General features: G+C 65.5%; 104 protein-coding genes, 2 tRNA genes, 1 other RNA gene, 3 pseudogenes and 1 other annotated feature (2 of these 111 running past the window's edge). Of the genes and pseudogenes, 64 read left to right on the top strand and 46 right to left on the bottom strand.

The genetic code is table 11. From position 1 onward, the window contains the following. From HLH25_RS05570 to HLH25_RS05590, 5 genes are all read left to right on the top strand, one after another. Positions 1–1,331, top strand: partial view of an HlyD family type I secretion periplasmic adaptor subunit gene (locus HLH25_RS05570; RefSeq protein ID WP_182973142.1) — the 3' portion only. The gene continues 103 nt to the left of window position 1, outside the view; 1,331 of the gene's 1,434 nt are visible here — the last part of the coding sequence; its start codon lies beyond the left edge, outside the window; the stop codon is at positions 1,329–1,331. A gap of 129 nt (positions 1,332–1,460) precedes the next feature. Then, the gene (locus HLH25_RS05575; RefSeq protein ID WP_182973143.1) at positions 1,461–3,224 is read left to right on the top strand and encodes a tetratricopeptide repeat protein; all 1,764 of its coding nucleotides are present in this window, start codon (positions 1,461–1,463) and stop codon (positions 3,222–3,224) included. A gap of 15 nt (positions 3,225–3,239) precedes the next feature. Next, positions 3,240–6,239 (top strand): glycosyltransferase, encoded by a 3,000-nt coding sequence (locus tag HLH25_RS05580; protein ID WP_182973144.1) that lies wholly within the window; start codon positions 3,240–3,242, stop codon positions 6,237–6,239. After that, complete coding sequence (locus HLH25_RS05585) at positions 6,239–7,480, top strand: hypothetical protein (RefSeq protein ID WP_182973145.1); 1,242 nt, start codon at positions 6,239–6,241, stop codon at positions 7,478–7,480. Before HLH25_RS05580 ends, HLH25_RS05585 begins: the two co-directional genes overlap by 1 nt. Positions 7,481–7,525: 45 nt before the next feature. Further along, positions 7,526–8,752, top strand: a complete 1,227-nt coding sequence (locus HLH25_RS05590; RefSeq protein WP_182973146.1) for a glycosyltransferase family 4 protein — start codon at positions 7,526–7,528, stop codon at positions 8,750–8,752. Positions 8,753–8,795: 43 nt separating this feature from the next. On the opposite strand, the gene ppa is transcribed toward HLH25_RS05590, so the two are convergent. Beyond that, the gene (gene ppa / locus HLH25_RS05595) at positions 8,796–9,323 is read right to left on the bottom strand and encodes an inorganic diphosphatase (RefSeq protein ID WP_182973147.1); all 528 of its coding nucleotides are present in this window, start codon (positions 9,321–9,323) and stop codon (positions 8,796–8,798) included. Positions 9,324–9,482: 159 nt separating this feature from the next. Between ppa and HLH25_RS05600 the strand changes: the two genes are divergently transcribed. The 5 genes from HLH25_RS05600 (at position 9,483) to HLH25_RS05620 (ending at position 14,062) form a co-directional block, all read left to right on the top strand. After that, positions 9,483–9,556 (top strand) — tRNA-Ile (locus tag HLH25_RS05600). A gap of 85 nt (positions 9,557–9,641) precedes the next feature. After that, positions 9,642–11,321: an energy-dependent translational throttle protein EttA gene (ettA, locus tag HLH25_RS05605; protein WP_114725495.1), complete on the top strand. Its 1,680-nt coding sequence runs from the start codon at positions 9,642–9,644 to the stop codon at positions 11,319–11,321. Positions 11,322–11,478: 157 nt separating this feature from the next. After that, entirely contained in the window at positions 11,479–12,033 is a 555-nt protein-coding gene (locus HLH25_RS05610) for a GNAT family N-acetyltransferase (protein WP_114726007.1), read from the top strand. A gap of 27 nt (positions 12,034–12,060) precedes the next feature. Then, positions 12,061–13,164: a LysR family transcriptional regulator gene (locus HLH25_RS05615; protein WP_246401452.1), complete on the top strand. Its 1,104-nt coding sequence runs from the start codon at positions 12,061–12,063 to the stop codon at positions 13,162–13,164. 124 nt (positions 13,165–13,288) lie between these two features. Next, the gene (locus HLH25_RS05620) at positions 13,289–14,062 is read left to right on the top strand and encodes an SDR family oxidoreductase (RefSeq protein ID WP_182973148.1); all 774 of its coding nucleotides are present in this window, start codon (positions 13,289–13,291) and stop codon (positions 14,060–14,062) included. Between the two features lie 84 nt (positions 14,063–14,146). On the opposite strand, the gene HLH25_RS05625 is transcribed toward HLH25_RS05620, so the two are convergent. The 3 genes from HLH25_RS05625 to HLH25_RS05635 form a co-directional block, all read right to left on the bottom strand. After that, entirely contained in the window at positions 14,147–15,091 is a 945-nt protein-coding gene (locus HLH25_RS05625) for a hydroxyacid dehydrogenase (RefSeq protein ID WP_182973149.1), read from the bottom strand. 13 nt (positions 15,092–15,104) lie between these two features. Beyond that, positions 15,105–16,397: a Zn-dependent hydrolase gene (locus HLH25_RS05630; protein WP_182973150.1), complete on the bottom strand. Its 1,293-nt coding sequence runs from the start codon at positions 16,395–16,397 to the stop codon at positions 15,105–15,107. Positions 16,398–16,633: 236 nt separating this feature from the next. Then, positions 16,634–17,053 carry a VOC family protein gene (locus HLH25_RS05635; protein ID WP_456305500.1) on the bottom strand — a complete coding sequence of 140 codons (420 nt, stop codon included), beginning with the start codon at positions 17,051–17,053 and terminating at the stop codon, positions 16,634–16,636. 454 nt (positions 17,054–17,507) lie between these two features. Here HLH25_RS05635 and HLH25_RS05640 point away from each other — a divergent pair, with 454 nt between their 5' ends. From HLH25_RS05640 to HLH25_RS05690, 11 genes are all read left to right on the top strand, one after another. Then, the gene (locus HLH25_RS05640) at positions 17,508–20,432 is read left to right on the top strand and encodes a TonB-dependent receptor domain-containing protein (protein WP_182973152.1); all 2,925 of its coding nucleotides are present in this window, start codon (positions 17,508–17,510) and stop codon (positions 20,430–20,432) included. Between the two features lie 143 nt (positions 20,433–20,575). Next, entirely contained in the window at positions 20,576–21,433 is an 858-nt protein-coding gene (locus HLH25_RS05645) for a substrate-binding periplasmic protein (RefSeq protein ID WP_182973153.1), read from the top strand. Positions 21,434–21,494: 61 nt separating this feature from the next. Further along, a complete protein-coding gene (locus HLH25_RS05650; RefSeq protein ID WP_182973154.1) occupies positions 21,495–22,160 on the top strand; it encodes an amino acid ABC transporter permease in 666 nt (221 codons plus the stop codon). A 13-nt stretch (positions 22,161–22,173) separates the two neighbouring features. After that, the gene (locus HLH25_RS05655) at positions 22,174–22,854 is read left to right on the top strand and encodes an amino acid ABC transporter permease (protein WP_182973155.1); all 681 of its coding nucleotides are present in this window, start codon (positions 22,174–22,176) and stop codon (positions 22,852–22,854) included. After that, entirely contained in the window at positions 22,788–23,828 is a 1,041-nt protein-coding gene (locus tag HLH25_RS05660) for an NAD-dependent epimerase/dehydratase family protein (protein ID WP_259657204.1), read from the top strand. The genes HLH25_RS05655 and HLH25_RS05660 overlap by 67 nt, the downstream gene beginning before the upstream one ends. Before the next feature lie 13 nt (positions 23,829–23,841). Next, entirely contained in the window at positions 23,842–24,597 is a 756-nt protein-coding gene (locus tag HLH25_RS05665; RefSeq protein ID WP_220791699.1) for an amino acid ABC transporter ATP-binding protein, read from the top strand. After that, positions 24,554–25,378, top strand: coding sequence for an SDR family NAD(P)-dependent oxidoreductase (locus HLH25_RS05670; RefSeq protein WP_246401469.1), 825 nt, complete (start codon positions 24,554–24,556; stop codon positions 25,376–25,378). The genes HLH25_RS05665 and HLH25_RS05670 overlap by 44 nt, the downstream gene beginning before the upstream one ends. Positions 25,379–25,555: 177 nt before the next feature. Next, positions 25,556–26,881 carry an MFS transporter gene (locus tag HLH25_RS05675; RefSeq protein ID WP_246401472.1) on the top strand — a complete coding sequence of 442 codons (1,326 nt, stop codon included), beginning with the start codon at positions 25,556–25,558 and terminating at the stop codon, positions 26,879–26,881. A gap of 130 nt (positions 26,882–27,011) precedes the next feature. Then, entirely contained in the window at positions 27,012–28,379 is a 1,368-nt protein-coding gene (locus HLH25_RS05680) for a dihydroorotase (protein WP_182973158.1), read from the top strand. Positions 28,380–28,478: 99 nt separating this feature from the next. Further along, positions 28,479–29,378 carry a polysaccharide deacetylase family protein gene (locus HLH25_RS05685; RefSeq protein WP_182973159.1) on the top strand — a complete coding sequence of 300 codons (900 nt, stop codon included), beginning with the start codon at positions 28,479–28,481 and terminating at the stop codon, positions 29,376–29,378. Between the two features lie 40 nt (positions 29,379–29,418). Continuing rightward, complete coding sequence (locus HLH25_RS05690) at positions 29,419–30,732, top strand: CapA family protein (RefSeq protein ID WP_182973160.1); 1,314 nt, start codon at positions 29,419–29,421, stop codon at positions 30,730–30,732. A gap of 384 nt (positions 30,733–31,116) precedes the next feature. Here HLH25_RS05690 and HLH25_RS05695 read toward each other — a convergent pair whose 3' ends face one another. Continuing rightward, entirely contained in the window at positions 31,117–31,737 is a 621-nt protein-coding gene (locus tag HLH25_RS05695) for an MlaC/ttg2D family ABC transporter substrate-binding protein (protein ID WP_182973161.1), read from the bottom strand. A gap of 14 nt (positions 31,738–31,751) precedes the next feature. Continuing rightward, positions 31,752–32,567: an MlaA family lipoprotein gene (locus HLH25_RS05700; RefSeq protein ID WP_182973162.1), complete on the bottom strand. Its 816-nt coding sequence runs from the start codon at positions 32,565–32,567 to the stop codon at positions 31,752–31,754. Positions 32,568–32,908: 341 nt separating this feature from the next. On the opposite strand from HLH25_RS05700, the gene HLH25_RS05705 reads away from it, so the two are divergent. Continuing rightward, positions 32,909–33,775 carry an MOSC domain-containing protein gene (locus HLH25_RS05705; protein WP_246401492.1) on the top strand — a complete coding sequence of 289 codons (867 nt, stop codon included), beginning with the start codon at positions 32,909–32,911 and terminating at the stop codon, positions 33,773–33,775. Positions 33,776–33,809: 34 nt separating this feature from the next. Here the strand turns inward: HLH25_RS05705 and thyX are convergent, their stop codons facing one another. Continuing rightward, positions 33,810–34,760, bottom strand: a complete 951-nt coding sequence (gene thyX, locus HLH25_RS05710; protein ID WP_182973163.1) for an FAD-dependent thymidylate synthase — start codon at positions 34,758–34,760, stop codon at positions 33,810–33,812. A gap of 65 nt (positions 34,761–34,825) precedes the next feature. Here thyX and ssrA point away from each other — a divergent pair. The 6 genes and pseudogenes from ssrA to HLH25_RS05740 form a co-directional block, all read left to right on the top strand. Then, positions 34,826–35,165, top strand: a transfer-messenger RNA (tmRNA) gene (gene ssrA / locus HLH25_RS05715). A gap of 184 nt (positions 35,166–35,349) precedes the next feature. After that, positions 35,350–35,904 (top strand): SspB family protein, encoded by a 555-nt coding sequence (locus HLH25_RS05720; protein WP_182973164.1) that lies wholly within the window; start codon positions 35,350–35,352, stop codon positions 35,902–35,904. 103 nt (positions 35,905–36,007) lie between these two features. Beyond that, the gene (locus tag HLH25_RS05725) at positions 36,008–37,669 is read left to right on the top strand and encodes a fumarate hydratase (RefSeq protein WP_182973165.1); all 1,662 of its coding nucleotides are present in this window, start codon (positions 36,008–36,010) and stop codon (positions 37,667–37,669) included. A 49-nt stretch (positions 37,670–37,718) separates the two neighbouring features. Continuing rightward, complete coding sequence (locus HLH25_RS05730; protein WP_114725502.1) at positions 37,719–38,111, top strand: VOC family protein; 393 nt, start codon at positions 37,719–37,721, stop codon at positions 38,109–38,111. A gap of 2 nt (positions 38,112–38,113) precedes the next feature. Continuing rightward, positions 38,114–39,016 (top strand): MIP/aquaporin family protein, encoded by a 903-nt coding sequence (locus HLH25_RS05735; protein ID WP_182973292.1) that lies wholly within the window; start codon positions 38,114–38,116, stop codon positions 39,014–39,016. A 249-nt stretch (positions 39,017–39,265) separates the two neighbouring features. Then, a pseudogene (locus HLH25_RS05740) lies at positions 39,266–39,544 on the top strand (transposase); the annotation flags it as partial. Between the two features lie 441 nt (positions 39,545–39,985). On the opposite strand, the gene HLH25_RS05745 reads toward HLH25_RS05740, so the two are convergent. Genes HLH25_RS05745 through HLH25_RS05760 form a run of 4 tightly spaced genes read right to left on the bottom strand, consistent with a single transcriptional unit; the run spans position 39,986 to position 42,966 of the window. Next, positions 39,986–41,116 carry an L-dopachrome tautomerase-related protein gene (locus tag HLH25_RS05745; RefSeq protein ID WP_182973166.1) on the bottom strand — a complete coding sequence of 377 codons (1,131 nt, stop codon included), beginning with the start codon at positions 41,114–41,116 and terminating at the stop codon, positions 39,986–39,988. A gap of 4 nt (positions 41,117–41,120) precedes the next feature. Continuing rightward, positions 41,121–41,552, bottom strand: coding sequence for a cupin domain-containing protein (locus HLH25_RS05750; protein ID WP_182973167.1), 432 nt, complete (start codon positions 41,550–41,552; stop codon positions 41,121–41,123). Then, positions 41,549–41,935, bottom strand: coding sequence for a nuclear transport factor 2 family protein (locus tag HLH25_RS05755; RefSeq protein ID WP_182973168.1), 387 nt, complete (start codon positions 41,933–41,935; stop codon positions 41,549–41,551). The genes HLH25_RS05750 and HLH25_RS05755 overlap by 4 nt, the downstream gene beginning before the upstream one ends. An 11-nt stretch (positions 41,936–41,946) precedes the next feature. After that, positions 41,947–42,966, bottom strand: coding sequence for a zinc-binding alcohol dehydrogenase family protein (locus HLH25_RS05760; RefSeq protein WP_182973169.1), 1,020 nt, complete (start codon positions 42,964–42,966; stop codon positions 41,947–41,949). A gap of 100 nt (positions 42,967–43,066) precedes the next feature. Here HLH25_RS05760 and HLH25_RS05765 point away from each other — a divergent pair, with 100 nt between their 5' ends. Together HLH25_RS05765 and HLH25_RS20200 are read left to right on the top strand one after the other, a co-directional pair. Further along, positions 43,067–43,453 (top strand): winged helix-turn-helix transcriptional regulator, encoded by a 387-nt coding sequence (locus HLH25_RS05765; protein ID WP_182973170.1) that lies wholly within the window; start codon positions 43,067–43,069, stop codon positions 43,451–43,453. 41 nt (positions 43,454–43,494) lie between these two features. Then, a pseudogene (locus tag HLH25_RS20200) lies at positions 43,495–43,682 on the top strand (IS3 family transposase); the annotation flags it as partial. After that, positions 43,539–43,653: a sequence feature (AL1L pseudoknot), on the top strand. Its footprint overlaps the pseudogene before it by 115 nt. Positions 43,683–43,871: 189 nt before the next feature. On the opposite strand, the gene HLH25_RS20740 reads toward HLH25_RS20200, so the two are convergent. Continuing rightward, positions 43,872–44,174 (bottom strand): MobA/MobL family protein, encoded by a 303-nt coding sequence (locus HLH25_RS20740; RefSeq protein ID WP_375271702.1) that lies wholly within the window; start codon positions 44,172–44,174, stop codon positions 43,872–43,874. A 435-nt stretch (positions 44,175–44,609) separates the two neighbouring features. Between HLH25_RS20740 and HLH25_RS05785 the strand changes: the two genes are divergently transcribed. The 5 genes from HLH25_RS05785 (at position 44,610) to HLH25_RS05805 (ending at position 50,025) form a co-directional block, all read left to right on the top strand. Beyond that, positions 44,610–44,858 carry a hypothetical protein gene (locus HLH25_RS05785; protein ID WP_182973171.1) on the top strand — a complete coding sequence of 83 codons (249 nt, stop codon included), beginning with the start codon at positions 44,610–44,612 and terminating at the stop codon, positions 44,856–44,858. After that, positions 44,851–46,506 carry a polysaccharide pyruvyl transferase family protein gene (locus tag HLH25_RS05790; RefSeq protein ID WP_182973172.1) on the top strand — a complete coding sequence of 552 codons (1,656 nt, stop codon included), beginning with the start codon at positions 44,851–44,853 and terminating at the stop codon, positions 46,504–46,506. Before HLH25_RS05785 ends, HLH25_RS05790 begins: the two co-directional genes overlap by 8 nt. Positions 46,507–46,717: 211 nt before the next feature. Further along, positions 46,718–48,268, top strand: coding sequence for a glycosyltransferase family 4 protein (locus HLH25_RS05795; RefSeq protein WP_182973173.1), 1,551 nt, complete (start codon positions 46,718–46,720; stop codon positions 48,266–48,268). Continuing rightward, positions 48,261–48,962: a hypothetical protein gene (locus HLH25_RS05800; protein WP_182973174.1), complete on the top strand. Its 702-nt coding sequence runs from the start codon at positions 48,261–48,263 to the stop codon at positions 48,960–48,962. Before HLH25_RS05795 ends, HLH25_RS05800 begins: the two co-directional genes overlap by 8 nt. Then, positions 48,955–50,025 (top strand): glycosyltransferase family 2 protein, encoded by a 1,071-nt coding sequence (locus HLH25_RS05805; protein ID WP_182973175.1) that lies wholly within the window; start codon positions 48,955–48,957, stop codon positions 50,023–50,025. The genes HLH25_RS05800 and HLH25_RS05805 overlap by 8 nt, the downstream gene beginning before the upstream one ends. 185 nt (positions 50,026–50,210) lie before the next feature. Here the strand turns inward: HLH25_RS05805 and HLH25_RS05810 are convergent, their stop codons facing one another. Beyond that, positions 50,211–50,846, bottom strand: coding sequence for a MetQ/NlpA family ABC transporter substrate-binding protein (locus HLH25_RS05810; RefSeq protein WP_246401500.1), 636 nt, complete (start codon positions 50,844–50,846; stop codon positions 50,211–50,213). Positions 50,847–50,919: 73 nt separating this feature from the next. On the opposite strand from HLH25_RS05810, the gene HLH25_RS05815 reads away from it, so the two are divergent. Beyond that, positions 50,920–51,102: a hypothetical protein gene (locus tag HLH25_RS05815; RefSeq protein ID WP_182973177.1), complete on the top strand. Its 183-nt coding sequence runs from the start codon at positions 50,920–50,922 to the stop codon at positions 51,100–51,102. 114 nt (positions 51,103–51,216) lie between these two features. On the opposite strand, the gene HLH25_RS05820 is transcribed toward HLH25_RS05815, so the two are convergent. Then, on the bottom strand, positions 51,217–51,468 hold the full coding sequence (locus HLH25_RS05820) for a DUF2171 domain-containing protein (protein WP_182973178.1): 252 nt from the start codon (positions 51,466–51,468) through the stop codon (positions 51,217–51,219). Positions 51,469–51,773: 305 nt separating this feature from the next. On the opposite strand from HLH25_RS05820, the gene HLH25_RS19970 reads away from it, so the two are divergent. The 12 genes and pseudogenes from HLH25_RS19970 to HLH25_RS20745 all read left to right on the top strand — a co-directional run. Beyond that, on the top strand, positions 51,774–53,795 hold the full coding sequence (locus tag HLH25_RS19970) for a VapE domain-containing protein (protein ID WP_220791700.1): 2,022 nt from the start codon (positions 51,774–51,776) through the stop codon (positions 53,793–53,795). 122 nt (positions 53,796–53,917) lie between these two features. Then, complete coding sequence (locus tag HLH25_RS05830; RefSeq protein WP_182973179.1) at positions 53,918–54,070, top strand: hypothetical protein; 153 nt, start codon at positions 53,918–53,920, stop codon at positions 54,068–54,070. Next, positions 54,067–54,339 carry an HNH endonuclease gene (locus HLH25_RS05835; protein ID WP_182973180.1) on the top strand — a complete coding sequence of 91 codons (273 nt, stop codon included), beginning with the start codon at positions 54,067–54,069 and terminating at the stop codon, positions 54,337–54,339. Before HLH25_RS05830 ends, HLH25_RS05835 begins: the two co-directional genes overlap by 4 nt. A gap of 1 nt (position 54,340) precedes the next feature. Then, complete coding sequence (locus HLH25_RS05840) at positions 54,341–54,673, top strand: hypothetical protein (protein WP_182973181.1); 333 nt, start codon at positions 54,341–54,343, stop codon at positions 54,671–54,673. Positions 54,674–54,890: 217 nt separating this feature from the next. Next, positions 54,891–56,393, top strand: a complete 1,503-nt coding sequence (locus HLH25_RS05845) for a terminase large subunit (protein WP_220791701.1) — start codon at positions 54,891–54,893, stop codon at positions 56,391–56,393. 244 nt (positions 56,394–56,637) lie between these two features. Then, positions 56,638–57,123, top strand: coding sequence for a hypothetical protein (locus HLH25_RS05850; RefSeq protein ID WP_182973183.1), 486 nt, complete (start codon positions 56,638–56,640; stop codon positions 57,121–57,123). Positions 57,124–57,210: 87 nt separating this feature from the next. Beyond that, positions 57,211–57,828, top strand: coding sequence for a hypothetical protein (locus HLH25_RS05855; RefSeq protein ID WP_182973184.1), 618 nt, complete (start codon positions 57,211–57,213; stop codon positions 57,826–57,828). 2 nt (positions 57,829–57,830) lie between these two features. After that, on the top strand, positions 57,831–59,123 hold the full coding sequence (locus HLH25_RS05860; protein WP_182973185.1) for a phage major capsid protein: 1,293 nt from the start codon (positions 57,831–57,833) through the stop codon (positions 59,121–59,123). A 38-nt stretch (positions 59,124–59,161) separates the two neighbouring features. Beyond that, the gene (locus HLH25_RS05865; RefSeq protein ID WP_310889051.1) at positions 59,162–59,719 is read left to right on the top strand and encodes an HK97 family phage prohead protease; all 558 of its coding nucleotides are present in this window, start codon (positions 59,162–59,164) and stop codon (positions 59,717–59,719) included. After that, a complete protein-coding gene (locus HLH25_RS05870; protein WP_182973187.1) occupies positions 59,706–60,866 on the top strand; it encodes a phage portal protein in 1,161 nt (386 codons plus the stop codon). Before HLH25_RS05865 ends, HLH25_RS05870 begins: the two co-directional genes overlap by 14 nt. Further along, positions 60,853–61,122 (top strand): helix-turn-helix transcriptional regulator, encoded by a 270-nt coding sequence (locus tag HLH25_RS05875; RefSeq protein WP_182973188.1) that lies wholly within the window; start codon positions 60,853–60,855, stop codon positions 61,120–61,122. The genes HLH25_RS05870 and HLH25_RS05875 overlap by 14 nt, the downstream gene beginning before the upstream one ends. 335 nt (positions 61,123–61,457) lie before the next feature. Further along, positions 61,458–62,051 (top strand): annotated as a pseudogene (locus HLH25_RS20745) (tyrosine-type recombinase/integrase); the annotation flags it as partial. Between the two features lie 211 nt (positions 62,052–62,262). Here HLH25_RS20745 and HLH25_RS05885 read toward each other — a convergent pair. The 7 genes from HLH25_RS05885 to hisG form a co-directional block, all read right to left on the bottom strand. Beyond that, a tRNA-Phe gene (locus tag HLH25_RS05885) sits at positions 62,263–62,338 on the bottom strand. Between the two features lie 59 nt (positions 62,339–62,397). Beyond that, entirely contained in the window at positions 62,398–62,628 is a 231-nt protein-coding gene (locus tag HLH25_RS05890) for a DNA gyrase inhibitor YacG (protein ID WP_220791702.1), read from the bottom strand. Further along, positions 62,621–63,736, bottom strand: coding sequence for a ribonuclease E/G (locus HLH25_RS05895; RefSeq protein WP_182973189.1), 1,116 nt, complete (start codon positions 63,734–63,736; stop codon positions 62,621–62,623). Before HLH25_RS05895 ends, HLH25_RS05890 begins: the two co-directional genes overlap by 8 nt. After that, the gene (locus HLH25_RS05900; protein WP_182973190.1) at positions 63,733–64,344 is read right to left on the bottom strand and encodes a Maf family protein; all 612 of its coding nucleotides are present in this window, start codon (positions 64,342–64,344) and stop codon (positions 63,733–63,735) included. Before HLH25_RS05900 ends, HLH25_RS05895 begins: the two co-directional genes overlap by 4 nt. Before the next feature lie 11 nt (positions 64,345–64,355). Further along, positions 64,356–64,574, bottom strand: coding sequence for a translation initiation factor IF-1 (gene infA / locus HLH25_RS05905; protein WP_003622234.1), 219 nt, complete (start codon positions 64,572–64,574; stop codon positions 64,356–64,358). A 142-nt stretch (positions 64,575–64,716) separates the two neighbouring features. Beyond that, positions 64,717–66,030, bottom strand: a complete 1,314-nt coding sequence (gene hisD, locus HLH25_RS05910) for a histidinol dehydrogenase (protein ID WP_182973191.1) — start codon at positions 66,028–66,030, stop codon at positions 64,717–64,719. After that, positions 66,027–66,737 (bottom strand): ATP phosphoribosyltransferase, encoded by a 711-nt coding sequence (gene hisG / locus HLH25_RS05915; protein ID WP_182973192.1) that lies wholly within the window; start codon positions 66,735–66,737, stop codon positions 66,027–66,029. The genes hisD and hisG overlap by 4 nt, the downstream gene beginning before the upstream one ends. A gap of 232 nt (positions 66,738–66,969) precedes the next feature. On the opposite strand from hisG, the gene HLH25_RS05920 reads away from it, so the two are divergent. From HLH25_RS05920 to eat, 3 genes are read left to right on the top strand one after another with little or no spacing between them, the layout of a single operon-like run. After that, positions 66,970–68,355: an ethanolamine ammonia-lyase subunit EutB gene (locus tag HLH25_RS05920; protein ID WP_182973193.1), complete on the top strand. Its 1,386-nt coding sequence runs from the start codon at positions 66,970–66,972 to the stop codon at positions 68,353–68,355. Positions 68,356–68,402: 47 nt separating this feature from the next. Beyond that, entirely contained in the window at positions 68,403–69,155 is a 753-nt protein-coding gene (eutC, locus tag HLH25_RS05925; RefSeq protein WP_182973194.1) for an ethanolamine ammonia-lyase subunit EutC, read from the top strand. Next, positions 69,152–70,531 (top strand): ethanolamine permease, encoded by a 1,380-nt coding sequence (gene eat, locus HLH25_RS05930; protein ID WP_182973195.1) that lies wholly within the window; start codon positions 69,152–69,154, stop codon positions 70,529–70,531. The genes eutC and eat overlap by 4 nt, the downstream gene beginning before the upstream one ends. A 58-nt stretch (positions 70,532–70,589) precedes the next feature. On the opposite strand, the gene HLH25_RS05935 is transcribed toward eat, so the two are convergent. The 7 genes from HLH25_RS05935 to HLH25_RS05965 all read right to left on the bottom strand — a co-directional run bounded on the left by HLH25_RS05935 (position 70,590) and on the right by HLH25_RS05965 (position 77,863). Further along, entirely contained in the window at positions 70,590–72,299 is a 1,710-nt protein-coding gene (locus tag HLH25_RS05935; protein ID WP_182973196.1) for a porin, read from the bottom strand. 108 nt (positions 72,300–72,407) lie between these two features. Continuing rightward, entirely contained in the window at positions 72,408–73,658 is a 1,251-nt protein-coding gene (gene tcuC, locus HLH25_RS05940; protein WP_182973197.1) for an MFS transporter, read from the bottom strand. Between the two features lie 550 nt (positions 73,659–74,208). Then, on the bottom strand, positions 74,209–75,471 hold the full coding sequence (gene murA, locus HLH25_RS05945) for a UDP-N-acetylglucosamine 1-carboxyvinyltransferase (RefSeq protein WP_182973198.1): 1,263 nt from the start codon (positions 75,469–75,471) through the stop codon (positions 74,209–74,211). A gap of 10 nt (positions 75,472–75,481) precedes the next feature. Next, entirely contained in the window at positions 75,482–76,036 is a 555-nt protein-coding gene (dcd, locus tag HLH25_RS05950; RefSeq protein ID WP_114725515.1) for a dCTP deaminase, read from the bottom strand. An 80-nt stretch (positions 76,037–76,116) separates the two neighbouring features. Continuing rightward, entirely contained in the window at positions 76,117–76,311 is a 195-nt protein-coding gene (locus HLH25_RS05955) for a hypothetical protein (RefSeq protein WP_182973199.1), read from the bottom strand. Between the two features lie 42 nt (positions 76,312–76,353). Beyond that, positions 76,354–76,593 (bottom strand): hypothetical protein, encoded by a 240-nt coding sequence (locus tag HLH25_RS05960; protein ID WP_182973200.1) that lies wholly within the window; start codon positions 76,591–76,593, stop codon positions 76,354–76,356. Continuing rightward, a complete protein-coding gene (locus HLH25_RS05965) occupies positions 76,583–77,863 on the bottom strand; it encodes a glycosyltransferase family 4 protein (protein ID WP_182973201.1) in 1,281 nt (426 codons plus the stop codon). Before HLH25_RS05965 ends, HLH25_RS05960 begins: the two co-directional genes overlap by 11 nt. 393 nt (positions 77,864–78,256) lie before the next feature. Here HLH25_RS05965 and HLH25_RS05970 point away from each other — a divergent pair, with 393 nt between their 5' ends. From HLH25_RS05970 to infC, 3 genes are all read left to right on the top strand, one after another. Continuing rightward, positions 78,257–79,159, top strand: a complete 903-nt coding sequence (locus HLH25_RS05970) for a glycosyltransferase family 9 protein (RefSeq protein WP_182973202.1) — start codon at positions 78,257–78,259, stop codon at positions 79,157–79,159. Between the two features lie 41 nt (positions 79,160–79,200). Further along, positions 79,201–81,132 carry a threonine--tRNA ligase gene (gene thrS / locus HLH25_RS05975; protein ID WP_182973203.1) on the top strand — a complete coding sequence of 644 codons (1,932 nt, stop codon included), beginning with the start codon at positions 79,201–79,203 and terminating at the stop codon, positions 81,130–81,132. A gap of 716 nt (positions 81,133–81,848) precedes the next feature. Then, a complete protein-coding gene (gene infC, locus HLH25_RS05980; protein WP_114725527.1) occupies positions 81,849–82,370 on the top strand; it encodes a translation initiation factor IF-3 in 522 nt (173 codons plus the stop codon). Between the two features lie 53 nt (positions 82,371–82,423). Here the strand turns inward: infC and HLH25_RS05985 are convergent, their stop codons facing one another. The 7 genes from HLH25_RS05985 to hrpB all read right to left on the bottom strand — a co-directional run bounded on the left by HLH25_RS05985 (position 82,424) and on the right by hrpB (position 90,243). After that, positions 82,424–82,927, bottom strand: a complete 504-nt coding sequence (locus HLH25_RS05985) for a YaiI/YqxD family protein (protein ID WP_182973279.1) — start codon at positions 82,925–82,927, stop codon at positions 82,424–82,426. 10 nt (positions 82,928–82,937) lie between these two features. Beyond that, positions 82,938–83,681 carry an SIMPL domain-containing protein gene (locus tag HLH25_RS05990; protein WP_182973204.1) on the bottom strand — a complete coding sequence of 248 codons (744 nt, stop codon included), beginning with the start codon at positions 83,679–83,681 and terminating at the stop codon, positions 82,938–82,940. Continuing rightward, the gene (locus HLH25_RS05995; protein WP_114726011.1) at positions 83,678–84,007 is read right to left on the bottom strand and encodes a hypothetical protein; all 330 of its coding nucleotides are present in this window, start codon (positions 84,005–84,007) and stop codon (positions 83,678–83,680) included. The genes HLH25_RS05990 and HLH25_RS05995 overlap by 4 nt, the downstream gene beginning before the upstream one ends. A 20-nt stretch (positions 84,008–84,027) precedes the next feature. Beyond that, complete coding sequence (locus HLH25_RS06000) at positions 84,028–85,572, bottom strand: sensor histidine kinase (protein ID WP_182973205.1); 1,545 nt, start codon at positions 85,570–85,572, stop codon at positions 84,028–84,030. 124 nt (positions 85,573–85,696) lie between these two features. Continuing rightward, positions 85,697–86,377, bottom strand: coding sequence for a winged helix-turn-helix domain-containing protein (locus HLH25_RS06005; protein ID WP_114725534.1), 681 nt, complete (start codon positions 86,375–86,377; stop codon positions 85,697–85,699). A gap of 111 nt (positions 86,378–86,488) precedes the next feature. Next, positions 86,489–87,610, bottom strand: a complete 1,122-nt coding sequence (locus tag HLH25_RS06010; protein WP_182973206.1) for a S1C family serine protease — start codon at positions 87,608–87,610, stop codon at positions 86,489–86,491. A gap of 74 nt (positions 87,611–87,684) precedes the next feature. Then, the gene (gene hrpB / locus HLH25_RS06015) at positions 87,685–90,243 is read right to left on the bottom strand and encodes an ATP-dependent helicase HrpB (RefSeq protein ID WP_182973207.1); all 2,559 of its coding nucleotides are present in this window, start codon (positions 90,241–90,243) and stop codon (positions 87,685–87,687) included. A 186-nt stretch (positions 90,244–90,429) separates the two neighbouring features. Here hrpB and HLH25_RS06020 point away from each other — a divergent pair, with 186 nt between their 5' ends. Beyond that, a complete protein-coding gene (locus tag HLH25_RS06020) occupies positions 90,430–92,550 on the top strand; it encodes a protein-disulfide reductase DsbD family protein (RefSeq protein ID WP_246401536.1) in 2,121 nt (706 codons plus the stop codon). Positions 92,551–92,696: 146 nt separating this feature from the next. Here the strand turns inward: HLH25_RS06020 and HLH25_RS06025 are convergent, their stop codons facing one another. The 7 genes from HLH25_RS06025 to HLH25_RS06055 form a co-directional block, all read right to left on the bottom strand. Beyond that, complete coding sequence (locus HLH25_RS06025; protein WP_182973208.1) at positions 92,697–93,569, bottom strand: hypothetical protein; 873 nt, start codon at positions 93,567–93,569, stop codon at positions 92,697–92,699. A 69-nt stretch (positions 93,570–93,638) separates the two neighbouring features. Continuing rightward, positions 93,639–94,598, bottom strand: a complete 960-nt coding sequence (hslO, locus tag HLH25_RS06030; protein ID WP_182973209.1) for an Hsp33 family molecular chaperone HslO — start codon at positions 94,596–94,598, stop codon at positions 93,639–93,641. 39 nt (positions 94,599–94,637) lie between these two features. Further along, positions 94,638–94,958 (bottom strand): hypothetical protein, encoded by a 321-nt coding sequence (locus HLH25_RS06035; RefSeq protein WP_182973210.1) that lies wholly within the window; start codon positions 94,956–94,958, stop codon positions 94,638–94,640. Beyond that, entirely contained in the window at positions 94,955–95,950 is a 996-nt protein-coding gene (gene argF / locus HLH25_RS06040; RefSeq protein WP_182973211.1) for an ornithine carbamoyltransferase, read from the bottom strand. Before argF ends, HLH25_RS06035 begins: the two co-directional genes overlap by 4 nt. Continuing rightward, entirely contained in the window at positions 95,947–97,158 is a 1,212-nt protein-coding gene (locus tag HLH25_RS06045; RefSeq protein ID WP_182973212.1) for an aspartate aminotransferase family protein, read from the bottom strand. The genes argF and HLH25_RS06045 overlap by 4 nt, the downstream gene beginning before the upstream one ends. Before the next feature lie 219 nt (positions 97,159–97,377). After that, positions 97,378–98,946, bottom strand: a complete 1,569-nt coding sequence (locus HLH25_RS06050) for a carbohydrate porin (RefSeq protein WP_408869945.1) — start codon at positions 98,944–98,946, stop codon at positions 97,378–97,380. 267 nt (positions 98,947–99,213) lie between these two features. Beyond that, a complete protein-coding gene (locus tag HLH25_RS06055) occupies positions 99,214–99,381 on the bottom strand; it encodes a hypothetical protein (protein WP_182973213.1) in 168 nt (55 codons plus the stop codon). Between the two features lie 606 nt (positions 99,382–99,987). Between HLH25_RS06055 and HLH25_RS06060 the strand changes: the two genes are divergently transcribed. Next, positions 99,988–102,417 carry a membrane-bound PQQ-dependent dehydrogenase, glucose/quinate/shikimate family gene (locus HLH25_RS06060; RefSeq protein WP_182973214.1) on the top strand — a complete coding sequence of 810 codons (2,430 nt, stop codon included), beginning with the start codon at positions 99,988–99,990 and terminating at the stop codon, positions 102,415–102,417. A gap of 69 nt (positions 102,418–102,486) precedes the next feature. Here HLH25_RS06060 and HLH25_RS06065 read toward each other — a convergent pair whose 3' ends face one another. Further along, complete coding sequence (locus tag HLH25_RS06065) at positions 102,487–103,440, bottom strand: LysR family transcriptional regulator (protein WP_182973215.1); 954 nt, start codon at positions 103,438–103,440, stop codon at positions 102,487–102,489. Positions 103,441–103,544: 104 nt separating this feature from the next. Between HLH25_RS06065 and HLH25_RS06070 the strand changes: the two genes are divergently transcribed. From HLH25_RS06070 to HLH25_RS06085, 4 genes are all read left to right on the top strand, one after another. Then, a complete protein-coding gene (locus HLH25_RS06070; RefSeq protein ID WP_182973216.1) occupies positions 103,545–104,324 on the top strand; it encodes an NAD(P)H-dependent oxidoreductase in 780 nt (259 codons plus the stop codon). A 160-nt stretch (positions 104,325–104,484) separates the two neighbouring features. Next, the gene (locus HLH25_RS06075; RefSeq protein WP_182973217.1) at positions 104,485–104,871 is read left to right on the top strand and encodes a c-type cytochrome; all 387 of its coding nucleotides are present in this window, start codon (positions 104,485–104,487) and stop codon (positions 104,869–104,871) included. Between the two features lie 51 nt (positions 104,872–104,922). Next, on the top strand, positions 104,923–105,771 hold the full coding sequence (locus tag HLH25_RS06080; RefSeq protein WP_246401507.1) for an alpha/beta hydrolase: 849 nt from the start codon (positions 104,923–104,925) through the stop codon (positions 105,769–105,771). Positions 105,772–105,863: 92 nt separating this feature from the next. Continuing rightward, the gene (locus HLH25_RS06085) at positions 105,864–106,550 is read left to right on the top strand and encodes an extensin-like domain-containing protein (protein WP_182973218.1); all 687 of its coding nucleotides are present in this window, start codon (positions 105,864–105,866) and stop codon (positions 106,548–106,550) included. A gap of 40 nt (positions 106,551–106,590) precedes the next feature. Here HLH25_RS06085 and HLH25_RS06090 read toward each other — a convergent pair whose 3' ends face one another. The 3 genes from HLH25_RS06090 to HLH25_RS06100 all read right to left on the bottom strand — a co-directional run bounded on the left by HLH25_RS06090 (position 106,591) and on the right by HLH25_RS06100 (position 109,793). After that, positions 106,591–107,547 carry an aldo/keto reductase gene (locus tag HLH25_RS06090; protein ID WP_182973219.1) on the bottom strand — a complete coding sequence of 319 codons (957 nt, stop codon included), beginning with the start codon at positions 107,545–107,547 and terminating at the stop codon, positions 106,591–106,593. Positions 107,548–107,642: 95 nt separating this feature from the next. Then, positions 107,643–109,232 carry a carbohydrate porin gene (locus HLH25_RS06095; protein WP_310889052.1) on the bottom strand — a complete coding sequence of 530 codons (1,590 nt, stop codon included), beginning with the start codon at positions 109,230–109,232 and terminating at the stop codon, positions 107,643–107,645. A 345-nt stretch (positions 109,233–109,577) separates the two neighbouring features. Next, positions 109,578–109,793: a hypothetical protein gene (locus tag HLH25_RS06100; protein ID WP_182973220.1), complete on the bottom strand. Its 216-nt coding sequence runs from the start codon at positions 109,791–109,793 to the stop codon at positions 109,578–109,580. A gap of 225 nt (positions 109,794–110,018) precedes the next feature. Here HLH25_RS06100 and HLH25_RS06105 point away from each other — a divergent pair, with 225 nt between their 5' ends. The 4 genes from HLH25_RS06105 to HLH25_RS06120 form a co-directional block, all read left to right on the top strand. Continuing rightward, complete coding sequence (locus HLH25_RS06105; protein ID WP_182973221.1) at positions 110,019–110,642, top strand: hypothetical protein; 624 nt, start codon at positions 110,019–110,021, stop codon at positions 110,640–110,642. A 6-nt stretch (positions 110,643–110,648) separates the two neighbouring features. Further along, complete coding sequence (locus HLH25_RS06110) at positions 110,649–110,960, top strand: winged helix-turn-helix domain-containing protein (protein ID WP_182973222.1); 312 nt, start codon at positions 110,649–110,651, stop codon at positions 110,958–110,960. Between the two features lie 68 nt (positions 110,961–111,028). Next, entirely contained in the window at positions 111,029–112,459 is a 1,431-nt protein-coding gene (locus HLH25_RS06115) for a DUF2252 domain-containing protein (protein ID WP_182973223.1), read from the top strand. Positions 112,460–112,462: 3 nt separating this feature from the next. After that, on the top strand, positions 112,463–113,715 hold the 5' portion of the coding sequence (locus tag HLH25_RS06120) for a SulP family inorganic anion transporter (RefSeq protein ID WP_182973224.1). It continues 451 nt past the right edge of the window; only the first 1,253 of its 1,704 coding nucleotides appear in the window; it begins with the start codon at positions 112,463–112,465; its stop codon lies beyond the right edge, outside the window.

The raw sequence follows: 113,715 nt of genomic DNA on the forward strand, positions 1-113,715 counted from the left end.
ATTCGCCCAGCCTGGCGCTGATCGACCTGCCGCCCACCGCCTCGGCGCTCTATCTGGCATGGATCGTCTCGGCGCTGGCGATCATGGGGGTGATCGTGATGTCGGTCTTCCCGCTCGATCAGGTGGTGGCGGCGCAGGGGCGAATGGTTTCCACCGAGGCGACGCTGGTGATCCAGCCGCTGGAAACCGCGATCATCCGCACCATCGACGTGCATGAGGGCGATTTCGTCCACAAGGGGCAGATCCTTGCCCGGCTGGACCCGACCCTGACCGGCGCGGATGTCGAGGATATGGGCCAGCAGGCCGGCGCCTATGCCGCCCAGGTCGCGCGCCTGACGGCCGAGGCCGAGGGCCGCGATTATGCACCCGATCCCAATGACCCGGCCGCGATGCAGGAGGCCGCCGCTTTCGCGCGGCGCCGGGCCGAACTGACCGCCCGCATCCAGAACTACGACAAGCAGATCGCCGGCGCGCGCAGCGACATGCAGGGCAACCTGGCCGATGCCGCGATGTATGGTGCCCGCGCCCGCGTGGCGGACAGCGTGCTTGCCATGCGCCTGCGCCTGCAACGGGACCAGGTGGGCAGCCGCCTTTCCACGCTTTCGGCGCAGAACGACCTGATGGAGGTCGAGCGCGCCCAGATCGCCGCCCATCAGGCCGCCGACGGCGCCCGCGCGAAGCTGGAGGCCGTGACGGCCGAACGCGATGGCTTCGTGCAGAACTGGAAAGCCACGATCTACGAGGATCTCGCGACCGCCCAGCACCATCTGGCCGATGCGCGCGACGAAGCCCGCAAGGCGGGGCTGCGGCACAGCATGATGGTGATGCGCGCCGACCGCGACGCGGTGGTGCTGAGCATCGCCGCCCTGTCCGTGGGCTCGGTCATGCAGTCGGGCACGCAGTTGATGACGCTGGTGCCGGTCGATAGCGGGCTGGAGGTCGAAGCGGCGATCCGGGGGTCCGATGTCGGCTTCATCCGGCCGGGGGATCATGTGCTGCTGAAATTCGCGACCTTTCCCTACACCCAGTATGGCGGGGCCGAAGGCACGGTGCGCGTGATCAGCGCGGATTCCTTCTCCGCCGGAGAAAGCGGGCGGGGCGCCCCAGGTTCGCCGGCCCCCGCGCAGTCGGCCGATGTCGGCGGGATGGATGCCTTCTACCGTGCGCGGGTGCGGGTCGATCGTTACACGCTGCATGGCGTGCCGCCATTCTTCCACCCCCAGCCCGGCATGCCGGTCGAAGCCGATATCCATGTCGGCCGTCGCACCATCATGCAGTATCTGATGAATCACCTGGTGCCGGCGCTAACCGATGGCATGCGCGAACCATAATTTCGGCCCGCAAACGCGGATGGCCGGCAATCCCACCCGCCCCCTGACCGGGTTTCCAAAGGGCGACTGCCCTTTGGTGGGTCAAGGGCAAAGCCCTTGTCAGGCCATGCGCCCGATCCGGTGCGCCAAATGAGGCGGGTTCTTTCCGCTTTGGGCGCGCGGTTTTCGCCGCGGGCGCGCCTGGCGCATGCCTTGCGGCTGATCGAGGACGGGGATGTGGTGGCCGGGGTGGCGCTGTTGGGCAGCGTGGCCGAGGCCGGGGTGCCGGAGGCGCAGTTTCGGGTAGGCCGGGCTTATCTGGATGGCACCGGCGTGCCGCCCAGCCTGGTGGAGGGCGCGCGCTGGATGCGGCGCGCGGCCGAGGCCGGATGGGTCGAGGCCCGGATGGTGCTGGGCACGCTGTATCTGTTCGGCCTGCCGCGCGAAGGCGCGGCGGACGAGGGCGTGCGTCTGGTGGCCGAGACGCCGGCCGATCGGGTGCCCGATCCGGCCTCCGCCGCCCGCTGGGCCTTGCTGGCGGCGGAGGCCGGATCGCCCGATGCGCAGGCGTTGTACGGCTATATTCTCGCCGACGGGCCGGCCGACATGCGCGATGTGGTGGCGGCGGAGGGCTGGTTTTCCCGCGCGGCCGCCGCCGGTTGCCCGCAGGGTTATCTGGGGCTCGGGCTGGTGTGGATGCGCGCGGCGCGCGACGAGGCCGGGCATGCGCGGGCGGCGGAAGCCCTGCGCGTGGCGGCCGAGGCCGGGCTGGGGTCGGCGCAGTTCATGCTGGGGGCGCTCACCGAACGGGGGCAGGGCGTGGCGCGGGATATCGCGGCGGCCACCGCGCTGTATGGCCGCGCGGCCGAGGCCGGGGTGCGCGCGGCCCAGGCGCGGTTCGGTCTGGCCCTGCTGGAGGGGCGGGGCTGCACGCGCGATGCGGCGCGGGCGGAAAGCTGGCTGCGTCGCGCCGCCCTGGCCGGCGATCGCGAGGCGGCATCGCTGCTGGGTGATCTGTACGCCTGCGGCGGCGACCTGCCGCCGAATTATATCGAGGCCGCGCTGTGGTATCGGCGCGCCGCCTCGGAGGGCCACGGGGCGGCCTGGCGGGCGCTGGGCATGCTGGCCCTGACGGGGGCCGGCCAGTCCCGTGACGTGACCGAGGCCGCGCGCTGCTTTCGTCAGGCGGCGGCCCTGGGTGACGGGCGGGCGGGCGCCGATCTGGGCAATCTGCTGCTGGACCAGGATGTGTCGGAGGAGGACCGGCGCGACCTCGGGCGGTATTTCGCCCATGCGGCCGAGGCCGGAGACCCGGTCGCGGCCTTCAATTTCAGCATCTGCCTAACCCACGGGTTGGGGATGGCGCGAGATGAACAGGCGGCGGCGGCCTGGATGCTGCGTGCCGCCGACGGGGTGGTGAATGCACAATACTGGTATGGCCGCATGCTGCTGGAAGGGCGCGGCTGCGCGCCCGATCTCGCGGCGGGGCGGGGCTGGATCGCGCGCGCGGCCGAAGCCGGCATGGCCGATGCCCAGGTGGCGCTGGCGCAATTGATGCTGACCGGCCGTGGTGGGCCGCGCGACCATGCGGCGGCGGCGGCGCTCTATCGGACGGCGGCCGAACAGGGGCAGGTCGATGCCATGTTCTCGCTGGGGGCGCTGCTGGGTGGCGGCCACGATGTGCCGGCGGACCGGGCGCAGGCCCAGCACTGGTTCCGCATGGCCGCAGAACGCGGCAACGCGCTGGGTCAGTTGATGCTGGGCCGCTATCTGCTGCGCGGACTGGCCGGCATGAGCGACCCGGCGGAAGCCCGGTTGTGGCTGGAACGCGCCGCCGCGCAGGGCGTGCCCGATGCGGCGACCGAACTGGTCCGGCTGGGGGCAGGGCCGGCGGCCGGCGCCGGGGCGGGCTGAGGGGTGGCGGAGCACATGGTGCCGCCCGCGCGTGGGCGGACATCGCCGGAGGGTCGCGCGGCATGGCAGGTCTGGGCCGATGCGCAGGCCCAGTCGGCCTTTCGCCAGGCACGGGCCTGCGAGGAAACGGGCGACGCCGGGAGCGCGCGAGCCTGGTACGAGCGCGCCCATCGTCTGGCGCCGGAGAGCGTCGTGGTGGCCTTTCCGCTGGCGATGGCGCGGCTGCGCGACGGCGATGCCGGGGGGGCCGCGCATATACTGCGCGCGCTGACCGCGCGTTTCGATTTCCGCGAGGCCTGGGTCGCCCTGGCCGCCGCCCTGCTGATGGCGGGCGAGGATACGGCCGCGATCGCCGCCGGGCAGCACGCCCTGTCCCGCCACGCGCCGCCCGGCGACATGGGGGCGTTGTTCGCACGGCTGGCGGCATTGGCCGGGCGGCCGGGCTGGTGCGGGCTTTCGGTGTCGGGACGGTTGTTTCTGGGCGCGTCGGCGGTGACGGTACTGATCGACGGGCGGCCGGTCTCCGGCGTGGCGGACGGCATGAAGCTGCCTGTGCGGTGGCGTCGGGCGCGGCAGGTGGTGGTTCTGGGCGGCGGCGTGCCGCTTCTTGGCAGTCCGCTGGAGCCGGCGGCGCTGCAACGGATCGACGGGCTGGTGGAGGCCGGACCGGACGGCCTGTCGGGCTGGGCCTGGCATCCGTCGGACCCGGATCAGGCGCCGGCCCTGCATATCCGCGACGCGCGGGGGCGCATGATCCGGCGCCTCGTGGCCGCCGAGCCCGCGCCGGAGGCGGACAGCCTTCTGCCCCTTGCCCGGCCGCGCCGCTTTGCCGTGGCGGCGGCGGATCTGCCGCCCGGCCCGCTGCATGTGGAAGGGCCGGATGGCAGCGATCTGGCGGGCAGCCCGCTGGCGGCGCATCCCGTGGTGTCGCCCGGCGATGAGGGGGCTGTCTGCCCCCCGCCCGCGGTGCCGCCATGCCGGGCCGGACTCGCCATCGTCATTCCGGTGCATGGCGACCGTGCCGGCACGCTGGCATGTCTGGACTCGGTGCGGGCCAGTGTGGGGGACGCGGTGCCGGTGTTCGTGGTGGACGACGCGACGCCGGACCCGGCTCTGGCGGCGGAACTGGATAGGCGGGCGCAGGCGGGTGCCATCCGCCTGATCCGTCACGCACGTCGCCTGGGCTTTCCGCAATCGGCCAATGACGGCATGCGCGCGGCGGCGGGACAGGATGTGGTGCTGCTGAACAGCGACACGCTGGTTGCCGGGGGCTGGCTGGCGGAACTGGCCGACATTGCCTATGGCGCGGCGCATATCGGCACCGTCACGCCGCTGTCGAACCATGCCAGCCTTTTTTCCTGGCCCGGCCCCGATGCGCTGCCCGACGACGCGCCGGCGCCGATGCCCGATCTGGAAACGGTGCGGCGCCTGATGGCGGCGGCACGGGCGGCCAATGGCGGGCAGGCGGTCGAAGTGCCGACCGGCCATGGATTCTGCCTGTTCATCCGCCACGATTGCCTGGCCGCCGCTGGCCCGTTCCGCGCCGACCTCTTCGCGCAGGGCTATGGCGAGGAGAATGCGTTCTGCCGCCGCGTCGCCGAGGCGGGCTGGCGGCATGTCGCGGCCACGGGGGTCTTTGTCGGCCATGCGGGGAGTGCCTCCTTCGGCGCCGCCGGCCCGGCGTTGCTGCGGCGCAATCTGGCGATCCTGGACCAGCTGTATCCCGGCTATGGCGCACTGGTTGAAGCCCATGCCGTCGTCGATCCGCTGTTCGCTTCCCGGCGGCGGCTGGCCCTGGTGTGCTGGCAGCGTGGAGGGGCCGGCTGGCGCCACGCGGTGTTGCTGGTCACGCACGATCAGGGTGGCGGTGTGGAACAGGTGGTGCGGGACCGCGCCCGGATGTGGCGTGCCCAGGGCACGCGGCCGGTGCTGCTGCGGCCCACGCCCGACGGATGCCGGTTGGAGGATGGGGCGGGCGACGCATGGTCCGCCATGCCACGCTTTCGCCTGCCGGAGGACTGGGACCTGCTGCTGGCGGTACTGCGCGCGTCGGGTGTGGAGCGTGTGGAATGGCACCACGGGCTGGGGCACGAGATCGACGCGCCGACGCTGGCGGCCGGGCTGGGTGTACCCTACGCGGTGTATGTTCATGATTATGTCTGGCTCTGCCCCCGCGTCGCGCTGGTGGATGCGTCCGGCCGCTATTGTGGGGGGCCGGAGCCGGAGGGATGCGCTGCCTGCCTGCGCGCAGGGGGCAGCCTGCTGAAGGGCGCCGGCCCGGTGCCCGTACGCCTGTCGGCCTATCGCGCCCGGTCGGAAGCCGTGCTGCGCGGGGCAGGGGAGGTTCTCGTGCCCTCCGATGACACGGCCGGGCGCATGCAGCGGGCCTTTCCCGGTCTTGCCATCGGCGTGGCCGCGCTGGCGGATGACCGGGTGCTGGCGCCGCCGGCGGCGCGGGCGCGGGTTCCGGGGCAGCGGATACGGGTGGCGGTTCCCGGCGCGATCGGCGTCGAAAAAGGGTACCGCGTGCTTCTGGCGGCGGCGCAGGACGCCGCGACGCGGGCGCTGGACCTGGAATTTATCGTGGTGGGGCATACGCCGGACGATGACGCGCTGATGGCCACCGGCCGGGTGTTCGTCACCGGCCCCTATGAGGAAAGCGACGGCACCGCGCTGCTGGCGGCGCAGCGGGCGGACCTGGCCTTCCTGCCGTCGATCTGGCCCGAAACCTGGTGTTTCGCGCTGGGGCTGGCGTGGCGGGCGGGGCTGCGGGCGGTGGTTTTCGACCTGGGGGCCATGGCCGAGCGCGTGCGGCGCGCCGGCTGGGGGGCGGTGTTGCCGCCCGACCTGCCCATTCACGAATTGAATACGTTTTTCCTGTCTTATGGGCAGATCGGGGCGGCTACCGCGCGCCGCCAGGAGAAAAGGGAGATCGCGACCGTGCACCCAGTCGACCGCCTGCCGGCGCACCATGCCGCGCCTTGTTCCACCGCCCCTAGACGGAAGGCTCGCTGATGCCCGACAGCATGACGATGGACAATCCGGGCCGGCTGACGGACCTGAAGGTCGCCGGCCGCCTGATGACGCTGGATGCGGGCCTCTATTGCATCTTCCACGCCGCCGGAAGCGAGGCGCCGACCGGTGCGGACCTGCCGGGCGTGCGGATCTCGCGCGCACCGGGGCCGGGGGGGGCCGGGGTCGGAATCGCGACGTTCGATGACGAGGGCTGGCTTGGCGCGGCGCGCAACGCCGCACTGGTCCGCGTGCCGGGGGCGGCGGGGCAGATCCTGATCACCATCTATCACGACCCGGCCCGGATGGCCGAGACGCCGCGCCTTCAGGTGGTGCGTCTGGCCGATGCGGCGGCGGCCGGCCCGGCGCCTGCCATGGCCCCGCCGCAGCCCGGCGCCGTGCCGCCCTTTCCCGTGGCCCCGTCATCCACGCAGCCGAAGCTGGAACCCCAGGGCACAAAGGGCCCCGCCGGCGAACTGACGGCGCATATCCAGCGTCGCGGCGATGTGGCGGCTTCGCTGATGGACTGGATGGGCACGCCCGGCAGCCGGAACTGGATCGAGGGTTTCGCCATCGCGCCGGCCCAACTGATCACGACCGAGGATATCGAATATCAGGCGGTGCTGGGGCGGGGCTGGCTGTCGCCCTGGGCCTCGGGCGGCCAGTTCTGCGGCAGTCGCGGCATGGCGCTGCCGATCCTGGGCCTGCGCGTTCGGCTGAAGCCGCAGGCCGCCGGCCGGTATCATTGCCGTGTCTGGGCCAGTTTTACCGATGGCAGCCGGGTGGGGCCGGTGACGGATGGCGGGGTGGCCGAGGCCGAAAGCGCGGCGCCGCTGGAAGCCTTCCGCGTCGAGATCGTGCCCGTGGCGGTGGCCGAGCGCCCCGATGAAGGGGAGCGCGCGCTGTTGGCAGCGGCGACGGCGGTGGAGACGAAAGCCGGCCATCGCCCCTCGGCCCCCATGGAGCCCACCCGCCCCGTGACGGAAGCGCCGCCCCGGAAGCGCCGGGTCAAAACCGCTGGAACGGCGGCGGAAGCGCCCGCCGAGCCGGAACCGGTGAGGGAGGCCCCGGCCGCCCCCGCCCCGAAACGCCGGGGCAAGGCGACTGGACCCGTCCTGGAGGCCGCCGTGCCCGTCGAGTCCCTTCATCCGGGGCGGGGGCGCAAGGCGGCGGGGTCGCGCGTCGACCTGCTGAAGGCGCGCCGGCAGATGGTGGCGCGGCGCCGGTCCCGGCAGGAGACGTGAGCAGGCCCGCGCCTGCTCCCATGCGCCGGACCACGGGATGATGTCTTGAGATATCTGTTCGTTCATCAGAATTTTCCCGGACAGTTCCTGCATCTGCTGCGGCATCTGGGCCAGGACCCGGCGAACGAGATCGTCTTCATCAGCGAACCGAACGACAATCAGGTTCCCGGCGTGCGGCGCGTGGCCTACCGCCTGCCGCGCGGCGGGCTGGACGGCGTGCATCCGGGGGCGCGGGAGTTCGACCTCGGGCTCCTGCGGGCGGAGTGCGTGGCGCGCGCGGCACTCAGCCTGCGCGAACTGGGCTATCGCCCGGACATCGTGATCGGCCATCACGGCTGGGGAGAGTTGCTTAATCTGGGCGACGTGTTCCCCGGCGTGCCGGTGCTTGGCTATTTCGAATTCTTCTATCACGCCGAGGCGCTGGATGTGGGGTTCGACCCGGAATTTCCGTCGCCCGAGAGCCTCCGGCCGGTCATCCGGGCGAAGAATGCGGTCAATCTCCAGGCGCTGGCGCTGGGGGGGCACGGCCATACCCCGACCCGCTTCCAGTGGATGACCTATCCCGACTGGGCACGGCAGCGGATCGCTCTGCTGCCCGAGGGCGTCGATCTGGCCGCCTGCTCGCCCGACCCGTCGGCCTTCGAGCGGCCGCTGGCTGTCGCCGGCACGGTCATCGCGCCGCGGGACCGGCTGATCACCTACGTGGCCCGCGATCTGGAGCCCTATCGCGGCTTTCATGTCTTCATGCGCGCGCTGCCGCGCATTCTGGCGGCGCGGCCGGACGCGCGGGTGGTGCTGGTGGGCGGGGATGGCGTCAGCTACGGGGCCAAATTGCCGCAGGGGGCGTGGCGGGCGCGCATGATGGCCGAACTGGCGGGACGGATCGACCCCGACCGGGTTCATTTCGCGGGACGGGTCGATTACGACCTATTCCGCGCGCTGCTGCGCCGGTCCGACGCGCATGTCTATCTCACCTACCCGTTCGTCGCGTCCTGGTCCCTGCGCGAGGCGATGGCGATGGGCTGTGCGATCGTGGGCAGCGACACGATGCCGGTGCGCGAATTCCTGACCGACCGGCGTACCGGGCGGCTGGTGCCGTTCCTGGACCCCGACGGTATCGCCGAAGGCGTGCTGGAGGTGCTGGACGATACCCGCCTGTCCACCCGGCTGCGCCGGGCCGTGCGGCGGCAGGCCGAACGCACGCTGGACATGGCGGATTACATGACGCGCTACCGGGACCTGATCGACCGGGTGGCGCGCCAGGGCGCCTGAATCCCCCTCCCGCTGCCCTGGGGCGGCAGGAAGGGGGCGGCGATCAGGCTTTCTGGGCGGCGGCGAGCGAGGCCTTGATGATCTCGCCGGCTTCCTCGCGGCCGGCCCAGCCGGTCACCTTCACCCACTTGCCCTTCTCCAGGTCCTTGTAGCGGGTAAAGAAATGCTCGATCGCCTGGAGGGTGATCTCGGGCAGGTCTTCCAGCTTCTCGACCTTCGCGTATTGCGGATGCACCTTGTCGTGCGGCACGCAGATGATCTTCTCGTCCTGGCCGCTTTCGTCTTCCATGCGCAGCATGCCGATCGGGCGGGCGCGGATCACGGCGCCGGGCACCACGGGGGCCGGGATCAGCACCAGCGCGTCGGCCGGGTCGCCGTCGTCGGCCAGCGTGCCGGGAATGAAGCCGTAGGCGGCCGGATAGGCCATCGGCGTGAACAGAATCCGGTCGACGACGACGGCGCCGCTGTCCTTGTCGACTTCATACTTCACCGACGACCCCTGCGGGATCTCGATGACGACGTTGATATCGAACGGCACGTCCTTGCCGGGCGAGATTTTCGAGACATCCATGGCGGCGCTCCATACTCTTGGAAACAGGGAGAGAAGACCGCCGAACCTATCGACGCCGCCCGCCCTTGCCAAGCGTCGTTTGGGGGCGGGAATCGCCCGCGCGGGGCACGCCGCATCTTGCCAAACGGCCCCACATGCGCGAAGTGAGGACCGGCCTGCGCGCCCGTAGCTCAATTGGTTAGAGCGGGCCGCTCATAACGGCTTGGTTGCGGGTTCAAGTCCTGCCGGGCGCAGGCTGCAAAACCGGGCCGCGCCTCCCGTCTGGGGAACGCCGGCCGTTCGGTTTCTTTTCACTCTGGATCATCGGGAGCCTTCGTCATGGCCGCCACGCAATATGTCTATGTGATGAAGGACCTGACCAAGGCGTATCCGGGTGGGCGCGAGGTCTTCAAGGGCATTACTCTCTCCTTCCTGCCTGGGGTGAAGATCGGCGTGCTGGGCGTGAACGGCGCCGGTAAATCGACCCTGCTGAAGATCATGGCCGGGATCGAGAAGGAATATGGCGGCGAGGCCTGGGCCGCCGAAGGCACCCGGATCGGCTATCTGGAGCAGGAGCCCAAGCTCGACGAATCCCTGACCGTCGGCGAGAACGTGGCGCTGGGCTTCGGCGACCTGAAAGTGGCGGTCGATCGCTTCAACGAAATTTCGATGCTGTTCGCCGAGCCGATGTCGGACGACGAAATGACCGCGCTGCTGGCCGAACAGGCCGAATTGCAGGAAAAGATCGACGCCGGCGACGGCTGGGAACTGGACCGCAAGATCGACATCGCGCTGGATGCGCTGCGCTGCCCGCCGGCCGACAGCCCGGTGACCAAGCTGTCGGGTGGTGAGCGCCGACGCGTGGCGCTGTGCCGCCTGCTGCTGGAAAAGCCCGACCTGCTGCTGCTGGACGAACCGACCAACCATCTGGACGCCGAGAGCGTGGCGTGGCTGGAGCGGACCCTGCGCGACTATGAAGGCACGGTCATGATCATCACCCATGACCGTTACTTCCTGGACAACGTGACCAACTGGATTCTGGAACTGGAGCGGGGCCGTGGCTATCCGTTCCAGGGCAATTATTCCTCGTGGCTGACCCAGAAGCGCAAGCGTCTGGCCCAGGAGGAAAAGGAAGAGAGCGCCCGCCAGCGCGCCCTGGCCGCCGAACAGGAATGGATCGGCTCCAGCCCCAAGGCCCGGCAGGCCAAGAGCAAGTCGCGTATCGCCCGTTACGAGGAAATGCTGGCCCAGAATGCCGAGCGCGCGGGCGGCACGGCCGATATCGTCATTCCGCCCGGCCCGCGCCTGGGCGGCACGGTGATCGAGGCCGAGGATCTGCGCAAGGCGTTCGGCAACCGGCTGCTGATCGACGATCTCAGCTTCAAGCTGCCGCCGGGCGGCATCGTCGGCGTCATCGGGCCGAACGGCGCGGGCAAATCGACCCTGTTCCGCATGATCGTGGGCCAGGAACAGCCGGATTCCGGCACGCTGAAGGTCGGCGATACGGTCAAGCTGGGCTATGTCGACCAGTCGCGCGACAGCCTGGATGACAACAAGACGGTGTGGGAGGAAATCTCCGGCGGCACCGATGTCATCTATCTGGGCAAGCGGGCCGTGCCGTCGCGCGCCTATGTCGGCGCCTTCAACTTCAAGGGCGCGGACCAGCAGAAGAAGGTGGGCATCCTTTCGGGCGGTGAGCGCAACCGCGTGCATCTGGCCAAGATGCTGCGGCAGGAAAGCAACGTCATCCTGCTCGACGAACCGACCAACGATCTGGACGTCGACACACTGCGCGCACTGGAAGACGCGCTGGCCGAATTCGCCGGCTGCGCCGTGATCATCAGCCATGATCGCTGGTTCCTCGACCGTCTGGCGACGCACATCCTGGCCTTCGAGGGCGACAGCCACGTCGAGTGGTTCGAGGGTAATTTCCAGGCCTACGAAGAGGACAAGCGACGCCGACTCGGCCCGGATGCGACCGAGCCGGGACGGATCAAATACCGCCCCCTGGCGCGCTGAATCGGCGGGGCGATGTACGTCCCGCGCTCTCGGCCCGGTTTCCGTGACGCGGCCGCCGCGCCGGGTTGACGGGCAGGACCCTGCCGGGACGCGGCATCTGCGCCGCGGCCCGTGGGGGCAGCCCGCCGACCGCGCCGCATGGGCGACCCATCCCCAGATTACGGGCGGGTCGATCCGCACGCCGCGTCTGGTGCTGGAACCGGTCTCGTGGCGGGACATGGACGAGATGGCCCGGCTGAAGGCCGATGCCGGGGCGTTCGGCATGATGCTGGGCGGCGTGCGCAGCCGCCAGCAGGCCGAGGCCGACATGGCGGACGACATGGCCTGCTGGGCGCGGCGCGGGGTCGGAATTTTCACGATTCGCGAGGACGGCCGCTTTATCGGCATGACCGGCCTGCATGAACGCCCCGACGGGCGCGGTCTAGGTCTGCGCTTCGCGCTCTGGCCATGGGCGGCCGGGCGCGGCCTGGCGCGTGAGGCGGCATCGGCGGCGTTGAGCTTCGCCCATGACGCGGGGATCCGCCGTGTGATGGCGGTGACGCGCGACACCAACATCGCCTCGCGCACCATCCTGGGTGGCATCGGCATGACCCAGTACGACAGTTTCGAACGCGATGGCCACCAGATGCTGGTCTATGAAAGCATCCGCGAGGTCGCGTCCGACCCGCTGCCGCCCCTGCCGCCCCGCCGCCCGGTCAGGCTGCCGGAATAGGCGGATCGGTCCGGGGACATTGTCCCGTTGGCGGGAAAGCCGAGCTGGCTGCTGCGGCGCAGACGGGAAGCCCAGCCACGGGACGTTTTCTGGATCCTTATCCTGCGCCGGAAAATACGGTTTTCCGGAAGCCGGGCGCGGGCGGATCATCCGGCATTTGAATTCTCCGGCCCGTCTGGTCATGCTGGTGGTCTTCTTGCGCGCATTTTATCGCCGCCGCCACCGCTGCCAGCTCGTGACGAATCCGTTTGGGGAAGAGTAATGGATATTCGGTTTCTCGAAAGCTTTCTGTCCGTCGTCGAACGTGGATCGATTGCCGATGCAGCCCGGCATCTGGGCATTACGCCGGCCGCCGTTTCCCAGCGTATCAAGGCCCTGGAGGATCAGATCCGGCAACCCTTGCTGACGCGGGCGGGGCGCACGGTCGTCCCGACATCGTCAGGGTGCGCGATATTGGACAAAAGTCGCGAAATCATTTCCTCCGTCACCGAACTCAAGCGCATTGCCGGCCATGACACTCTGGCTGGCAACCTCCATATCGGCGCGATATCGTCGGCCCTGACGGGGTTGTTGCCCTTGGCGCTAAATACGTTCTTCGCGGAAAATCCGAATGTCGAACTGCGGGTGACACCGGGGCAATCGTTGCAGCTCTATGATGATGTGTTCACGGGGCGCCTGGATGGCGCGGTCATTGTGGAACCCCCCTTTCCTGTCCCCAAGACATGCGGATGGATCAGGCTGCGTTCTGAACCCATGATCGTGCTGACATCCGAGAAATGCGAGATGACCGATCCAATCGAAGTACTGAAAAGTCACCTGTTCCTGCGCTACGACAGAAACCAGTGGGGCGGTCGCATTGTCGATAATTTCCTGCGTCAGCAAGGAATTGTTCCAAAGAGTGAGCTTGACATGGATGCGCTTGAGGCGATTAGCATCATGGTCAGCCACAATATCGGCGTTGCATTGTTGCCGGATTGGGCGCCCCCCTGGCCGTCAGGCTTGTCCGTACGCAAGCTGACCCTGCCTGACGATTGTCCGCAGCGTCATATCGGCTTTCTCTGGACGCTGTCATCGTCCAATAGCGATGCGATCCGTAAATTCAGGGAAAATATTGTGAGTTGCCAGTTTTGATGAACCGTTGCGTCGGTCACCGATAACCGGAGCGCGGAGGCAATAGGCATGACACCACCGATTATTATGACAGAATCGATAAATCTCTATATGAAGAAATGATCGTGATGAAATGGGGTGGAGAATGGATCTGGGTCTTGCGGGGCGTATTGCCTTGGTCATGGGATCGAGCCAGGGACTTGGCTATGCCTGCGCGGCGGGTCTTGCCCGTGAGGGCGCCCACGTCATCCTGACAGGCCGTCATCGCCTGTCGCTTGAAGCATCATGCGATGCCATCCGGGCCGAGGGAGGGCAGGCATCATGTCATGTCGTCGATTTTCAGTATATGAAGCATCTTGACGACATGAAAAAGGAAATAGCGGATGTGGACATTGTCGTGACGAATTGCGGCGGCCCGCCGCCGGGTGAGGCCGCGCGGATCGACGTGTCGGATCTGGAGCAATATTTCACGGCCATGGTGCGCGTGCCGATCGCCACAGTCGAAATGTATCTTCCAGCCATGCGTCAGAGGAAATTCGGAAGGATCATCAATATCGTCTCGTCCGGCGTCCTGCAGCCGATCGCCAACCTCTCACTCTCCAATACGCTGCGTCCCGCACTTGTCGGGTGGGCCAAGACCCTGTCGGCTGAAGTGGCGGCCGACGGTGTCACGGTCAATTCTGTCGTGCCGGGGCGGATTCATACCCGGCGGGTCGACAGTCTGAATGCCGCGGCGGCAGCGCGGCAGGGCCGGTCGGTTGAAGAGGTGTCCCGGGCCTCATGCGAGGCCATTCCGATGCAGCGTTACGGTGACCCGGCCGAATTCGCCGATATGGTGACCTTCCTGGCCAGCGCGCGCGCCAGTTATGTGACGGGGACGCTCATCCGCGTGGATGGGGGCTTGGTGAGGTCGGTCTGAAAGGCCGCCAGCAACGGCACCGGCGGTCCTTCGACCGCGCCTTTCTCAGGTCGGCGCACATTTCGGTCAGGCCCTGAGACGGTGCTACAGCCTGTGGGGCGGCTCGCGGCCGGACAGCACATCCAGCACCTGACGAGCACACGTCATCGCCGTACGAAACAGAGCTTCCGCTGTCGCGCCACCGATATGCGGTGAGAGAACGATGCGGTCGCACGTAAGGAGGGGGTCGGTCGCGGGGGGAGGTTCCAGCGGCAGAACGTCGAGTCCAGCTGCGCCGATCCGTCCATCTTCCAGTGCATCCAGAAAGGCCTGGCTATCGATGGCAGAGCCCCGACTGGTATTGATCAGGATGGTCTTCGGGCGCAGCGCCTCCGCAAATCGGGCATTGAAGACCGGCGGCGTGCCTGGGTCAGACGGCCTGTGCAGCGAAAGGATGTCGGAGGCACGGACGAGGGCGGGCAGGTCGCGTATGCGTTGGACATTCAGGTCGGAAAAGACATGGTCAGGTACGCTGGGCGACCAGGCATAAACCCTCATGCCGAAACCTTGTCCCGCTATTCGCGCGACATCCTGGGCCACCGCACCAAAGCCCACCAGACCGAGCGTGCGACCATGCAGTTCCAGGCCGCCACAATGATAGCGGAAGTCCCACTCGCCGGTGCGGACCGCCCTGTCGGCGTCGCAGAGACGTCGTGCGGCGGCGAGCATGAGTCCCATCGTCAGTTCGGCGACCGATCGGCTATTGGCGCTGGGGGTCCGCGTGACCACGATTCCCCGCGCATTTGCCTCGCTGATCGCGATGGTGTTCGTGCCTGCGCCGTGAGAGGCGATGATGCGCAATGCGGAGGCGACGCGGATCGCTTCGGCATTCAGGCCCAGATCGCGTGTAATGACGGCTTGCGCATCCCCTATTTCCGCCATCACGCTTTCCATACTGGCGTGTGACGCATACCGCACATCGACGCCATGATCGTGCAGAAATGCGACGGCGCGTTCATCTATGGGCTGGGTTATGAAACAGCATGCCATGACGGTATCTCGGTCAAGCGGCGGTGCTTCGCTTACGCAGTACGGCCTCCAGGACGGCACATCCTTTCATGAAATCAGAGAGTTCCATACTTTCCATTGGGTTGTGACTTCCGTGTTCGTTACGGACGAAGATCATCAAGGTCGGGATACCCTGCGTGGCGAATAAAGCGGTGTCGTGGCCCGCGCCGCTGGGCATGCAGATTGCCGGAATGCCCATGTTCGCGGCGCTGTCGATCGCGCTTTGCACGAGTGCGCCGTCCGATATCGACGGGGATGTGGATGTCTGTTGTCCAAGCGCGATGCGGACATGGCAGGTCTTTTCGATGAGCTTGGCCTGCTCATGAATGAATTCGTCGATCTGGCGCAGCAGGACGATGTCGCGCGACCGGACGTCGATCGAGAAATCGAGCCGGCCAGACACGGCACTGAAATGCGCCAGATCGGCTTCGGTGTGGCAAACACCGAAGGTCAGGGTCATTTCCTGCCCGGCGTCCTCCCGTCGGATCCATTCCTGCTGGAGTGCCAGCATGAGTGTCGCGCCGGCGATGACGGCGTCGGAGCGATAGCTCCGCGGCGTTGCCCCGGAATGAGCATATTGCCCGTGAACGACCGCCGAGCGGTAGCGTATGCTGCCACAGATACCGTTGACGATACCGACGGGGCAATCGCGCTCCAGCAGGACCGGCCCCTGTTCGATATGGAGCTCAACGAAGCTGTCGATGGATTTTGGATCCAATGCCGCCACGGCAAAAGCATCTGGCTGGCCACCGGACTGGCGGATCATATCCCCCAGCATGCCGGCACCGTCATTGCGTCGGGTCGCCATATCGCTTTCGCTCAGCAGGCCGAAGGCCGCCTTGCTGCCGAGATAGGAAATGGGGAACCAGGCGCTTTCTTCCGCCCGGATCGCCATGACCGTCACATCGCGCTCCGGAACGAAGCCAGCCGCCGTCCACGACGCAAGGACAGTCAGCCCGGCCACCACGCCAGCGGCACCATCGTAATTTCCGCCGCCTGGTACGCTGTCCATGTGCGAGCCGGTCATGACGGCCGGTCGTGACCGATCGCGGCCCGGCAAGGTGACATAGAGATTGTTTGCCCAGTCCCGGCGGATTTCAAGGCCCAGTTTGTCCGCTGCGGCTTCGATCAAGTGATGCGCGGCGTTCTCGCCGGCACCATACGTCGCGCGCGTGATGCCCTGTCCATCGAATCCGATATCATGAAGCGCTGAAAAAAGTTGTTCAGGGAGTTGCCGGTCCAGAGCATGCGTTCCGTCGCCTGCCGAGTGATCTAGGGTCTGTTCCATCGACTTTCTCTTCCATGCTGCACTATTGGGGGCGGGGTGCAATGGTCCTGGCGGACGCACCACGTGGTGGCCCATGATCCTCGGTGCCCGCCTGATGACAAAAATCGCCCTGCATTATCGTTTGACGACCCTCTTGTTCCGTCCGGGTGTTTCCACCCGAACGGGATCTGTCCCGGCAACACGCTTTCAGAGCGGTAGCGTCGCGCATATCCCCGTTCCGGTCGTGGCAGGCAGTGCTACTGTTTTGCAAAAAGCTGTCCCATGTCGGAGAATGCCTTGAATTCTATGGCATTGCCGGCTGGGTCAAGAAGGAACATCGTCGCCTGTTCACCCGGCAGTCCCTCAAAGCGGATCTGCGGCTCAATGATGAATTCGGTACCGCAAGCCGTCAGTTTCTGAGCCAGGGCCTTCCAGTCCTCCATGTCCAGAACGACACCGAAATGCGGGATATGTACTTCTTTTGCATCGACCAGCCCATGCCCGCTGCTTCTGGAAGCGTTCTCGATCTGATGGGCGACGATCTGGTGTCCGAAAAGATCGAAATCAATCCATGTATCGGAGCTTCTTCCTTCGGGGCACCCCAAGACCTTACCGTAAAAACGCCGGGCTGCCTCCAGGTTGTCAACTGGGAAAGCGAGATGGAACGGATTGGGCATGGTCATTTCCTCACGTTATGTCGTGCTTTCTGTCTCTTATGTCGCTGTCTATCGTCGGTTAAGCATGATTTTGTTTCTTGATGCCATAGAAAAAATATCGTTTTCTTTGAGCGAAGAAAGCATATCCGTCAACGCGATCGGTATGGTCGACATTTTATAATAACTAATTGTATTACAAATATTTTTCATTCCGATATGAGAATATGTGCCTCATGATGCGGCTGGACGATTGTCCTTGGGACATCGCGGATGAGAGTTTTCATAAGGTCAGAACATAGTTTTCGTTTCGTGTTGTTTCTATTCCGACATGATAACAAATAGGAAAGGCGGCCATGTCGGGATCGCATCGTCGGGAGGCGAGGAGCGTAGCGACCGGAATGACGAATGAGTAACCGGGCGCATAGCTGCGGAATCGGGTGATCATTCGGATGGAAGGTATGATTTGGAGGGGTTGATGATCATCACGAAAACAAGGTTCCGTCTCATGTGCGGCGTGTGCCTTCTTGCCACCTTAGGAGGCGGCGCGGCGCAGGCCGCATCGGATACGTCCGAGCGCAAGCCTGTGCCCGGCAAGGCGGTAGCGGCTAAAAAGCCCCTGAATGCATTGCCCAGCATGGACAAGGGCGCCAAGATCATGTCCCCGGCGCGTGGCGTGAAGGGCTCGGTGAATGTGGCCCCGCTCTCCCAGGCGGTGGAGCCCAGAGAAGCCGAAACCGTGGTCGTGACCGGGTCCTACCTTGGTGGCGCGCGCAATTCGGACCCCAATCCCGTCCAGACAGTCAAGGCCGCCGATATCCAGAACACCTCGGCAACGACCATCGGGGATTATCTGCTGCGGCTTCCGTCGATCGGCTCCACCGGTTCTTCCAACTCGAAATCGATTGCGGGAAACGGACTGTCATGCGTGGACCTGCGGAATCTGGGACAATCGCGCGTGCTTGTTCTTGTCGACGGCAAGAGGATGGTCCAGACGATGGGCACCTCCTCGTCCTGCGTGGATCTGAACGCCATTGCAACGGACCAGATCGCGTCGGTTGAAATTCTTAAGGACGGCGGTTCGGAACTCTATGGCGCGGATGCTGTCTCGGGCGTGCTCAATATTAAACTCAAGCACGATGTCAACGACGCGACGATTTCGGTGCGCGGCGGCATTACGGACGTTGGCGATGACCGGACGGGGCGCATTTCGGCGCACAAAGGCTTCAATTTCGATCATGATCGGGGCAATATTTCAGTTTTTGGCCAGTATTTGACGCAGGGTGGGACGTATCAGCGTGACCGTTCGTGGTCGCGTAATCCATCCAGCAACAATCCTGCACCGGGTGCGACTGCGATTTTCGGATCGTCCATCACGTCTCGAACCCGCGTCGATCCGAGCGGGATGAATCTGATCAGCAATAACGACGGTTCATTTTCGAAATACAATTCATCGGATAACTATAATTACGGTATGGACCAGACAATGGTGGGATACACCCAGTCTGGCAATTTGAATGGCGATTTTCATTACGATATCAATCGGCATATTACTATTTATAGCAACGTCAACTACGCCCATCGCTCGACGTCGGGCATCACCGGGCTTGGTGTGCCCGGTAGCGGCAATCCGCAATCCACCCTCCTTAGTTCCCTGACGCTGCCCGCGGACAATCCCTATAACGTCTGGGGGAAGAATGTCGGTCTCTACAAGCGTTTCGCCGAGCTGGGTCCGCGCGAGTTGAGCACTGCGGTTGATACCTATCAGGTAACCTCCGGCGCGCAGGGGCAGATTTATGGCAACTGGAAATACGACGTTTCCATGGCGTATGGTTCCAGCCAGTCCTCCTTCCAGACGACCAACGACATCAATTACGCCCACCTCCTTCAGGAACTGGGTGTCGAACAGATCAATCCGGGCAATTCTTCAAGCGCCATCGTCTATAATCCCTCTGTCTGTGCCAGTTCTGCGGGCTGCCAGTTGGTCAATCCCTTCATGCCCTGGTCCGGACAGGGCGCCCGCTATATCAGCTATACGCAGCACGGCCATGCGAACTACCAGCTCAGGGACTTCAATCTGAGGATCAACAACAACAAGCTTGTCAAACTGCCTTACCGGAATGGTGGCAATATCGGCCTGGCTTTTGGTATGGAACATCGCAGCGAGCAGGGTAGCTTCAGCCCCGATCCGCTGATTGCGGCCGGGCAGATCGCGGGTGAAAGCTCGGCATCGACGGGTGGCGGATTCAATGCCAATGAAGTCTATGGCGAGTTGCGCGTTCCTCTTCTGCAGAATGCCCGGCTTGCCAAGGATCTGACTGTCGGCGCGCAGGGCCGGTGGTCGTCCTACAATACGTTCGGATCGACAGAGAACTGGAAAACCAGCATCAACTGGGCGCCCACACGCGATATCCGTTTCCGGGCAACGCTCGGAACATCCTATCGCCAGCCGAGCATCTACGAACTGTATGGCGGCAATACCCTGGCCCTGACGTCGGCGATCGATCCCTGCTCGCAGGCCCGGACCTATGGCGCCCTCAGTTCCGCCGTCGTTCTGAACTGTGGCAAGGTTGGCGTCGATGCAAACCACTTTACATCCGCCTGGTCGGGGCAGCTTCCGGTTCTGTCCGGCGGCAACAGTTCGCTCAAACCCGAAGAGGGGCGCACCTATACATTTGGTACCGTCCTCACGCCGCGCTTTATCCCTGGATTGAATATATCGGTGGAGTATTGGCACTATACGATCAAGAACACCATCAACACGGTCAACCCACAATATATTCTCGATCAATGCTATGAGGGGCTGAATACGTCCTATTGTGGCAATATAGCGCCGCGCAGTTCCTCGGGGCAGATTACGCAGGTTTCGTCGGTCTATCAGAATCTCGGCGGTGTCAGGACCGGCGGCATCGACTTCGATGTCAGCTATCCCATCCACCTGACGATGGATGACACCCTCGTGATTTCCAATAACATGCAGGAGGTCATCAGCTACCAGCAGCAGAACAGTCCAGGTGGCCCGTGGCTTAATTATAATGGCCGGATGATCTATTCCGCCGGATATGGTTTCCCGCGCGTGAAGGATTACTTCGGAGCCAGCTGGTATCATGGGAACTTCAAAGTAACCTATATGATGAACTTCACGGGTGGCATGACGCTCAACAACGGTACCACGGATCTGACGGCCAAGACCAACTCGGTCTATCGGGTCAGTCCGATTACGTCACACGACATTTCGGTCGGATATAATTTTGGCAAGTGGCATATGGATGGCGGGGTCAACAATCTATTCAACAAGGCTCCCCCCTATATCCCGACCGCCGTCTATAATACGGCTAGCGGCCTTTACGGTGAGGAAATGATCGGGCGCTATGTGTGGTTGCAGGCCGGCGTGACGTTCTGACGTCACGGGTGGCGCGCATGCGGCCGCATGGCGACGGACGCGATGTTCATCATGTTTTCCCAGCCACGCCGGTCGAGCATATGGCGGCCGGCAGCTTGGGAAAAAGACCAGCGATAGGCCGCGCGTATTCGGGAGCTATATGAATGAGGAAATCATATCCTATTCTCCTGTGCGTGGCATTCGCGGCGTTCGTGGCATTTCCGTGGGCTGGCTGGTGCGCCACGCCATCGCCCGCGGGAACGTTGACGGTCGGGTCGGACTTCGGCGTGGCACCGTGGATCGTCCGGGGGCACGATGGACCGGAAGGGTTCGGGGTAGACCTGATCAGGGCGGTCGGGCGGAAAATGGGATACGGGGCCGTTGATATCGAGGACATCAATTTCTCCGGCCTGTTCCCGGCGCTGTTTTCCTCGCGTATCGATATGACGGTCAATCCGCTCAACATCACGCGTGAGCGCAGCGAAAGACTTCTGTTCAGCGAACCGATCTTTGCGACAGGAAATGGCTTTATCGTTCTCAAAGGGAGGAAGCTGTCGGGTCTGGAAGACCTTAGGGGGCAGGTGCTGGCGGTAAACCGGGGGACTTTGTCTGATACCTGGGCAACGCAGAACCAGGAGCGCTATGGATTTACGATCCAGCGTTATGAAACATTTCCCGATTCGGTGCTGGCCGTGCTGACGGGCCGCGCCCTTACGGCTCTGAATGAAATTCCGACGACCGTTTACGCGGCCAGCAGGAATCCGCTCATCGAAGTCGCCTACAAGGACTTTGATGGCCGGAATTTTGCTTACGCATTCCGCAGAAATGATGCGGAATTGCGGGGCCGAGCCGAAAGGGCCATTGAATGTCTGAAGCGGGAGGGTGTGCTGGCCAGGCTTTACCTCAAGTGGTACGGCGCCGTTCCTCCAAAGGGCAGTCCTCTTACGACCATCTATCCGGGCTTCGGGCCACCCGGATTTTCGGGTTACGATGCCAGACCTCATGATTTAGAATGTTATTGATTTTTCCATATGAAATCCGCTCAGATCGCAATCAGCACATTTTCCCATAGCCGGACGGCGCATGCACCAGATTATTGAAAACTATTTCAATGCCCAGATCATAAGAGAGGCTTTTCCCGATGTGCTGCAGGGCTTCTGGGTGACGGTTCGTGCCGCCCTGTCCATCATTATCCTCGGCTTGGGATTCGGTCTCGGGTTTGCCTTGCTGCGGTGCATCAACAATCGTATCCTCAACGCGCTGATCCGGTTTTATATCGAAATTTTCCGGACCATGCCGCAGTTGGTTGTCCTGATTTTCATATATTTTGGCCTGCCGTATGCGGGTATCCGTCTCTCGGCATTTTTCTCGACCGTGGTCGCCCTTTCCGCGGTGCTTGCCGCGTTTTCAGCGGAGATTTTCTGGACGGCTATTGTCGCCGTACCTCGTGGCCAATGGGAAGCCGCCTTTGCCCTCGGGTTCCGGCGTTCGCAGAGCCTGTTCTTCTTCATCCTGCCCCAGGCACTCCGGCTTGCGCTTCCTCTTGTTACCAACCGGATGATCGCCATTACGAAAGGAACGGCATTCGGGGTTGCTGTGTCCTTGCAGGAAACGCTTGGAAGCGCACAAAGTGTCATGGCGATAAAGGCGAATCCCTCTCCACTGATATTGGCGACCTTTTTCTACCTGCTGTTTTTCTTTCCGCTCGTCATGTTCAGCCGATACACGGAACGGCATTTCTCGCGCTAAGGATCATCCGGCAATGCACCTGTTCCTGACAAATTTCTTCAATATTTCATCGCTCATGCCGGTGCAGTATCTACTCTGGCAGGGGCTGAGGCTCACGCTGCTGCTTTCCGTCGTCGCATTGCCGCTCGCTATCCTATGTGGTCTTTCTGTTGCGCTTCTCTACAGTTTCGCGGGAAAGCGGGTCCGGCGGTTCATGCTGGTTCTGATCGACCTGATGAGGGCTTTTCCCGTTCTGATGATGTTGATCCTGATCTATTACAGCCTGCCGTTTCTGGGGATAACGCTGGGCGGCTTTTCCGCTGTCGTGGCCGCGATTGTCCTGAACAATACGGGCTATTTCAGCGAGATATTCCGCGCTGGTCTGGAATCGATTCCAGTTTCGCAGATGGAGGCGGCCCAGGCGCTGGGATTTCACCGTACGAAGGCGATGTTCTACATCATCCTGCCGCAGGTCCTGCGCAGGGCCGCTGCTCCACTAGCCAGCAACTCCCTTGAACTGGTCAAGACCACGTCGATCGCCGGACTTGTCGCGATACCGGAACTGATCCGCTCCGCCGAGATCGCCCAGGAGCAGATATACAATCCTACTCCGCTCAGCGCCGTAGGTATCATCTTCTTCGTATTGTTATGGCCGTTTTCTCACCTTGTTTCACGACTGGAAAGGGGAGCATTGCGAGGGAGGGTCGATCTTTGAAGGTCTTCGTGACGGGGGGCACGGGCTCCGTCGGGTTGGCCGTCGCCGAAGCATTCCTTGCGCGAGGACATACCCCATTCCTGTTCGCGATGGCTCCTGTCCCCGCGCGGTTTGGCGAAAGAGCCCCCTTGCGGGACGTGGCCTTTGTCCATGGCGATATCCGCTCGGCGCACGACCTTGAACGGGCACTTGGGGTCTGTCGGCCGGATATCGTGATTCATCTGGCAGCCGTCACGCCGGACCTGGATGCGGAAAAGGCCGCGCCGGAGCGGATTACGGAGGTCAATATCTCAGGTGTCGCTTCGCTCATGAAGGCAGTGCGGGCAATCCCGGATATCCGGCGTGTCGTGATGGCCAGCAGCGTGGCCGTCTACGGTCATGTCGATCCGGCGGAAGGCATGATATCGGAAGACCATCCGCTCGCTCCGCATAGCCTGTACGGAATCAGTAAGGTGGCGGCGGAAAAAACGGCTCTGCGCCTCGCGGAGATTTATCAAATGGATGTGCGGATCGCCCGGATCGGGCCGGTTTATGGCCCCTGGGAGCATGGGACGGCCGTGCGTCCCATGCTCAGTCCTCACGCGCAACTCCTTGAACGCCTGCTGCGCGGCGAACCGGTCATTCTTGACCGGCGAATGGCGGGAGACTGGCTTTACAGCCGTGATGCCGGGAGAGGGATCGCATCCCTTGCGCTCGCCCAGGTTTTGAAACACGACATCTATAACATAGGAAACGGGTCTGTCAGCACAGTCGCCGAATGGGGGACGGTCATGGCGTCTGTCCTGCATGGAGCGCCCATAACCCATTCCGTTCCGGGCAAGGCGCCAACAATCCTGTCTCCGCTCAGGCAGGACCGTGCCCCGCTGTCCATCGACCGCCTGCTGCAGGACACGGACTATGTGCCGTGCTTCACAGGGGCCGATACCGTTGTCAACTATCTGAACTGGCTGGAGCAGTATCCCGATGACCTGTAGCAGGCCCTCCAATATGCCGGACCATCTGGAAGGCCGCGCGGCCATCGATGTGCGCGCGCTCGAGAAACACTATGGCAGCTATCATGCACTGAAGGATGTCAGCCTTACGATCGCGCCGGGGCGGCGCGTCGTCATCTGTGGTCCATCGGGATCAGGCAAATCCACGTTGATCCGGTGCATGAATGGACTGGAGAGCTTTGATGGAGGCGAACTCTTCGTCAATGGCGCGCCAGTCCACGGAAAATCGAGGAGCCTGGACCTGATCCGGCGCGAAGTCGGGATGGTGTTCCAGCATTTCAATCTGTTTCCTCATCTTAGCGTCCTGAAGAACCTCATGATCGCTCCGATAAAGGTGCGCGGGAAATCGAAGGCCGAGGCCGAAATCCTGGCCCGATTCTATTTGGAACGGGTGAAGCTTTCCGATCATGCAGACAAGCTTCCCTCGGCGATCTCGGGTGGACAGCAACAGCGCGTTGCCATTGCCCGTGCGTTGTGCATGGAACCCAAGATCATGCTCTTTGACGAACCGACATCGGCATTGGATCCGGAAATGATCATGGAAGTTCTCGACGTCATGGTCCAGTTGGCCAAGGACGGGATGACAATGGTCTGTGTGACCCATGAAATGGGCTTTGCCCGCAGCGTGGCGGACGAGGTCATTTTCATGGATGCCGGCCGAATTCTGGAACGAAACGCACCGGATGCCTTTTTCCAGGGGCCGGCGCATGACCGTACCCGCACATTCCTGCAGCAAATTATCCGTCATTAGGGGTTTTCTCATGCGCCTTCTGAACAAGACCGCAATCGTCACCGGAGCGTCGTCGGGTATAGGACGCGCCATTGCCCTGCTTTTTGCCCGGGAAGGCGCAACCGTCATTGCGGCCGATATTACAGAAGACGTTGTGGAAGGGGGCGAACCTGTTATTCACGCCCTGCGCAAACTGACAGACAGCGCCATGTTCGTCAGGACGGATATCTCAAGGCAGGCAGACGTACAATCCCTGTTTCATCTGGTGGTTACACGTTTCGGTCGTGTTGATATCCTGATCAACAACGCGATGGTCCGGGGCGGATTGCCCCTGGCGGACACCACGGAGGCGGACTGGGACCGTGTCATGGATGTCAACCTGAAAGGCGCCTATCTTTGCCTGCGGGCGGCCGTCCTTCAGATGTTGAAGCAGGATATCGTGAATGAGGCGCGAGGACGGATCGTCAACATTACATCCCAGCATGGCATGATCGGCGCGCCGCAGGACTTTGCCTATGGCGTCAGCAAGGCGGGCCTCGTCTATATGACCAGACAGGTCGCCACGGACTATGCAAAGGATTACATCATCTGCAATGCCGTGGCGCCAGGCAAGATCCTGACTGGCAAGACGGGGCCGGCTGTCGATCCTGAACGTCTCGATTATTCAAGGCGACGTACTCCGATGCCGCGTCTCGGCACACCTCAGGACGTTGCGCGTGCCGTCCTGTTTCTGGCGAGTGATGATGCCACCTATATCGCGGGCCATAACCTCATGGTGGATGGAGGATGGATGGCTCAGTAGGTACCGGTGGCGACAGTTTGCACCACCCGACCCGCCACAATGTGATGTTCAGGAAAAGCATATCCGCGTTTTCCAAATTGAAGACGTTCATTGCGACACCGATGAGGATATCAGATGCAGGATATGACGATTGACGGGGTGCGCAGCGGGGCGGCATGCCTCGGCATCGGTCCGCGCATGATGGCGGAGCAGGATGTTGGCGAAAGACGAGATCGTTCTACTCATGTCAGCCGGGCACGAAATGACGACCTTCTTTGGAAAGTGGATTGTAGAATGACAAAGAATGGAAATCCAAGGCGCGCCCTGATCGCAGCGATGGCGGGCTTTGCCCTGGACGGCTTCGACATGCTGATGCTCAGTTTCATGTTGCCCTCCCTTTCGCACGATCTGCTGCTGTCTCCGATCGACAGCGGAATCCTGGTGACATGGACGTTGGTGGGCGGGGCGATCGGTGGGGCAGGGTTCGGTATCCTCGCGGATTATATCGGTCGGGCGCGAGTCTTATCGATGTCGATCCTAGTGTTCTCGGTATTTTCAATTCTGTCCTCTTTTTCTACGGGATTTTACGATCTTCTGTTCTACAGGTTCTGCGCCGGGCTTGGCATGGGGTGCGAATTCGGGGTCGGCGTGGTTCTGGCGACCGAAGCGTATCCCGCCACCATGCGGCCGCGTATAGCGTCCTATGTGGGGTTGAGCTGGCAATTGGGCGTGTTGCTGGCATCGCTGCTCACACCGCTTCTTCTGCCAATGATCGGGTGGCGCGGTGTCTTCGTGGTGGGAGGGCTGCCGGCGTTGGCGGCTTTCTTCATCCGGCGGGGCGTTCAGGATTCCGAGGAATTTCAGGTGTCCAGCCGGTCGCGTCCTACGGGCGATAATCCGGTGAAGGGATTATGGTATCCGCCGATCAGGCGTCGCAGTTCCATCGCTATCTGCACGATGGCCTTCATACAGAATTTTGGATATTACGGCCTGATGATCTGGCTTCCGTCCTATCTGACGAAGGAGCGTGGATTCAGCATGATGAATTCGGGATTCGCCGCCGCGCTGATGGTTGTAGGGATGATCGTGGGGGTGCTGCTTTTCGGTCGTCTGTCGGCGAAGATCGGATACAGGCGGGCCTTCGTATCCTACCAGCTTGGTGCGGCGATGATTGTGCTGCTGTACTCCTGTGTTCAGTCCAGTCAGGTGCTGATACCGCTGGGGATCGTCGCCGGCATATTCGTCAACGGAATGATGGGCGGGTATGGTGAACTGGTCGGCGTATATTATCCGGTGCAAAACCGTAGTACGGCTCAGAGCGTATTGTGGAGCCTCGGCCGGGCATGCGGGGGCCTGGCGCCGCTTGTGATCGGCTATGCTGCCGCGCAACTGGGTTTCGCTGGCGCACTGGGTTTTCTTGGACTGGTGTATGTCGTCGATATGGTCGTGACCGTGTTCGTTCTGCCTGGTCGGCCTGGCCCGGAGCCGTATACGACGGGCGCGGCTTCCTGCGAGCAGGGATGATGTTTTCGTTAAGTGCCGAGTGACGCTGGGCGCGTCGACGACGAAGGTCCCGTCTTGATCAGCGGTTATTATGATGAGGGGTTCCGTCTGTGATGTTGCGGCCGTCCGGATTTCGCCAGTGGAGGAAAAAATGAAAATCGATTTTATTCTCAAAGGTAATGTGGTCACCGAGACCAGGGTCATCGAAAATGGCTGGATCGCGGTCGCCGACGAGAAAATTGTCCAGGTTGGGCAGGATATGCCGCCGGCCTGCGATCATATGGTCGATTACGGCGATGGGTTGCTGCTGCCCGGAGGCATTGACGCGCAGGTCCACTCCCGTACCCAGGCGGGGCAGGAGGATTTTGTCTGGACGACGCGGGCGGCGGCGGCCGGGGGTGTCACCACGATCATGGACATGCCCTATGACGACGGGTTCTTGGTCTGCAATGCTGACAGGCTGTTGCAGAAGGCCCATGAGGCCGCCAGCCAGGTCAGGACCGATTTCGGCCTGTGGGGGACGATCGACCCGCGTGTCGGCGCCGGCGACATTCCCGGTATGGTGCAGGCGGGGGCCGTAGGTTTCAAATTCTCTACGTTCGAGACGGACCCCGAGCGCTTTCCACGTATTCCCGCCGCATTGCTGGCCGAATGTTTCGCGGAAATCGCGCGGTACGGCCTGGTCGCGGGTGTACACAACGAGGACGACGAATTCGTCAAATCCGCGATCAGGGAAGTAAAGCAGAAGGGGTTGTCCGACTGGTCGGCGCACGGACTGTCCCGCCCTGCGCTGGCGGAAGCATTGGCCATTACCCAGATTTATGAAATCGGAGCGGCGACCGGCTGTTCGGCGCATGTCGTGCACGCCTCGATCCCCCGTGGGTACGAGCTTTGTTCCGCCTATCGTCAGCAGGGTGTGGATTCGACCATTGAAGCCTGCGTCCATTACCTGCTGTTGGATGAGGAAGGCGATGTCGCCCGGTTAGGGGGCAAGGCGAAGGTCAATCCGCCCATCCGTCCGCGCAAGGATGTCGAGGGATTGTGGCACCATCTGGCCGCTGGGAATGTGACCATCGTTTCGACGGATCATGTCTCCTGGTCGCTGGACCGCAAGCTGAACGAAAACATGCTCGCCAACGCGTCCGGCGTTCCTTCGCTGGAGGTGATCTATCCCCTGTTCCTGACCGAGCTGAAAAAAAGGGGGCTTTCCCTGAGCTGGGGGCCGCGTCTCCTGGCCTATAACCCATCGCGTCTCTTTCGCATTTCCGGGCAGAAGGGGGCGCTGCGACCTGGGCTGGATGCGGATATCACGGTCATGAAACGCGAACGCTGGACCTACGACGCCCAGGCCAGCGCCAATGCCTTTGCGGATTGGAGCCCCTATGACGGGCGGGAACTGGCTTGGAAGGTGAGCGCGACCTATCTGCGCGGCCGGATGATCTATGACGGCGACACTGTGATGGCGGAGCCCGGCTCCGGCCAGCGTGTCAGGCCATGGACGGGCAGCCTCCCGCAATAATGCGCGACCGGGACAGACGATGTGGTGCTGGCGGTGCAGACGATCTGCTCTTCACCGTCCGCTGCAATTTTGTGTTGAGGGATTGAAAGGATCTGGATCATGACAGCGGAAGAAGCGAGTGAACGCGATTTCGTCGGGTATGGACGGTGCCCCCCTGTTATGCGATGGCCAGGCGGTGCGCGCATAGCGGTGTCCTTCGTCATCAATCTCGAGGAAGGGGCCGAACAGAGCGTGCTGGATGGGGATTCGTATGGCGAGACCCTGGGCGAGGTAACGCGCGCGCCCGCTCCGGGCGAGCGAGACCTGGCGATGGAGTCGTTCTTCGAATACGGCAGTCGTGCCGGAGTCTGGCGCCTGATTGACCTGTTTGACCAGTTCGGTCTTCCGGTCTCGATGTATGCCTGCCCCGTCGCGCTACAGCGCAATCCGGAGCTCGCGGCATATCTGTCTGGTGCCATGCAGCATGAAATCGTCTGTCATGGCTATCGTTGGGAAGAAGTGTCCCGGCTGACGCGCGAGACAGAGCGGGACCATATTCACCAGGCCTATGAACTGCTGAAGACGTTGACCGGGCGGGTTCCGACCGGTTGGTACTGCCGTTATGCGCCAAGTGTTCACACGAGAAAGCTGTTGGTGGAACATGGCGGTTTTCACTACGACTGTGATTCCTACGCCGATGATCTGCCATATTTTGTATCCGTCGATGGGCAGAAATGGTGCGTGGTTCCGCACGCGCTGGATGCGAATGATATCAAGTTCTGGCGAGGCGGATTCGCAAAAGGGGACGATTTTTTCAGTTATCTGAAAGACACGTTCGATTGTCTGTATCGCGAGGGTGCCGAGCATCCGAAGATGATGACGATCAGTCTGCATTGCCGGATCGTGGGTCGACCCGCTCGGGCAGAAGGATTGCGGAGATTCGTCGAGTATATATCCGGTATCGAGAATGTCTGGTTTGCGACGAGGGGGCAGATTGCGGATTCGCTCATGAATTCATGACGGTACATTCGGTATATTGATGTGTTTACGTGAGGATATCATGAGAGTCTCCCTGACAGGCGACAGTATCGTATTTCGGAGATTGAACAGCATGTCGGATCCGACATGCCGTAGTCTGTTTGACAAGATCAGGGCGTGTGACGTTTCGTTCACAAATCTGGAAATGCTGCCAAGCAATTTTGAAGGTGATCCGGTGTTCGATCATGGCGGGTCGCATTTCAGTGCGCGCCCGTGGGTGCTGGACGATTTATCTGAAGCAGGCTTTTCCCTGTTTGCGGCAGCGACAAATCATAGTCTGGATTATGGTGTCGCGGGCGTGCGCTCGGCACTCGATTGTCTGGAACAGCGCCAGATCCTGTTCGCAGGTGTCGGGCGCACGCTGGAAGCCGCCCGACGCCCGGCCTATGCAACCCACCCCAAGGGTACGGTCGCGATGATATCGTGCTGTTCGACTTTTGCCCGTGGGCAGGAAGCGGCTGACCAGACGCGCAGCATGCAGGGGCGACCGGGCCTGAATCCGCTGCGCCACAAACGGCGTTTCGTGGTGATGCCAGATGACATGGCCGCCCTCCAGGGCATCCATGAGCGGGTGGGCCTGGCCCGCATCAGGGAGCAGCAGGTGCGGTTGGGCTTCGAGTATGCGCCCCCTGATGGCGTCCTGCCGTTCGCGGGCCTGGATTTCGTAACGGGCGATTCCTGCAGGATGGAGACAATACCGGATGAGCGGGATATGCAGGACATCGAACGCTGGACGCGTGAGGCCGATATCGTTTCGGACGTCGTGGTCGTCAGCCTGCATACGCATGATGTGGGGTATGGGGACGACGGCGCAATAAGCTGGGAGACGCCTGCTGCGTTCGTTGAGGAATTTGCAAGGCGCATGATCGACGCCGGTGCCGATATTGTAGTCTGTCATGGCCAGCATCTTCTCAAGGGGCTGGAGATATATAATGGCAAGGCGATTTTTTATGGGCTGGGCAATTTTATCGGACAGAATGAACTGATCGAGGCCCTGCCCAGGGAATCCTACGAATTTTACAAGGTGCCCTTAGAGACGACGACCCACATGGTGTACCGCGCGCGGACAGAAAACGACAGGAAGGGTTTTCCGGCCGATCGCAGATTTTGGGAAACGATCCTGCCGGTCTGCCAGTTCGACGCGCAGAAAGGTCTTTCAGCTATCGAGATTCATCCCGTTTCATTGGGGCTGGGAAAGGCCGCGCATAAAAGAGGCGTGCCGTTTCTGGCCGAAAAGGATGAGGCTGCGTCGATTTTACGGCGATTTGAAAGCCTGTCGGGTCGGTATGGAACGCATTTCCAGAACAAGGGTACGTTTTCCCTGGTCAGCCTTTGACGTCGACGGCGTTCTGGTTGCCCGAACGGTATGATGGTAGGTGACGGTGGACAATGCTGCATCGCAGTCCCGCCATATGGAGGGCTGACGTGTCCGAAACCCGATGGGGAGGGGGCTGAAGATCGACCGGCAGCAGCGTAACCGGTATCCGCTGCCGCTGCGATGGGCCATGTGCTGCTTTACGCTCGGCGTCGCGTCGCCAGGCTATTCCGGGGGGCGCGTGCCACTCACGCAGGCCAGACATCTTCCTCCGATGCGCGGCTGCTTCGGTGCTCCCGGGCTCGGCGGCAGCCCGGCGGTCCTGCCAGCGGTTTACGCGGCGACCTGGATGGCATGCCGGCCCGGCCACGCGTTTTCTGACGCGTTTGCCGGGCTGGCTGGGGGTCATTGCCCGGCGTGGGCGGCGACCTGGTGATCCAGCGCGTGCAGCAGGGCGTCGATGCTGCCGTTATGCCGGCCGATGAAGGAGGCATAGTCCTGCCGGGTGGTCAGGCGCAGGCTGGGGCCTTCGGCCATCACATCCACCACCATCGGCTTGCCGCTGCTGAAGCTGACGATCCACTGGGCGTTCACGACAGGCTGCTCGGGGCGGTTGATCACGGTATCCACGGCCTGGTCGGTGCCGGAGGCGGTGACATTGCCGATGGTGAAGGTCACACCCCGGTAGTCGCCGATCTTGTCGGAGATGGAATTGACCAGAATCTGGTGGAACAGCGCAAGGAAGCGCGTCTGCTGCTCCGGCGTGGCCACCCGCCAGTAGCGGCCCAGGCAATAGCGGCCGATGGCGTCCATATCGACATGGTCCTGCAGCAGCGGCAGGATCGCGGTCTTCTTCTCGGCCAGCGTACGGTCGGAATTGACGATCGCGATCAGCTGCTGGCCGAATGTGCTGACGAATGCGCGGGCTTCCTGGGCGGAAGCCGCGCGGGCCGGTGCCGCGACCTGCAGGGCAGCGGTCGCGGCGGCGAGACCCAGTGCATGACGACGGGAGAGGGCTGTCTTCATCTCTGTGTCCCTGTTCAGTTGTACCAGTCGGGCACGGTGGCGCGGTGGTCGTTGCGGATGGCTTCGGCCTGGGCCTTGCGCTGCTGCTGGTAGGCGCTGCGGATGGTGGCGTAGGGGTCCAGCGCATCTTTCTGCAACTGGTCCAGCGCATCCAGATGGTCGGCCCGGCCGTTGATCATGCCCATGATGTTATAGGCCCAGTTGAATGTCAGCAGGCCGTAGCCCCTGGGCACATAGTTCCAGGGCGAAAGGCCGACATCGATGCCGTAGCCGGCCCCGTCGCGGAACGACGACGGCCCCATCATCGGCATGAACAGATACGGGCCGGACGGCACGCCCCAGGTCGCGAGCGTCAGGCCGGCGTCATTGTCGTGGTGCGGATAGCCCGCATATTTCGCGACATCGATCAGGCCGCCGAGACCGGCGACCATGTTGACGCACCAGCGCACGAAGGCATCGCCCGCCCGGCGGGGCTTGCCGGCGCCGACATCGTTGAAGAACACCACCGGCTCGTTCATCGTCTGGACCAGGCCGCCCAGCGACTGCCGCACGCGGTAGGGCACCGCCCAGACATAGGCCTTGGCCACCGGACGCATGGAATATTTGTCCAGCGTCATGCTGAGGTCGTACATCTTGCGATTGAGGGATTCGTACGGATCGTTGGCCTCGCGATATTCGGCCAGCGCCTCCGGGTCCTTGGGCGGCGGGGCGGCGCAGCCGGCGAGGGCGGCCAGCGCCAGCCCGGCGAAGAAGCGGGAGGTCCGGCGCGGGCGGCGGGTGGGCGTACATGACCGGGACGGCTGTAAGTTCGATCCTGTCACTGCACGCATGCTCGTTCCCGTTTCCCTGGTCTGCCGTCCCCGACGCCTGTAACGCGCGGGGAAGCCAATGGATCTCGCGGCCCGTCAACGCGCGTCCGCGAAACTTCTCTCTAGCATGGGACGCGGCCCGTGCAATCGCCCACGATGACCGATCGGTCATGCGTTGGGGGAACGAGGCGGGGATGGCAAGGATTTTCCCCCCCGGCGGGGTACTGCGCCTGTTTCCGGGGCACTGCGGCCGCTGGAGGGAATACACGGGCGCGGCATCGTCTCCGGCTGGGTTGTTCACGTTCCCGTGATCGAGCGCGGGCCTCGGCGGCGGCGTCCTGTGAGCAGGGTTATGGTGAGGGATGATGAATGATCTGGCGGACCCGGTGGCCGGGGCCCCTGTGGCGCGGGTGGCGGCGTTGCATGTCCATCCCGTCAAGTCGCTGAGCGGGCTCGCGGTGGCGGCCGGCATGCTGGGGCCGTGCGGGCTGGAGGATGACCGGCGCTGGATGGTCACCGATCCGGATGGCGGTTTCCTGACCCAGCGGCAGGTGGCGCGGATGGCGCTGGTGACGGTGGCGCGCGACCCCGGTGGACTGGTGCTGGCGCTGGCGGGCCAGGGCGCGCACGCGGTCGCCCTGCCGCCCGTCGACGGCGCGCGGCGGATGGTGCGGGTATGGAAGGACAGCGTGCCGGCCGTCGATGCGGGCGATGCCGTGGCCGGCTGGCTCACCGCCGCGCTGGGCCGCCCCTGCCGGCTGGTTTATCTGCATGATGCCGGGGCGCGGCCGGCCGATCCGGCGTTCGCGCCGGCGGGGGCCACCGTGGGGTTCGCGGACGGATTCGCCGTGCTGGTGGCCAGCCGGGAGTCGCTGGGCGCGCTGAACCGCGACCTGTCGACTCCCGTGCCGATGGATCGTTTCAGGCCCAATCTGGTGCTGGATGGGGCCACGCCGTGGGCCGAGGATGGCTGGCGCCTGCTGGCGGTGGGCGAGGCGCTGCTGCGCATCGTCAAACCCTGTTCGCGCTGCATCATGACGACCATCGACCAGAAGACGGCCGAAATTCCCGACCCGCGCGAACCGCTGGCAACGCTGGCCCGCACCCGCCGCGCCAGGGGCGGGGTGATGTTCGGCCAGAACGCGGCCGTGGTGCGGCCAGGGCGGATCGCGGTGGGCGATGTGGTAAGGGTGCTGGAGGAGGGGCCGTCGAATCTCGTGGCGGCCTGAAGGCGGCCGTCAGGCCGACTTCGCAAGCAGCTTCTTACCGGCCCAGGCGCGGGGCGATCTCGGGCAGCAGGCCGATCAGGTCCGTGACCTCGCGCTTCGACAGGCCCGAGGCCTGCAAATCGACCTCCCGCCCGGCCAGCACGTCGCGCAGGGCCCGCAGGGCGGGGCCGGAGAGCAGGGCGGCTTCCTGCATGTAGTCGCGGAAGGCCTCGAAGGTCAGAGGCACCCAGCGCTCGACCAGATTCAGGATCGTGTCGGCATAGGCCCGGATTTCATACTGCGCGTGGGCATCGGCACGCAGCCGCAGGAAATGCAGCAGGTTCCACAGGTTGAGCTGCCAGTAGAACTGCGTCATCACATTGACCGGCAGCGTCATGCGCGCCAGTTCGCGCGCCACCACCGGGCGGGCGGGATCGACGACATTCCCGTCCTCGTCCTGGTTCAGCATCTCCAGGTAATGGTCGTAGCAGCGGGTCGCGTCCTCGCGCAGCAGGTCCAGCACATGCTGGGCGGCATCGGCGGGCAGGCTCTCGCCGCGCCCCTGCTTGTTGCTGGCGGACTGGTGGGCGATGTCCTCGGGGCGGGGGAAATAGAATTCCTTCTCCAGCACCGAATAGCGGGCCGAATATTCGTTGATGCTGGCCGTGCGGTGGCGGAACCACTGGCGGGTGACGAAGATCGGGGCGCGGACGTGGAACTTGGCCACCGCCAGTTCGAACGGGCTGGTATGCCGGTGGCGCATCAGGTAGCGGATCAGCCCCCGGTCGTCCGACGTGCTGCGGGTGCCGCGCCCGTAGGAGACGCGCGCGCCCTGCACGATGGCTTCGTCACCGCCCATATAGTCGACCAGCCGGACGAATCCGGTGCCCAGAACCGGCTGGGGCTCGTACAGCACCTCTTCGATGGCGGGAACGACCGTGCGGCGCGTCTTGGCCCAGTCGGCGCGGGCGGCGTCGATTTCCGATTTCTGGTCCGTTGAAAACATTGCCGCGCTCCGTCCCTGCCGCTGAGTCCAAGGGCGCGCATACCACGAATCACCGGCCACGGACACGGCTTGCCACCGGGAAGCGCCATCCTTATATACCGGGGTGCCGGAGGGGCTTGCTCCTTGGCTATGGCGATAAACGGCACGTGGAATAAGTGTAGTGGACCCGGGGGCAGTACCCGGCGTCTCCACCAGAACTCTCCCCGTCACGACCCTTCGGGGCAGGGGAGCATGGGGACGAAACAGGCTCGACACGCATGGTAAAGACCTGCCTTTTGCCCGGCATTGTACCGCCGTCATCGGGCTAACTTACAAGTGCCAACGATAACTCTGAGGTGCTCGCTGTCGCTGCATAAGTGACAAGCGCGGTTCGGGAGGGCACCGGGCAACAGAAGCCCTCCCACTTCACCGCCAGATCATGCCATTATTCTTCCTGCGGTTGTGATGTCTGACCTGCCGTGGCAGCCCTTGTGCGTCCGCGCGGTTTGACGCATGGCTGAAGGCTGTGGCAGGGCGTGGCGCGACCCACACGGCCATCATGGCCCGGTCGACCCCCACCGGGGCGGCCGGACGGTACGGAGTATCCCGCATGTCCGACGATCGCGACGAGGAAAACGGTTTCGACACCATGATTCCGGAAAGCCTCCTCCCCTACGATTCCTGGATCGAGGATGCGTATCGGGGCGTGATGCTGCGCGCGCTGGAGCATGTGGGCCGCGAGGGACTGCCCGAGGGGCACCATTTCTACATCACCTACCGCACCGACTGGCCGGGCGTGGTGCTGCCCGCCCGCCTGCGTGCCCAGTATCCGCACGAGATCACCATCGTGCTGCAACATCAGTTCTGGGACCTGAAGGTGGATGAGGATGCGCAGACCATTTCGGTCGGCCTGTCCTTCGGCGGCGTGGGATCGATCCTGGTCATTCCCGTCGACGCCGTGACCGCCTTCGCCGACCCGCATATCCGGCTCGCGCTGCGCTTCACCCCGCCCGAGCCGGCGCATGAGGAGGAGGCACCGGCCGAACTGGCGGCCCCGGTGCAGGAAGCCCCGGAAAACGCCCCCGCGGCCTCCGAGGAGGCGCCGTCCTCGCCACAAGTGGTCAGCCTGGCCGCGTTCCGGAAGAAAGGTTCCGGCCCAGGCTGAACCGTACACCATCCGGGGGGCCCGGATGCGGCCGGGCTCTCCGTGCATCGCCACCACCCGGAACCAATCCGGGGGAGACAGGCACACAGAGGGAAACTGTCCATTGAATGCATCCACCCCCCCCAAACCACCGTTGAAGCCGTTCGTCTACGGCCCGCTCTTTCCGCTCCACGATGACGACACGCCGTACCGGCGGCTGGACATCGAAGGGGTCCACACCAGCGTGTGCGACGGCCGCACGGTGCTGCATGTCAAGCCCGAGGCGCTGAGCGAACTGGCTGCCCGGGCCTTCCACGACATCGCGCATCTGCTGCGCCCCGCCCATCTGGCCCAGCTTGCCAAGATCCTGAAAGACGCCGAAGCGTCGGACAATGACCGCTTCGTGGCGCTGGACCTGCTGAAGAACGCCTGCATCGCCGCCGGCGGCGTGCTGCCGATGTGCCAGGATACCGGCACCGCCATCGTCTACGGCAAGAAGGGCCAGCGCGTCTGGGTGGACGGCAACGAGGAAGAGGCGTTCTCGCGCGGCGTCTACGACACCTATACCCGCACCAGCCTGCGCTATTCGCAGATGGCGCCGCTGTCGATGTTCGAGGAAGTGAATACCGGCACCAACCTGCCGGTGCAGTTCCATATCTCGGCCACGCCCGGCGACTACCACGCCGAGCAGATGGACCTGATGTTCGTCGCCAAGGGCGGCGGCTCGGCCAACAAGACCTTCCTGTTCCAGGAAACCCGTGCCCTGCTGTCCACCAAGGAAAACCTGCTGAAATGGCTGGACGTCAAGGTGCGCACGCTCGGCACCTCGGCCTGCCCGCCCTACCATCTGGCGGTGGTGATCGGCGGCATGTCGGCCGAACAGACGCTGGAGACGGTCAAGCTGGCCTCCACCAAATGGCTGGACACCCTGCCGACCGAAGGAAGCCCGCAGGGCCATGCCTTCCGCGACCTGGAGATGGAGCAGGAAATCCTGAAGCTGACCCAGGGCCTGGGCATCGGCGCGCAGTTCGGCGGCAAGTATTTCTGCCATGACGTGCGCGTGGTGCGCCTGCCGCGCCATGGCGCGTCGCTGCCCGTGGGCATCGGCGTGTCGTGCTCGGCCGACCGGCAGATCAAGGCCCGCGTGACGGCCGACGGCTTCTTCCTCGAACAGCTCGAAACCGATCCCGCGCGCTTCCTGCCCGAGACCACCGACGAGCATCTGGGCGGCGAAGAGGTGCAGATCGACCTGAACAAGCCGATGACCGAGATCCGCCAGCAATTGTCGCAGTATCCGGTCAAGACCCGCCTGTCGCTGACCGGCACCGTGGTCGTGGCGCGCGACATCGCCCACGCCAAGTTCCGCGAGCGGCTGGAGCGCGGCGAGGGCCTGCCGCAGTATCTGAAGGATCATCCGGTCTACTACGCCGGCCCGGCCAAGACGCCGGACGGCCTGCCGACCGGCTCCTTCGGCCCCACCACCGCCGGGCGCATGGACAGCTATGTCGATATGCTCCAGGCTGCCGGTGGGTCGTTCGTGATGCTGGCCAAGGGCAACCGGTCGAAGGCGGTGCGCGAGGCGTGCCACAAATATGGCGGCTTCTATCTCGGCTCGGTCGGCGGCCCGGCGGCCCGGCTGGCCAAGGACTGCATCCGCAAGGTCGAGGTTCTGGAATATCCGGAACTGGGCATGGAAGCGGTCTGGAAGATCGAGGTCGAGAATTTTCCGGCCTTTATCGTCATCGACGACAAGGGCAATGATTTCTATGAAGGTCTGACGGGCTGAGCCTGGGGGATCACCCCCGGCTTTCCGTCTACAAGGAGATCCCCGTTCCATGCGCTTTACCGTCGATCGGCTGGACCACGTCGTCATCACCGTCCGTGACCTGGAGGTCTCGGCGTCCTGGTATCAACGGGTTCTGGGCATGGAGCGGGAGGAATATGGCCGCAACAACCGCACGGCGCTGAAATTCGGCGGCCAGAAGCTCAACCTCCGCCCCCATGGGGCGGAAGGCTGGGCCACGGCCACCGACGCGCTGCCCGGCACCAACGATCTGTGTTTCATCACCGCCGTCTCCAGCGGCGATGTGGTCGAGCATCTGGAGGGATGCGGCGTCCGCGTCACCGACGGGCCGGTGGCCCGCCTGGGGGCGCTGGGGCCGGTCACCTCGGTCTATTGCGAAGATCCCGACGGCAATCTGGTCGAGATCGCCTCCTACCAGGGCTGATCGTGGCGGGGCCGGCTTCCGTTTCCTCCACGGCGCCCGATCCGGCATGCTACCCTCAGCCGCATGACCGGCCGCTGGCTGGCGCGCCGCACCCCGACCGGCTGGTCCATCCCCGCCTCTATGCCTGCGAATGCGCAGGCACCGCGCTGCTGATGGTCTTCGGTCTCTCCACCAACATTCTGCTTGGCGCGGCCGGCAGCCCGGTTGGGCGGCTGCTGGCGGCCCATCCCGCGTTGCAGGTGGCATTGCAGGGGCTGTTCTTCGGGCTGGGCGGAACGCTTGCCGCGCTCTCGCCTTTCGGCCGGGTCAGCGGCGGGCATGTCAGCCCCTCGGTGACGCTGGCTTTTACCCTGATGGGGCGCCTGGCCTGGCGCGACATGCTGGGCTACATCGCCGCCCAGTTGGCGGGGGCGGTACTCGGCACCGGCCTGGTGGCACTGGCGGGGCTGATCTGGCCGCGCTGGGCGGCGTGGTCGCACGCCACGCATTTTTCCGCCACCCTGCCGTCGGCGTGGGTGCCGCTGGGCTGGGCTTTCACGGGCGAAATCTGCACCACGGCGCTGCTGATCGGCAGTCTGCTGTTCATGGGGGGCACCGCCCGTCTGCGCTGGGTGACGCCGCTGGTGGCCGGCCCGCTGTTCTTCATGCTGAATCCGTTCGAAGCCTGGCTGTCGGGTGACAGCACCAATCTGGCCCGCAGCCTGGGGCCGGCGCTGTTCTCCGGCCAGTGGCGCGGGTTCTGGATCTACGGTCTGGCGCCTTTCGCCGGCGTGGCCCTGATGGTGGGGTTGGTGCGGCTGGGCATTCTGGGCGCGATCGAACTGCACGAGGCCAGGGTGGCCCATTTCGGCCATCACGGCCGCGCGCCCTATCTGTTGCCCTGGCGGCGGCCGGGCCGAGGCTGAAGGCGCGTCCACGCCGCAGCCAAACCGTTCGCAGTGCATTGTAAAAACATTTTCAAAAAGAGAAAGAAGGTTATAATCGACGAATAATAAAATATATTACATTTCCGCTTTAAAAATATAATTAAATCGCATATTATTCTACTGTTGTTTGTTAAAGTTTTCATTGAGTTTTCTGGTAGCGTATATTATATTCTTGATTCTTTCGCTGTCGGCATTCGATAGGCGAATTGCTATTTCAAAAAGGATGATATTCGCGCCCTGGTGCTCCAGCGCGTGGCGGGGATTGCCCTGGGGTATGAGGATCTGGTCGATCACGACCGCCTCCGACACGATCCGGTCCTGGCGATACTGGCTGGCAAGCTGGACGCGCGCCGTGCCAGGTGCGCGCCGCCGGCAGACAAGAGCACGCTGAACCGGCTGGAACTGAGCGGCGCGGAACCCGGCCGTTACCACCGGATCAAGCACGACCCGTCAGCGATCGAAGCCCGGTTCGTCGATATCTTTCTCGACGCCCACCGCGCCGCCCCCGCGTGCGGATCCTGCTGCGCGCCGATACCGGGATTTCCGCTGGCTGACCCGCGACAGTTGGAGCCGGGCACGGCGTGTCGTCGGCAAGGCGGAATGGACCAATGAGGCCGCAGCGTCCGGCGGATGCGGATCTCCATGGCGTCAGCCTGCCCCTGGCAATACGCGTTCGGGCTCGCCCATGCCTTGCTCACAAACGCCGCCCGCTGACGAAACAGACACCGCAAGGCGCCACGCCCACGCGTCTGATTCCCGTCAAAGCGGGCATGGAGGGCGCGTGCCCGAAATTCGGTTTCCCGTTACGAAAACAGATCAGAACCGCTCGGAACCAGTTGACGGCGCTCCGTCAGACCGCCCCACATCAGCGTGTGAGAAATGCGGGATATTGATCCGAAGACCTCTTTGACGCTCATGGGGACGTATATGTACACGCCGGGAGACGGTTCACTGGGTGTTTACGGAGAAAAGAAGGAACGGTCGCTGGACACGCGTCACCCCGTGGTTGAATCGCGCCAGTCGATCGAGCTGGGCGACCGGGAGCCATAGCCGTCCATCTCGCGCAAGGAATGGCGCGTCCGCCCAGTGCAGGCGGCGATCCGACACGAGAGACACGATCGTCCCTGCCGGATCGCGCCGGTAAACAGTCTCATCTTTCAGGGCGATGAAATAAAGATTCCCGTGTTCATCCATCGCACTGCCGCCGATCGGAGGGAGATCGGCCCAAGGAGTCACGGATGCGGCAAGCGTCGTGGGCGATATCGCGGGATCGTCCAGAAGTGAGGTTGGTACCTTCGACCACGGGCCTTCGAGCGGCCCGAAATACAGGTATTTCCCGTCCGGACTGACTTCGAGTGGATCGGCATTGACCAGAAGCGGACTTCCATTGGCGTTTCTGACGACTTCGCCGTCGATGATGATCGGTCGATGCGGGCGTGCCAGCGTGGCTGGGACGCTGTCGAGAACCCGGCGAAAGATACCCGTGGTGACATCGAGTACCAGAATGGCACCCTTTCCAGCGTCGGTGAGATAGGCATGCGGTCCGTTGAAACGGATATCGTCGATATAACTTCCGGCGGGAGCGACATCCGGACCCATCCGATAGATGCGCAGGATTGTCCCCGTTGCCGGGTCGAGACGGACCAGTTTTGGACCATCCTCGACAGGTGGCCCACCAAATTGCGGTGTCCCTGTATCAACCACCCAAAGTTTGCCTTCGGGGTCGATATGAAGGGCGTTGACGCTGACGAAGCGTTGTTTTGCGTCAAGGCCAGGTTTCCAGGCGTTCCATTCTGAGTTTGGGAAAGGGCGAAGCGAATTTCGTTTTGTAAGCACCGCTACCGCGGGGCCGGAAAAGCCGGTCCAGCGCGGGCCGCCTACGAAGATATGATTGGCAGCCAGGGCGACGGCATTCCAGTCCAGAACCGGGCTTGACGCCTCGACACGAAGTGATCGCGAGTCGGTGGTCTCCGCCCCTATCGCCGAGACATTCCCCAGGACGAGGCTTGCCGCGATCAGAGCGAAACGACAATATGACGTCGACGGAATGGATGGAAACCATGCTCTGAGGTGGCTCATGCTGTCAGAGCTTCGCGATGAATTCGGCTGGTGTGCCGTCTTCAGGATTGACGAAGGTAATGTCATCCTGTGCACGCCGTGGGGTGTCTATGGCAAGGAACACCACAGGCGCGCGCAAGATACGCGGCAGGGCGTGAATGGCACGCCTGGGAAAGACAAGAAGCTGTCCCGGCGCGAAAGGTGTTTCGGTGGCCGGGTCGTCTATCCAGAATGTACCCTCGCCGGACAGTACATGCAGGATCTCGTCGCATTGTGTGTGATAGTGGGCGGGTACGCCGCGATAGACGCGAAAGACCCGGATACTCCGGGACGCGGAGTCTGTCAGATACGTGTCCAGAAGCATCGTGTCAGCCGTGTCCGGAAACGATGCTGCGATGGCGTTGAGATCGAAACGACCACCCTGCGGGTCAGATGGAGGCACGTTATTCATGCTCATGACTCCGTCTCCTGCACGGCCCTGAGATCCCGTAATGCTGCGGTGTCCGCTACCTGGTGAAAGGCCACGATTTTTCCATTCCGGATTGTCCAGAAATGAGCGAAAGCAATTTCACCCGTCTTTCCGAGTGTCGTGCGCACCCGATAGAGCCCGGTCGTCGCGACGTTGGCGCCATCGGTTGGAAATGTCTCCGGTGTCGTAACGTATTCGGTGAAATGGGTCCTGACCGCCGGGAAAAAACGTTCCGCGACGGCATGTCGACCGACATAACCACCACCCTCGGGAAACGTGTCGAGCACCGACCAGATGATATCGTCATCCAGCAAGGATATGTCGCCGGTCGCATACCTGCGCCGCACCAGATCCGATGATGTCGTGTTCATGTCGATTCTGCCTATTCATTGAAGCCCGCGAGAACGATCTTTCCCTTTGCCCGCCCGCTCTCGACCAGGGCGTGCGCGCGACGCAGATTGGTCGCGTTGATCGGGCCGAAAGTCTCGCCCAGCGTCGTGCGGATGCGCCCACTGTCCACGAGGGCCGCGATCTCGTTCAGCAATTTGCCTTGCTCGGCCATGTCGGCGGTTTGGAACATCGGGCGTGTGAATGTCAATTCCCAATGCAGTGACAGGCTCTTGCGCTTGAACGGCAGCGCGTTGAGGGCCTGCGGATCGTCGATCAATCCGAAATGTCCTTGTGGCGCCAGCAATTCCACGATATCGGCGAGGTGCTGGTCCGTCTGCGTCGTGGAGAAGACGAAGCCGGGTGCGCCGGTCGGAAGGTGCGCGACCTGTCCGGCGAGGGAATGCCGATGGTCGATCACGTGATGCGCGCCGAGGCTGCGGACCCATTCCTGGGTCTCGGGGCGCGAGGCGGTGGCGATGATCGTAAGGTTGGTCAGCGCACGGGCAAGCTGGATCGCGATCGAACCGACGCCGCCCGCGCCGCCGACGATCAGCAGGGACGGCACGGTGCCGGGAACCGGGCGGCGGATGTCGAGCCGGTCGAACAGCATTTCCCATGCCGTGATCGCGGTCAGCGGCAGGGCGGCGGCCTGCGTCCAGTCCAGCGATTTCGGTTTGTGGCCCACGATCCGTTCATCGACCAGATGGAACTGGGCGTTGGTCCCCGGGCGATGCAGCGATCCGGCATAGAAGACTTTGTCGCCGACCGCGAAATGGCGGACATCCGGCCCTGTTGCCGTCACGATTCCCGCGGCGTCCCAGCCGAGTACACGCCATTGGCCGGGTTCGGGCGTGGCGCTGGACCGGACCTTGGTGTCCACGGGATTGACCGAAACAGCCCGGACTTCGACCAGCAGGTCGTGCCCGGTCGGCATGGGTTTCGGCAGTTCGATATCCTGCAACGCGTCAGGGTCCGTGATCGGCAGGGGGGCTTGATAGCCAACGGCACGCATGATGTCCGCTCCATCGTTGAATGGAGGCAGGATGAAGCGTTATGCTCGGTATTCGCAAGAACGCACATATAACGCCCATAGTATCGGAAATGATACCGTCATGCCCCGTATTCGTCACAAGCAGCTCGATTGCAGCCCCGGCTGCGCCGTGGAAGCGACGCTGGAACTGATCGACGGGAAGTGGAAAGGGGTGATTCTCTTCCATCTTCTGCACGGGACGATGCGTTTCAACGCCCTTCGAAAACGTTTGCCGAACGTCACCCAGCGCATGTTGACGGCGCAGTTGCGCGAGCTGGAGCAGGACGGGTTCGTGCTGCGTACGGTCTATGCCGAAGTGCCGCCGAAAGTCGAATACAGCCTGACCGGGCGTGGCCGGAGCCTGGAGCCGGTCATCATGGCGCTGAAGCACTGGGGCGATGCCCATACCCGGTTCGGAAAGGGCGAGGACCAGCCGGCCTCCGTCGCCGGGTCGTTGACGACGATGTGAAGCTATCGACGGAGAAGGATGCTTCATTTAATAGACGATCGGTCTATATGATGCGCCGCGCCAACGAGATCCTGCGCAAGGAAGCGGCGTATTTTGCGATGGCGGAGTTCGACCGCCGCGGGAAATGATGATGGCGTTCATCGACGGCCATCGTGAGGACTTGGGTATCGAGCCGATCTGCCGCGAACTGGCGATCGCCCCATCCTCCTGTCATGAACATGCCGCGCGTAGCCCCGTCCACACTGACCTCCGACAGGATGCTCAGCTTCCGCGCCACAGGCCAGCGCCGTCGACGCTCCACGCCAATCAGGATCTCCTGCCCCATTCTCACCTCCCAAACGACGTCAATAACGACGTCGTTAACGACAGGAGATTACCAATCATCCAATCCACTCATAAGGCGGCCGTGAGCGGCCGGTTACAGTCCTTCCGCCCCGGCCGTCCGGGTGGTGGTCAGGATATGGGCGTGATGGTTTCGGTTGTCCCCTTCCCGGCCGGGTTCATGGATCGCCACATCGGCCACCACCCCGTATCGCTTCACCAGTTCACGGGCGAAATCCCGGGCCAGTTCCTTGGCTGTGCCCCATTCATCGACGTTGTGCTCCGAGACGATGACCCAGCTTGGGACATCATCCAGTCCGATCGCCGCCTTGACCTTCGCCGGTATCTCGATCCCGACGGTATCGCCGGAAGGCGGCGTGTGCGTGATCGGCAGAAGCACGACAGCGGAGCCCGCGGCACGCTGTCGCTGGCCGCGACGAGGCAGGCGGGACAATCTTTGCCCTGATCCAGTCCCCGCGCGGCTTCATGCGTCCATAAATAATCGTAACGGCCTACGATGCGTGGTTTGGGTTCGGGAAACGACACGGACGGCCCCTTATTTCAGCAACTCGTCGAGATGGGGATGTTCGGGGCAGGGTCATGCTCGACGCGGTGGGACGCGAAGTCGGGAAGGAGGTCATCCACGTCGCGACGAATTTACGGGACAATACGGGGGTCGCGGCGCTTGATTGGGGCATGTCCACCCATATTTCCGTCATTGCCGCCATCGCCATCGCCATCGCCATCGCCATCGCCTTCACCCTCGCGCCGACCCAGGCCAGGTCTTCGTCGCCAGCTCCGATGTGCCGCCGCCCTGGGGTTCGTAGCAGGGGATATGGAACCGCTCTGGGAATCGAGCGTTCTGGCGCTGGTCTGCGAGGGTTGGGAATATTCCCGACTCGACATGCTGGCTGATGTGCCGGCATCCCTGATCAACCAATGGGAAGATATCTATACCGCCGTGCCGGACCCGTTCTTGAAGCCCGCCATCGAGAGCCTTTTGCAGCGCAGCAGGCCGCCAGGGCAGCCAGCCCTCCACCGCGGCGGCTCCTCGTATCGCCTTGCCGGCGACCAGAATGGCTGACCTGACAAAGGCGTCAGCGGCCAGCATCGCCGATCTGGCCGATAGCGGTGTGTTCCAGGCGCTGGAGAACCTGACGGAGCAGGTGCGCGGCCTCATCGCGAACCGCCCCGTCGCTTTGCTCGACTGGCCGAATTACGAGAATTCCGGGGATCACCTCATCTGGCTGGGCGAGAAGACTCTGCTGCGCGCGCACTTACAGTGCAACATTGTCTACGAAGCCAGCCTCCGAAATTTTGATTTCTACGCCTTCAATCAATTGCCAGACGATACCGTGATCGTCTTTCAGGGCGGCGGCAATTTCGGCGACCTTTACAGCCACCATCAGCGCCATCGGGAATCCATCATCGCCGGTTATCCGGAGCGGCGCATTATCCTGCTCCCCCAGAGCATTCATTACGAGACCGCGGTCGGTATCGAGCGGAGCCGGGCAATTCTGCAAGGCCATCCCGATCTGCACGTTTTTGCACGCGACCATGAAAGCCTCGCCATCGCGCGCGACCGCCTCGGGCTAAGGCAGGCCCAGCTCGGCATCGACTGCGCCTTCTTTCTGACCGCCGTCATTCACCGGCTTCTGGCGACACTGCCCGCCCCCGACCGATGCCTGGTTGCTTTGCTGCGCGACGACGCCGAGCGCCTTCCCCATGGCCTGGGAACGACCTTGGCTCGGGAGGATTGGAGTTCCGTGCACGGGGTGGAGGATAGTGCCAATGTACAGGCAGAGGCAGCCCTCCACAGCCTCAATCTGGATGAGGTGTTCGACACCGCTTTCGACCGCATTTCATGGCAGCGCCTGTATCGTGCCGTCGAGATCCTGGCGCCTGGAACGCTGATTCTTACCGACCGTCTGCACGGGCATGTGCTCGCACTGATGATGGGCAAGCCCCATATTCTCCTCAACAACCGGATTGGCAAAAACCGCAATTTCTTGAACGCCTGGACCGCCAGATCCGGCCTGGTTCGCTATATTGATCAATCCCAGGACAGCGCAGAGCTTCTCATGCTGGAAAATTACGAATTGGCACTGCAAGCCAAGGAGCGCGATCTCCAGGTTAAGGAGAGCGACATTCAGGCGAGGGATGAAACAATTGCGGCCCTAACGGCCGAACGAGACAGTGCCCGCGCAGAGCAGGCGCGACTGCGCGCAGAGCTTCTCGACACCGAGAGGCTGCGGGCGGCAATCGCGGCCGAACGAGACAATGCCCGTGCAGAGCAGGCGCGACTGCGCGCCGAGCTTCTCGACACCGAGAGCCTGCGGGCGGCAATCGCGGCCGAACGAGACAATGCCCGTGCAGAGCAGGCGCGACTGCACGCCGAGCTTCTCGACGCCGAGAGCCTGCGGGCGGCAACCGCGGCCGAACTCGACCGGACACGAAAGGACAAGGACAGCGCGCAGCAACTGGGCGCCCGCCTTCATGCCGATCTGCAACTGGCCATGGCCCGTGCGCTGACGCTCGATGCGGAACTGGTCACAAGCCGCGCGACCGGAATTGGTCACGAAGAACTGGCACGCCTGCATCACGCGCTCGCCCAGGCTGAAAGCAACGCGGCCGAAGGGCAGATCGCGCGCGGCCATGTCTCGGCGATCCTGGCCTCCACCTCATGGCGGATCACCGCCCCCTTGCGGTTCGTGGGCAAAATCTTCCGCTAGGGGCGGGACGCGCGGGCCTGTCGGCGCATCTGGACAATGGCTTGGCTATAAGGGATGTAGTAGAGGCGCTCCGTGCTCGGCAAGGCGCCGATAGAGGTCTGTTTGAAATGTCGATTGTGCTGTCATGACTGCTGACACCCGTCCCGGATTGCCCAGCGGATTGCCCATTGCCGGACATGAAGACCAAAGCGCGCAGGCCATTCGGGAAGCCGTGCTGAAGCGCGAAATCGCGCGATTGACCCGCGAGCGGAACAGTCAGGCGGACAGGGCCAATGCCCTGCAGAGCAAGCTTGCGATTCTGCGCTATGACGACGCTCCCGTCGTGCCGCCGCTCGTGCCACAGGCGATGGTGGACAGTGACGAACTGGCGGCCCTGCGCGCCAGCCTCGCCGCCAAAGATGCGCTCATCCGTGGACTTTTTCAATCGACATCATGGAAACTGACGGCTCCGGTGCGGGCGCTCGCCGCCTGGCTCGGGCGAGGCAAACCGCCCATTATGGAAGCCGCCATTCAAGCGACCACTCTCTCGCCGCGGGCCTTTGCGGGACAATCGCCCATACCGGATGCCGCCGGCCTGGTGAGATCGGCCGAACGGCTCGCGGCTAAGACCCATCAAGCGCCGACCACAGCGGGGCGCGGCGTGGTGCTGGTTGTCGCCGATTTTCTGCCACTCTACGATCAACAAAGTGGCGGCCTGCGCCTGAAAACCCTGATGGCCCTGATCTGCGCCCTGGAATGGGACGTGGTATTCTGTTCCTTCACGCCCGCCGAGCAATCCCCCGGCCCGCTGGCAACGGAAGCCGGCCGCCTGCGTTACGAAAACGCGCTCCGGGAGATTGGGGTCAGCCGTTTCCTGTATGGAAACGAGGACGCCCGGGCCTATCTGGCGCAATCGGGGCGGGACGTTCGATACGCCTTCATCAGCTTCCCCAGCATCGCCATGGCATTCATTCCACTGGTCCGGCTGCACTGCCCCTGGGCGCGTATCCTCTATGATATGGTGGATTTCCATTATCTGCGCATGAGCCGCGAAGCGGAGCTGATCGGCGACCCCACGCTGCGCGCGGCTGCGGAAGCCACCTTGGCACAGGAACTGTCCTGTATCGCCACCGCCGATCTCACCTTCGCAGTGACGGAGGACGAAAAGGCGGCCTTGCTGCGCCATGCCCCCGATGCCGTGATCGACGTTCTGCCCAATGTCTTCGATATGCCGGCCGATGAGCCACCGGGTCCCGCCGGCCGGCGCGATCTGCTGTTCGTCGGCGGCTTCTGGCACAAGCCGAACGGCGATGCCGTGCGCTGGTTCGTCAAGGAAATCTGGCCTGAGTTGCATCGTGAAATGCCGGATCTGGTGTTCCGCGTCGTCGGCGCCAATGCGGATGCCGATATCCTCGCCTTTGACGCCATGCCGAATATTGAAATCCTGGGCTTCGTGCCGGATCTGACCGAGTTGCAGCGCACGTCGCGGGTCTTTGTCGCCCCGTTGCGCTATGGCGCAGGCATGAAGGGCAAGGTCGGCCAGAGCCTGGCGCATGGGTTGCCCGTCGTGGCCACCCCCGTCGGCGCGGAAGGCATGGCGTTGGAGCACGGCGTCAATATCATGGTAGCCGAAACGCCGCAGGACTTCGCGCGTCAGGTGATTCAACTCGTGCGGGACGACGCTTTGTGGCTCGCCCTGCAAAAGCAGGGCCGCGCCCTGATCGCCGACACGCTGTCGACCGATGTGGTGCGACGCAAGCTGGGCGATATCCTCCGTGACTGAGATTCTGATCGCGGGCATCTATCTGGCTGATCGTCCGAACACAGCGGCGCATCTCATCTATGAATTCGCGGGCGCACGTCGCACGCGCGTCACGCAGCGATGGGTGGCGCTGGCGGCGGACCGTCCTGGGGATTGCGACCTGCCCTGCACCGTCTCGATCCGGCTGCAGCGCACGCCGAAATTTCTTCTGGTCAACGACCTGACCGCCGATGCCGCACGTTTCGACTGGATCCTGCTGGTCGATGACGATGTCGAACTGCCGCCGGATTTCATCGACAGTTTTATCGATCTGGCCGAGCGGTACGACTTCGCGCTCTGCCAGCCCGCGCGAACCGTCGATAGTTACATCGACCATCCGCTGGTGATGCAAAACCCCGGCGTGAAGGCGCGGCAGACCCGTTTCGTCGAGATCGGGCCGGTGACGGCGATCCGGCGGGACGCCGCGCAGCTCATTCTGCCCGTCGCGGCCGATTGCGGCATGGGTTGGGGGCTGGACTATGTCTGGCCCCGCGTGATGGAAGATGCGGGGTTGAGGATGGGTATCGTGGATGCGACGCCTATTGCCCACAGGATGCGCCGTCAGGTCAGCGGCTATGGGTATGACGATGCGGCACGCGGCATGAGCGAGGTTCTGGCGGCCAATCGTCACCTGACGCGCGACCAGGCTTTCCAGGTGCTCGATGCTTATGTTTGAGCCGACAGGACTGCCGGCGACGCCTGAAATCTCGGCGATCCTCACCACCTATAACCGCGCCCATCTGCTGCCTCGCGTGCTGGAGGGGCTGGCGGCGCAGCGCCTCGCGGCGCATCGTTTCGAGATTGTCGTCATTGACGACGGCTCAACGGACGAGACACAGGCCATTCTCGCCGCCTGGGCGGAACGCCTGCCCATGCGCGTCTTGCGTCAGGCCCAGAGCGGACTTGCTGCCGCCAAAAATCTGGGGATTTTCGCCTGCCGCGCGCCGATCATCGTTTTTCTGGACGATGACGACGTGGCGGACAGCAATCTGCTGATCGGGCATCTGTCAGCCCATCTGCGCCATCCGGATGTCAATGTCGCGGTTCTGGGCCATACCGATCTGGCGGCGGATATCGCCGATCTGCCAGTCATGCGCCATGTCACCGGCGCGGGCAGTCAGCTTTTTTCCTATGGTTGGATGAAGCCCGGTCAGATGCTCAGCTACCGGGAATTCTGGGGTGGCCGCAGCTCATGCAAGCGGGCTTTGCTGACCGAACACGGCATCTTCAATCCGATCTTCCGCTTCGGTTGCGAGGATATCGAACTGGCTTGGCGTCTCGCGCCAATGGGATTGCGGGTGGTGTATCAACCCTCGGCCCGCGCGACCATGATCCGCGGCCTGACATTCCGCGACTTTTGTCATCGCGCCCGCCGGCAAGGCCGGTCGCAATGGGCCTTCGCCAACCTGCACGGCGCGCAGGAAGTGCGGGATTATTGTGAGATAGACCAGGCGCTGGCGCTTTGGCCGAAAGTAGCCGCGGACATCACAGGCATTCTGCATTGGGTTGAAGGGCTCGATGCCATGATGCGGGCGCGCGGGACCGCCGTGCCGGCCCTCGCGACCGATACGCAGGCGGACATCGACGAGGCCTATGCCACGGCCTTTTTCCTCTGCCGGGTACAAGGCATCGCGGAAGCCGCCGGTCTTCCGCCGATCTTCAAGCGCCCTGAGGATCTACCCGTGTCACGGATGGATTTTCTGGACTGGGGCGTGCAATCGGATGGCAAGACGCTGTGACCGCCGCCAGGGTGAGCCGGCCTCATCCCAGGCTCGGGCCGTTATACCGACCTGCGGAGAGGTGTGTACCGGCTTGGTGCCGCGCCTGCCTCTCGGCCGTCTACAGATGATCACAAAGGGCAAGAGGCCGGAGGCGGGAGACACCTCACCCCATTCATTCACGATGAATCCCCATAGACCTTAGGCTAGGAACCCAGGGCCGACGCTGCGCACGCGATTCCTTCCGCGCGGTGAGCCCAGTCGCTTGTTCCGTCGGCCGAATGCCCAGACGCACCCACGCCAGTCAGTGTGATGCCCACGATCATGAGAAGCAGCGACGGCCACAATTTTCGGGCTTGAAGTGCACCGGGCTCCCCCATGCTGAACGCCGCGATCAGGACGGGCGCCAGCACCATTTCCATGGTCTCCATCGACGGGCTGTCCTGGCGCAGAAAATCCATGGCCGCCTCGTCCTGTTCCGACAGGCGTGCGACGCATTTCACCTGCATCTGCATGCTGCCTTCGATCATGCCGGCCTGCATGATCGTGGCGTCGATAGCGTGGTGGCGGGTCAGGATCGACTGCCTGTCGATCTGGAGGCCCGATTTGAACGCCCGGTTCGTGTTGACGATGGCGGCATCCAGTTCCTTCACCGACAGGTTGCGCGGAGTGTCGGCGATATCCAGCGCCGTGGGCAGCAGGCCGGCCGAAGGTGCCAACTTGATCCGCCCCAGCGCCTTCAGCAGGCGCAGGGGACGGCTTTCGTTGCTGGGGTCGTTCGGTGCGCCGATCAGACCCCCCCTTCGGCAAGTCCGGCACGGACGGCCAGCGGATGCAGACATCAGCCGCGATCCTGCTTGGTGAAATCCTCTTGACCGGCTGCGCGCTGGCCCGTCCTTTACCCCAGGACATGTCATGAAGGAGAAATGCATGTTTTTGTTCGGGATAGGTGCGATGGTCTCCGCGGTCCTGTTTGGTCTGTGGTTGTGGATCGACGATCAGGCCGCGACCGAGGAGAGCCCGAAAGGCAGCCGCGATGCCCAGGAAGCGGATGCCGAATTCGAACGGACGATGAAAGACATCGAAGACGGAAAGTAGGGGAAGACGGAAAAAAGGTAGGGAGCATACGTTTCGCGCGCTCCCCGGCCGGGAATGGCCGCGACGGATGCCATGATATGGTAGGGCGCCAAAGGATCGCCGGCTTGCCGGCTCTCAGGTCGTGTTCTCGCCGGCCGGAAGATCCTGATCGAAGAGCGTGCGTGCGGTTGCCGCCGGACAATCGAGATGCACCTGGTCGGTGATTTTCACGATATGGCTTGTGGGCAGATAATGCGTGTCGCCGTCTGCCGGGGCGTCTTCAAGCAGCAGGCGCGTTGCGCCCTCCATGCTGCGAACCCTGCCAACCGGATGGCCATCGGCACCGACGACGGACATGCCGACGTGAATATCGGATAGCGCGATCATGGGCCTCTGCTCCTTGTTTCGCCGTAAGGCAAAAACAACGACGCGGCCCGTAGAAGGACGCCCCTGCGATCCGCTCTTTCATGCGCAGAGCATGCCATGCCGCCCCGGACGCGCGGCGTGCGACAGAGGATCTGAAGCTGTAATGCTCTGATTGTAGGGGAATTTTATGGAAATGGTGCCCAAGGGCGGCGTAAAAAAGCGGCGTTAAATCAATTAATTATCAGGGCGTGGGACCGGTCGTTCCCGGTTCGTTTTCCTTCGGATTTTCGGAGGAATGTCCCACTACTCCATCACGATAACCGTCCATGAATGCGGACGGCAACACCGAATTCGCACGGGCAATCGGGCCGGTTGCGCGTGAATTGTTGGGCGAGCCCACACCGGAATCGACCAAAGATAAACTTTGCTTCGGAACGGGGCGCGGAAGCCTCGTTGTCGATCTGCGCAAAGGGGTCTGGAACGATCATGGGGCCGATAAGGGCGGCGGCACGATCGACCTGGTGATGCAGGAGCGCCGCACCGACAAAGCCGGTGCGCTGCAATGGCTGCGTGATCACGGGTTTATCGAGAGGCGGGATCAGCCCCAGGCGGCCAAGCCAAAGGCCCGGATCGTCGCGACCTACGATTACGCGGACGAGAACGGCGAAGTGCTGTTCCAGGTTGTGCGGATGGACCCGAAGGACTTCCGCCAACGCGCGCCGAACGGCCAGGGCGGCTGGACATGGAGCACCAAAGGCGTCAGGCGCATCCTCTACCACCTGTCGGCCGTGCTGGACGCCGTGAAGGCAGGCCGGACGGTCTATGTGGCCGAGGGCGAGAAGGGCGTGCATGCGATCGAGGGGCTGGGTTTGCCAGCCACCTGTTCACCGGGCGGCGCAGGTAAGTGGCGGATGGCCGACCAGGGCGCTTTGCGCGGCGCTGACGTGGTGATCCTGCCCGACAACGACGAACCCGGCCGGAAGCACGCCCAGCAGGTTAAAAAGGCGCTGGCCGGCATTGCCCGTTCCGTCCGCGTCCTGACGCTGCCTGATCTACCCGACAAGGGCGACGTGGCGGATTGGATCGCGGCCGGCGGCACAGCCGAGGAACTGGCGAAGCTGACGGCGGCGATGCCGGGCTATGATACCGCCGTGGAACCGAAAGAAATCCTGAAGCCGGACTGGATGGGCGATCTTCTGGTCGATGATCGCGGGAATCCGATATCGAACGTCGCCAATGTGCTGGCGATCCTGCGCGCCGACCCGGCCTATTCCGACGCCTTCGCCTATGACGAAATGTCGTGGACCACGTTGCTCATGAAGCCTCTGGAACCGCAGGCGGAGCCGTTCAAGCCCCGTCTGGTTACGGAAGCCGACGCGACGCTGATACAGGAGCGCGTCCAGATGGCGGCGCTTCGCCGGGTCGGGAATGATGTTATCCACCAGGCGATCGAGCGCGTCGCATACGAAAGGCGGTTCCATCCCGTCCGTGACTATCTGAACGGCCTGCGCTGGGACGGCACGCCGCGCTTGGGCAAGTGGTTGTCCTATTACCTTGGAGCCGAACACACGCCCTACACCAGCGCGGTAGGCCGCATGTTTCTCATCGGCATGGTGGCCCGGATTTTCGAGCCCGGCGGCAAGATGGATTACATGCTGGTTTTGCAGGGTCCGCAGGGCGTTCGAAAATCGACGGCATGCGCGATCCTTGGCGGGAACTGGATTTCCGAAAACCTGCCCGACCTGCGCCGGGATCAGGCCGCAAGCGACCATGTGCGCGGGAAATGGATGATCGAGGTGGCCGAGCTATCGGCGATGGGCAAGGCCGATCAGGAAACCCTCAAACACTTCATCACCCGAACGACCGAACGATTCCGGCCGGCATACGGCAAGCGTGAAATCGTCGTGCCTCGGCAATGCGTTTTTGTTGGCACCACGAACAAAGAGGAGTTTCTGACCGACGAGACAGGCGGACGCCGGTACTGGCCGGTCAAGGTCGGCCCGATCGATACGGACGCGCTGACGCATGACCGCGATCAGCTATTCGCCGAGGCCGTCCATGCCTTCCGCCAGGGCGAACACTGGTGGCCTGACGGTGATTTTGAGGTCCAAGTCATCAAGCCGGAACAGGATGCCCGGTTCGAGATGGATGAGTGGGAACCGATCATCAGGGATTATTTGGCAGGTAGGACGCGCGTCACGATCCCCGCCGTCGGTGCGCTTGCCTTGGGCTTCGAGAACAAGAAGCTAGGCACCACCGAACAGCGAAAAATCAAAAAGATACTGACCTGCATTGGGTGGACGCAAAAACGAAACGAAAAAGAACGCTGGTGGGAGCCAGTCCGATGACCCGTAGGGATGACAGCATGACAGCACATGACAGCATTTCTCTATATTGTCCCCATACGCACATGCCTGCGCGCACACAGGCGCACACACGGAACAACAGCATTATAGGAAAATGCTGTCATGTGGTGTCATGCTGTCATGCCGGGCCTCTGGATGACCTTGCCCGCGCGGTTCAACGCCTGATCCCCGACCGTCGCGACCCTGAGAAGTTCCATGCCGACAAGTCGGAGATCGTCGCCATGCTGCGCCGGATGGCGCGGGAGGCACGGCGATGACCGGCTTCTACAAGGGCACGTTCTGGAAACAGCTTCGATCCGCGTGCCTGCGCCGTGACCGCCTATGCACCACGCCGGGCTGTAACGAGCGCGCCGTGGTGGCCGACCACATCATCCCGCGATCCAAGGGCGGCACGGACACGCTCGGCAACCTGCGCGGGCTTTGCATCCGACACCACAATCAGCGCCGACAGGGCAACGAACCCCGCATGAAGGGCTGTTCGTCTGACGGCACACCCCACGACCCAACCCATTGGTGGAGAACCTGACATGACCGACATTGCAACCGTTGATGACCTGATGGCCGAACTGTCCGCGAACGGCGGCAACGCGGACGTTGTCCTTGCCACCCGCGCATTGGCCGACGCCACGGGCATCGCATCGGAATGGTGCGGGCAGGATTTGACGGCGCTGGACCCGATCCCAGGCACCGTTCATCGCGTCGTGCTGTCCATGGCGGCGGCGATCTACCACGCGATGGGCCGCGATCCGGCGATCGTGCAGGAGGATGTCGAGGGCGTGGGCGGCTCCCGCTTCGGAACCGCCACCTTTGCCGACCTCCTCCCCCTTCTCGCGCCCTGGTGCAAGCCATGCTTCGCCTGAAGAATCTCTCAGGGCTGGGGGCCAGCGACCGTTGGGGAGCCCCGAACAGAGTTAGTTTCAAGTTGAGGGTGAAGTAATGGGCCGTCGAGGACCCGGCGCGAAGCCGGTTCACGTTGAAAAGCCGCTCTCTGCATTGCCGTTGTTCGGTGAACAACCCGCCGTCATCAAAAAGAAAGCCACGACGAAGCGCCGTTTGAAGGGAGGGAAGCGGGCGCAGGTGGTCATTGACTGGATCGAAGACCTTCCGATTACCAGCGGCATGCATGCCGGGCGGAAATTCAAGCTGCGCCAGTGGCAGAAGGACATTATCCGCGCCCTCTACGCCACGGATGAGAAGGGAAGGCGCATCGTCCGCCAGGCGCTGATCAGCATGGGGCGCAAGAACGGCAAGTCCGCCCTCGCGGCCGCGCTCGCCCTGGTGCATCTGTGCGGCCCGGAGGCCGAGCCGCGCGGCCAGGTCTTTTCCGCCGCCGCCGACCGCAACCAGGCGGGGCTGATCTACCGCGAAATGAAGGCCATTATCGAGGCCGTGCCCGAACTGTCCCGCCGCGTCATCGTGCGGGACTTCTCCAAGACGCTGGAGGACGCCGAGACGGGCAGCACCTACGCCGCCCTGTCGTCGGATGCCCGCAAGGCACATGGCCTCTCGCCCAGCTTCTACATCGCCGACGAGCTTGCCCAGTGGCCCAACCGGGAGCTGCTGGACAACCTCGCGACCGGCACCGGAGCCCGTGCGGAGCCGCTGGGCATCGTCATCAGCACCCAGTCGGCCGACCCGCTGTCGGCCATGTCGGAGATGGTCAGCTACGGCGAGAAGGTCCGGGATGGGGTGATCGAGGACCCGACCTTCAGCCCGCATATCTTCACCGTGCCCATGGATGCCGACCCGTGGGACGAGAGCCTGTGGCACCTGGCGAACCCGGCCCTTGGCGACTTCCTGTCGGTCGAGCAGATGCGGACCACGGCCGCCCAGGCGCAGCGTATCCCGGCCCGCGAGTCCGTCTTCCGCAACCTGCATCTCAACCAGCCGGTGGAGGCGGACGAGCGGTTCATCCATCCGCGCGACTGGGACCCACTGGGCGAACCGTTCGACCCGGCCGAGCTGCGCGGCCGTCGCTGCATCGCTGGTCTGGACCTCGGCAGCGCCGCCGATCTGTGCGGGCTGGCGCTGTGGTTCCCGGATGATGACCGGCTGCTGGTGTGGGGCTTCATCCCGGACGGGCAGCTTTTCGTGAAGGAAAAGACCGACCTTGCGCCCTATACGCTGTGGTGCGGGCAGGGCTTCCTGATCCCGACGCCGGGCCGGGCCATTCACAAGTCATGGGTGGCCGAGAAACTGCGTGAGATCGCCCAGGATTACGACCTACAGGCCGTCGCCTTCGACCGCTGGGGCTTCAAGGACTTGGAGGTCATCCTTGACGCCGAGGGCATCGTGCTGCCCCTGACGCCGCACGGGCAGGGCTTCAAGGACATGGGGCCGAGCGTCGAGGAATTCGAGCGCCTGGTGCTGGACGGGCGGCTTCACCATGGCGGCAACCCGCTGCTGCGCTGGTGCCTGTCGAACGTCACTGTCACGACCGACCCGGCCGGCGCGCGGAAGCTGGACAAGGCCCGGTCACGCGGCCGGATTGATCCGCTGATCGCGGCCGTGATGGCTGTAGGGCAGGCCAGCCGACAGCCTGCGCCTGTGGTGCCGTTTTTCGAGGTGTTTTCGTTTTGATGGTTGACGCGAGTCTGTCACTTCGGCAGTGTCAGCCTCGGAGTTTGATCACTCCTTATGGCTGAAGCGGCAACCGCAACGTAAGCGGATATCCGCACGAAATTCTCTCCGGGGGCGAAAGGGCATGTCCAAGGGGCAACCCTAAAACCCTCTCGACCTGACTTCAGCCAGGTGATCAACCCCCGGAGGCGTGCGCTTTGATCAGCGGGCGTCTTCGGCAATCAAGCTGAAGGAGGCCGCCCTCATGGCGATGCGCTCATCGACCCGTCGTGACCTTTTCACCGCCGGCGCTGCAACGGCTCTTGCCGGAATTGCCGCCGCGAGCTTCGCCCAGCCGGAAACGCTGTCGGCCAAGCGGGTCGCGAAACGCGATACCCATTCCGACGCCCGGCTGATCGCGCTGTGCGACGCTTTTACGCGCACCCGTGCCGAAATAGAAAAGCCGCTTCCTGACCCGCTTCCGGAATATGGAACAGCCGAAGACTTGCGCCTTGAGGCGGAAATGGATGCGCTGGTGACGCGGGAGCATGAATTTCTTCTAGAAATTTCCCGAATTTCAGCCAATAGTGCGCCGGGATTACTGGCCAAGACGCGGGCAGTTCAGCAGTATTTGCCGACTTATGTCCGTGAATACGAAACAGATGACGAAAGCCCAGAAATGCGGATCGTCTTTAGTCTTCTGGATGATATCGCCGAGCATGCGTCGATCCTGCGCGATCTGACGGCCTGATTTTGTCCCACCTTTGTTCTTGTTTGCCCGCAAGGTTCGCGCGTATCTTCATCGGCAAGGTTCACGTGGACCTAAAAGGAGAGCAAATTGGATATCCGGGAATTTCCTGTTTCGGAACCGCGCTACACGACGAAAGAAGTGTGCGCGGCAACGGGCGTTAAATACGACACGTTCAAAACGTGGATTGTGCGCGACCTTATCTTGGGTGGAATTGAGAAGGACGCACGCGAAGAATGGAAGTCGCACGAGCTTCCTGTTGTTGAAGCTGAGGCCGACGCACGCGAAAACAAGGCGAAGGGCGTTGAGCGCCGGCTTTGCCTTAGCCAGGCCATGCAAGTCGCTATCATGGCCCATTTCGTTGATTTGGGCCTGCCGGCAAGTAAAGCCTCGCGCATCGCTCTTTCGTTTACGGTTCTAGGCGAAGGCGGAGCCGCATGGGGTGATGACCCGATAGTCATCAAGCGCCGTCCGGGTCGTCCGTATGATAAGGGCTACACCATGCTGGCCGCGTATGCCGACGAGGAATTCGGGCACGTTTTCAATATCCAGCACAATGATCAGAGCTTTTACGAGAAGCTGTTTTATCCGCCAGGGGTGAAGCCGGGGCTGCGGAGAGTAGCCGGCGTGATGCGTGTCGATGAACTGTTTTTTCGGCTCATCAACGCCCTTGAAGTCAAGGCGCACCGCGTTCCGGAGGGCGAATAATCATGACCCTTCGCGAAATGATGACCCGCCGGGCCGAGATCGGCACCGAACTGCGCGCCCTCAATGATGCCCACCCCGGCGACCTGCCGGCCGAGGCGCAGACCCGTTGGGATGCCCTGAACACGGAACTATCGGGCATCGAACAGCGCATCGCCCGCCAGCAGACCGTCGATGACCTGGAACGCCGTGCAGCCGGCACGCGGATCGGCGGCGGCGCCCCGGAACCCGAAACCCGCCAGATCGGCGGAGACGGTGCCCGCATCCCGGCTGATTTCGACGGCCTGTGCCTGATCGCCCAGAACGGCCAGCGGGTGCCGGTTCTGGAACAGCGCCACGCCATCGCGGACCTTTATCAGTCGGGCAACAGCGCGGCCGAGGAACTGGGTGTCGGCGGCTTCCTGCGCGCTCTGTATCGCGGGGCGCAGACCGACCTTGAACGCCGCGTGCTGTCGGAAAGCAGCATCGGTTCGGGCGGCGCGATGGTGCCATTGCCGGTTGCGGCCGGCATCCTGGACGAACTCCGGGCCAGCACCGTTGCCTTCCGCGCCGGGTGCCGCACGGTGCCGATGGCTTCGCAGTCCCTGACCTTCGGCCGGCTGACCAAGACGCCCGTGGGCGCATGGCGGGCGGAGAACGCCGCGATCGTCGAAGACGAATCGACCTTCGACCAGGTGACGATGAAGGCGAAGTCGTGGGCGTTGCGCTGCAAGATCAGCCGGGAACTGCTGGAAGACGGCCAGAACGTCGATAGCATTATCCGGTCCGCCTTCGCGGCTTCGGGCGCGCTGGCGCTGGATCAGGCCATCCTGTTCGGTGACGGCACGGCCAACCAGCCGCTTGGCATCTCCAACACGGCAGGCATCCAGACCACGGCGCTGAATGCCGCGCTGGGCAACTGGGACCCGATCCTTGACGGCGTGCTGGACCTTGAAAATGTCAACTCCGGCACCGTGTCCGCGATGGTCATGGCCCCGCGCACGAATCGCGCGATCCGGGGCTTCAAGGACGCCAACAACAACCCGCTGACGGCCCCGGCTGATGTCGGGACGATCCCCCGCCTGACGACAACCTCGGTGCCGGTCAACGAGACCGTGGGCGCTGGCGCCAACGGGTCTTCGATCCTGATGGGCGATTTCAGCCAAGTCTATGTCGGGATGCGGACCAGCCTGCAAATCTCGGTGCTGAATGAACTCTACGCCGAGAATGGCCAGATCGGCTTCGTGGCATGGATGCGGGCGGACGTGCTGGTGATCCGGCCGCAGACCCTCCTGCGTCTGTCGGGCATCACGCCGTGACCGGGGCGGCTGACGGCGTGGAAAGGCGTTCGTGTGGCGTGGAATTCCGCGCCGCCGGCCGCAAGCTGGAAGGCTACGCCGCTGTATTCGGGTCGCCGGCCCGGATCAGCGGCTATACCGAAAGCATCGCCTCGGGCGCGTTCCGCAGCACCCTTGCGGCGAACCCGGATATCCTCGCCCTGGTCGATCATGATCCGGGCCGACTTTTGGCCCGCACGGCCTCGGGCACGCTGCGCCTGGCCGAAGACAGGCGTGGGCTCCATTTCGAACTGGACCTGCCGCCGACCCAACTGGGCAACGATATCCTCGCCCTGGCCGAGCGCCGGGACCTTGGCGGCATGTCCTTCGGCTTTCGCGTCCAGGACGAGGCGTGGCCGGCGACAGACCGGCGTGAGCTGCGCGCCGTCAACCTGATCGAGATCAGCGTGGTGCAGGCGTTTCCCGCCTATGCGGACACGTCTGTCAGCGCACGAAGCCGTCTGAGCAAGGGCATGACAGCGGCCCAGCGGCGCAGATATCTGGCTGCGCTCCAGACTATCACCATGCCGATTGATCGCCGCCTCAAATTCATGGAGGCGATCCGTGAAGGCATTTGATTTCCTCTCGCGGTTTCTGACGGGCGACACCAGGGCGGAGCGGCGCGATGCCGCTCCGGTCGAACCGATCCTGCCCTTCTTCACAGATATGCATGTCGGGACGCACCAGGCCGAAAACCTGTCAACCGTCCTGGCATGCGTGAACGCGATTTCCGGCAGCATCGCGGCGCTTGATACCTACGTCTATCGCCGCGACCCTGCCGGCCGGACCGAAGCCCCCAGCCACCCGGCTGCGCGGCTTCTGCGCCGTCCGAATGACCGCCAGACCGGGCCGGACTGGATGGAATGGACACTGGCGTCCGTGCTGCTGCATGGCAACGCGGTGTCGGTCATCGAATGGGACGGTGCCGGCCGTCCTGCGTCCTTGACGCCGATCCCGTGGCCATGTGTCGGCATCACCCGCCTGCCATCCGGGCGGCTGCGCTATGACGTCATGACGTGGGACGGCAAGCCCCGCAGCTACTTCCCGGAAGATATCTTCCACCTTCGCGACCGCTCAGACGATGGCGTGATCGGCCGCAGCCGGATCAGCCGGGCGCGGGAAGTGTTGGCCGGCGCGCGGGCGTTGCAGGATTACAGCTTGTCGATGTGGCGGAACCAGGCGGTGCCGTCCGGTGTCATCACGTTGCTGGATAGCAAGAGTCGGCCCGATCCCGCCACCATGGCGGCGGTGAAGGCCGAGTTCAAATCCAGAATGAGTGGCCCGCGGAACGCCCGCGAGGTCATGTTCCTCGGCGGCGGCATGCAGTGGCAAGGCATGAGCCTGAGCCCGGAAGATGCCGAGGCGCTGGATAGCCGCAAATATTCGGTGGCGGAACTGTGCCGCATCTATGGCGTGCCGCCGCCGATCGTCCAGGACTACAGCAACAATACATTCACCAACGCCGCCCAGGCATCGCTTTGGTTTGCCCAGAATACGCTGATGCCATGGGTGCGGAAGATCGAGGCGGAATTCGCCCGGTCGATTTTCGGACAGGGAAGCCCGTTCGAACTGGTGATCGACATGTCCAGCCTGATGCGTGGCGACTACGCCAGCCGGTGGCAGTCCTACGGCATCGCTGTCCAGAACAGCATCCTGACCGTGGACGAAATCCGCGAACAGGAAGGCTACAACCCGAGGAAGGAAGGCGCGGATGCCACGGTTTGATGCCCTGCCGCCCATGCTGGCCCCGCTGGGGCTAGGTCGTTCGGCGGCGGCTCAGTTCATTGGCGTGGGTGAAGCTACGTTCGATCGCATGGTGCAGGAAGGTCTGATGCCCAAGGGCAAGAGGGTCTTCCGGCGCGTCATTTGGGATCGGCGAGACTTGGCCGACGCCATGGCGGCGCTTGACCGCAAGCCGGGGCAAACCGCCGCGCGCGCGGCCGGCACCGGCATCAACCCGTGGGATGAACTGCTGAAATGATCGAGGTCCGCCGTCGCTATCGCTATGTCGTCGAGGACACGGATCGGCATGGAAACGTGCGCCTTTATCTGCGCCGGCCGGGCCAATCGAAGATTCGGCTTCGGTGCATGCCGGGAACGGAAGAATTTGACGACGAGTATCGTCGGGCGATGAACGGCGAAATCCTGCCCCGTGAGCCGGTGCGGCCAGTCATTGTCGATGGGAGCCTTCGGGCCTTGTGCGTGAGTTATCACCGCTCTCCGGAAGCCGCGCGACTGGAGGCCCGGACACGCCATGTCAGGCGCTTGATCCTGGACGGCCTGTGCGAACGCTGTGGTGACTGGCCTGCCGACCAGATGGAACCGAAGCATATCCGCAAATTGCGCGACCAGAAGCCCGACAAGCCCGAGGCAGGCAACGCAATCGTCAAGGCGCTCCGGGCCGTCTTCAAGCATGGGGTTCTGGCCGGCCTGGTGCAGGGCAATCCGGCCCGAGAGGTCGAGTATATCCGTTCTCGCGGCGATGGCTTCCACTCATGGACGCCGGCCGAGGTCGAGCAATACGAGGCGACTCATCCTGTTGGCAGCAAGGCGCGTCTCGCGTTTGCCGTGGCGCTCTATACCGGCCAGCGTCGGAGCGATGTCGTGCGGCTGGGGCCACGCCACTTGCATGACGGCCTGTTGACCTTCACCCAGGTGAAGAACGGGCGCAGCAAGCCCGTCACGCTGACCCTGCCCATGGTGCCGGAACTGGCGCGGATCATCGCTGCGACGCCTGGCGCGAGCAGCGGGCAGGCATTCCTTCTGTCGGAGCGTGGCACGCCCTACACGGCGGAGAGCTTCGGCAACAAATTCCGTGAATGGTGCAATGAAGCCGGACTGCCTCATTGCGCGTCGCATGGCCTGCGCAAGGCAGCGGCCAAGCGCCTGGCTGAACTTGGCTGCACCTACCACGAAATCGCGGCCGTGACCGGTCATCGCTCGCTCAAGGAAGTGCAGCGATACACCCTCGGCGCGGATCAGAAGCGGCTGGCGCAAAGCGCGTTGGCCCGGCTTCAGGCAGCGGATCGCAAGGGCGAAATGTCCCACTTAGGCGAGAACGCCGTGCAGTGGGGCAAAAACAGCCCGCAACCTATTGAAATTGAAGGGCAAAGAAAATGCGTGGTGCCCAAGGGCGGAATCGAACCACCGACACTGCGATTTTCAGTCGCATGCTCTACCAACTGAGCTACTTGGGCACCGGGCCGTGACCGGCGCGGGCGGTGCGATCGGGATCGTGCCGCCGTGGGGGTGTGATCTATCCCACCTCTTCGTCGGGATCAACCCGTCTCGGATCGTTTTCGTCGAAGTTTTGTTCGCCGCCGCTCTGGTCGGGCACGCGGTAGCTTTCCGTGAACCACCGACCCAGGTCGATGTCGCTGCATCGCTTTGAGCAGAAAGGGCGAAACGCCGTCTCGCCCGGCCGGCCGCAGATCGGGCAGGGGGGCAGGCGTGCGGGGGTGGAAGCCAGTATGTCGGGATCAGGCATGGTCGAGCGTCCAGCTCAGAGGGGACAGGGACGGGTCCAGCCGCCAGACGGGTTGGTGCCCGGACAGTTGGGCCGCATCGGCGACGGCGCCGGGATCGTGCTCCAGCGCGCGGGCCAGATCGGCGCCCACGCGCAGGCCCGGTGCCCGGCCCGGCTGGCCGGTGACCTGGCGCGACCAGTCATCGAGCATCCGCAGCATCCGGCCCGGTGCGTCGGCAAGCAACGCATGCAGCGGCGGGCGGATGCGCGGGCGCATGATTTCGGCCAGGCCAAGGGCGCTGAAGCCGAGGAAACGCGGGCGCAGCGGGTCCCGTGCCAGAGCGGCCTCGATCGTCTTATGCAGGGCCGGGCGCTTGCGGATGGCCAGTCCCGCGACGTCGATCACGATCGCGCCGGAGAGGTTGCGCAGGCGGATCTGGTGCAGCAGGGCCGGCAGGGCATCGCGATTGGCGGCGAACTGCGCCGTCTGCTTGGTGCGCCGGTCGCTGCTGGCGGTGCCGCCATCCATGTCGATGGCGACCAGCGCCGGCGTGGGGGTGATGGTGGCCCGCATGCCCCCCGGCAGCACGACTGAGGGTTCGGCCAGCGCGGCGCAGGCGGCCTCGGTCTCGGCGTCGAAAGCATGGCGTTCGCGCTGCACCCTGGGGCGCAGCCCGGCGGGCAGGCGGGCGGCGAGGGCAGCATCGTCGATGACGATCGGCGCGTCGGGCCACGCGGTGGCCAGAGCGTCCAGCGGCGTCGGGCCGCGTGCCAGCAGGGCGGGCGGGCCGGCGAGGCTCTGCCCCTCTGGCAGGGAAAGGCCGGTGGCGGACAGGCGCGCGCCTTTCCCGTCCTGCGGGGCGCGTACGATCCGTACCAGCACCGGGTCGCCCTCGGCCAGCGGGCCAGGGGCTGCCGAGTCGGGCAGGAAGCCGGACGTGCCGTCGGCAAGGTCGATGAAGGTGCCGCCCATGGCCGCCAGCCGTGCGCCGGCGCGGCCGCGATGCAGGTCGCCCACGCCGTCCGGCCAGCCCGGTCGCCACAGGGCATAGTCGCACAGGCCGGCGTCGTCGGTGACCGCAATGCGGATCTCGCCCGGCGCGCTGGCGGCGAGGATCCGCGCCGTCACGGCAGCCAGGCTCCCTTCTGGCCGCGCAGCAACTGCGCGACCTCGAACAGAGGCAGGCCGATCACGGCGGAGGGCGAGCCCGATACGAAGCGGATATGCGACGCCGCATGGCCTTGCAGGGCATAGCCCCCGGCCTTGCCCTGCCAGTCGCCGGCATCGAGTAGCGCCTCGATCTGCTGGTCCGTCAGCCGGGCGAAGGTGACGGTGCTGACGACCGTGCGTTCGCTGGGCCGCCCTTCGGCCCACGCGGCGGTCGGGCGCAGGGCGATGGCGGTCAGCACGCTGTGGCGCCGGCCGGACAGCAGGGAGAGGCAGCGTCGCGCGGTGTCGCGGTCCTCGGCCTTGGGCAGGATGCGCCGGCCCAGCGCGACCACCGTATCGGCACCCAGCACCAGGGCGGGTTCGTCGAGCATCGCCGCGACATGCGCCGCCTTTTCCCGCGCCAGACGTTCGGCGTAGGGGCGGGGCAATTCGCCGGCGAGGGGCTGTTCGTCGAGGTCGGCGGCGACGATCCGCCGGGGCACCAGTCCGATCTGCGCCAGCAGGTCGCGCCGGCGAGGCGAAGCGGAAGCCAGGATCAGCCCTGGTCCCGTGGCACTGTCGGACACAGGATGGTGCCTTACTTGAAGCGGAACGTGATGCGACCCTTGGAGAGATCGTACGGGGTCATTTCGACGTTCACCCGGTCGCCGGCCAGCACGCGGATGCGGTTCTTGCGCATCTTGCCGCTGGTGTGGGCCAGGATCATGTGCTCGTTATCGAGCTTCACGCGGAACATGGCATTGGGCAGCAGTTCGGTGACCGTACCGCTGAATTCGATCATGTCTTCTTTCGACATTGTATCCTTCGATCGTGCTGGTTGGCCGGCATCGGGCCGGAAGTCGGGAAGCAGGCATGGACGCTGGGCCGCCCTATTGGGGCGGCCCAGCGTCCGGGCGGATGAAATGCAGGCGGATATGTGCGGTCTGTCGGGGCTGCGGTCAAGCTTTGTCCGTGCCGGGGCGTAGCGCGTCCAGCCGGGTCGACACGCTCAACGCATGGGCATCCAGCCCTTCGGCCCGCGCCAGGGCCACCGCCGCCGGGCCGATCCGCCGCAGCGCATCCGGCCCCGCACCGATGAACGTGGTGCGCTTGAGGAAGTCGAACACCGACAGGCCGGAGGCGAAACGCGCCGTCCGGCTGGTCGGCAGCACATGGTTGGGGCCGCCCACGTAATCGCCGATCGCCTCGGCGCACTGATAGCCCAGGAACACCGCGCCGGCATGGCGGACGCGCGCGAACAGTGCCTCGGGCTCGGCCAGCAGCAGTTCCAGATGCTCGGGCGCGATCTCGTTGATCAGCGCCGCCGCCTCGTCCAGATCGCGCACAAGGATGATGGCGCCATGCGTCGCCCAGCTTGCCCCGGCGATGGCGGCGCGCGGCAGGGTGCGCAGTTCGGCCTCGACCGCCGCCGCCACGCGGTCGGCCAGCGCGGCGTCGGTGGTGATCAGGATCGACTGGGCCAGCGCGTCATGCTCGGCCTGCGCCAGCAGGTCCAGCGCCACGATGCGTGCATCGGCACCCGCATCGGCCACCACCACCACCTCGGACGGGCCGGCGATGCTGTCGATGCCCACCCGGCCGAAGACCTGGCGCTTGGCCTCGGCCACATAGGCATTGCCGGGGCCGACCACGCGATCCACCGGCCGGATGGTGGCGGTGCCGTAGGCCAGCGCCGCCACGGCCTGCGCCCCGCCGACGCGATAGATTTCGCTGACGCCGGCCCGGCGGGCGGCGGCCAGCACCAGCGGGTTGAGCACGCCGTCGGGCGTCGGCACGCACATGGCCAGCCGCTCGACGCCTGCCACCCGCGCCGGCACCGCATTCATCAGTACCGAGGACGGATAGGCCGCCGTGCCGCCGGGCACATACAGCCCCACCGCGTCCAGCGGCGTCCAGCGCATGCCCAGTTCCACGCCCTCGGCGTCGGTATAGCGCAGGTCGGCGGGCAACTGGGCGCGATGGAAGGATTCGATCCGTGTCGCGGCCACGTCCAGCGCATCCAGCAGGGCGGGCGGGACCTGGGCGCAGGCCGCCGCGACCTCGGCTTCGGTCACCCGCAGCCGGTCGGGCGTGATCGCCATGCGGTCGAACCGCTCGGTATAGGCGCACAGGGCCGTATCGCCTTCGGCCCGCACCCTGGCCAGGATCTCCGTCACAGGGGCGTCGACGCGGGCGGTGTCGCCCTCGCGGTCGGCCAGCAGGCGGGTGAAGGCGGCGCGGAAATCGGGCTGTGTGCTGTCGAGGCGTTTCATGCGGGCTGGGTCTCGGCGGTGGTGGGCGTGGCCAGCGCCTGGCGGAAGCGCGCGATCAGCGCGCCGATCCGTTCCGGCTGGGTCTTCAGCGCCGTGCGGTTGACGATCAGCCGGCTGGTGACGGTGGCGATCGTCTCGGTTTCCTCCAGCCCGTTGGCGCGCAGGGTGGACCCGGTATCGACCAGATCGACGATCAGGTGCGACAGGTCCAGCACCGGGGCCAGTTCCATCGCGCCATGCAGATGCACGATATCGGCATTGATGCCGCGCGCCGCGAAATGGCGGCGGGTGATGGCCGGATATTTGGTGGCCACCCGCACCCGCGACCAGCGGGCGGGGTTGTCGCCCTCGCCCTGGCCCTTGGGGCGGGCGACGGAAACGCGGCAGGCGCCGATGCGCAGGTCCAGCGGCGCATAGATTTCGGGATAGTCGAATTCCATCAGCACGTCGGCGCCGCAGATGCCCAGTTGCGCCCCGCCGAAGGCCACGAAGGTCGCGACATCGAACGAGCGCACGCGCACCACGTCCAGCGTCGGGTCGTCGGTCGGGAAGCGCAGGCGGCGGCTGCCTTCGTCCAGGCAATCCGGGGCGGGCAGGATGCCGGCACCGGCCAGCAGCGGGGCGGCGGCCTTCAGGATGCGGCCCTTGGGCAGGGCGAGGACCAGCTTCGTGTCCGGAAGCGTCGTGTCCTGGGTTGGGGCGGTCATGCGAACTCCGGCTACAAGCGCGCCCCCGTGCGGTGGCGGCAGGTCCGCCAGGGCCGCGTCCAGGCGCCAGGTGCGGTGCGGCTTATCACATTCCCTCCCCCGACAGGAAGGGCCGCGCGGCCACGGCTGGCGGAATACGGCGCTTGCCGCCCTGCCAACGGGCCGCTTACAGAGGAATGACGGGGGGCGCGCCACGCCCTGGCTTGCGGATCTGACGACGACGGACGGCTCCATGGTGTTTCACGCGACCCTTCAGGGCGAACGCTATCGGTTCGACGATCTGCGCACCCTGCTTGCCAGGGCCTCGCCGCTGCGATCGGGCGACGAACTGATCGGCGTGGCCGCCGCCGATCCTGTCGAGCGGGTGGCGGCGCGGGAGGCCCTGGCCAATGTGCCGCTGCGGCATTTTCTGAACGAGGCCGTCATTCCCTTCGAACAGTGCGACGTCACGCGGCTGGTCGTCGAACGGCACGATGCGGCGGCCTTCGCGCCCGTCGCGCATATGACGGTCGGGCAGTGGCGCGACTGGCTGCTGGGCTACGAGGCCGACACGGCCGCCCTGGGGGCGCTCGCGCGCGGCCTGACGCCGGAAATGGTGTCGGCGGTCAGCAAGCTGATGCGCAACCAGGACCTGATCGCGGTGGCCCGCAAGGTGCGCGTCGTGACCGCCTTTCGCAACACGCAGGGGCTGACGGGGCGGTTGGGGTCGCGGCTGCAACCCAATCACCCGACCGACGATGCGCGCGGCATCGCGGCCGCGCTGCTGGACGGGCTGTTGCTGGGGGCGGGCGACGCGGTGCTGGGCATCAACCCGGCCACCGACTCGATCGAGACCGGGATGATGCTCGTGCGGATGCTCGACGACGTGCGCCTGCGCTACGACATCCCGACGCAGAGCTGCGTCCTGACCCACATCACCAACAGCCTGGCGATGATCGAGCGCGGGGCGCCGGTCGATCTGGTCTTCCAGTCCATTGCCGGCACCCAGCGCGCCAACGAGGGTTTCGGCGTCTCGCTGGCCCTGCTGGACGAGGCCCATCACGCGGCACGCAGCCTGCGGCGCGGCAGCGTGGGCGAGAACGTGATGTATTTCGAGACCGGCCAGGGGGCGGCGATTTCCGCCGATGCGCATTTCGGGGTGGACCAGCAGACGCTGGAAGTGCGCGCCTATGCCGTGGCGCGGGAATACGCGCCGCTGCTGGTCAACACCGTCGTGGGCTTCATCGGCCCCGAATATCTTTATGACGGCAAGCAGATCATTCGCGCTGGCCTGGAAGATCATTTCTGCGGCAAACTGATGGGCCTGCCGATGGGCTGCGATGTCTGCTACACCAACCATGCGGAAGCCGACCAGGACGACAGCGACGACCTGATGATGCTGCTGGCGGCGGCCGGGGTGAATTTCCTGATTGCCGTGCCGGGAGGCGATGACGTGATGCTGAATTACCAGAGCCTCTCCTACCACGATATCCTGACCCTGCGTTCCATCTATGGCGTCGCGCCCGCGCCGGAATTCGAACATTGGCTGGACCGGATGGCCCTGCTGGACGGCGCGCGCCGCCTGAGCGCCAATCCGCCACGCGCGCTCCCCGGCTTCCTGAATGACGCGCGCGAATGACCCACGCGATGACTGGCCCGCTTGATTGGCCCGCATGAGTGGCTCGCATGATTGAGGGACGCGGGACAGGTCTCACCGCCGACCCATGGGCCACGCTGCGTGGCCTGACGCATGCCCGCATCGGCCTCGGCCGGACGGGCGACGCCCTGGCGGGCAGGGAGGTGCGCGCGTTGCAGGCGGCGCATGCGGCCGCCCGCCGCGCGGTTCATGCCACGCTCGACCCCGCGCGGCTTGCGCTGGGCGAACCGTTTATCGAGGTGAAAAGCCGCGCGCCCGATCGTGGCGTCTTCGTGCGCCGCCCGGATCTGGGGCGCCGCCTGCGCGCGCAGGATGCGACGCGCCTGCCGCATGCGCCCTGCGACGTTGTGTTCGTCATCGCCGACGGGCTTTCGGCGCTGGCGGCGGCGCGGCAGGCGCCCGGCGTGCTGGAGGCCGTGCGGGTGGCGTTGCCGGAATGGACCATCGGCCCCGTCATCGTCGCCCACAATGCGCGGGTCGCCCTGGGTGACGAGATCGGCGCCCTGATCGGCGCACGCTGCGTCGTCATGATGATCGGCGAGCGGCCGGGCCTGAGTGCCGCGGACAGCCTCAGCCTCTACCTGACCTGGGGCCCGCGGATCGGCCGCATGGATTCCGAACGCAACTGCCTCTCCAACATCCATGCCCATGGCGGCATGAATCATGACGAAGCCGCCTTTCGCCTCGCCGGACTGCTGCGCGGCGCGCGGGCGCTGGGGCGCAGCGGCGTTGCCCTCAAGGATGACAGCATGTCGGCACGCCTGCCGCCCGCCACGCCATGACGACCGAGGGCGATGCGCTGCCCCGGCATCTGGGCGTGATCCATCTCTGGTCCATCGCCGTCGGACTGGTCATTTCGGGCGAATATTTCGGCTGGAGCTATGGCTGGGCCAGTGCCGGCACGCTCGGCTTTCTGGTTGCGACCCTCGCCGTCGCGCTGATGTATCTGTCGCTGATCTTCTCCTACACCGAACTGACGACCGCCATGCCGCGCGCGGGCGGCCCGTTCGTCTATGTCACCGCCGCGTTCGGGCGGCGGGCGGGGCTGGTCGCGGGCATCGCCTCGGTCATGGAATTCGTCTTCGCCCCGCCCGCCATCGCGCTGGCCATCGGGGCTTATCTGCATGTGCAATATCCTTCTCTGTCGCCGACCCTGGCGGCGGCGGGGGCGTTCTGCGCCTTCATGGCGCTGAATGTCGCCGGGGTGCATCTGGCCGCGCGGTTCGAACTGTTCGTGACGGTGGCGGCGATTATCGAGCTTCTGGTCTTCATGGGCATCGTCTGGCCCGGATTTTCGATGGCGCGCTTCAGCGATGGCGGCTGGGCGGGCAGCGGACACCTGTCATTCGCGGCGCTTGGCGGCATCGCGCAGTCGGTGCCGTTCGCCATCTGGTTCTTCCTCGCGATCGAGGGCGTGGCGCTGACGGCCGAGGAGGCACGCGACCCGCACCGGACCCTGCCGCTGGCCTATGTCGCCGCGATCTTCACGCTGGTTGCCCTGGCGCTGGGCGTCATGGTGCTGGCCGGCGGCGTGGGCGACTGGCGCGCGCTGGCCGACCGCAACGACCCGCTGCCGGAAGCGATGCGGATCGTCGTCGGGCCGCACAGCGGCTATGTCCACATGCTGGTCTGGCTGGGCCTGTTCGGGCTCATCGCATCGCTGCATGGTATCATCATGGGCTATTCGCGACAGATCTATGCCCTGGCGCGTGATGGCGGGCTGCCGCGCCTGCTCGCCCGACGGCACGCGCGGCTCGGCACGCCGTGGGTCGCCACCCTGGCGGGCGGTGCGGTCGGCATTGCCGCCATTCTCTGCGACGATTTCGCCAGCTTCGGCGGACAGTCCCTGACGGCGTCACTCGTCACATTGTCCGTATTCGGCGCGCTGATCGTCTATGTGCTGACCATGGCCAGCCTGTTCCGGCTGCGCCGACGCGACGGCAGCGCGCATCTGGCCTGGACGGTGCCGGGGTTTCCCTACGTGCCCGCGTTCGCCTTGCTGGCGGCTTCCGGCGCCCTGGTGCTGATGGGGGTGTTTCATCCGCTGGCATTGGGAATCGCCGTGGCGTTCGTGGGCAGCGCCATCGCGCTGCCGGGCAGGAGCGACGGCGCCCCGTCGCAGGAAGGCCCGTCGCAGGAAGGAACGGGAAAATCCTGATTCCTTCAGGCGTTTCGTCTCGGGACGTGCGATGCCGCCCGCGCGACGGTTTTTGGCTTCAGAACGTGATCCCCATGCGCATGCCCACGATATTGCCGCCGGTGGCTCCCGGATAGGGGCCGGACTTATTGTTCACATGGGCATGGGTATAATTGAGCATCATCCGCATGTAATTCACGAGGTACCAGTTGATGCCGGCCGTTACGGATGACGAGCGACTGCCGCCCGGTACGGACCAGGCATCCAGCCAGTCTCCGCGGAGCGCGACCTCCCAGGCACCCCAGCCGCCATCCGTGACCGGATCGAGAACGCGCGGTGCCGCCCATTGGCCGGTATGGGCGAAATAATTGGGGGTTTCACCGGTCAGGAACAGCCCTGCCTGCACACTCGCGGCCTGGACGGTGCCTGTATGATCGCCGAATGACACGTCCCCGAAGCTGCGACGAAACTGCATATGGCGTACCCCGTATTCGCCCAGAATCCACGACGTTTTCCAGATGCCGAACAGTTCCAGGCCGCCGGCTGCGGAGTTTGCCAGGGGGATCGTATTGATCCGCGCGGAAAAGGCGTCGTCGGTGCGGGCCAGTATCCGGATCCGCTGCGAAAATTTCGCGCCGGGTTTGACGTCTTCGTAAAAACCCCACGCACCGAGATGGATCAGGCCGTCCTTGTTCCGCCACGGAATCCAGTGGGTCCGCAGTTCATAGGTCAGATCGTCCCGCAGGTTCTGGTCGGCATTCGCGGAATTGACGTCGTCGCCGGTAATCTGTGCCGCAACATGCCAGGATTTGCCGAATATCTTGAACGCCCCGCCCAGCCCGTACCAGCCTTTGACCGGCAGGATGGCATTCGCGACGATATCCCGATCCAGGAACACGGATTCCGCCGAGCCCGTCGACCCGTCAAACCCGCGTTCGTTGAATTTGTTGCCCAGGGTATATTCGACCAGATGTCCGGCCATCCGGTCGCTCCATGTGGCGTAGGCGCTGACGACGGTCACGTCATTGTCGGAATAATCGCCTTCGAACACCCATGAAAGCTGCTTGGCCCGTCCTTCGACGCCCAGGCGGACGGCACGCAGGATCGTGCGTGACACATTCTGATCCTGGTAGCGCGATCCGAAGGCCCCACCATAATCAGCCAGAATCCGGCCGCGCATCTTGAAGGAATACTGGTCGTCCGGCGTCGTGATTTCAGGCAGGCCCTTGCCCCATTTCAGTATGAGGCCACCGACCTTCGTCGTCCGGCCCGAATACGGAATCGAGGATTCCACGCCCAGTACCGGCGACGATCCCGACGGCATGGCCGACACGGCCCCCAGACTGCCCGGAGGGGCGGCTTGCAGCGGATAGACCATATGGATCGACGTGCCATCGTTTCCGATGCGCGGCTGGACCCATCCGTCAGGTGTCGCGGCGGCCGTCATGACCGCCGGCGGTGCCGTCCGCCCCTGTTGGGCACCGGTCGGTACGGTCCGTGGCCCCGGCCGTGATGCGGCATCGACCAGCCGCGCAGGGGCCGCCGGCGATCCCGCCGTGGTTCCGGGACGGTACGAGGCAGGGTGGCTTACGGCGTGTCTCCCCGGTTCTTCCCCATGCCGTGTCCGGGTTTCGACCGCCGCCAGCCTGGCTTGCAGATCATGGATCTGCCTGGCTTGTGCCCGTACCAGATTGGCAAGCGCCACCACATCCACGCCGGAAGGCGATGTCGCGTCAGCGGCATGCGCGCCGCGCGCATGCAGGGCATTTTCTCCGGTCAGTACCAGCATCACGCCTGTCACGGCCAGAAAAGGCCGGTACACCGATCGCCGGCAACGGAGGCAAGGGGCGTGCGCGTTCAGCGGCCCGGTCGGATCATTCATGATGACGCGACCGTGTCAGCGCGCGTACGGCCGGGAGACCAGGGCCGCGACCAGCCCGCAGATCGCCGCCAGGGACAACCACGCTCCCGGCATGGCCCGGTCGCCGGTCGTATGGATCAGCCAGGTGCAGATCGTGGGCGTAAAGCCGCCGATGCAGGTCGCCAGGCTGTATGCCAGGGAAAAGCCGGTCGTCCGGATACGCGGCGGCACGATTTCGGTCAGGTAGACGACCGCGGCCCCGTTATAGGCACTGTAGATGACCGCCAGCCAGATTTCGGCCGCCAGCAGATGTTCGAAGCTCGGGGCGGCCACCAGCCAGTGCATCACGGGCCATGCCGTCAGCAAGGCCAGCACCGTGGATGCGATCAGCAACCGGCGCCGCCCGATACGATCGGACAAGGCGCCGAAAGCCGGCAGAAGAATGAAATTGGCAAGCCCGACGCACAGCGTGACGAGCAGGCTGGCCCGTGTCGACAGATGCAGGACGCGGCTGCCGAAGGCCGGCGTATAGGCCGTGATGACGTAGAAAGATGTCGTCGTCATCAGGACCATCAGGATTCCCGTCCCGATGATGCGCCATTCGACGAGAATGGTCCGGAGGACTTCGGCCATGCGCGGCGGGGTGCGGGTGTGCTTGAAGGTTTCCGTTTCCTGAAGGTTGCGCCGCAGGAAAAACAGGACGGGAACGATCAGGCACCCGATCAGAAGCGGGATGCGCCATCCCCAGGCCGTCATATGATCGGGGCTCAGGACGGTTGTCAGCGCGACGCCGATCGCGGCCGCCGCCGCAACGGCGACCTGCTGCGACGCCGACTGGAACGACACGACGAACCCTCGGGTCTTCGGCGTGGCGATTTCCGCCAGATACACCGAGGTCGATCCCAGTTCGACGCCAGCCGAGAACCCCTGCAACAGACGCCCGCACAGCACCAGGAGCGGAGCGAGCAGGCCGATCTGGACGTAGGCCGGGGTCAGGGCCAGCGTCAGCGTGCCGATCGACATCAGTGCCAGCGTCAGGATCAGCCCCTTCCGCCGGCCGATGCGATCGACATAGGCCCCCAGAATCACGGCCCCCAGCGGCCGCATGAGAAAACCCGCGCCGAAGGTCGCGAACGACATCATCAGTTCGGCATACGCATCCCCGGACGGAAAGAACGCACGGCCGATCGCGGCGGCGTAATAGCCGAACACCATGAAGTCGTACATTTCCAGCATGTTGCCGCTGGCAACCTGCGCGGCCGCCCGGATCCTGCCTCGTGCTGTCATCACAGGAGCCCCTGCCGTCCCTTCAGCGGATTCAGTCTTCGTATTCTGAAGGGTTTCGGCGACATGGGTCATGGAGCGGATTCTTCTTCGTTCTTGAATTATGCCAATTGTGCATAGCAAGGATGCGCATTCAAAAAACAAACATGTGTTCGCGCAATTTTGTAATAAAATTACAATGGGTTTACGCCCTGAGAATGATACGCCTCAGTTTATGCACTTTTGAATAATAAATGGGATAATTTCGTATTCTGTTCCCGTGGCTTGAAAGGGCGCCGGTTTCCGACGCTCCCTCGTCCATCCCGCTACGGAACTGACACCGGATCCGGTGCCGGTGCCTTTGGTCTTGCGGGTGCGCCATTCGGATGCCCCCCCTGGCCCCGCCCTTTCCGATCGTTCCGACGACACAGCCCGGCGGAACGATCGGAAAGGGCGGGGCCACACAGGGTCTTCGGTGGGCGGCGGTCAGGACGGCGGCCTCGCCGGATCAAAGCGGACCATCGGTCATGGCACGCTTCGCCGGCACCGCGTCATGGGGAAGGTCAGGAGGCCGCTATTCCCGCACCCGCTCGATATGCGCCCCGCACTGCGCCAGCTTGCGCTCCACGGCTTCGTAGCCGCGATCCAGATGATAGACCCGGCTCAGGATCGTCTCGCCATGCGCCGCCAGTCCGGCGAGGATCAGCGAGAACGAGGCCCGCAGGTCGGTCGCCATGACGGGCGCGCCCGACAGCGAATGCACGCCACGGATGATGGCGGACGAGCCATGGACGTTGATGCGCGCGCCCATGCGGTTGAGTTCCGGCACATGCATGAAGCGGTTTTCGAAGATGGTCTCCGTCACCATCGAGGCCCCCTCGGCAACCGACAGCAGCGCCATGAACTGGGCCTGCATGTCGGTCGGGAAACCGGGATAGGGTTCGGTCATGATATCCACGCCGCGCAGCGCCCCGGTGCGGCGCACGCGCAGGGCGTCGTCTTCCTGGAACACCTCCACGCCCGCTTCCTCCAGCGTGCGGACGACCGCGCCCAGATGGTCGGCCCGGCCGCCGATCAGGCGCAGGTCGCCGCCGGTGATGGCGGCGGCGCAGGCATAGGTGCCGCATTCGATGCGGTCGGGCATCACGCTATGGGTGGTGCCGTGCAGGGCTTCCACGCCCTCGATCGTCAGCGTGCCGGAGTCCGAGCCGGTGATGCGCGCGCCCATGCTGTTGAGGCAGGTGATGAGGTCGGCGATTTCCGGCTCGCGCGCCGCGTTGATGATCTCGGTGCGCCCGCGCGCCAGGCAGGAGGCCATCAGCAGGTTTTCGGTGGCGCCGACCGAGGCGAACGGCAGCACGATGCGATCGCCCACCAGTCCGCGCGGGGCGCGGGCGTTGATATAGCCGCCTTCCAGCGCGATCTCGGCGCCCAGCGCCTCCAGCCCCTTCAGGTGCATGTCCACCGGGCGGGTGCCGATGGCGCAGCCGCCGGGCAGCGACACGCGGGCCTCGCCGCAGCGGGCCAGCAGCGGCCCGAGTACCAGGATCGAGGCGCGCATCTGCGACACGATGTCGTAGGGGGCCACCGTGTTGGTGATGCCGCCGCCGACGGCCAGCGTGCCGCCGTCGCCTTCGATATCCTCGACCGTCACGCCGTGCTGTTCCAGCAGGCGGCGCATGGTCGTGATGTCGGCGATGCGCGGCACGTTGCGCAGCACCAGCCGCTCCGAGGTCAGCAGGCCGGCGACCAGCAGCTTCAGCGCCGCGTTCTTGGCGCCGCCGATGACGATGTCGCCGCGCAGCCGGTGGCCGCCGTGAATGATGAAACGGTCCATGGCGGGTGTCCTACATCCGGGGGGTGGCGACGCCGCGCTGGCCCATATATTTGCCCGCGCGATCGGCATAGCTGACCTCGCAGGGCGAAGCGCCCTGGAAGAACAGGAACTGGCAGATGCCTTCATTGGCGTAGATGCGCGCCGGCAGCGGGGTGGTATTGCTGATCTCGATCGTCACCTGGCCCTCCCATTCGGGCTCCAGCGGCGTAACGTTGACGATGATGCCGCAGCGCGCATAGGTCGATTTGCCCAGGCAGACCACCAGCGTATCGCGCGGAATGCGGAAATATTCCACCGTGTGCGCCAGCGCGAAGCTGTTGGGCGGGATGATGCAGGTCGGCCCCGTGCGGGTGACGAAGCTGTTGGACGCGAAATCCTTGGGGTCGACCAGGGCGTTGTCGACATCGGTGAAGATCTTGAATTCCTCGGCCACCCGCGCGTCGTAGCCATAGGACGACAGGCCGTAGGAGATCACGCCCTCGCGCTTCTGCTGTTCCACGAAGGGTTCGATCATCCCGCCCTCCTGGGCCATGCGTCGAATCCAGCTATCGGGCATAATGGGCATGTGCGGTCCCTTGCGTCGCGTGGGGCGAATGTCTTCTCGTCTCTGCGCAGACCACTAGCGAAGGCCGGGCCTGACCGCAATCAACTCCCGCTGTCCGTGGTCCCGGCGGCGGGGGCGGGCGCGGTCTCGTCGCCGGTGCTGTCGGCGCGGGCGCGGGATTGCTGCTTGCGGCGGCGCAGGTTGGCCCGCAGGGCCGCGGCCTCGCGCGCCAGGCGCTCCTGCCGCGCGATCTCGGCCTTCTGGACTTTGGTCAGGGGGGGAGGGGAGTCGGTCATGACAATAGCCCGTATGCGGAAAGAGCGGAAAGAGCGGAAAGATCAGCGATTGCGGCTCGTCCGCAGCAGAACCAGCGATGCCGCCATCAGCAGCGCGCCGACGATATCCAGCCCCAGAATGGGCCATCCCCGGCCAAACAGCGGCCAGTGCCATTGCGCCTGGCCGAATTCCAGCAGGATGCTGGCACCGAAGCAGAACAGGGCGGCACTCTGGGCCCATGAAACCAGACGCGGCGTGGGGGCCTTGCGCGGCGGGGTGGCGCGGAACGGATCATTGGGCATCGGTATGAAGGATCGCTTCCTGTAAAGGGGCCGGGTCCTGAAGCGTGTCTCCGGCGGGCTGGGCATTCTGCCAGGCGAACCAGTCGGCCAGGCTGGACCCCAGGATTTCGTCATAGACCGCCAGCGTCGCCTGCTGCATGGCCTCGGTCGTGTAGTGGGCCAGCACATGGGCGCGGGCGGTGGCGCCCAGGGCCATGGCCTCGTCGGGCGTCAGGCGCAGCAGGGTGCCGATCGCCGCCGCCAGCGCGTCGGCGTCGCCGGGGGGGACCAGAAGGCCGGTCTGCCCGTCCGCCACGGTTTCCATCGCCGCGCCATGCGCCGCCACCACGACCGGGCGGCCCATGGCCTGGGCCTCGACCACCACCCGGCCGAACGGCTCCGGCTCCAGCGAGGGCACGACCACCACGTCGGCCATCGCCAGCGCCGCCGGCATGTCGGTGCAGTGGCCGGCGAAGAACACCCGCCCGCGCAGGGCCGGATGGGCCTGCGCCATCTGTTTCAGGCTGTCGCCGAACCGGTCGCGCCGCCGGCCGGGGCCGACGAAGACGCAGACCCAGGGGCGATCGCCGCTGCCGCCCTCGCCGCCACTCTGGGCCTCCAGCCGCGTCAACGCCTCCAGCAGCAGGGCCTGACCTTTCCAGCGGGTGAGGCGGCCCGGCAGCATGATGATCGCGGCATCTTCGGGCAGCCCCCATTGATCGGCCAGCGCCTGGATGCGGGGGCCACGTACTACGGCAGGGTCGAAGCGCGCCGTATCGGCACCGCGCGGGATCACGCGCAAACGGTCCGGCCCCACCCGATAATCGCGGGTCAGGCGCCGGGCGATGAAGGCGCTGATGGCGATCACCCGCTGGCCGGAGGCCATGACGGCGTTATAGCGCCGCTTGCCCGGTATGTTCTCGCGATAGACGCCGTGCCAGGTGGTCACCAGCGGCACGCCGGTCAGCCGGCAGGCCAGCGCCGCCGACCAGCCCGGCGCGCGTGAACGCGCATGTACCAGATGCACGCCGCGGGCGCGGATTTCCCGCGCCAGCCGGCGGGCGTTCAGCAGGATCGAAACCGGATTCTTGGCCCGCAGGTCCAGCGGAACATGGATGCCGCCACCATAGGTCAGGCGCGGCAGCATGCGGCCGCCCGCACAGGCCGCCAGCGCCACGCCCCCGGCCTGCGTGATCGCCTGTGCCATGTCGATCGTGCCCTGTTCGATCCCGCCGGCATCGAGCGCGGGCAGAACCTGGAGGATGACAGGGCGGGCGACAGGCATGTCCATGGGGGCCTGTCTAGCATGAATGAACCGGCCGCGCATCGGCCGGCGGCCGTCCCTCACCACGATTTATCACGATTACGTGATATGTGATCGTGTAACATCGACATCCGGATCGGGCTTGGGTATAGAGACGGTCAAGGGGCCGAAGCGCCTCCAAGAAGATAGAAGAACAAGAAGAACCAAGAAGACACGGAAACTTTCATGAAGAAGGGCGAGCGTTCGCTGCCGTCCCTTTTCCCGGTGTCGCCCTGTTCGTGATCGACCTGTGTCGGATCGCGGGGGTGGCACCGGGCTATCCCTGTTTTTTCTCCCTGTACGCCTCCGGTCCGCCCTGCCGCGCATGACGCGCGGAGGGGGGCTGTTTGCATCGGTCACGTTCTGGATTATCCAGACCCGATGAAGCGCGTTCTCGTGATCAAGCTTGGGGCGCTGGGCGACCTCGTCCTGGCGTTCGCGCCTTTCGCGGCCATCCGCGCCCGCTATCCCGATGCCGACATCACCCTCCTGACCACCGCGCCCTTCGCGGCGCTAATGGAATCCGCCCCGTGGTTCGACCATGTGGTGGTGGATTCCCGGCCCGCCTGGCGGGATCTGCGCGGCCTGATGCGCCTGCGTCGGCAGATGGCGGGCTTCGACGCGGTGTACGACCTCCAGACCTCCGGCCGGTCCTCGCGCTATTTCCGGCTGGCCGGCCGCCCGCGCTGGTCGGGCATCGCGTCCGGGGCCTCCTGGCCGCACGACAACCCGCAGCGCGACTTCATGCACACCCGCGCCCGCCAGCGCGACCAGTTGCGCCGGGCCGGGATCGACCATGTGCCGGACCCGGACCTGTCCTGGCTTGCCGGCGGTGGCCCGGTGCTGCCGGGTGCCTATGCCCTGCTGGTGCCGGGGGCGGCCCCGCACCGGCCCGCCAAGCGCTGGCCCGCCGAACGGTTCGGCGCGCTGGCCCGTCTGCTGGCGGCACGCGGGCTGACGCCGGTTATCGTCGGCACGGCGGGCGAAGCCGATCTGGCGGCAACCGTCCGCGCCGCCTGCCCCGAGGCGGTGGACCTGACCGGCCGCACCAGCCTGACCGAACTCGCGGGCCTCGCCGCCCGCGCGACGCTGGCGGTGGGCAACGATACCGGCCCGATGCATCTGGCCGCCGCCATGGGCTGCCCCTGCACGGTCCTGTTCTCGCGCGACAGCGACCCGGCGCGCACGGCGCCGCAGGGCCGCGCGCCGGGGCAGGTACGGGTGCTGCGGGTTGACGATCTGGCGCTTCTGAGCGTCGAGAGGGTTGCGGCCTCGGTCGCCTGACGCCATTACAGGCTCTTCCTGTTTATCGGAGCATCGACATCATGCCTGCCATCACCCTGCCTGACGGTTCCGTTCGCCATTTCGACGGGCCGGTGACGGGGACGACGGTGGCGGCCTCCATCGGCCCCGGCCTGGCCCGCGCCGCGCTGGCGATGGTGGTCGATGGCAAGGAATTGGACCTGTCGCGCGAAATCGCGCACGACGCCTCGGTGCGCTTCATCACCCGCAAGGACGATGCGGCGCTGGAGATGATCCGCCACGACGCCGCCCATGTGCTGGCCGAGGCGGTGCAGTCGCTGTGGCCGGGCACCCAGGTCACGATCGGCCCGTCGATCGAAAACGGCTTCTATTACGATTTCTATCGCAACGAGCCCTTCTCGCCCGAAGATTTCGCGGCCATCGAGGCCCGCATGCGCGAGATCATCGCGGCCAACGCCCCCTTCGTGCGCGAGGAATGGCCGCGTGAGGAGGCGATCCGCTTCTTCGAGAACAAGGGCGAGCGCTTCAAGGCCGAACTGATCCGCGACCTGCCGGAGAGCGAGACGATCTCGATCTACCGCCAGGGCGACTGGCTGGATCTGTGCCGTGGCCCGCATATGCGCGGCACCGGCGATATCGGCACCGCCTTCAAGCTGATGAAGGTGGCCGGCGCCTACTGGCGCGGCGACCACCGCAACCCGATGCTGACCCGCATCTACGGCACCGCCTGGCGCGACCAGAAGGAACTGGACGCCCACCTGCACCGGCTGGAGGAAGCCGAGCGCCGCGACCATCGCCGCATCGGCCGCGAGATGGACCTGTTCCATATCCAGGAAGAGGCCGTGGGCTCGATCTTCTGGCACGCGAAGGGCTGGCGGATCTACACCGCGTTGCAGGACTATATGCGCCGCGCCCAGATCCGGGGCGGGTATGAGGAAGTCCGCACCCCGCAGCTCGTCGACCGTGCGCTGTGGGAGGCTTCGGGCCACTGGGACAAATACCGCGAGCACATGTTCATCGCGACGGTGGAGGACGAGGACAAGACCCTCGCCCTCAAGCCGATGAACTGCCCGTGCCATGTGCAGATCTTCCGCCATGGCCTGCGCTCGTATCGCGAACTGCCGCTGCGCATGGCCGAATTCGGCGCCTGCCACCGCTACGAACCGTCGGGGGCGCTGCACGGCATCATGCGCGTGCGCTCCTTCACGCAGGACGACGCGCACATCTTCTGCACCGACGACCAGATCGCCGCCGAGACCGCGCGCTTCGTGCGCATGCTGGCCGAAGTCTATGCCGATCTGGGCTTCGAGAGCTTCCGCGTGAAGTTCGCCGACCGTCCGGAGCAGCGGGCCGGCACCGACGAGACCTGGGACAAGGCCGAGGGCGCGCTGATCGAGGCCTGCCGCCTGGCCGGCGTGACGTATGAATACAACCCCGGCGAGGGCGCCTTCTACGGCCCGAAGCTGGAGTTCGTGCTGCGCGACGCCATCGGCCGCGACTGGCAGTGCGGCACCTTGCAGGTCGATTACGTGCTGCCCGAACGGCTGGATGCCAGCTATGTCGGCGAGGACAGCGCCCGCCATCGCCCGGTGATGCTGCACCGGGCCATCCTGGGGTCGTTCGAGCGGTTCCTGGGCATCCTGATCGAGCAATATGCCGGCCGGTTCCCGCTGTGGCTGGCACCGGTGCAGGTGGTGGTGGCCTCGATCGTCACCGATGCCGCGCCCTATGCCGATCAGGTCGCCGCCCGACTGCGCGCGGCGGGCCTGACGGTCGAGACCGATACCCGCAGCGACAAGATCAACGCCAAGATCCGCGAGCACAGCCTGGCGCGGGTGCCGGTGATCCTGGTCGTGGGCCGCAAGGAGGCCGAAGAAGGCACGGTGGCCATGCGCCGCCTCGGCGGCGCGGCCCAGGAGGTCCTGTCGCTGGACGCGGCGGTGGACAGTCTGGCGGAGGAAGCCCTCCCCCCCGACCTGCGCCGCAAAGCCTGATTGTAAATGCGCGCTGGTGGCGATCCGGCGCGCGTTTCCTGCGCTCCGATGCTCACGGCCCATAAGGCCGCTCCGCTTCGGTGCTCGGAAACACACGACGGCCGCGACCCTGCGGGCCGCTCTCGCTCACCAGCCCCCATTTCCAATCAGGCTTTCGAGCGTGACCGGGGCATGAATGCGCGCTGGTGGCGATCCGGCGCGCGTTTCCTGCGCTCCGATGCTCACGGCCCATAAGGCCGCTCCGCTTCGGTGCTCGGAAACGCACGACGGCCGCGACCCTGCGGGCCGCTCTCGCTCACCAGCCCCCATTTCCAATCAGGCTTTCGAGCGTGACCGGGGCATGTCCTGCCCTGCGGATCGCCCGCGCAGCCATCGTTTCCCGTCTCGACAGGGCCGTGACCTGCTGCATTCAGGGGGCAACAGCGGGGCATCTGCTGCCGGTGCATGGCTGAATCGAACGGTCATGCGACGAGAATGCTTGATCTGCATAGCCTGTTTGGGTCAATAACGGCCAGTCCGGAAAGCCATCGCGCCGTTCCGGCCCTATAGCTGGAACAGGCCCTGGGGATGGAAACCGCCCAGGGCGCGGGATGCGGCCACGCTTCATCCCGCAGACGCGGGCGCGACAGGCGAACGCGCCGGTCCTGGCGGGCTCGGGCGACAGAATGCCCCGGACATGAAGACAAATACAGGAGCCGACCATAGCCAGACCTCCGATGCCCACTCCGCCTAACCGCGAGGGCCCCCGTGTCAATGAGGAAATCCGCGTTCCGCAGGTGCGTCTGATCGACGCGGAGGGCGAGATGCTCGGCGTCATGCCGACGCGCGATGCCCTGGCACGGGCTTATGCCGTTGGCCTCGATCTGCTGGAAATCAGCCCGAACGCCGAACCGCCGGTCGCCAAGATCCTCGACTACGGCAAGTTCAAGTACGAGCAGCAGAAGAAGCGGAACGAGGCCCGCAAGAAGCAGAAGGTCATCGAGATCAAGGAGGTCAAGGTCCGGCCGAACATCGATGAGAACGACTATCAGGTGAAGATGCGCGCCATGAAGTCGTTCATCGGCGAGGGCGACAAGGTCAAGGTCACGCTGCGTTTCCGTGGCCGCGAGATGGCCCACCAGGACCTCGGCATCAAGGTGCTGGAGCGCATCCGCACCGAGATGGACGAACAGGCGAAGGTCGAGCAGATGCCCAAGCTCGAAAACCGCCAGATGATCATGGTGCTCTCGCCCCGCTGAGCGGCTTGGCACTCTGAACGGAAAAAAGCCCGGACGGCGCGTCCGGGCTTTTTTTATGCCGCGCCGGTATCCGGCGGCGGCCTCCATTGGGGCCGCACGGCCGCCGCGCCGCCCTTCCTGGCCCGGACCACGGCGGTGTCCAGCGCCGAGAGGAAGGTCGAGCGATCGGCACGGGTGAACCCGCGCCCGCCCTGCATGATCGCCCCGGTGGAGCGCAGATCCTCCATCAGGTTGCGCATCGCCAGCGCCATGCCGATCGCGTCCGCGTCCAGCACCCGGCCGCGCGGGTCCAGCACGCAGGCCCCGCTCGCCACGCACCGCGCCGCCAGCGGAATATCGGCCGAGATGACGATATCCCGCGCGCCGGCCTGCTCGGCGATCCAGTCATCGGCGACATCCATCCCCTGGGTCACCACCACCCGCTCGATCAGGGGCGAGGACGGAATCGCGATCAGCCGGTTCGACACCACATACGTGCGCAGCCCATGGCGCAGCGCCACGCGGTAAGTCTCGTCGCGGACGGGGCAGGCGTCGGCGTCTATGAATATCCGGGTCAGAACGCCCCCCTCACGGCATCAGCACGAACGTGGCCGACGCGCTGGCCGAGACATCCTGCTGTTCGGCCGGCGCTTCGGGCGCCACGGGGGCCGAAGCGGCGCGGGCCATCATCATCATCGGCATCGGGCGCGGCATGCCCCGGTCGGAGAGCGAGATCGAGCGGATCGAGGCGACTTTCAGCCCCAGCACCTTGGCGGCGGCGTCGGCCCGCTGCCGCACATCGGTCAGGGCGGCGGCCTCGGCCTGGCGCATCAGGCTCTCGCGCAGGTCGGGCGACAGCGACCAGTCGAGGCCGCTGAGGGCCAGCCCCTTGGCCTGAAGCTGGCCGACCAGCGTCAGCAGCGCCGCGCCGTCGGCGCCCGTCAGGCGGATGGTCTGGCGCGCCGTCCAGGCCGGGGCCTTGCCGCCGTCGTTATGATCGGCCGAATAATTCTCGGTCACGGTCGTGAAGTTGCCGGCCTTGCCGGCCTCGATGGCCGTGTTGGCCAGGGTATTCACATGCGCCTGGGCCGCGGCGGCGCTGGCGGCGCTGGCCTCGGCGAACAGGGTGGCCGTCAGTTGGTCGGGCGCGGCATGGACGGTGCCGGTGCCCGACAGGGTCAGCGCGGTGCCGGCCGGGGCGTGGCGGGGGAGCATTTCCGGCATGCCCGGCCCCTGGTCGGGCGGCATGTCCTGGGCGGAGGCGGCGAGCGGCACGAGGGTCGCGGCGGTCAGGGCGCAGGCCCCAAGAGCAAGGCAACGGAACGCGGTCATGAATGCGTATCTTCTTTCAGCGCCATCAGGGCGCGGCGCAGTTGAACGATTCCCGAACGGACTTTCCCTTCCTGGCACAGATGCGTGCCCTGGGCGCGCAGATCGTCGACATCGTGCCGCAGGGGCGGTCCATAGGCGTCGATGGCGGCGGCCAGTCGGTTGCAGAAGGCGCGGCTGTCGCTGGTGACGACGACCGGATGGCTGGGCTGCGCCGCCTCATGGTCACCTGCTGTCATTGAGGCTTCCATGTCGGGTGGGGGAGCCTGGCCGCACAGGCAGAGGCTCATGACCGCCAGCGCCGTGATCGCAAGGGGCTGTGAATTCATGAAATCGAGCCTAGGGTTCGTCATGTGTCCCCCTCATGGGGCGATCGTGAAGTCTCCGTTACCCGAGACGGAGCCGGGGTCGGGGCGGCGTTTCGCCGGGGCAGTCGGCTGGCCCGCGGGGCTTCGCGCGGCACCGGCATCACCATCCGCACCGCCAGCCCCGGCTGGCGCGGATACAGGCGCAGCGTGCCGCCATGCAGTTGCACGATCGCCTGCACCAGCGACAGGCCCAGCCCGGCGCCCGGCGTGTTGCGCGCGGCTTCGGCACGGAAGAACCGTTCCGAGGCGCGGGCAAGGTCGGCCTCGTTCATGCCGATCCCTTCGTCGGTGACGGCGATGGATACCACGTCGCGGGTCGGGGTGGGCATGGCCAGGCCGGGCAGGGCAGGGCCCAGCGCGGCGGCCAGGGTCACGGTACCGCCCGCGGGCGAGAATTTGATGGCATTGTCCAGCAGGTTGGCCACCGCCTGCTGCATCATCGCCCGGTCGCCGTAAAAGGGCACGCTGGGCGGCAGGCGCAGCACCAGATGGATCTGGCGCTCCTCGGCCACGGCTTCGTACAGGTCGCCGATATCGGCCAGCAGCGGCACCAGGTCGAACGGCGCGAAGGCCGACCGGCGGGACCCGGCCTCGATCTGCGCGATGCGCAGCAGGGCCTCGAACACCGAAGTGACATTGTCCAGGTCGCCCACCGCGCGCTCCACCGCCGCGCGCAGCTCCCCGGTGTCGCGGGCGTGCAGCGCGGCATCCTCAAGCTGGGTGCGGGCGCGGGTGATGGGGGTGCGCAGATCGTGGGCGATGGCGTTGGAGACCTGCCGCACGCCGTCCATCAGGCGCACGATGCGGTCCAGCATCTCGTTGATCGCCTCGGCCACCTGGTCCAGTTCGTCGCCGTTGCCCACCAGCGGCATGCGGCGCGACAGGTCGCCATGCGCGATGGCCTGCGTGGTTTGCGCCACCGACTTGATCATGCGGCGGAACATGCTGTGCACCAGCGCCGCGCCGCTGATCGCCAGCAGCGTGACCATCATCCACGCCCACAGCAGCGAGTCCGTCAGCAGCCGCCGCAGCACCGCGCGGGCGCGGATATCGCGCCCTACCAGCAGGCGAAAGCCGCCGGGCAGGTCGAAGGCATGGATCTGCGCGGTGTCGCGCATGCCCGCGCGGGTGACCTCCAGCGAATACCACCGGTCGCTGCGCACCACCTGGGCCGGCCATTCCGACAGGTTCCCGGCCAGGCGGTGGCCGGTCGGGTCCACCATCAGATAGATCGCGTCGTCATCCAGATTCTGTTCCAGCCGGTCGTCGATCGTCAGCGCCAGCGTCGGCAGGCCGCCTTCGGTCCAGCGCTGGCTCAGGGCGCGCGCGTCGGCATTGATCGCGGTTTCCACCTGCCGTTCCAGAAAGCCGATGGTGCCCCACCAGATGAACGACATGAACAGGATCGACGACAGGGCGAACAGCAGCCCATAGCCCAGCGAGAAGCGCAGGCCCGCCGAACGCGGCAGCCGGAAGCGCCGCCGCCGTTCTCCGTCGCCCGGAAATGTCTGCCCGGCAGACGCCATGACGGGTCGCGCGACCCCGCCCCTAATGCCCGCCGGTCCGGGGCCGGAGCGATCCGGCGCGTGCGGCGGTTTTCAGGGCGCGGGGGCGGTGCGGGGCGTGGATATGCATGTGCCTTGTCCTGCCTCAGTCCGCGCGCAGCATGTAGCCGGCGTTGCGGATGGTATGGATCAGCGGCGAATCGAAGGGCTTGTCCACCTTCTGGCGCAGGCGCGAGACATGGACGTCGATCACGTTGGTCTGCGGGTCGAAATGATAGTCCCACACGCCTTCCAGCAGCATGGTGCGGGTCACGACCTGGCCGGCATGGCGCATCAGATATTCCAGCAGCCTGAATTCGCGGGGCTGAAGGTCGATCCGCTGGCCGTTGCGCCGCACGCTGCGCGACAGCAGGTCGATTTCCAGGTCCGCCACGTTCAGGCGCGTCTGGGGCGCGTTCTCGTTGCGGCCGCGTCGCGACAGCGCCTCGACCCGCGCCAGCAATTCGCTGAAGGCGAAGGGCTTGGTCACGTAATCGTCGCCGCCCGCCTTCAGGCCCTGCACGCGGTCGTCCACATCAGCCAGCGCCGACAGCAGCAGCACCGGGGTGGTGTTGTTCTGCGCGCGGATCGTCTCCAGCAGCCGCAGCCCGTCGATGCCGCCCGGCAGCATACGGTCCAGGATAATCAGGTCGAAATTCTCGCTGACCGCCAGAAACAGCCCGTCCTTGCCGTTATCCACCGGTTCGACCAGATGCCCGGCCTCGCGCAGGCCCTTGGCGACGAAATTGCGTACGGTCGGATCATCCTCGACGACCAGGATATGCATGTCGGTCCCGCTCCGTTCTGGCTGCGCATCGGCACGGTCGAAGCATGCTTCTCCGCACCAAACGAAGACCTTACCCGCCCAGCGGGGGGCTGGCCAGTGCGACGGAGGTTGCTAGTCGTCCATGTCCGCCGGACGATGGGCGACGATCACGGGCACCGTCAGTTCGCTACCGTGCCGGCTGATGCGCACCAGCACGGTCGATCCGGGCCGTTCCGCCGCCACCGCGCGGATCAGGGTGCGGGCGCTGTCCACCGGTTCCTCGCCTACGGTCAGCACGATGTCGCCGGTTCGCAGCTTCGCTTTCGCCGCCGGCCCGCCCCGGTCGATATCGGTGATGCGCACGCCGGCATGGCCCTCGCCATCGGCCAGGGTCACGCCCAGCCAGCCGCGATCGATATGCCCGCTGCGGCGCAGTTCGGCGACGATGGGCGCCACGATTTCCGAGGGAATGCCGAAGCCGATCCCCACCGACCCCCCGGTGGGCGAAACGATGGCGGTATTCAGCGCCACCACCTGCCCGCCGAGATTGAAGGACGGCCCGCCCGAATTGCCGGGATTGATCGGGGCGTCGAGTTGCAGGAAATCGTCGAACGGGCTGGCGCCGATATCGCGCCCGCGCGCCGAGACGATGCCCGCCGTGACCGAGGAGCCCAGCCCGAACGGGTTGCCCGCCGCCATCACCCAGTCGCCCACATTCACCTGCCGGCTGTCGCCCCAGGTGACGAAGGGCAGCGGATGCGGCGCCTGGATGGTGATCACCGCGATATCGGTCAGGTCGTCGCTGCCGACCAGCCGGGCCGGGTATTCGGTGCCGTCGGACAGCGAGACGGTGATGCGGTCGGCCTCGCCCACCACATGGGTATTGGTCACGATCACGCCGCTCGGGTCGATGATGAAGCCCGACCCGGCCCCCAGCATTTCCTCGCCGCGCGAGCGCATCCGGTCGCGGAACCGGTGCTCGAAGGGCGTGCCCTTCACGCCCGGCGGCACCGGCTGGTGCTTGCCCGGATTATCCGCGTCCTGCGTCACGGCGATATTGACCACTGCCGGCACCACCTTGCGCACCAGCGGCGCGAAGGTCAGCGGCCCGGAAGCCACGATCGCCGGCACCGGCGGCGCGAACAGCGGCGTATCGTCGGCCAGCGCGGGGCCGGCCCATGGCGGGCACAGCACCAGCGCGGCGGCGAATGCGGGCGGGGCGAGAAAGAAAGGCCGGCTTGCCGTCCGCCGCATGGGCTGGAAATCCTGGTCAGGGCGCATGGTCGGCGCGTTGCAAGGTACCACGTTATATCAGGATCGCGCGGCCGTCATGTCCGCGCGGGCCGTCGCGACCCGGTCGATGGCGCGGCCTCGGCCGGGTTCTCGGGCCAGTCGTGCCGAGGGTAGCGGCCGCGCATGTCGCGGCGCATGTCGGCCCAGCCGCCGGTCCAGAACCCCGCGAGGTCCGCCGTGATGGCCTGCGGCCGCCCGGCCGGCGACAGCAGCGCGATCTGTAGCTTCACCTGCCCGTCGGCCAGACGCGGCGTCGCGCGCAGCCCGTAGAAGGTCTGCGCCCGCGCCGAGGCCGTCGGCACAGGCTGGGTATAGTCGATCGGCACCCGCCCGCCGGGCAGGTCCAGCGCCGTGGGCAGCGCCCGGTCCAGCCAGGTCAGGCGCGGATGGTCCAGTCGCGCGCGCAGCATCGCCAGCACATCCAGCGCCGCGACCTCCGAGAGGCGGCTCAGCCCGCCCAGCCACGGGGCCAGCCAGCTTGTCGCCTCCGCCGCCAGTGCTGTGTCCGACAGGTCGGGCAAGTCCTCATGGCCCGGCAGGGCGCGCGCCAGCATCACGCGGGCCTGGAACTGCCGGGCGGCCAGCTTCCAGCCCAGCGTGGTGTCCAGCCGGTCGGCCGCCTGGCGCAGCAGCAGGTCCGCCACCTCGTCGGCCGCCGCCGTCACCGTGCGGTCGCGCAGCACCAGCGCCCCCAGCCGCAGGCGGCGCCGCGCCAGCACCGAGCCGGTCACCGGGTCCAGCGTCGTTTCCACCTGCTCGGTGGCGCGGCGGCGGATGGTCTCGGGCAGGTTGTCCGGGTCCAGCTTCGCGGCCAGCCGGATTTCCGCCGCCGTGCGCACATGCAGCGTGGCCACCGCCAGCAGGCCGGCATCCGCCAGCCTGTCCGCGCGCCCCAGCTTCGCGCCGCCGCCGCCCGACAGGCGGAAACTGCCGGCTTCCCCCCGCCGCTGGGCGATACGGTCGGGGAAGGCGGCGGCCAGCAGCGCCGCCGCGTCGCCCTGGGCGGCGACGGTGCCGCGCAACCCCAGCCGGCGGCGATACTGGTTCGCCGCCTGACGGATGCGCACCAGCGCGCCGCGATCGGCATCCGCATGGTCGCCGCCGGCGATCAGGTCCAGCCGCAGGGCGATATCGGCGGGCGGCACGGCGGGGGCGCCCCCCCTGCCGCTCGGCGCGGGTCGGGCGCGCAGCGGGTCGCGCTCCTCCAGCAACGCGGCCAGATCGGCGGCCAGCGCGGCCTCGCTCGCATCGCGCGCCGACAGCATCATCGCCGCCAGACGCGGATGCGCGCCCAGCGCGGCCATCCGTTCGCCGTCGGGGGTGACGCGCGCATCCTCATCCATTGCCCCCAGCGCGGCCAGCAGGGTACGCGCGGCCTCGAACGCCCCGTTGGGCGGGGCATCGGGCAGGGGCAACTGCTCGGGCGGCGTGCCCATGGCGGCCTGCCACGCGGCGGTGTCCAGCCGCAGGCCGGTCAGTTCGGCGTCCAGAATCTCCGGCCGGTCATGCGGGGCCATGCCGCGCCCGGTGGCCTCGCTCCACAGCCGGATTCCCACCCCCGGCGCCTCGCGCCCCGCGCGGCCGGCGCGTTGGGTGGCGGCGGCGCGCGAGATGCGCACCGTGTCCAGCCGCGTCAGGCCGGTGCCGGGGTCCAGGCGCGGGCTGCGCCGCCAGCCGCCATCCACCACCACCCGCACGCCCGGTACGGTCAGCGAGGTCTCGGCGATCGAAGTCGCCAGGATCACCCGCCGCCCGGCCTCCGGCCGGGGACGCAGCACGCGGTCCTGCTCGCCCGGCGGCATCTCGCCATACAGGGGCAGGATCTCGGCCGGCGCCCCCGCCAGCGCGGTCTGGGTGCGGCGGATCTCCCCCACACCGGGCAGAAAGGCCAGGATATCGCCCTCATGCTCGGCCAGCGCGGCGCGAATGGCGCGTGCCATGGCATCGGGCAGGTCGCGCAGATGGGTGATGTCGCGCGGGGCGTGATGGATCGTGACCGGAAAGGCCCGGCCGGCGCTTTCGATCAGATTGGCGCCCATCAGCGCGGACAGGGCGGCGCCGTCCATGGTGGCCGACATCGCCACCAGCCGCAGGTCCGGCCGCAGGCTGCGCTGGGTATCCAGGCAGAAGGCGAGCGCCGCATCGGCATCCAGCGAGCGTTCGTGGATTTCGTCCAGGATCACGCAGGCCACGCCGTCCAGCGTCGGGTCGGACAGCAGGCGCCGCACCATCAGCCCCTCGGTCACCACCTCGATCCGCGTGCGGTCCGAAACGGCGGCTTCCAGCCGCGTGCGGTAGCCCACCAGCCCGCCGGCTTCCTCGCCGATCAGCGCCGCCATGCGCTGTGCCGCCGCACGGGCGGCCAGCCGGCGCGGCTCCAGCATCACGATCCGCCCGTCGCCGCGCCAGGGGGCATCCAGCAGCGCCAGCGGCACGGTGGTGGTCTTGCCCGCGCCGGGCGGGGCCACCAGCACGGCGGAGGGCGTCTGCATCAGGCTGGCGCACAGGTCGGGCAGGATCGCGCTCACCGGCAACTCGGCCGGAATCGAAACCCTGGGATGGGCGGGGCTTTGCAGGGCGGGATCGAATTCCATATCCTGCTTATGCGTCCATGGCCTGGAACCGGCAATCCACCGGCTTGCACCGCCGTTCCGTCCTTCGCCTTTCCTGATTTTCCGGAGCCTCCGTTCTTGATCCTGTCCCGGTCCCTGTCCGCGTTCGCGGCACCCCGCCAATCCCGGTCGTCCCTGTCCGGTTCGCTGCTGTCGTGGCTGGTGCCGATGCTGGTCGCCCTGTGCCTCGCCCCCACGCCCCATGCCCTGGCGGCGGAAAGCGCCGCGCAGACCAGCGAGCGCGATATCGCCACCCTGGTGACCGATACCGACCATTATCGCCCCGGCACGACGCTACAGGTGGGCCTGCGGCTGCGGTTGAAACCCGGCTGGCATACCTACTGGATCAATCCCGGCGACGCGGGCGAGGCGCCGACTCTCGCGGTGCAGGCCAGCGGCGGTGCCACGGGTACTTCGGGCACCATCGCGTGGCCGGCGCCGGAGCGCCTGCGCGACGGGCCGCTGATGTCCTACGGCTATACTGGCGACGTGCTGCTGCCGGCCACATTGACGCCTTCCGGAGCGGGCGACGCCCCGATGGTGCTGAAAGCCACCGCCGAGTGGCTGGTCTGCGCCTCGGTCTGCGTGCCCGAACAGGGGACGTTCACCCTGACGCTGCCGGCCGGGGAGCCGATGCCTTCCGCCGAGGCGCCCCTGTTCGCCCACGCGGTCCAGGCGCGCCCCATGGAGTCGCCGTTCGCCGCCACGATCGCGCCTGACGGGATGCTGAGCCTGACGGGCGAGGGCCTGATCCCGGCCGCCGTGCGCGATGCCTGGTTCATGCCCCTCGTGACCGGCGCCATCGACCAGGACGCCGACCAGCCGCTGAAGGTCGCGGACGGCACGCTGACCCTGGCGTTGAAACCGGGCGATGCGTTCCATGCGGCCCCCACGCTGGACGGCGTGCTGATGCTGAAGGACCCGGCGGGCGAGACGCGCGCGCTGTCGATCGCCGCCCGCCCCGGTCTGGCGACGGCCGCCCCCGCCAAATCTCCAGCCACAGCCCCGGCCGCTCCCGCCGTGGCGGCGCCCCGAGCCGCGCCGGAGGGGGTCGCGGGCGACCTGCGCATGTTGCTGCTGGCCTTCGCGGGCGGGCTGATCCTGAACCTGATGCCCTGCGTGTTCCCGGTCCTGATGATGAAGGCGATGGCGCTGACCCGTCTGGCCGGCGCGCATACCATGGCGCGTCTCGCCGGAGCCGGTGCCTATGCGGCCGGCGTGGTCGGGGCGTTCATGGTGCTGGGCGGCATCATGCTTACGCTGCGCGCGGCCGGGGCGGTGGCCGGCTGGGGCTTCCAGTTCCAGTCCGCCGCCTTTGTCGCCGCCGTGTGCTGGCTGCTGTTCGCCGTGTCGCTCAACCTGCTGGGCGTGTTCGGCATGGGCAACGGCGTTGCGGCACTGGGCGGCGCCGGGGTCACGCGCGGCGGCTATCTGGGGGATGCGATGACCGGCGTGCTGGCCGTGCTGGTCGCCACGCCCTGTACCGCGCCCTTCATGGGCGCCGCGATCGCGGGCGCGCTCACGGCGCCGGCCTGGGTGGCGATGGCGGTGTTCATCGCCATGGGCGCCGGGCTGGCCGCGCCCTATCTGGTCCTTGCCGGCGTGCCCGCGCTGGCGCGCTTCCTGCCGCGCCCCGGCGCGTGGATGGATATCCTGCGCCAGGGGCTGGCCTTCCCGATCCTGGCCACCTGCGTCTGGCTGATGTGGGTGCTGGCGTTGCAGGCGGGCGCGACCGCGATCGCGGTGCTGGGCGCCGGGCTGGTGCTGGTCGGGCTTGCGGCGTGGCTGACCGGTCTGGCGCAGGGCATGGCCATGCGCGACGGGCCGGTACGGCGGATCCGCCTGTGCCGCGCCCTGGCCCTGATGGCGCTGGCGGTGGCAATGGCGATGCTGCCCGGCCTGCGCGGTGGCAGCGCAGGGGCGGATGCCGGTCTGGTCGCGTCCGGCCCTGCCGGCACCGAGGCTTTTTCACCCGCGCGTCTGGCGGCGCTTCAGGCGCAGGGGCGGCCGGTCTTTGTCGACATGACGGCCGCGTGGTGCATCTCCTGCCTGGTGAACGAGCGGGTGGCCCTCTCCTCCGCTCCCGTACAGGCGGCGTTCCGCGCGCGGCATGTGGTCTACATGAAGGGCGACTGGACCAATCGTGACGCCACGATCAGCGCGTTTCTGGAAGCGCACGGAAGGGCGGGCGTGCCATTCTATATCTATTATCCACCAGGGAACGGGCAGAAGAAAATTCTGCCGCAGATCCTGACCAGCGGATTGGTGCTGGATGCGCTGAAAGAATGACACGGCGGCCGCCAAGGCCCGTCGATCAACAAATGCGTTTCCAAAGGCGCAGCCTTTGGCGGGTTTCAGGGCAGCGCCCTGAGACGTGCCGCCAACATGGAACGCACGAGGGCGGCGGATCACCTCCGCCGCCCTCATACGTAGGCTCAATAGCCGTTGCTGGTGCCGGCCGTGCCGGTTGCCGTGCCCGTGGCCGTTCCGGGCGGTAAGGTCAGGTAACCGGGCTGCGGCGATTGCACGCGTGGAGCCGGGGCGGCGGCGTCGGGTGCCGGGCCACCGGTCGGGAAGATCGCATTCGGTTCGCTGGGCACGGCGGCCGGTGCCGGGGCAACCGGCGCGGCGGGGGCCGCTGCCGCTGCGGGGGCAGCCGCGACCGCTGGTGTCGCCGCCGCGTCGGGGCTGCCGGGCGCGCCGAGCTGTTGCTGCTGGATCGCGCTCGGCGACGTGCCGGCGGTATCGACCAGCCAGTCCGTCAGATGATGCCGGATCTGGAATTCCAGTTCGACATTCATGTCCTTCATCATCTGCGACGTGATCGCATAGAGATTCGCCGGCGAATCCGCGTTGCCGTCGCTGTCCGACGCGGTCGAGCCGAACGTGCGCCGCACATGGGCCTCGGCATAGCCCGCATGTTGGCCGTTGGGGCTGGAGACGTCGAGATGGACATCCATCTGCCCTTCCAGCGTGCCCCCCGGCTGATGCAGGATCGAGGCCCGGTCGATGGTGAAGACGGCGGCGCCGGTGGTGCCGGCCGCCATCAGCCGATCGGTCGCCATCTGGCGTAGCGCCTGGTCGGGCGGCGTGGGCGCGCGCCCCGAAATATCGCCCGGCACCGTGCCCGGCTGCCCGTTATCGACAACATTGATCGTCGCCACATTCAGGCGGAGCACCGGCAGGTAGTCGTAGCGCAGCGGCGCGAAATTCGGCGGCGGCCCATCGCTGCACGCCGCAAGCGGCAGGAGCGGACAGGCGAGCAGAAGTAGCATGGGCAACCGGGCAGCCCGGCGGGACGGACGCATGAAGGGGTTCTCCGACGGTGGGGTCGATACGGGACGTCGCGAGAAAACTGCCGTTCCGTGCCCGCCCGGTCAATCCGTTACGGGGCCGCCCACCTCATCGCGGCCGAAACGGAAACTGATATTGCAGAACGCGCAATGCATGCTGATGGTGCCGTCCTCGGCCATATGGTCCAGATCCTCGCGGCCGAAGGTCTCCAGAATGCCCGACAGCCGCGCCCGGCTGCACCGGCAGCCGAAGGCCAGCGCGCGCGGACGGTCGGCGCACACATCCTCGGCATGGAACAGGCGATAGAGCAGGGCCTCGGACGACAAGTCGTCATCCAGCAGTTCCGCATCGGTCACCGTCGCCGCCAGCGTCATGGCGGTGGACCACATGTCGTCCTCGTCGCCTTCCGGCGGCGTGATGGCCGCGATGCCGCCTTCGGTCGCGATGCGCTCCAGGATCAGGGCGGACGCGCGCCAGCCGGCATCGGTATGCGCGCAGGCCAGCCGCACCCAGCAGGCATGCTGCTCGCTGGTCTCGAAATAATGGGCGGCCATCTCCGACAGCGACGGGCCGGTCATGGCCACGATGCCCTGGTGCAGGTCGGTGTCCGGCCCCTGGTCGACGGTAAAGGCCAGATAGCCGCCGCCCAGCAGCCGGGCCGCGTCGGCATCCGGATCGGTCGCCGCCAGCGCGGCCACCGCGTCGTCGTCGGAATGGGCATGGAAGCGCAGCGCGCCGGCATGGGTGCAGTCCGCCACCAGCAGCGAGACCGGGCCGTCTCCCTTGGCCTGGAGCGAGAACGACCCCTGAAATTTCAGCGCGGACGCCAGGCCGCCGACCAGCGCCAGCGCCTCGCCCGCCAGACGCAGCACGATGTCGGGGTTGTCATGCCGGCTCAGCAGCGCATCCGCCAGCGCCCCCAGCCGCACCAGCCGCCCGCGCACCGGCCGTCCGGCCAGATAGAACGGCGTCACGCCCTGAGGGATCACCAAGTCGGGGACATCCGGCCGGTGGGCATCGAGAAAGGCGGGGGTATCGATCATACGGGGGCTTCCGAACGGAGGGCGTGTCAGGCCGTCTTCTTAAATACGGGCGCTGATTTCGGCTTCCAGGGCTTCCAGCCGGAGTTCGAAGGCGCGCAACGCCTCCGGCCCGATCTTCTCACGGGCCGCCAGGGCCTTCAGCAGCGCCTGCCGGCAGCGATCATGCGCCGCATCCAGGTCTTCGGTGCGCGGCGCGGTGGCCAGGCAGTCCAGATAGGCGTTGCGCAGGACCATCACCCCCGGCCCCGAACAGGGCAGGGTGGCGAAGGCGGCCTCCACGCTGCCTTCCACCCAGCCGGGGGTGGACGGAACGTCCTCGGTGGTCGTCGGGTGGGCGGGCGTTTCGGCCGGTCCTGTCATCGCGACGCGTCCTCTTCTCCATAATCCTGCCAGTGCTCGCCGCCCAGCGCCCAGACCAGCAGGCCCTTCTGCGCGTGCAGGCGGTTCTCGGCTTCGTCGAATACCACCGAGCAGGGGCCTTCGAACACGTCCTCGGTCACTTCCTCACCGATATGGGCGGGCAGGCAGTGCATGAACAGGGCATCGGGCGCGGCCAGGGCCATCAGCCCGGCCGTGACCCGGTATGGATCGAAGGCCAGCAGGCGCTGGGCGGACTCGCTGTCGGACATGCTGACCCAGGTATCGGTCACCACGCAGTCCGCCCCCGCGACGGCCTCGCGCGGGTCGGTGGTCAGGGTGATGTCGGCACCGCCCTGCCTGGCCCAGGCCACGGTTTCGGCTGGCGGGGCATGACGGTTCGGCGAGGCGAGGCGCAGGCGGAAGCCGAACAGCCGTGCCGCCTCGATGAACGAAGTGGCGACATTGTTGCCATCGCCGATCCAGGCGATCGTCCGGCCGGCGATCGGCCCGCGATGTTCCTCGAACGTCATGATGTCGGCGAGGATCTGCACCGGGTGCGAATGCGGCGTCAGGCCGTTGATCACCGGCACGCTCGACCAGTGCGCCAGCTCGTGCAGCGCCGTCGCGTTGCCGGTGCGCAGCACGATGGCATCGACGAAGCGCGACAGCACGCGGGCGGTATCGGCGATCGTCTCGCCCCGCCCCAGTTGCATGTCGGCCGGCGAGAGCAGGATCACCTCGCCGCCCAACTGGCGCATCCCGACCTCGAAGGAGACGCGGGTGCGGGTGGAGGGCTTGGAGAGCATCAGCCCCAGCGTGCGGCCCAGCAGCGGCAGGCGCGGATGCAGCGGGCGCGCCCGCCCGTGCTGCATGTGCTTGATGCGGCTGCCCACATCCAGGATGGCGCGCAGGGTCGCGCTGTCGAAATCGCGCAGTTCCAGGAAATGGCGCGGTGCGGCGTGCGTGGCGGGGACGGCAGGCAGGGCGTTCATGCCGCGTTCTCCGCATTCTGCGCGGCGGCGGCCTGATGGGCGCGCAGGCGCAGCGCGGCGCGGCGCAGCCGGCGACCGGCCTCGGCGCAATCTTCCTCGGTCAGCACCAGCGGGGGCACCAGACGCAGCACGTTGTCGCCGGCGGTAACGGTCAGCACGCCTTCATGCATCGCCGCATCCTGCATCAGCGCGACCGGGGCCAGGCAGCGCAGGCCCAGCATCAGGCCGATGCCGCGCCACTGGGCGAACAGGTCGGGGAATTCGCCGGCCAGCGAATCCAGCACCTCGGCCAGTTGCGTGCCGCGCGTCTGCACCTGGTTCAGGAAGCCGGGGGCCAGCAGTACGTCCAGCACCACGTTGGCCGCGGCGCAGGCCAGCGGGCCGCCGCCGAAGGTGGTGCCGTGCGAACCCGCCGTCAGATATCGCGCCACGGCTTCGGTGGCCAGGACGGCGCCCATCGGGAAGCCGCCGGCAATGCCCTTGGCGGTCGAGAGCACGTCGGGCGTCACCCCCGACCATTCATGGGCGAACAGCCGGCCGGTGCGGCCCATGCCGCTCTGCACTTCGTCCATGCCCAGCAACAGGCCGAATTCGTCGCAGACGGCGCGCAGTTCCTGCATGAAGCGCGGATCGGCGATGTTGACGCCGCTTTCGCCCTGTACCGGTTCGATCATGATGCCGGCGGTCTCGGGCGTGATTGCGGCGCGCACGGCGTTCATGTCGTTCATCGGCACATGGTCGAATCCTTCGACCACGGGGCCGAACCCGTCGAGATATTTCGGGTTGCCGGTGGCCGACAGCATGGCCAGCGTGCGGCCATGGAAGGCGCCGTTGAAGCAGATGATCCGCGTGCGCTCCGGATGGCCGCCATGGGCCTGCGCCCGGCGGATCATCTTGACCATGCCTTCGTTGGCCTCGGCGCCCGAATTGCAGAAGAAGACGCTGTCGGCAAAGCTGGCGGCGACCAGCCGCGCGGCCAGCCGCTCGGCCTGCGGCACGCGGTACAGGTTCGACACATGCATCACCCGCGCCGCCTGCTGGGCGATGGCCGAGACCAGTTGCGGATGGTCATGCCCCAGCGACGAGGTCGCGATCCCCGCCCCCAGATCCAGGAATCGTCGCCCGTCCACCGCGTACAGCCAGGAGCCTTGGCCCCGCTCGAAAGCGAGATCGGCACGGTTGTAGGTGGGCATCAGGGCGGGGATCATGGAGATCGGAACCTTATCGTTTCGTTGTCCGGTGTCGTCGGATATCGGTGTGGTTGGCCATAATGGAACGCGAAATGGCCCACGCGCCGCGGCGGGTGGGCCATTTCGCCTCCACCCGCATGATGTGGGCGGGCGAGGCATCAAGTCAAATTCTCTGTGGCCCGCCGGCCGCGTGGCGGCCATGCGGCAGGCGGGCCGGCAGGGGTCCGGAAGGGGATTTTACAGCGACGCGACCACCTTCAGGCCCACCACGGCGGCATCGGGGATATGCCCCGTTTCGCCGGGGCGGATCATGTACTGGAACTCCGGCTGGATCAGCAGCCCAGGGCAGGTGTCGATCCCGTAATACGCCTCGATGACGTGGGAGTCCGTCTGCGGCCCGGTCACCTGTCTGCCCAGCGACAGGCCGGCATCCTGGGCGATGGTCTGCCCCTCCCGCTTGCGGTCGCTGACATGATACCAGGAATACAGAATACCCAGCCGGTCGGTCGTGCGTCCCGGAATCAGCCCGTTGAACGAGATGCCGCCATAGGCCTGGTCGGAAATCGACGCGACATGCGGCGTATTATGGATATAGCCGGCCATCAGGTACCCGCCGGCCATCTGGCCGGGGCCGCCCTTGCGATAGATCATCTGCTCGCTTTCGAACCAGAACATATCCATCGGCGCGCTGCGCTCACGCCCCGCCTGCGCGACCAGATAGGACGGCTTGGTCCCCAGCGCGTCCGGGTAGCGCGTGGTGTCGTGGGCGTAGCCGAGCACATAATGGCCGGGCAGCTTGTCGCGCGTCAGATAGGGCTCCCAGGTGAATTCCGCCGGCAGCATCAGCCCGGTCGCGTTTTCACTGGCCCACGCCCAGCCGCTGGGGCCGTCGGCCAGCGGCTGCACCTCGTAGGCGCCCACCTGGATGGCGGTATCGCGTGTGGGGCGGAAGCGTGCCCGCGCGCCCCAGGTCGCCTTCGGATACACGGCGAAGGCCGGATCGACCTTCAGCGCCACGGGCGCCGAGCAGGTGACCATGAACGAACAGAGCAGCGGCGAGGTCGCGAAGACGTGGGTCAGCGCCATACGGCCGAAGGCAACGTCGAGGCGGTTGTCGAACGCCTTTTTCTCGGCATAGAAATCGACGAGATGCGCCACGACATGGCCCGACAGGCCATAGACCTCCATCAGGTTGATATAATAATCGCCGATAAGATCGTGCGAAATCTCGCGTCCGGCGCGGTTCATGACCAGCGTATGCACGGTCCAGCCATCCAGCGAGCGCGACATCTTTCCCAGGTCGAAAACCATCTGGAGCGTGAATTCGTGCACGTAATCCATGCCGCGCCGGATGCCGCCATTGATGTTGCCCATGCCTTCCGCCTTGTAGGTCAGCGAGAAGGTGAAGCCTTTATCCTGCAGGCGTTTGCGAAACGGCATGATCTGCGGCACCAGATGCCCGGCGGCACCGGTCGGCACGTAATAAGGGTCCGACATGTCGGTGCGCCGCTGCGCATCGACTTCGGACGGCAGCAGCCACGACAGGCCCTCCTGGTCGGTCAGGGCATCCAGTTCGATCGCATGGTGATGATTGCTGCGATCATAGCCATTCGCGGCGTTCGTGCCAGGATCGGCCTTTTTCGCCGACACGGTGCCCTTCGGCTGGACCAGGACCCCCGGATGCGACGCATCGGCACCGCTGTAGATGCCGGTCTTCGCTGCGGGGGCCGTCACCGGAGTGGCGGCGTGGGCGGCGGAGAGTGTTCCGGCTTCGCCCGCCAGCCCGACAAGGGCGGCGAGCCACAATTTGCCGAGAGCCAGGCGGCGTAATGCAGGAGGGAGTGAAGTTTCGCCGTTTGTTCTGGCCGTGAAAGTTCTCACAACGACCGGGCTCCATTTTTGTTATATAGTTATTAACGAGGACAAGAACACTACAATTCCTCTTTTTTCAAGAGGAGGGGGCGCCCATTAATGGCGGGGTTCCTGTTATTACATGAAGTGATCGATATCGACGGGATGATGACGGCATCCTGCGGTCGATGACTGCGGGACAGGCCGAAATACCCCGCAGGATCACGGTTTTTCAGCGAAAGGGAGGCGCGCGCGCAGTCCGGTCGGGTCGGTCGGAAGACGCAACGCCGCCATTGCGGGGAATGACGTATCGAGCGTTTGTTCCGCGCAATTTAAATTAAATTTTATCCATGTTTTGCAGCCAAAAATAAACTGGAAGTCATTTTTCATCGTCTCATTCCAGGTCGGGTTTTTAACCCGTCCTGGGCGCGCATATCGGCATGAGAAGACGAAAATTGCTCCAGTACACAAAGGGTTCGTTTTTCCTGACGTGAAAAACAGATCAATCCGAGGACGGTGTAAAATACTTAAACCGTCATTGATTGATACCCAATCGGTATTGGAACTCTGCGGCGTGCGGACGGCACCAGCGTGTTGAGAGGCGGAATCTAAAAAAATAATTATAAAACAGGCAGATGCTATGTAAGCTCTTGTGTTTGAATACGAAGGAATGCCCGCGGATGCCCTTCCGGACGACGATATTTCTGTTCATCACAAGCCTGTGACCGGGGTCAGGTATCCTCTCTCTGGCGGTCATCGTCGGCGATGAGGCAGCGCGGCAGTCGGAAAAAAGCCAAACAGGTATTGATTAAAAAATATTAATCAAAATCGTGGCAAAGTTTGCTTTCACGTTATGGAAAGCCTGGGGGAAGAGGCGTAAGCATCCCAAAGTTTATCGGGCGACGGATTCAGGCATTCGCATGCTTCTGACCCCGGTCCGGCTTGGCCCGAACGCGCCACGTGTGACAGCGAAGCCTCCAACCTTGGAACGGTAGAATGGATAATACAGCGAATCATCGATCTAGGATCAGTGACGGATGCCGGATTGCATTCGTCCTGATCAGCCTGGCCGTCGGGCTGGCCCTTGTCGCCGGCGGGTTCCAACTCGTCACACTTGGCGGCTCGTTCTATTATTTTCTGGCCGGTGTCGCCTATGTGGCGCTGGGTGCGCTTTTCCTCGTCAAGGGGCGGGCGTCCTGGGCTCTTTCTTTCTCGGTCGCGATTTTCGTCGCAACGGTCCTTTGGGCGCTTTATGACGCGCCGCAGTTCGCCTTCTGGCCGCTGCTGCCGCGCCTGATGGTGCCGGCCATCATGTTCATGCTCAGCCTGCTGGTCACGGCGACCCTGCCGTCCATGCCGTCTTCCACGCGGCAGATCAGCGCGGGCGGCGGCGTGGCGCTGCTGCTCGGTGTGGTCGTGACCCTGGTCGAGATGTTCTCGCCCCATGGCGGCATCCAGGGCGAGGCGCTGGACAAGGCCCGCGTGGCCTCCGCCGTGCCGCCCCAGCCCGATGACTGGCAGTTCTACGGGCGCAATGTCAGCGGCACGCGCTATGTGCCCTACACGCAGATCACCCCGCGCAACGTCACCGACCTGAAGGTGGCCTGGGTGTATCATACTGGCCGGCGCACCAGGGGCCCCGGCGCGGGCGTGGATGAGAACACGCCGGCACAGATCGGCTCGGTTCTGTATTCCTGCACGCCTGAAAACGTGATTTCCGCGATCGACGCCGACAGCGGCAAGCAGATCTGGCGGTTCGACCCGCACGCCCACACCGCCGAGCACGTCTCATGCCGTGGCGTCGGCTACTACGACATCACCAAGGATGACAGCCTGACCGACGAGGACAGGCAGGCCGCGGCGGACCAGCCCTGCCAGCAGCGCATCCTGGTCTCCGCCGTCGATGCCCGCCTGTTCGCGCTGGACGCCCATACCGGCCAGCTCTGCCCCGGTTTCGGCGACAATGGCTATGTCGACCTCAAGAAGAACATGGGGCCGACGGAAAACAGCAAGCGCTATCATCCGACGGCCCTGCCGGTCGTCATGGGCCATCTGGCCGTGATCGGCGGCTGGGTGCGTGACATCGTGCATGGCGAGCCCTCGGGCGTGGTCCGTGCCTATGACACCCGCACCGGTGCCCTGGTCTGGGCGTGGGATGTCGGCGATCCCGACAGCCCGGTTCCGCCCGATGCCGACAAGCAGTTCACGCTGGAAACACCGAATGTCTGGGCCGTCCCGACCTACGACAAGGCGCTGAACCAGGTCTATCTGCCCACCGGCAACGGCCCGCCCGACTATTGGGGTGGTGACCGCGACGCGGTGAAGAACAAGTTCGGCGCGGCCCTCGTCGCCGTCGACGCCACGACCGGCAAGACCAAGTGGGTCCGTCAGTTGATCCATCACGACGTGTGGGATTTCGATCTGCCGTCGCAGCCGGTGATGTATGATGTAACCAATGCGAAGGGCGAGAAGATCCCGTCGCTGATCCAGACCACCAAGACCGGCCATATCTTCGTCATCGACCGCCGCACCGGCGACTTCGTGACGCCGGTTGAAGAGCGCGCCGTCCCGACCACGCCGGCCGCGCAGGGCGAGCATCTGTCGCCGACGCAGCCGTTCTCGGTCGGCATGCCCACCATCGGCGCCGATCCGCTGTCCGAGCAGTCGATGTGGGGTGTCAGCACCTTCGATCAGCTCTATTGCCGCATCATGTTCAAGAACTCGGTTTACGAAGGCCCCTTCACGCCGCCTGGCGAGAAGCCCTACATCGAGTGGCCCAGCCTGCTGGGTGGCATGAACTGGGGTGGCATCTCGATCGACGAGGCGAACGACATCATGTTCGTCAACGACATGCGCATGCCGCTGCGGATGATGCTGGTGAATCATGAAGACGCCAAGCATTACAAGATCTCGACCGACGAGGTTCCGGGCTTCATGGGCACGCTGCGTCCCCAGATCGCCGGCCCCTATTCGGGCGTGCGGATCGACATCCTCCAGTCGCCGCTGCAAGTGCCGTGCAACACGCCGCCTTTCGGCACCATGAGCGCCATCGACCTGCGCACCAAGAAGCTGCTGTGGCAGGTGCCGATGGGAACGGCCGAGCAGCTTGGTCCGATGGGGATCAAGAGCCACCTGCCGATGCCGATGGGCATGCCCACCCTGGGCGGCCCGACGACGACGGCCTCGGGCCTGCTCTTCTTCGCCGGCACGCAGGACTACTATCTGCGCGCGCTGGACAGCATGACCGGCAAGGAACTGTGGAAGGCTCCGCTGCCCGCCGGCGCGGTCGCGGCTCCGCTGATCTACAAATCCCCCAAGACGGGCAAGGAATATGTCGTGATCTCCGTCGGCGGTGCCAGCCACTCGCCTGACGTGGCCGATGACGTGATCGCCTACGCCCTCCCCGAGGGGACGACGGCCCAGTAAAGACGCGACCCGTCGCGCCAGCGACTGGCATTTCTACGACGCCCCCGCCGTTCCGACGGCGGGGGTTTTTTATGATGCGCGAGGCTTCGGTGCTCGTGCCGTTCCCTGCCGGGTTATGCCCGATATGGATGCGATTCCGCTCGCAAGAAAATCGGCGCACAGCCGTATGCGGGCGATGCCGGACCGCTCCGGCGCGATCAGCATGCTCAGCGGCGATGCCGCAAGTGCGTAATCCGGCAGAATGACTTCCAGCCGTCCATCGGTCAGGCAGTCTTCCACCAGCCAGCGATGGGCGGGGCCGAAGCCCCGTCCGGCCAAAAAGGCTTCCCGCGCCGCCAGGCCATGGTCGACGGTCAGCCGTTCGCGGAAAGCAACGGTGTGATGCGTGCCGTCGGGGGCATGCAGATGCAGCCGCTCCGACCCGTGCACCCGCGACATTCTCACACCTTCCAGGCCCGCGAGATCCTGCGGGTGGCGCGGCCTGCCATTGGTTTTCAGCCACGCCGGAGACGCGACCAGCACGCGGTGACTTTCTCCCAGCGGGCGCAGTTTCATCGAACTGTCGTTCAGCGGCCCAAGGCGAATGGCGATATCCACGCCCTCGCGCACAAGGTCGATGCGCTCGTCCGTCAGGCCGAATTCGATCCGGATAGCAGGGTAGCGGTCCTGAAAGGCATGGACCAGCCTGCCGACATGCAGCGTACCGAGCGCCCCGGTGCAGGAAATCCGGACCGTGCCGGAAACCGCCTGCCTGGTCTCTCGCATTTCCTGGCTGGCCTGCTCGACCAGTCCCAGGATACGCAGGCAGTGGGCGTAATAGCGCGCGCCTTCGTCGGTCAGCGTCACCCGGCGCGTGGTGCGGGTAAACAACGGTACGCCGAGCGCGTTTTCCAGTTCGTGCAGATGGCGCGTGACGGTCGACTGGCCGATTCCGAAATCACGCGCAACGGCCGTCAGGCTTCTCCGTTCGGCAATGCGTACGAAGGTTCGGATGCGGTCGAGAGTAATGTCAGATTGTTCCATTATCCGGCATAGTCCTATCTGGACACGATCTATAGAGGAACAATGGAGGGCTGCCTATCATGGCCCGGCGTCTCCCTCCTTTCCGATCGCAATGGAAAACGCCTATGAATGTCCTCATCGTCTATGCTCACCCTGAGCGGCAGTCGCTGAACGGCGCCCTGCTCGACTGCGCCATCGGCGCGCTTGAAGAGCAGGGCCATACAGTAAGGGTTTCGGACCTCTATGCCATGCGGTGGAAAGCCGCTGCCGATCGTGCGGATTTTCCCGATCTTGCGGAAGGAGAGCGGCTCCGGGTCGCCTCCGCCTCGGCGCGGGCCTTCGCCGCGCATGACCTGACGGACGATGTCAGGGCCGAACAGGAGAAGCTGGTCTGGGCCGATACCGTAATCCTGCAGTTTCCCCTGTGGTGGTTCACCATGCCCGCGATCCTCAAAGGCTGGGTAGACCGTGTCTATGCCTGCGGTTTCGCATATGGCGTTGGCGAGCACAGCGACAGGCGGTGGGGCGATCGCTACGGCGAGGGCGTCATGGCCGGCAAACGGGCCATGCTCGTCGTCACCACCGGTGGCTGGGCGGAACATTATTCGCCCAGGGGGATCAACGGCCCGATCGACGACCTGCTGTTTCCGATCAATCACGGTATCCTGTTCTATCCCGGCTTTACCGTGTTGCCGCCTTTCGTGGCCTATCGCGTCGACCGGCTGGACGATCGGGCATTCGCTACCGTGGCGGCGGCGCTTCGCACGCGGATGCAGGCACTGGGCACCATCGCCCCGATTGCCTATCGGCGACAGAACGATGGCGATTACCGGATTCCGGCCATGGAACTGAAACCCGGCCTGGAAAAGCCAGGTGCGACCGGCTTCGCGCTACATTTGGACTGAAAGCGCACCCCCCGGAAGGCGCACTCGGCCCGCCCTCCGATGACGGGGCAGGCGGGCAGAACGCCCGTTACACGGCGTCGTCAATGCCGCCGCCCGTCCCTGGGTCCGACCAGAGCCCGCCGGTCCAGGAGGCCGGGCTTCGCAGGCATACGCCGCGATCATGACGGCCCGCTCGCGCTGCGTGCTTCGCGTCGTCGCGGCCGGATTGACGGCCACCCTGTCCCTTTCAGCCTATGCGGACTCTTCGCGCGAACCGGCGGGATACGAACCATCCGTCACGGCCGGGCGGGTCCGGTCTGGCATGGCGCTGTATGCCGAGCGCTGTCGCCCCTGTCATGATAACAGGGCGGGAAACCTCGACGAGGCCCCGCCGCTGGCCGGGCGGAATTTCCGCGAAAAATGGAGCAATCGTCGGGATGCGCTCTATGCGAAGATAAAAATGTCCATGCCGCAGGACGAGCCGGGTGTACTCTCCGCCGCGGCGGTCTCGGACATCGTGGCCGCGCTGTTCGCCGGGCATACCGCGAAAGCCGATGTCGCGAACTGACGGAAACGGGTAGAAAGGTTGTTTCTTCAGGGCGCAGGCCGAGGTGCGATCATGTCCATAAGGCTCTGGAGGAATGCCCTGCTCCTGTCGGCGGTCGTCCTGATCGCGCCGTCAGCCTGGGCAGGCCCGGCGGGGACGGAACCGGCGGGAGGCCTGCCGGCACCGCGTCCCGCCGCAGATCCGGTGTCCAATGCGCGGCTTTTCACGTTGGTGCTGGGTGACGGCGCGCGTCAGCGGGTTCTTTTCAGTGCGCCCCCCGATGCGCGGGGCACGCTGGTCATGCTGCCGGGCGGGTCCGGGCAGATCGGCCTGGAGGACGACGGGCAGATCCGCCACGGCGATAATTTCGTCGTGCGGACCCGTACGCTCTGGCTCCGGCGCGGTTACGCGGTGCTGCTCGCCGATGCCGTCGATGGGATGAACCTGCGGGGCCTGCGCAGTTCGCCGCGTTACGCGGCGGTCGTGGAGGCGCTGGTCGATTTCGCCCATGCGCACATGGCCGGTCCGGTCTTTCTGCTCGGCACCAGCCAGGGGGCGATCGCGGCCATGAACGGTGCGGCCCATGCGCCGACCGGCCGCGTGGCCGGCGTGGTGCTGACGGAATCGGTGTCGGTGATGGGCGGCAGTCGCGAGACCGTCTTCAGTGCCGATCCCGGCCAGGTCCGTATCCCGGTCCTGATCGTCGGCAATCGTGACGATCGGTGCAACGTCGCGCCACCCGGCGCCGCGCCGGACATCGCCGCCGCGCTCGACCACAGCCCGGATGTGCGGGTGCTGTCCGTGTCGGGCGGTCAGACGCGAAGCCGGAAAAATTGCGGCTCCCTCACGCCCCATGGCTATTATGGTATCGAGGTCCCGACCGTGGATGCGATCATCCGCTGGCTGGACGGCCATCGCTGACAGCACCCGCTGCCCGGCAATGAGGAAGGAGACGGCATGCCGAGGATGCGGCCACGCGCCATCGGTTCCACCGGTCGACGCCGAAAAGATCCATGCGTTTAGGCCGTCTTTTCATCCTGTCCCTCTGTGCGGCCATGGTCGCGTTGGCCGTGTTTCACCGACGCTGGCTGCCGCCGGCCTACGATCCCACCCAGCCTCTCGATCTCGCGGCGGCATGGACGTTCATGACGCCCCTGAAACTTCGCCTGCTGTCCGCGTCTCCCGAATTGTGCCGCGCAGCCCTCCTCACATCCCGGCTGCCTGTCCGGGAACACGCGCACAGCGGCACCGCGGCCTGTCCGCTGGAGGGCGTCTATACGGTCGGTGGTGGCGCGGTCTCGCTCCTGCCCGCCAGTTTCCTGGCATCGTGCAGTCTGGCGGTGCGCTGGTCTCTGTTCGAACGCCAGGTCGCGGAGCCGGTGACGCAGGCCGTGTTCCATACCGGCCTTTCGCGCATCCGGCATGTCGGCAGCTTCGCCTGCCGCGATGTCCGCGATCGCCCAGGCGCGCAGAGCAGCCATGCCACCGCCGACGCGATCGACGTGTCCGCGTTCGTCCTGGCTGACGGCAGGGAAATTCCGGTCAGCGCATGGAACGCGTCAGCGCCCGTTGGCCTTTATCTGCACCGGATGCGCGACCGGGCCTGCCGCGTGTTCGGTACCGTCCTGTCGCCCGACTACAACAGCCTGCATGCCAGCCACTTCCATCTCCAGGCCACCGGCTTCGGTCTCTGCCGCTGACCGGCTCGCGCCTGCCCCGCATTGGGGCAGGCCGGCCGCGTCAGGGCGCGCTCGCCTGGTCCAGTTCCACGATGTCCCGTTCCTCCAGTACCAGCGCGGCGGCTTTCGCGAAGCTTTCCACATGGCTGCGCCTGGTGGCGCTGGCGATCGGTGCCGTGACGCCCGCGCGGGCGATCAGCCACGCCAGCGCCACTTCCGCGTCGCTGGCGTCATGGCGGGCCGCGACGGCATCGAGCGCGGCAAGAACGCGCATGCCCCGCACGTCGAGATATTTCCCGATCCCTTCGCCGCGCGTGCTTTGGCCCAGATCGTCCTTGCTGCGATATTTCCCGGACAGAAAACCCGAGGCGAGGCTGTAATAGGTGACGACCCCCAGCCCTTCGCGGATGCACAGGTCGCGCAGCGCCCCGTCGAAGCTGTTCCGGTCGTAGAGGTTATACTCCGGCTGGAGCACCTGATAGGCCGGCAGGTTCTGTGCCCGCGCCACATGCAAAGCCTCGTCCAGTTGCGTGGCATCGAGGTTGGAGGCTCCGATGGCGCGGATCTTGCCGGCCTTGAGCAGCTTGTCATACGCACCCAGTGTTTCGGCATAGGGCGTGTGCAGGTCCGGCCAATGGGAGAAATAAAGGTCGATCCGCTCGATCCCCAGCCGGGCGAGCGAGGCATCGACAGCCTGGAGAATCCAGCTTTCCGACAGGCCCTTGTGGCCCGGCACGCCCATATCGGAGCCGACCTTGGTAAAGATCTTCACCTTGTCGCGCATGCCGGGGCGCGCCTTCAGCCAGTTGCCGATGATCGTTTCCGACTCGCCGCCCCTGTTGCCTGGCGCCCACGCCGAATAGACATCGGCGGTGTCGATGGCATCGAACCCGTGATCGACGAAGGCATCGAGCACATCGAAGCTCGCCTTCTCGTCGATCGTCCAGCCGAAGACATTGCCACCGAAGACGACCGGCGCGATCTCGAAGCCGGTCCGGCCCAGGGAACGTGTCTTCATGGCGCAGGCTCTCCTGTCTTGCTGTTTCAGGGCGGCGGATGGTCGCGCGCATCCGTCGCTTCCCCGGCCGCGCGGTTCCCCGCCGCGGCCCGGCGTCAGAACAGCACGTTGAGCGCGGTGCTGAGAACCACGGCATCCTTGAACACCGTCGTGCCGCCGACATGATTGACATACTGGAAGTCGGGCTGAAGCGACACGCCGGTCATCACATGGACCGAATAGAAAGCCTCGTAGATGCTTTCATGCCCCTGGATGCCATAGGGCGTGCCGAAATTGGCGCCCCGGAACGGTACCCCATAGGCGGCGGCCGCTTCCTGCGACTGGATGGCGCTGCGGCTGAAATTGGCCCATTGGAAGTTGATTCCCACGCTGTCCAGCGGCCGGCCCCACAGATAGCCGGTATCGAGCAGGGCGGCGACCAGATGATGATTCATCTGCGATGTCTTGCCGTCCGCATAGGAATACTGCCCGGCCAGCACCAGCCCGTTCGACTCGCCCGGTCCATGGCGGACCAGCATCTGGTCCGCCAGCACCCAGACCGAGGTCTGCCCGCTCTGCCGACGGGGTGGCAGCCCGGTGACGATCCAGGGCTGGCCGTTGCCATCCGCGTACAGATTGTCATAGCGCGAATTGTCGTACAGCACGCCGACCTTGTAATGGCCGATCAGATGATCGGGGCCGAATTCCGGCAGCCAGCCCACTTCCACTTCGGTGCCCAGCTTGCCCAGATTGTCCTGCCCCCAGGCCCAGCCGGAAATACCGCCGTTATAGGAATGCGGCGACACGGCAAACAGGCCGCCCATCACATAGAAATGGCGGGTCGGCATCAGGCGCAGCACCGTGCCGATATTGCCCGACGGCCAGTCGCGCCCCGATGCCAGGTATTTCGTCGGCGTCACGTTGCCGCACAGCCAGACGTTCATGAAGCTGCACACCCAGGGCGAGTTGTTGAAGAACGTCCCGGTCGGAATCCAGCCGACGGCCAGGTCGACCTTGTGATGCAGCCACGATTTCTCGAAATAGGCCCAGACCAGATGTGCGACCACGTTGCCGCGCGCGCCATAGATCTGCTGCACCTGGTTGCCGTTATCGCCGAAGAGCCGGCTGAGATTCTGCCCGTTGCCGTTGACCGCCAGCGTATGCAGCCACAAATCCTCGGACCACGCGCCCGCGCCCAGCAGCTTCTGCCAGTCGATATCGACCGTGGCGCCGACCTGGCCCGCCAGGGTGTAGCTCTGCCGCTTGCCGCCCGCGACATTCCCTGAAATGCCTTCATAGAGGGCGAGGGCGGCATAGATGCCGTGGTTCTGGAGCCAGGGCTGCACGCCGCCCCAGTCGCCGAAGGCGTGGGTGGTGCCGTAGGGCGGCCCGAAAGATGGCGGACCATAGGCCGATTGCAGGAAGCCGGGGATCGTCTGTTCCAGATTGCCGACCGGCGGGGTTTCTCCCGCGGTCTGGGTCGGTCGGGCGAGGGGCGAGGCGGCCGGAGCATCCTCATCGGCGGCGCGGGCCGGCAGTGCGCCGGGCACGATAAAGGCGGCCGCCAGCGCCAGGGCGGCCAGACCGGCACGGGCGCGCGTGGTCCTCATCCGGCGGGAGAGGGCACGCAGGGCACGCGCCCCGCTGCGGGCCGTCTCGATCAATGAAATGGAGAGCGTCGGCCGGGTCTCGGAAAGATTGGTCACACTTTCGTATCTTTTCGTGGCCGATTGGGCAAAAGAACAGTCCTTTTCAAGGAGAATGGAGGTGGGGTGCATTGCGGATGGGGCATTGCCGCGTGATTTTGTCCACATCATCTGTATTTTCTATTTATTTTTATTCGGAAATTCTACCAAAAAGCTCAAGTCTGGCATTTCATGCCTTGGCGAACAGGGCGCGGAGCCTGCGATACGACAATTTATGTTGTCCGATAAGATGCGTGGAAAAATTTTATCTTCTTGGACAATGGGCAGGATTACGATTTCCATCTGCGCGCGCCGTTCACAAAAACGTGATAATGACGCGGGGAGGGGCTGCCGGCGTCTTACGCGTCATAAACACACATGGGCAGGCGTGGTTCCGTAGGACGCCGCGTGGCGTCCGGCCATGCCGTCAACCTTGTACAACGGGCAGGCTGTTGCCCCGTTCCACGCTGTCGGTCCGCCCCCCGACCGGTGCCGCGCGCTGTTCCAGCGGGCAGAGGGCGGCAATCTGGCGACGATCGCCGCGTTCTGCGGTCCGGCCACCATCAGCACATCGTCCTCCATGCCCCGCCTCCTGCCCCACGCGCCGGGGTGGAAGGTCGCGCATGGTCAGCAGACAGGACGGGATAGCGCGCGACGGGCATCGCGCGCCGCAGAGTTGGAGCCATGGCGGATGGAAGGAATCTTCATAAAAAATAACTTTGAAATAAAAAGTATTTTGTTATAGCTTTGCCACTGTCCCCGCCGACACACGGCGGCCCCTGACCAACGCACTATTGCGAGGCTCCCATGACCCCCCAAGCCGACACGTCGCTGCATGACGACCTGACCTTCATGCGTGCCCTGGCCGAGGCCGGCCGCAACGCGCCGCTGACCAGCGGTCCCTATTTCCTCACGGCCGGCCTCGTGTTCGGTCTCGCCAGCTTCGTCGCCTGGGCGGTCGCGACCGGCCACACGCTCCTGCCGCCGCAGGCGCAGGTCTGGGTGTGGCTGGCGGCGATGGTCGTCTATCTGCCGGTGATCTGGTTCCTCAACCGCGCGCAACTGGGCCGCCCCGGCAGCGTGGTCATGGTCAACCGCGCCATCGGCATGATGTGGAGCGGGCTGGGCAGCGGGATCGGCATCATGTTCCTCGCGGGTATGGTCCTGGCGTGGCGGTGCGGTACGCCTGTCGTCTGGGCGATGTTTCCCTCGCTGATCCTGGCGGTGTACGGCGCGGGGTGGAGCGCCACCGCCGTCATCGCGGGCCAGTCCTGGCTGCGGGGCGTGGCGGCGGGGGCCTTCGCCGGCGCGCTGGCCGTGGCCGCGATGATCGACAGTCCGGTCCTCCTGCTGCTCTACGGGCTGCTGATCCTGCTGCTGGTGGCGCTGCCGGGCTGGGTCCTGCTGCGCCGGGAAGGCCGGGCGGCGTGACGGACCATGGATAATTTCGATATCGGGCAGATCGACGACGTGATCCATGGTCGCGTGCGGCTGGGCATCATGGCCTATCTGTCCTCGGCCGGGATGGCGGATTTCACGGCGCTGCGCACCCATCTGGGCGTGACCGACGGCAACCTGTCCACCCATCTGCGCAAGCTGGAGGATGCGGGTTACGTGGTGCAGGACAAGGGCTTCGCCGGCCGCCGCCCCCTGACACGGCTGGTCCTGACCGACAGCGGCCGGGCCGCCTTCATCACCTATCTCGATGCCATCCGGCGGCTGGTGGACCAGGGCGCGCCGCCGGGCTGAAGACCCCGCAGGGCCGCTGCCGATGTTTTGCGCGTGACGGCGGCCCTCCGACTTGCGAAAATCGGGCGATGACCGCTCGTCCTGCCTATCCCGCCGATTTTCCGACCCTCAGCCGGGCCGCCGCGCTTTCCACGCGGCGGGAACGCCATGCCGGCGGGCGCGCGCTGCGCCACAGCCTGCCGCGCGGCGCCCATGCCGACTGGGCGCCCCCGTCCGGCCGGGCGGACCCGGTCACGATCCTGGAACGTCAGGGTCAGGACCGCATCGCCGGCCTGCTGCCGATCCGCTACCGGCGCATGGCGGCGTCGCCCTTCGCCTTCCTGCGCGGGGCGGCGGCCGTCATGGCGATGGATCTGGCGCAGACGGTCTGGACCGGTCCGCGGGTGCAGTCATGCGGCGACTGCCATCTGGCCAATTTCGGCGCCTATGCCTCGCCCGAGGGCGCGCCGGTCTTCGACATCAACGATTTCGACGAAACCCTGCCCGCTCCCTTCGAGTGGGACATCAAGCGTCTGGGGGCCTCGCTGGTGCTGGCGGGGGAGGAGTCCGGCCTGGCGGACGGCCCGGCGCGCGCCCTTGCCGTGCTGGCGGCAAGGGCCTACGCGGCCGAAATGGCGCGTCTGGCCCCGTTGACGCCGCTGGAAATCTGGACCAACCGGATCGACCTCGCCGCCGCGATCGACGCTTTCGCCGATGGGCGGGCGCGACGCCGGGCGCGGACCCTGCTGGCCGAACGCATGGACAGCGCCCGCCGCCATTTCGGTCTGGTGGCCGATAATAGCGGCACGCCCGCCCTGCGCGAAAAACCGCCGCTGGTGATGCGCCTGCCCGAGCATGACGGGATCATCCGCGACGCCTTCGCCCGCTATGTCGCCACCCAGCCGCCCGAGCGTGGCATCCTGCTGGCGCAGTACCGCCTGCGTGACGTGATCTTCAAGGTCGTGGGGGTGGGCAGCGTCGGCACGTTCTGCGCCATCGGCCTGTTCACCACCGCTGATGGCGACAGCCTGCTGCTCCAGATCAAGGAGGCGCAGGATTCGGTGCTGGCGCCCTATGCCGGGGTGTCGGTCTTCCGCAACCAGGGGCAGCGGGTGGTCACCGGCCAGCGCATGATGCAGGCGGCATCGGACGCGTTCCTCGGCTGGACCCACACGCAGGGACGGGACGAAGCGGAAGACACCCGCCACGACCTCTCGGGCGCCGGACGGCAGTTCTATGTCCGCCGCCTCAAGGATTCCCGCCTCGCTGCCGTCGGCACCGAGGTCGCGCAGGAGGGGCTGGTGGACTATGCCCCGCTTTGCGGCCGCACGCTGGCCCGTGCCCACGCCCGCACCGGCGACGTGGTGGCACTGGCCGCCTATCTGGGGCGGGGCCGGGCCTTTGCCGATGCGATCGGCGGCTTCTCGGTCCTGTATGCCGCGCAGACCCGCCGCGATTGGGAGGCATTCCGCAAGGCGATCGCCGCAGGGCGCCTGCCCGCCGGGGATGGAGGAATCTGAGGCATGGCGGCCGGAGCCAGGCGGGGCCTGAAGGTGTCCTTTCCACTCAGGGGGCTGCTGGGCCGCCTGCATGCGCCGGGCGGCTGGAGCGACGCGCTGGCCGGGCTGACGCTGGCCTCGATGAACATTCCCCAGGTGCTGGGTTATGCCGCCATCGCCGGCATGCCGGCGGTCACGGGCCTGTATACCGTGCTGCTGCCGCTGGTGGCCTTCGCGGTGCTGGGCTCGTCGCGGCACCTGGTGGTGGCGGCCGATTCCGCCACCGCCGCCATCATCGCCAGCGGTCTGGCGGGCATGGCGGTGGCGGGCAGCCCGGCTTATGTGGCGCTGGTCGGCGTGGTGGCATGGCTGGCGGCGGCATTCCTGCTGGGGGCGCGCCTGTTCCGGCTGGGGTTCCTGGCCGATTTCTTCTCGCGCACCGTGCTGGTCGGTTTCCTCACCGGGGTGGGGGTGCAGGTGTGCATCGCCATGTCGCGCGACATGCTGGGCGTGGCGGCCCCGGCGCATAATCCGCTGGCGCAACTGGCGCAGGTCGCGCGCGGGCTGCCGACAGCCAGCGGATTATGCGCCGGCCTCTCGCTGCTGGTGGTGATGCTGATCCTGGCGGGCAGGCGGCTGCTGCCGCGTGCGCCGATGGCGCTGGTCGCGGTGGTGGGGTCCATCGCCGCCAGCCGGGCGTTCGACCTGGCGGGTCACGGGGTGGCGGTCATCGGCCCCATCGCGGGCGGCCTGCCGTCGCTGGTCCTGCCCGACGTGACGTGGAACCAGATGCTGGCGCTGCTGCCGGTCGCGGGCTCCTGCGTGGTGGTGATCATCGCGCAGAGTGCCGCGACCTCGCGCGCCTTCGCCCTGCGCTGCCACGAACGCGTGGATGAAAACGCCGACATCCTGGGCCTGTCCGCCGCCAACGCCGTCGCCGCGCTGACCGGGGCGTTCGTGGTCAATGGCAGCCCCACCCAGACGGCGATGGCGCTGCGGGCCGGTGCGCGCAGCCAGCGCGCGCAGCTTGTGTTCGCGCTGGTCACGCTGGTCGTGCTGCTGGTGCTGACCGGGCCGCTACGCGACCTGCCGCGCTGTGTGCTGTCCGCCATCGTCTTCAGCGTCGCGGCGGGGATGATCGACTGGCGGGGCCTGCTGGCCATCCGGCGCGAGAGTCCCGGCGAATTCCGCCTGGCCGTGGTCACCGGCGCCGCCGTGGTGGGGGTGGGGGTGGAGCAGGGCATCTTCCTGGCGATCGCGCTGTCGCTGTTCCGCCA

Origin of the sequence: Gluconacetobacter dulcium (assembly GCF_014174165.1) — a bacterium.
Classification (GTDB): Bacteria; Pseudomonadota; Alphaproteobacteria; order Acetobacterales; family Acetobacteraceae; genus Gluconacetobacter; species Gluconacetobacter dulcium.

Excerpts from the sequence above, each read along its gene's own strand:
- HLH25_RS05575 (WP_182973143.1), top strand. The coding sequence starts at position 1,461 with ATGAGGCGGGTTCTTTCCGCTTTGGGCGCGCGGTTTTCGCCGCGGGCG.
- HLH25_RS05580 (WP_182973144.1), top strand. The coding sequence starts at position 3,240 with ATGGTGCCGCCCGCGCGTGGGCGGACATCGCCGGAGGGTCGCGCGGCA.
- HLH25_RS05585 (WP_182973145.1), top strand. The coding sequence starts at position 6,239 with ATGCCCGACAGCATGACGATGGACAATCCGGGCCGGCTGACGGACCTG.
- ppa (WP_182973147.1), bottom strand. The coding sequence starts at position 9,323 with ATGGATGTCTCGAAAATCTCGCCCGGCAAGGACGTGCCGTTCGATATC.
- ettA (WP_114725495.1), top strand. The coding sequence starts at position 9,642 with ATGGCCGCCACGCAATATGTCTATGTGATGAAGGACCTGACCAAGGCG.
- HLH25_RS05620 (WP_182973148.1), top strand. The coding sequence starts at position 13,289 with ATGGATCTGGGTCTTGCGGGGCGTATTGCCTTGGTCATGGGATCGAGC.
- HLH25_RS05625 (WP_182973149.1), bottom strand. The coding sequence starts at position 15,091 with ATGGCATGCTGTTTCATAACCCAGCCCATAGATGAACGCGCCGTCGCA.
- HLH25_RS05630 (WP_182973150.1), bottom strand. The coding sequence starts at position 16,397 with ATGGAACAGACCCTAGATCACTCGGCAGGCGACGGAACGCATGCTCTG.
- HLH25_RS05635 (WP_456305500.1), bottom strand. The coding sequence starts at position 17,053 with ATGCCCAATCCGTTCCATCTCGCTTTCCCAGTTGACAACCTGGAGGCA.
- HLH25_RS05640 (WP_182973152.1), top strand. The coding sequence starts at position 17,508 with ATGATCATCACGAAAACAAGGTTCCGTCTCATGTGCGGCGTGTGCCTT.
- HLH25_RS05645 (WP_182973153.1), top strand. The coding sequence starts at position 20,576 with ATGAGGAAATCATATCCTATTCTCCTGTGCGTGGCATTCGCGGCGTTC.
- HLH25_RS05650 (WP_182973154.1), top strand. The coding sequence starts at position 21,495 with ATGCACCAGATTATTGAAAACTATTTCAATGCCCAGATCATAAGAGAG.
- HLH25_RS05655 (WP_182973155.1), top strand. The coding sequence starts at position 22,174 with ATGCACCTGTTCCTGACAAATTTCTTCAATATTTCATCGCTCATGCCG.
- HLH25_RS05660 (WP_259657204.1), top strand. The coding sequence starts at position 22,788 with ATGGCCGTTTTCTCACCTTGTTTCACGACTGGAAAGGGGAGCATTGCG.
- HLH25_RS05665 (WP_220791699.1), top strand. The coding sequence starts at position 23,842 with ATGCCGGACCATCTGGAAGGCCGCGCGGCCATCGATGTGCGCGCGCTC.
- HLH25_RS05670 (WP_246401469.1), top strand. The coding sequence starts at position 24,554 with ATGACCGTACCCGCACATTCCTGCAGCAAATTATCCGTCATTAGGGGT.
- HLH25_RS05675 (WP_246401472.1), top strand. The coding sequence starts at position 25,556 with ATGATGGCGGAGCAGGATGTTGGCGAAAGACGAGATCGTTCTACTCAT.
- HLH25_RS05680 (WP_182973158.1), top strand. The coding sequence starts at position 27,012 with ATGAAAATCGATTTTATTCTCAAAGGTAATGTGGTCACCGAGACCAGG.
- HLH25_RS05685 (WP_182973159.1), top strand. The coding sequence starts at position 28,479 with ATGACAGCGGAAGAAGCGAGTGAACGCGATTTCGTCGGGTATGGACGG.
- HLH25_RS05690 (WP_182973160.1), top strand. The coding sequence starts at position 29,419 with ATGAGAGTCTCCCTGACAGGCGACAGTATCGTATTTCGGAGATTGAAC.
- HLH25_RS05695 (WP_182973161.1), bottom strand. The coding sequence starts at position 31,737 with ATGAAGACAGCCCTCTCCCGTCGTCATGCACTGGGTCTCGCCGCCGCG.
- HLH25_RS05700 (WP_182973162.1), bottom strand. The coding sequence starts at position 32,567 with ATGCGTGCAGTGACAGGATCGAACTTACAGCCGTCCCGGTCATGTACG.
- HLH25_RS05705 (WP_246401492.1), top strand. The coding sequence starts at position 32,909 with ATGATGAATGATCTGGCGGACCCGGTGGCCGGGGCCCCTGTGGCGCGG.
- thyX (WP_182973163.1), bottom strand. The coding sequence starts at position 34,760 with ATGTTTTCAACGGACCAGAAATCGGAAATCGACGCCGCCCGCGCCGAC.
- HLH25_RS05720 (WP_182973164.1), top strand. The coding sequence starts at position 35,350 with ATGTCCGACGATCGCGACGAGGAAAACGGTTTCGACACCATGATTCCG.
- HLH25_RS05730 (WP_114725502.1), top strand. The coding sequence starts at position 37,719 with ATGCGCTTTACCGTCGATCGGCTGGACCACGTCGTCATCACCGTCCGT.
- HLH25_RS05745 (WP_182973166.1), bottom strand. The coding sequence starts at position 41,116 with ATGAGCCACCTCAGAGCATGGTTTCCATCCATTCCGTCGACGTCATAT.
- HLH25_RS05750 (WP_182973167.1), bottom strand. The coding sequence starts at position 41,552 with ATGAGCATGAATAACGTGCCTCCATCTGACCCGCAGGGTGGTCGTTTC.
- HLH25_RS05755 (WP_182973168.1), bottom strand. The coding sequence starts at position 41,935 with ATGAACACGACATCATCGGATCTGGTGCGGCGCAGGTATGCGACCGGC.
- HLH25_RS05760 (WP_182973169.1), bottom strand. The coding sequence starts at position 42,966 with ATGCGTGCCGTTGGCTATCAAGCCCCCCTGCCGATCACGGACCCTGAC.
- HLH25_RS05765 (WP_182973170.1), top strand. The coding sequence starts at position 43,067 with ATGCCCCGTATTCGTCACAAGCAGCTCGATTGCAGCCCCGGCTGCGCC.
- HLH25_RS05785 (WP_182973171.1), top strand. The coding sequence starts at position 44,610 with ATGGAACCGCTCTGGGAATCGAGCGTTCTGGCGCTGGTCTGCGAGGGT.
- HLH25_RS05790 (WP_182973172.1), top strand. The coding sequence starts at position 44,851 with ATGGCTGACCTGACAAAGGCGTCAGCGGCCAGCATCGCCGATCTGGCC.
- HLH25_RS05805 (WP_182973175.1), top strand. The coding sequence starts at position 48,955 with ATGTTTGAGCCGACAGGACTGCCGGCGACGCCTGAAATCTCGGCGATC.
- HLH25_RS05810 (WP_246401500.1), bottom strand. The coding sequence starts at position 50,846 with ATGTCTGCATCCGCTGGCCGTCCGTGCCGGACTTGCCGAAGGGGGGGT.
- HLH25_RS05815 (WP_182973177.1), top strand. The coding sequence starts at position 50,920 with ATGAAGGAGAAATGCATGTTTTTGTTCGGGATAGGTGCGATGGTCTCC.
- HLH25_RS05820 (WP_182973178.1), bottom strand. The coding sequence starts at position 51,468 with ATGATCGCGCTATCCGATATTCACGTCGGCATGTCCGTCGTCGGTGCC.
- HLH25_RS19970 (WP_220791700.1), top strand. The coding sequence starts at position 51,774 with ATGAATGCGGACGGCAACACCGAATTCGCACGGGCAATCGGGCCGGTT.
- HLH25_RS05835 (WP_182973180.1), top strand. The coding sequence starts at position 54,067 with ATGACCGGCTTCTACAAGGGCACGTTCTGGAAACAGCTTCGATCCGCG.
- HLH25_RS05840 (WP_182973181.1), top strand. The coding sequence starts at position 54,341 with ATGACCGACATTGCAACCGTTGATGACCTGATGGCCGAACTGTCCGCG.
- HLH25_RS05850 (WP_182973183.1), top strand. The coding sequence starts at position 56,638 with ATGGCGATGCGCTCATCGACCCGTCGTGACCTTTTCACCGCCGGCGCT.
- HLH25_RS05860 (WP_182973185.1), top strand. The coding sequence starts at position 57,831 with ATGACCCTTCGCGAAATGATGACCCGCCGGGCCGAGATCGGCACCGAA.
- HLH25_RS05875 (WP_182973188.1), top strand. The coding sequence starts at position 60,853 with ATGCCACGGTTTGATGCCCTGCCGCCCATGCTGGCCCCGCTGGGGCTA.
- HLH25_RS05890 (WP_220791702.1), bottom strand. The coding sequence starts at position 62,628 with ATGCCTGATCCCGACATACTGGCTTCCACCCCCGCACGCCTGCCCCCC.
- infA (WP_003622234.1), bottom strand. The coding sequence starts at position 64,574 with ATGTCGAAAGAAGACATGATCGAATTCAGCGGTACGGTCACCGAACTG.
- hisD (WP_182973191.1), bottom strand. The coding sequence starts at position 66,030 with ATGAAACGCCTCGACAGCACACAGCCCGATTTCCGCGCCGCCTTCACC.
- hisG (WP_182973192.1), bottom strand. The coding sequence starts at position 66,737 with ATGACCGCCCCAACCCAGGACACGACGCTTCCGGACACGAAGCTGGTC.
- HLH25_RS05920 (WP_182973193.1), top strand. The coding sequence starts at position 66,970 with ATGGTGTTTCACGCGACCCTTCAGGGCGAACGCTATCGGTTCGACGAT.
- eutC (WP_182973194.1), top strand. The coding sequence starts at position 68,403 with ATGATTGAGGGACGCGGGACAGGTCTCACCGCCGACCCATGGGCCACG.
- eat (WP_182973195.1), top strand. The coding sequence starts at position 69,152 with ATGACGACCGAGGGCGATGCGCTGCCCCGGCATCTGGGCGTGATCCAT.
- HLH25_RS05935 (WP_182973196.1), bottom strand. The coding sequence starts at position 72,299 with ATGCTGGTACTGACCGGAGAAAATGCCCTGCATGCGCGCGGCGCGCAT.
- tcuC (WP_182973197.1), bottom strand. The coding sequence starts at position 73,658 with ATGACAGCACGAGGCAGGATCCGGGCGGCCGCGCAGGTTGCCAGCGGC.
- murA (WP_182973198.1), bottom strand. The coding sequence starts at position 75,471 with ATGGACCGTTTCATCATTCACGGCGGCCACCGGCTGCGCGGCGACATC.
- dcd (WP_114725515.1), bottom strand. The coding sequence starts at position 76,036 with ATGCCCATTATGCCCGATAGCTGGATTCGACGCATGGCCCAGGAGGGC.
- HLH25_RS05955 (WP_182973199.1), bottom strand. The coding sequence starts at position 76,311 with ATGACCGACTCCCCTCCCCCCCTGACCAAAGTCCAGAAGGCCGAGATC.
- HLH25_RS05960 (WP_182973200.1), bottom strand. The coding sequence starts at position 76,593 with ATGCCCAATGATCCGTTCCGCGCCACCCCGCCGCGCAAGGCCCCCACG.
- HLH25_RS05965 (WP_182973201.1), bottom strand. The coding sequence starts at position 77,863 with ATGGACATGCCTGTCGCCCGCCCTGTCATCCTCCAGGTTCTGCCCGCG.
- HLH25_RS05970 (WP_182973202.1), top strand. The coding sequence starts at position 78,257 with ATGAAGCGCGTTCTCGTGATCAAGCTTGGGGCGCTGGGCGACCTCGTC.
- thrS (WP_182973203.1), top strand. The coding sequence starts at position 79,201 with ATGCCTGCCATCACCCTGCCTGACGGTTCCGTTCGCCATTTCGACGGG.
- infC (WP_114725527.1), top strand. The coding sequence starts at position 81,849 with ATGCCCACTCCGCCTAACCGCGAGGGCCCCCGTGTCAATGAGGAAATC.
- HLH25_RS05990 (WP_182973204.1), bottom strand. The coding sequence starts at position 83,681 with ATGACCGCGTTCCGTTGCCTTGCTCTTGGGGCCTGCGCCCTGACCGCC.
- HLH25_RS05995 (WP_114726011.1), bottom strand. The coding sequence starts at position 84,007 with ATGAATTCACAGCCCCTTGCGATCACGGCGCTGGCGGTCATGAGCCTC.
- HLH25_RS06000 (WP_182973205.1), bottom strand. The coding sequence starts at position 85,572 with ATGGCGTCTGCCGGGCAGACATTTCCGGGCGACGGAGAACGGCGGCGG.
- HLH25_RS06005 (WP_114725534.1), bottom strand. The coding sequence starts at position 86,377 with ATGCATATCCTGGTCGTCGAGGATGATCCGACCGTACGCAATTTCGTC.
- HLH25_RS06010 (WP_182973206.1), bottom strand. The coding sequence starts at position 87,610 with ATGCGGCGGACGGCAAGCCGGCCTTTCTTTCTCGCCCCGCCCGCATTC.
- hrpB (WP_182973207.1), bottom strand. The coding sequence starts at position 90,243 with ATGGAATTCGATCCCGCCCTGCAAAGCCCCGCCCATCCCAGGGTTTCG.
- HLH25_RS06020 (WP_246401536.1), top strand. The coding sequence starts at position 90,430 with ATGCTGGTCGCCCTGTGCCTCGCCCCCACGCCCCATGCCCTGGCGGCG.
- HLH25_RS06025 (WP_182973208.1), bottom strand. The coding sequence starts at position 93,569 with ATGCGTCCGTCCCGCCGGGCTGCCCGGTTGCCCATGCTACTTCTGCTC.
- hslO (WP_182973209.1), bottom strand. The coding sequence starts at position 94,598 with ATGATCGATACCCCCGCCTTTCTCGATGCCCACCGGCCGGATGTCCCC.
- HLH25_RS06035 (WP_182973210.1), bottom strand. The coding sequence starts at position 94,958 with ATGACAGGACCGGCCGAAACGCCCGCCCACCCGACGACCACCGAGGAC.
- argF (WP_182973211.1), bottom strand. The coding sequence starts at position 95,950 with ATGAACGCCCTGCCTGCCGTCCCCGCCACGCACGCCGCACCGCGCCAT.
- HLH25_RS06045 (WP_182973212.1), bottom strand. The coding sequence starts at position 97,158 with ATGATCCCCGCCCTGATGCCCACCTACAACCGTGCCGATCTCGCTTTC.
- HLH25_RS06055 (WP_182973213.1), bottom strand. The coding sequence starts at position 99,381 with ATGAAAAATGACTTCCAGTTTATTTTTGGCTGCAAAACATGGATAAAA.
- HLH25_RS06060 (WP_182973214.1), top strand. The coding sequence starts at position 99,988 with ATGGATAATACAGCGAATCATCGATCTAGGATCAGTGACGGATGCCGG.
- HLH25_RS06065 (WP_182973215.1), bottom strand. The coding sequence starts at position 103,440 with ATGGAACAATCTGACATTACTCTCGACCGCATCCGAACCTTCGTACGC.
- HLH25_RS06070 (WP_182973216.1), top strand. The coding sequence starts at position 103,545 with ATGAATGTCCTCATCGTCTATGCTCACCCTGAGCGGCAGTCGCTGAAC.
- HLH25_RS06075 (WP_182973217.1), top strand. The coding sequence starts at position 104,485 with ATGACGGCCCGCTCGCGCTGCGTGCTTCGCGTCGTCGCGGCCGGATTG.
- HLH25_RS06080 (WP_246401507.1), top strand. The coding sequence starts at position 104,923 with ATGTCCATAAGGCTCTGGAGGAATGCCCTGCTCCTGTCGGCGGTCGTC.
- HLH25_RS06085 (WP_182973218.1), top strand. The coding sequence starts at position 105,864 with ATGCGTTTAGGCCGTCTTTTCATCCTGTCCCTCTGTGCGGCCATGGTC.
- HLH25_RS06090 (WP_182973219.1), bottom strand. The coding sequence starts at position 107,547 with ATGAAGACACGTTCCCTGGGCCGGACCGGCTTCGAGATCGCGCCGGTC.
- HLH25_RS06100 (WP_182973220.1), bottom strand. The coding sequence starts at position 109,793 with ATGGAGGACGATGTGCTGATGGTGGCCGGACCGCAGAACGCGGCGATC.
- HLH25_RS06105 (WP_182973221.1), top strand. The coding sequence starts at position 110,019 with ATGACCCCCCAAGCCGACACGTCGCTGCATGACGACCTGACCTTCATG.
- HLH25_RS06110 (WP_182973222.1), top strand. The coding sequence starts at position 110,649 with ATGGATAATTTCGATATCGGGCAGATCGACGACGTGATCCATGGTCGC.
- HLH25_RS06115 (WP_182973223.1), top strand. The coding sequence starts at position 111,029 with ATGACCGCTCGTCCTGCCTATCCCGCCGATTTTCCGACCCTCAGCCGG.